The organism is Xanthomonas sp. BRIP62415 (genome assembly GCF_003993515.1).
Classification (GTDB): Bacteria; Pseudomonadota; Gammaproteobacteria; order Xanthomonadales; family Xanthomonadaceae; genus Xanthomonas; species Xanthomonas euroxanthea.
In genome coordinates this window covers 1-88,094 of record NZ_QEZH01000026.1, presented here as the reverse complement: position 1 = coordinate 88,094, position 88,094 = coordinate 1, and the positions used below count along the sequence as shown (strand labels likewise).

60 protein-coding genes and 3 pseudogenes are annotated in these 88,094 nt (G+C 65.8%); 30 read left to right on the top strand and 33 right to left on the bottom strand.

Annotated features, from left to right (window positions below; all coding sequences use genetic code 11):
• Positions 1-101: 101 nt before the first annotated feature.
• The 3 genes from EO141_RS12700 to EO141_RS12690 form a co-directional block, all read right to left on the bottom strand.
• Entirely contained in the window at positions 102-872 is a 771-nt protein-coding gene (locus EO141_RS12700) for an SDR family NAD(P)-dependent oxidoreductase (RefSeq protein ID WP_104648639.1), read from the bottom strand.
• A 145-nt stretch (positions 873-1,017) separates the two neighbouring features.
• Positions 1,018-1,914, bottom strand: coding sequence for a hydroxymethylglutaryl-CoA lyase (locus tag EO141_RS12695; protein ID WP_127169368.1), 897 nt, complete (start codon positions 1,912-1,914; stop codon positions 1,018-1,020).
• On the bottom strand, positions 1,911-2,708 hold the full coding sequence (locus tag EO141_RS12690; RefSeq protein WP_127169374.1) for an enoyl-CoA hydratase-related protein: 798 nt from the start codon (positions 2,706-2,708) through the stop codon (positions 1,911-1,913). The genes EO141_RS12695 and EO141_RS12690 overlap by 4 nt, the downstream gene beginning before the upstream one ends.
• 116 nt (positions 2,709-2,824) lie before the next feature.
• Here EO141_RS12690 and EO141_RS12685 point away from each other — a divergent pair, with 116 nt between their 5' ends.
• From EO141_RS12685 to recJ, 13 genes are all read left to right on the top strand, one after another.
• Positions 2,825-3,073 carry a FeoA family protein gene (locus EO141_RS12685; RefSeq protein WP_104585288.1) on the top strand — a complete coding sequence of 83 codons (249 nt, stop codon included), beginning with the start codon at positions 2,825-2,827 and terminating at the stop codon, positions 3,071-3,073.
• Entirely contained in the window at positions 3,070-4,929 is a 1,860-nt protein-coding gene (locus tag EO141_RS12680) for a ferrous iron transporter B (protein ID WP_104648642.1), read from the top strand. Before EO141_RS12685 ends, EO141_RS12680 begins: the two co-directional genes overlap by 4 nt.
• Before the next feature lies 1 nt (position 4,930).
• Positions 4,931-5,185: a DUF6587 family protein gene (locus EO141_RS12675; RefSeq protein WP_016904924.1), complete on the top strand. Its 255-nt coding sequence runs from the start codon at positions 4,931-4,933 to the stop codon at positions 5,183-5,185.
• Positions 5,186-5,242: 57 nt separating this feature from the next.
• Positions 5,243-5,743, top strand: coding sequence for a nuclear transport factor 2 family protein (locus tag EO141_RS12670; protein WP_127169367.1), 501 nt, complete (start codon positions 5,243-5,245; stop codon positions 5,741-5,743).
• Positions 5,744-6,112: 369 nt separating this feature from the next.
• Positions 6,113-7,315, top strand: a complete 1,203-nt coding sequence (locus EO141_RS12665; RefSeq protein WP_127169366.1) for a PLP-dependent aminotransferase family protein — start codon at positions 6,113-6,115, stop codon at positions 7,313-7,315.
• Positions 7,312-8,034: an MOSC domain-containing protein gene (locus EO141_RS12660; protein WP_127169365.1), complete on the top strand. Its 723-nt coding sequence runs from the start codon at positions 7,312-7,314 to the stop codon at positions 8,032-8,034. Before EO141_RS12665 ends, EO141_RS12660 begins: the two co-directional genes overlap by 4 nt.
• A gap of 451 nt (positions 8,035-8,485) precedes the next feature.
• Positions 8,486-9,202: a 4-hydroxy-tetrahydrodipicolinate reductase gene (gene dapB / locus EO141_RS12650; protein ID WP_104585275.1), complete on the top strand. Its 717-nt coding sequence runs from the start codon at positions 8,486-8,488 to the stop codon at positions 9,200-9,202.
• Positions 9,203-9,441: 239 nt separating this feature from the next.
• Positions 9,442-10,575 carry a glutamine-hydrolyzing carbamoyl-phosphate synthase small subunit gene (carA, locus tag EO141_RS12645; protein ID WP_104585273.1) on the top strand — a complete coding sequence of 378 codons (1,134 nt, stop codon included), beginning with the start codon at positions 9,442-9,444 and terminating at the stop codon, positions 10,573-10,575.
• Between the two features lie 11 nt (positions 10,576-10,586).
• Complete coding sequence (locus tag EO141_RS12640) at positions 10,587-10,928, top strand: hypothetical protein (protein ID WP_232087973.1); 342 nt, start codon at positions 10,587-10,589, stop codon at positions 10,926-10,928.
• 114 nt (positions 10,929-11,042) lie between these two features.
• Positions 11,043-14,285, top strand: a complete 3,243-nt coding sequence (carB, locus tag EO141_RS12635; RefSeq protein ID WP_126943067.1) for a carbamoyl-phosphate synthase large subunit — start codon at positions 11,043-11,045, stop codon at positions 14,283-14,285.
• 8 nt (positions 14,286-14,293) lie between these two features.
• Positions 14,294-14,758 carry a transcription elongation factor GreA gene (greA, locus tag EO141_RS12630; RefSeq protein ID WP_016903166.1) on the top strand — a complete coding sequence of 155 codons (465 nt, stop codon included), beginning with the start codon at positions 14,294-14,296 and terminating at the stop codon, positions 14,756-14,758.
• Between the two features lie 30 nt (positions 14,759-14,788).
• Positions 14,789-15,709 (top strand): phosphoglycerate mutase, encoded by a 921-nt coding sequence (locus EO141_RS12625; protein ID WP_127169364.1) that lies wholly within the window; start codon positions 14,789-14,791, stop codon positions 15,707-15,709.
• Entirely contained in the window at positions 15,706-17,445 is a 1,740-nt protein-coding gene (recJ, locus tag EO141_RS12620) for a single-stranded-DNA-specific exonuclease RecJ (protein ID WP_127169363.1), read from the top strand. Before EO141_RS12625 ends, recJ begins: the two co-directional genes overlap by 4 nt.
• An 812-nt stretch (positions 17,446-18,257) precedes the next feature.
• Here recJ and EO141_RS12615 read toward each other — a convergent pair.
• Entirely contained in the window at positions 18,258-19,295 is a 1,038-nt protein-coding gene (locus EO141_RS12615) for a DUF1176 domain-containing protein (RefSeq protein ID WP_126943058.1), read from the bottom strand.
• A 100-nt stretch (positions 19,296-19,395) separates the two neighbouring features.
• A complete protein-coding gene (locus tag EO141_RS12610; protein WP_127169362.1) occupies positions 19,396-20,610 on the bottom strand; it encodes an acyltransferase family protein in 1,215 nt (404 codons plus the stop codon).
• 152 nt (positions 20,611-20,762) lie between these two features.
• Here EO141_RS12610 and EO141_RS12605 point away from each other — a divergent pair, with 152 nt between their 5' ends.
• The 5 genes from EO141_RS12605 (at position 20,763) to EO141_RS12585 (ending at position 28,205) form a co-directional block, all read left to right on the top strand.
• Entirely contained in the window at positions 20,763-21,683 is a 921-nt protein-coding gene (locus tag EO141_RS12605; RefSeq protein ID WP_104585245.1) for a LytTR family DNA-binding domain-containing protein, read from the top strand.
• Between the two features lie 234 nt (positions 21,684-21,917).
• Positions 21,918-23,043, top strand: a protein-coding gene (gene prfB / locus EO141_RS12600) for a peptide chain release factor 2 (protein ID WP_127169361.1) whose coding sequence is annotated in 2 segments (ribosomal slippage) — positions 21,918-21,992 and positions 21,994-23,043 — 1,125 coding nt in all. Because the reading frame shifts where the segments join, the coding sequence is not laid out codon by codon here.
• A 185-nt stretch (positions 23,044-23,228) separates the two neighbouring features.
• A complete protein-coding gene (lysS, locus tag EO141_RS12595) occupies positions 23,229-24,746 on the top strand; it encodes a lysine--tRNA ligase (RefSeq protein ID WP_104585249.1) in 1,518 nt (505 codons plus the stop codon).
• A gap of 140 nt (positions 24,747-24,886) precedes the next feature.
• The gene (locus EO141_RS12590; protein WP_026064477.1) at positions 24,887-26,023 is read left to right on the top strand and encodes a two-component system response regulator; all 1,137 of its coding nucleotides are present in this window, start codon (positions 24,887-24,889) and stop codon (positions 26,021-26,023) included.
• A gap of 4 nt (positions 26,024-26,027) precedes the next feature.
• A complete protein-coding gene (locus EO141_RS12585) occupies positions 26,028-28,205 on the top strand; it encodes an ATP-binding protein (RefSeq protein WP_126942711.1) in 2,178 nt (725 codons plus the stop codon).
• Between the two features lie 53 nt (positions 28,206-28,258).
• Here the strand turns inward: EO141_RS12585 and EO141_RS12580 are convergent, their stop codons facing one another.
• Both EO141_RS12580 and EO141_RS12575 read right to left on the bottom strand, forming a co-directional pair.
• Entirely contained in the window at positions 28,259-29,128 is an 870-nt protein-coding gene (locus tag EO141_RS12580) for a crotonase/enoyl-CoA hydratase family protein (protein ID WP_016903176.1), read from the bottom strand.
• 474 nt (positions 29,129-29,602) lie between these two features.
• On the bottom strand, positions 29,603-31,285 hold the full coding sequence (locus EO141_RS12575) for a long-chain fatty acid--CoA ligase (protein ID WP_026064479.1): 1,683 nt from the start codon (positions 31,283-31,285) through the stop codon (positions 29,603-29,605).
• A gap of 97 nt (positions 31,286-31,382) precedes the next feature.
• Between EO141_RS12575 and EO141_RS12570 the strand changes: the two are divergent.
• A pseudogene (locus tag EO141_RS12570) lies at positions 31,383-31,831 on the top strand (nuclear transport factor 2 family protein).
• A 208-nt stretch (positions 31,832-32,039) separates the two neighbouring features.
• Here the strand turns inward: EO141_RS12570 and acnA are convergent.
• Complete coding sequence (acnA, locus tag EO141_RS12565) at positions 32,040-34,808, bottom strand: aconitate hydratase AcnA (RefSeq protein WP_127169360.1); 2,769 nt, start codon at positions 34,806-34,808, stop codon at positions 32,040-32,042.
• Between the two features lie 151 nt (positions 34,809-34,959).
• Here acnA and EO141_RS12560 point away from each other — a divergent pair, with 151 nt between their 5' ends.
• The 4 genes from EO141_RS12560 to EO141_RS12545 all read left to right on the top strand — a co-directional run bounded on the left by EO141_RS12560 (position 34,960) and on the right by EO141_RS12545 (position 39,331).
• A complete protein-coding gene (locus tag EO141_RS12560) occupies positions 34,960-35,208 on the top strand; it encodes an AbrB/MazE/SpoVT family DNA-binding domain-containing protein (RefSeq protein WP_016903180.1) in 249 nt (82 codons plus the stop codon).
• Entirely contained in the window at positions 35,205-35,615 is a 411-nt protein-coding gene (locus EO141_RS12555) for a type II toxin-antitoxin system VapC family toxin (RefSeq protein WP_016903181.1), read from the top strand. The genes EO141_RS12560 and EO141_RS12555 overlap by 4 nt, the downstream gene beginning before the upstream one ends.
• A 48-nt stretch (positions 35,616-35,663) precedes the next feature.
• Positions 35,664-38,255: a bifunctional aconitate hydratase 2/2-methylisocitrate dehydratase gene (acnB, locus tag EO141_RS12550; RefSeq protein ID WP_127169359.1), complete on the top strand. Its 2,592-nt coding sequence runs from the start codon at positions 35,664-35,666 to the stop codon at positions 38,253-38,255.
• Positions 38,256-38,452: 197 nt separating this feature from the next.
• Entirely contained in the window at positions 38,453-39,331 is an 879-nt protein-coding gene (locus EO141_RS12545) for an alpha/beta fold hydrolase (RefSeq protein WP_241236663.1), read from the top strand.
• Positions 39,332-39,622: 291 nt separating this feature from the next.
• Here the strand turns inward: EO141_RS12545 and EO141_RS12535 are convergent, their stop codons facing one another.
• The 13 genes from EO141_RS12535 to EO141_RS12455 form a co-directional block, all read right to left on the bottom strand.
• Positions 39,623-41,848 (bottom strand): EAL domain-containing protein, encoded by a 2,226-nt coding sequence (locus EO141_RS12535; RefSeq protein ID WP_232087974.1) that lies wholly within the window; start codon positions 41,846-41,848, stop codon positions 39,623-39,625.
• Positions 41,849-41,956: 108 nt separating this feature from the next.
• Complete coding sequence (locus EO141_RS12530) at positions 41,957-43,033, bottom strand: chemotaxis response regulator protein-glutamate methylesterase (protein WP_047125438.1); 1,077 nt, start codon at positions 43,031-43,033, stop codon at positions 41,957-41,959.
• A complete protein-coding gene (gene cheD, locus EO141_RS12525; protein WP_024937701.1) occupies positions 43,030-43,626 on the bottom strand; it encodes a chemoreceptor glutamine deamidase CheD in 597 nt (198 codons plus the stop codon). The genes EO141_RS12530 and cheD overlap by 4 nt, the downstream gene beginning before the upstream one ends.
• On the bottom strand, positions 43,623-44,492 hold the full coding sequence (locus tag EO141_RS12520; RefSeq protein WP_104537492.1) for a CheR family methyltransferase: 870 nt from the start codon (positions 44,490-44,492) through the stop codon (positions 43,623-43,625). Before EO141_RS12520 ends, cheD begins: the two co-directional genes overlap by 4 nt.
• A gap of 205 nt (positions 44,493-44,697) precedes the next feature.
• Positions 44,698-47,070 carry a methyl-accepting chemotaxis protein gene (locus EO141_RS12515; RefSeq protein WP_164739191.1) on the bottom strand — a complete coding sequence of 791 codons (2,373 nt, stop codon included), beginning with the start codon at positions 47,068-47,070 and terminating at the stop codon, positions 44,698-44,700.
• Between the two features lie 85 nt (positions 47,071-47,155).
• Positions 47,156-47,539: a hypothetical protein gene (locus tag EO141_RS12510; protein WP_005993867.1), complete on the bottom strand. Its 384-nt coding sequence runs from the start codon at positions 47,537-47,539 to the stop codon at positions 47,156-47,158.
• Between the two features lie 171 nt (positions 47,540-47,710).
• Positions 47,711-48,196, bottom strand: coding sequence for a chemotaxis protein CheW (locus EO141_RS12505; protein ID WP_016904902.1), 486 nt, complete (start codon positions 48,194-48,196; stop codon positions 47,711-47,713).
• A gap of 130 nt (positions 48,197-48,326) precedes the next feature.
• Positions 48,327-49,109 (bottom strand): flagellar brake protein, encoded by a 783-nt coding sequence (locus EO141_RS12500; RefSeq protein WP_164739190.1) that lies wholly within the window; start codon positions 49,107-49,109, stop codon positions 48,327-48,329.
• Positions 49,110-50,398: 1,289 nt separating this feature from the next.
• Complete coding sequence (locus EO141_RS12475) at positions 50,399-53,071, bottom strand: Cache 3/Cache 2 fusion domain-containing protein (RefSeq protein ID WP_127169354.1); 2,673 nt, start codon at positions 53,069-53,071, stop codon at positions 50,399-50,401.
• 333 nt (positions 53,072-53,404) lie between these two features.
• Complete coding sequence (locus tag EO141_RS12470; RefSeq protein ID WP_127169353.1) at positions 53,405-55,669, bottom strand: methyl-accepting chemotaxis protein; 2,265 nt, start codon at positions 55,667-55,669, stop codon at positions 53,405-53,407.
• A gap of 478 nt (positions 55,670-56,147) precedes the next feature.
• The gene (locus EO141_RS12465) at positions 56,148-58,406 is read right to left on the bottom strand and encodes a methyl-accepting chemotaxis protein (protein WP_127169352.1); all 2,259 of its coding nucleotides are present in this window, start codon (positions 58,404-58,406) and stop codon (positions 56,148-56,150) included.
• 697 nt (positions 58,407-59,103) lie between these two features.
• Positions 59,104-61,578 carry a methyl-accepting chemotaxis protein gene (locus tag EO141_RS12460; RefSeq protein ID WP_127169351.1) on the bottom strand — a complete coding sequence of 825 codons (2,475 nt, stop codon included), beginning with the start codon at positions 61,576-61,578 and terminating at the stop codon, positions 59,104-59,106.
• A 107-nt stretch (positions 61,579-61,685) separates the two neighbouring features.
• On the bottom strand, positions 61,686-63,938 hold the full coding sequence (locus EO141_RS12455; RefSeq protein ID WP_126942732.1) for a methyl-accepting chemotaxis protein: 2,253 nt from the start codon (positions 63,936-63,938) through the stop codon (positions 61,686-61,688).
• On the opposite strand from EO141_RS12455, the gene EO141_RS12450 reads away from it, so the two are divergent.
• Positions 63,937-64,122, top strand: coding sequence for a hypothetical protein (locus EO141_RS12450; protein ID WP_126942735.1), 186 nt, complete (start codon positions 63,937-63,939; stop codon positions 64,120-64,122). The two genes, EO141_RS12455 and EO141_RS12450, sit on opposite strands and share 2 nt — an antisense overlap.
• Positions 64,123-64,333: 211 nt before the next feature.
• Here the strand turns inward: EO141_RS12450 and EO141_RS12445 are convergent, their stop codons facing one another.
• From EO141_RS12445 to EO141_RS12395, 11 genes are all read right to left on the bottom strand, one after another.
• The gene (locus EO141_RS12445; RefSeq protein ID WP_127169350.1) at positions 64,334-66,589 is read right to left on the bottom strand and encodes a methyl-accepting chemotaxis protein; all 2,256 of its coding nucleotides are present in this window, start codon (positions 66,587-66,589) and stop codon (positions 64,334-64,336) included.
• A gap of 211 nt (positions 66,590-66,800) precedes the next feature.
• A complete protein-coding gene (locus tag EO141_RS12440; protein WP_164739189.1) occupies positions 66,801-69,593 on the bottom strand; it encodes a methyl-accepting chemotaxis protein in 2,793 nt (930 codons plus the stop codon).
• 51 nt (positions 69,594-69,644) lie between these two features.
• Entirely contained in the window at positions 69,645-71,822 is a 2,178-nt protein-coding gene (locus EO141_RS12435; RefSeq protein WP_127169349.1) for a methyl-accepting chemotaxis protein, read from the bottom strand.
• Positions 71,823-72,181: 359 nt separating this feature from the next.
• On the bottom strand, positions 72,182-72,739 hold the full coding sequence (locus EO141_RS12430; RefSeq protein ID WP_241236664.1) for a hypothetical protein: 558 nt from the start codon (positions 72,737-72,739) through the stop codon (positions 72,182-72,184).
• 424 nt (positions 72,740-73,163) lie between these two features.
• On the bottom strand, positions 73,164-75,167 hold the full coding sequence (locus EO141_RS12425; protein ID WP_127169348.1) for a chemotaxis protein CheA: 2,004 nt from the start codon (positions 75,165-75,167) through the stop codon (positions 73,164-73,166).
• A 32-nt stretch (positions 75,168-75,199) separates the two neighbouring features.
• Positions 75,200-75,565 carry a response regulator gene (locus EO141_RS12420; RefSeq protein ID WP_002806565.1) on the bottom strand — a complete coding sequence of 122 codons (366 nt, stop codon included), beginning with the start codon at positions 75,563-75,565 and terminating at the stop codon, positions 75,200-75,202.
• Positions 75,562-75,870 (bottom strand): STAS domain-containing protein, encoded by a 309-nt coding sequence (locus tag EO141_RS12415; protein WP_026064926.1) that lies wholly within the window; start codon positions 75,868-75,870, stop codon positions 75,562-75,564. Before EO141_RS12415 ends, EO141_RS12420 begins: the two co-directional genes overlap by 4 nt.
• A 103-nt stretch (positions 75,871-75,973) precedes the next feature.
• Positions 75,974-77,308 (bottom strand): chemotaxis protein CheW, encoded by a 1,335-nt coding sequence (locus EO141_RS12410; protein WP_127169347.1) that lies wholly within the window; start codon positions 77,306-77,308, stop codon positions 75,974-75,976.
• Positions 77,305-78,087, bottom strand: a complete 783-nt coding sequence (locus EO141_RS12405; RefSeq protein WP_127169346.1) for a ParA family protein — start codon at positions 78,085-78,087, stop codon at positions 77,305-77,307. The genes EO141_RS12410 and EO141_RS12405 overlap by 4 nt, the downstream gene beginning before the upstream one ends.
• 1 nt (position 78,088) lies before the next feature.
• Positions 78,089-79,063 carry a flagellar motor protein MotD gene (gene motD, locus EO141_RS12400; protein ID WP_127169345.1) on the bottom strand — a complete coding sequence of 325 codons (975 nt, stop codon included), beginning with the start codon at positions 79,061-79,063 and terminating at the stop codon, positions 78,089-78,091.
• A 7-nt stretch (positions 79,064-79,070) separates the two neighbouring features.
• Complete coding sequence (locus EO141_RS12395; RefSeq protein ID WP_026064871.1) at positions 79,071-79,811, bottom strand: flagellar motor protein; 741 nt, start codon at positions 79,809-79,811, stop codon at positions 79,071-79,073.
• 654 nt (positions 79,812-80,465) lie between these two features.
• Between EO141_RS12395 and EO141_RS12385 the strand changes: the two genes are divergently transcribed.
• A complete protein-coding gene (locus tag EO141_RS12385) occupies positions 80,466-83,618 on the top strand; it encodes a TonB-dependent receptor (RefSeq protein ID WP_206514801.1) in 3,153 nt (1,050 codons plus the stop codon).
• Positions 83,619-83,762: 144 nt separating this feature from the next.
• On the opposite strand, the gene EO141_RS12380 is transcribed toward EO141_RS12385, so the two are convergent.
• Entirely contained in the window at positions 83,763-84,644 is an 882-nt protein-coding gene (locus tag EO141_RS12380; RefSeq protein WP_119132027.1) for a substrate binding domain-containing protein, read from the bottom strand.
• Between the two features lie 98 nt (positions 84,645-84,742).
• On the opposite strand from EO141_RS12380, the gene EO141_RS12375 reads away from it, so the two are divergent.
• From EO141_RS12375 to EO141_RS12350, 5 genes and pseudogenes are all read left to right on the top strand, one after another.
• Complete coding sequence (locus tag EO141_RS12375; RefSeq protein WP_127169344.1) at positions 84,743-85,972, top strand: MFS transporter; 1,230 nt, start codon at positions 84,743-84,745, stop codon at positions 85,970-85,972.
• A gap of 17 nt (positions 85,973-85,989) precedes the next feature.
• On the top strand, positions 85,990-86,742 hold the full coding sequence (locus tag EO141_RS12370; RefSeq protein ID WP_127169343.1) for an SDR family oxidoreductase: 753 nt from the start codon (positions 85,990-85,992) through the stop codon (positions 86,740-86,742).
• Between the two features lie 202 nt (positions 86,743-86,944).
• A pseudogene (locus EO141_RS21865) lies at positions 86,945-87,283 on the top strand (LysR family transcriptional regulator); the annotation flags it as partial.
• A gap of 368 nt (positions 87,284-87,651) precedes the next feature.
• Entirely contained in the window at positions 87,652-87,918 is a 267-nt protein-coding gene (locus EO141_RS21715; RefSeq protein ID WP_241236662.1) for a hypothetical protein, read from the top strand.
• Positions 87,915-88,094, top strand: a pseudogene (locus EO141_RS12350) (hypothetical protein); the annotation flags it as partial. The gene EO141_RS21715 and the pseudogene EO141_RS12350, both read left to right, overlap by 4 nt.

The window sequence follows — 88,094 nt, the reverse complement described above, 5'->3', positions numbered from 1 at the left end:
GATTGGGGATTGGGGATTGGGGATTTGGGATTGGCAAGTGCGGCTGGGTTGCAGGCGGCGGTTGCCGTTGCGAATCCCCAATCCCGACTCACCAATCCCGGCTACTTGGGTGCCAGGCGCACGCCGCCGTCCAGGCGAATTACCTCGCCATTGAGATAGCGATTGCGCAGGATGAAGGCGACGGTGTCGGCGTATTCGTCGGGTTGGCCCAGGCGCGAGGGGAACGGGATCGCTGCGGCCAGCGATTGCTGCACCGCCTCGGGCATGCCGTCCACCATCGGGGTCCAGAACACGCCCGGAGCGATCGTCATCACGCGGATGCCGAAGCGCGCCAGTTCGCGTGCCATCGGCAAGGTCATGCCGACCACGCCGCCCTTGCTGGCGGCATAGGCGGCCTGGCCGATCTGGCCTTCGTAGGCGGCCACCGAGGCGGTGTTGATGATCACGCCGCGCTCGCCGTCGTCGCCGGCATGGTTGTGTTGCATCACGTCGGCCGCGGCCTTGGCCACGTTGAAGCTGCCGACCAGGTTGACCAGCACGGTGGTGCGGAAGGTCGCCAGCGGCATCGGCGCTTCCTTGCCGAGCACCCGGCCCGAGCCCAGGATTCCGGCGCAATTCACCACCAGGTTGAGCCCGCCCAGCGCCTGCGCGGCCTGCGCCACGTTGGCGGCGACCTGCGCCTCGTCGGTGACATCGGTGGCGACGTACAGTGCGTTGCCCGCACCGAGCAGCGCCAGCGCCGCATCGGCCTTGTCGGCGTTGACGTCGAACAGCGCGACCTTGCCGCCATCGGCCACGATGCGCTGCGCCACGGCCAGGCCCAGGCCGGAAACGCCGCCGGTGACGATGGCAAGAACAGAAGAAGGCTGCATGCGGTGGTTCCTCGGAGATCCTGGAGGCCGATGATGCCGGCCGGCGAACGGGTGACGACGCAGCCGGCGATTCTAGCCGAAGCGTTAGTGCGACCGATCCTGGAATGGAGCGGGCGCGGCGACGGTGGCATGCCGGACTGGCGCCTCAGTCGGCGGCCGCTAGGGCCTTGCCGACCTTGCTGCCGGTCTGGCGGCCGAGCAACTGCGCCAGCCAGCGGCCGGTGTCGGCGAGGGCAGGCAGGTCGATGCCGGTAGGCATGCCCAGCCCGTGCAGCAGGTACACCACGTCTTCGCTGGCGACATTGCCGCTGGCGCCCTTGGCGTAGGGGCAGCCGCCGGCCCCGGACACCGCCGCATCGACCACGCGCACGCCTTGCTCCAGGCAGGCGGCGATATTGGCCAGCGCCTGGCCATAGGTGTCGTGGAAGTGCACCGCCAATGCCGGCATCGGCACCGCCTGCGCCACGGCGGCCAGCATCTGGCGTGCCTTGCCCGGAGTGCCCACGCCGATGGTGTCGCCCAGCGAGATCTCGTAGCAGCCCAGCGCGTACAGCCGTTGCGCGACATCGACCACGTCGGCCACCGGCACCTCGCCCTGGTACGGGCAGCCCAGTACGGTGGAGACGTAACCGCGCACGCGCACGCCGTCGAGGGCCGCCTGTTCCAGGATCGGGCGAAAGCGTTCGATCGATTCGTCGATGCCGGCGTTGGTATTGGTGCGATTGAAGGCTTCCGACGCCGCAGTGAACACCGCCACTTCCCGAGCACCGGCGGCGCGTGCGCGCGCATAGCCCTGCAGGTTGGGCACCAGCACCGGATAGGCGATGCCCGGCGCCTGGGTGATGCCGGCGAACACCTCGGCCGCGTCGGCCAGTTGCGGCACCCAGCGCGGGCTGACGAAGCTGGTCGCCTCGATGCTGCGCAGCCCTGTCGCGGAGAGTCGGTCGATCAGCGCGATCTTGTCGGCGGTGGCGATCGGTGTGGCTTCGTTCTGCAGGCCATCGCGCGGGCCGACTTCGACAATGCGCACGAAGTCGTTCATGCCGCACCCTCCGGCAACCAGGCCGGGCTGCGCTTGTCGAGGAAGGCACCCAGGCCTTCCTGGCCTTCCGGGGAAACGCGCAGGCGTGCGATCCACGCGGCGTTGGCGGCGTCGATGGCGTCGCGGTCGGTCGGCGGCAGTGCCGCGCGCACCAAGGCCTTGGCGCTGGCGGCCGCCAGTGGCGCGGCCGCCAGCAACAGGCGGACCTGGCGCTCCACCGCGATATCCAGTTGGTCGGCGGCGACCAGTTGATGCAACAGGCCCAGCAACTGCGCGGTGGCCGCGTCGAAGATCTCGGCAGTGGCGAACCAGCGCCGCGCCTGGCGCGCGCCGATCGCCGCGATCACGTACGGCGAAATGACCGCCGGCAGCAGGCCGAGCTTGCTCTCGGTCAGCCCGAAGCGCGCCTCGGTGCAGCCGATGGCGATATCGCAGCACGCCACCAGGCCGACACCCCCGCCGAACGCCGCGCCGTTGACGCGCGCGATGGTCGGCTTGGGCAGTTCGTCCAGCGTGCGCATCAGGCGCGCCAGGGCGAGCGCATCGGCCGCGTTGTCGGCCTCGCTGGCGCCGGCCATGCCGCGCATCCAGTTCAGGTCGGCGCCCGCAGAGAACGCGGCGCCGGCACCGGTGATCACGACGACGCGGATCTGCGCTGCCCGGCCGGCCTGCTGCAAGGCGTCGGTGAGCGCGCCAATCAAGGTCGCATCGAAGGCGTTGTGCACCGCCGGGCGGTGCAGACGTAACGTGCGGACCGCTCCCTGGTCCTCCACGATCAAGCCGGTGTCCTGCATTGGGTCAACGTCCATGAATGGGATGCGAACCATGATAGTGGCACGGGTCGGCCGAGCCATGACGCGGTGCGTCGATGCTAGAATTGAGAACCATTCCTAACAATCAGGCCGTCTTTGTGACGTTGTCCGACATGCCTTTGCATCGCGCCGCCATTGTTGAATCCGTGGAGGAGCGTCTGCCCAACGACACGATCGCCAGGCGGCTGCGCGAACTGGGTTTTGTCGCTGGCGAGGAAGTCACGGTACTGGCGACCGGTCCGGTCGGGCGCGAACCCTTGCTGGTGCAGGTCGGTTACACGCGGTTCGCCCTGCGGCGCAGCGAGGCCGCCCGCGTGCAGGTGCGCGTCGATGGAGCGCAGGCATGAGCACCGCAACCGTCCCCATGCGTCTGGCGCTGGTCGGCAACCCCAACAGTGGCAAGACCGCCCTGTTCAACCAGCTGACCGGCAGCCGGCAGAAGGTCGCCAATTACACCGGCGTCACCGTCGAACGCAAGGAAGGGCATTTCCGCGCGCCGTCCGGGCGCGACTTCGCGGTGCTGGATCTGCCGGGCGCCTACAGCCTGCAGCCGGCCAGCCTGGATGAAGCGATCACCCGCGACCTGTGCCGCGGCTTCTATCCCGGTGAGCCTGCGCCGGACGTGCTGGTGTGCGTGATGGATGCGACCAACCTGCGCCTGCATCTGCGCTTTGCGCTGGAGCTGCGCGAGCTGGGCCGGCCGATGATCGTGGCGCTGAACATGGTCGACGCCGCGCAGCGGCGCGGCATCGTCATCGACCTGCCGGCGCTGGAACAGGCGCTCGGGGTGCCGGTGGTGGAAACGGTGGCGGTGCGCCGCGGCGGTGCCAAGGCCCTGGTCGAGCGGCTCGATACGCAGGCGGCCAGCCTGGCCGCGCCGTCGGCCACGCCACCGGCCGACGGCAACTACCACGCCCAGGTGCGGCAGATCCTGGGTGCGGCAGTGACCATGCCTACGCGCACCTCGCGGGTGGACGATGCGCTGGACCGCTGGCTGCTGCATCCGGTCTGGGGCCTGGTCACGCTGGCGGTGGTGATGTTCCTGATCTTCCAGGCGGTGTACGCCTGGGCCAACCCAGTGATGGACCTGATCGATGCCGGCACCGCGATGCTGGGCGAGTGGGTGGGCACCACGCTGCCGGAGGGCCCGCTCAACAGCCTGCTCAAGGACGGCATCATCACCGGCCTGGGCGGGGTGATTAAGTTCCTGCCGCAGATCCTGATCCTGTTCGCCTTCATCCTGGCGCTGGAGGAGTCCGGCTACCTGCCGCGCGCGGCCTTCCTGCTCGATCGCATGATGTCGGCGGCCGGTTTGTCCGGGCGCTCGTTCATCCCGCTGCTGTCGAGCTTTGCCTGCGCGGTGCCCGGCATCATGTCCACCCGCAGCATCCAGGACCCACGCGACCGGCTCGCCACCATCATGGTCGCGCCCTTGATGACGTGTTCGGCGCGATTGCCGGTGTATGCGCTGCTGATCGGCGCCTTCATTCCGCAAAAAACCGTGTGGGGCATCTTCAACCAGCAAGGCCTGATCCTGTTCGCGCTATATGCCGCGGCCATCGTCAGCGCGCTGCTGGTGTCGTGGACGATGAAGAAGTGGCGCCGCGACAAGAGCGAGCATCCGCTGATGCTGGAGCTGCCGTCCTACCGCCTGCCGCATCTGCCGGACCTGGCGCTGGGGCTGTGGGAGCGTGCGATGATCTTCCTCAAGCGCGTCGGCGGCATCATTCTGGCCCTGACCATCCTGCTGTGGTTCCTGCTGTCGTTTCCGGCCGCGCCGGCCGACGCCACCTTGCCGGCGATCGATTACAGCTTCGCCGGGCGTATCGGCCATGCGATGGCGATCTTCTTCGCGCCGCTGGGCTTCAACTGGCAGATCTGCATCGCACTGATTCCCGGCCTGGCCGCGCGCGAAGTGGCGGTTGCCTCGCTGGCAACGGTGTACGCGCTGTCGGCTGCCGACGACGATGCCGCCGCGCAGGCCCTGTCGCCGCTGATCAGCGATGGCTGGTCGCTGGCCACCGCGCTGTCGCTGCTGGTCTGGTACATCTATGCACCCATGTGCATCTCCACGCTGGCCACGATCAAGCGCGAAACCAACTCGTGGAAGCAGATGACCATCAGCGCGGTGTACCTGTTCGCGCTGGCCTACCTGGCCTCGCTGGTGACCTACCAGCTGGCCGTGCTGCTGGGAGCCGGCTGAGGTGGATCTGTCGCTCACCTTGCAATACGTGGTCATCGCCCTGGCGGTGTTGCTCAGCCTGTGGGTGGTGATGAAGAAGCAATTTCCCGGCACGCTGCGGCGCCTGCGTGGCGCAGTGGCGATCGGCCTGTTGCGCGATGGGCGGCCTGCATGGATGCGGGCGCTGGGCCGCCGCGTCGCACCGCCGGCCGCGCAGAACGCCGCGGCCTGTGGTGGCTGCGACAGCTGCGGGCCGACGCCGCCCCGTCGTCACTGACGCACTGCATCCCTTACACTTGCGCGGCCGCAGGACGCGGTGGTGCAGGGGACGCAGATGCGGTTGTTGGTGTTGTTGGCGGTCCTGGCGGCAGTCGCCGGTGTTTACAACTATGGCGGCAACGCGCTGGACGAAGCGCAGGTGCGCGATTTCTACGCCGCGCACGACAAGGCGATGCGTGGTCAGGACGGCGAAGCGCTGTGTACGCTGACCGCGCCGGCGTTCGAAATGGTGGTGCTGTACCGTATGGATTCGCATCAGCAGCGGCAGACCACCACACGCGAGCAGTACTGCAAATCCAATGGCGAGTGGGCGCAGGTGCTGCGTCATATGCGTCATGTGGCCAACCCGGAAGAGGTGATCGACTACAAGCAGTCGATCACCAGGATCGAGATTGCCGCCGATGAAGCCTCGGCCATGGTCGAGACACGTGCCACGCTCGGCTTGCCGGGGGTGCGCATGACCTTCCGCTCGCGCGACAAGCTGATCCGCAAGCGCTGGAAGACCTTGATCGAACGCAGCGAAGGCACGGCCTGGGTCGGCCCGGCGTACGGGTAGGCGCCGCCGGCACTGTCGCTGCCGCATTGCCAAGGCGTTGCCATCGATGCGCGGGCGCGATGCCGGTCATCGGCACGCGTCGATCTGGCTCGCTACCCAGCCGACCTGCGCACGCAGCCTGCGTCGGCAGAAACAGGTGACATTCCGTGCAAGGCGATGCACGCGCGGCGATCGCCTTGCTGGCAGACGCCAACGCGAGTATGTCGACCGTACTGCACGGCAATGTCGGTAGCGCCAGCGCAATGCAGGAAAGCAGGTCGCTACGCGTGGTGATGGTCGGTGCGGCACCACCCCCGTCATTGGCCGAGGTGCGCATCCGACGCTGCAGTGCACAGCGCGCCGGCCATACGCCTTCGCTATGCTTGGGCCATGACGACCTCCTTCCAGATCTCCCGGCGTGCGCAGGCGCTGACCAGTTCGGCGATTCGCGAAATCCTCAAGGTGACCGAGCGGCCGGAGGTGATTTCCTTCGCCGGCGGGCTGCCGTCGCCGGCCACCTTTCCGGCGGAGCGCATGCGCGCGGCCAGCGATCAGGTGCTGCGCGATGCGCCGCAGGCCGCACTGCAATACGGCCCCACCGAAGGCTATGCGCCGCTGCGCGACTGGGTGGCCGCACGCCTGAGCCGCGACGGCGCCAGCATCCGGCCCAGCCAGGTGTTGATCACCACCGGCTCGCAGCAGGGGCTGGACCTGCTCGGCAAGGTCTTCATCGATGAGGGCAGCAAGGTGCTGGTGGAAACGCCGAGCTACCTGGGTGCGTTGCAGGCGTTTTCGCTGTTCCAGCCGAGCTTCGTCGGCATGCCCTCGGACGAGGACGGGGTGGTGGTGGACGCGTTGGACCCTGCATTGCTGGCCGATGCGCGCTTTCTGTACTGCCTGCCGAATTTCCAGAACCCCACCGGCCGCCGGCTGCCGCTGGCGCGGCGCCAGGCCCTGGTGGAGCGCGCAGCAGCAGCGGGCGTGCCGATCGTCGAAGACGATCCGTATGGCGAGCTGTACTACAGCGGCCGGCCGCTGCCAAGCCTGTTGTCGCTCAATCCGGAGGGCGTGGTCTACATGGGCTCGTTCTCCAAGGTGCTCGCGCCCGGCTTGCGGCTGGGCTATGTGGTTGCGCCCGAGGCGGTGCTGGGCAAGCTGATCCAGGCCAAACAGGCGGCCGATCTGCATACGCCGTCGTTCACCCAGCGCGTGGTCCACCAGACGCTGCAGGACGATTTCCTGGACACGCATATCCCGCAGATCCGCGCGCTGTATGCGCGCCAATGCAGCCTGATGCTGGAGGCCCTGGATCGGCATTTCCCGCCCCAGGTGCAATGGAATCGCCCCGAAGGCGGCATGTTCCTGTGGGTGAGCCTGCCGCCCGGGCTGGACGGCACCGCGCTGCTGGCGCGTGCGATCGCGCGCAATGTCGCGTTCGTGCCGGGCGCGCCGTTCTACGCCACCTTGCCGCAGGTCAATACCTTGCGGCTGTCGTTCGTCACCGTGCCCGGCGACAGGATCGATGCCGGCATCCAGGTCCTGGGTGAGGTGTTGCGCGAGGCGCTGGCCGAGTTGCCCGGGCAGGGCGCGTGACCACGCAGACCAGTGGCGTGCAGGCGCCGGCGCTCGCGGTCAGCATCGACCGCGTGGCGATCGGGGTCGCACGCGATTTCACCCGGCCCGGTAGCCGCAGCGCCATCGACAAGCGTGCGGTGAGCGGGCCTGTGCGCGTCGGTCCGGACGGGCTGCACGGTGACGAGCAGGGCGACCTGCGTGTGCATGGCGGGCCGGACAAGGCGATCCATCATTATCCGCGCGATCACTACGCTGCCTGGCAGGCCGACCTCGGTGCGCATGCGTTGCTGGAGACGGCCGGCGCGTTCGGCGAGAACCTGAGCAGTCTCGGCCTTACCGAGGCCGAGGTCTGTCTGGGTGATCGCTTTGCATTGGGTACGGCGGTGGTGGAAGTGTCGCAGCTGCGTCAGCCGTGCTGGAAGCTGTCCGACCGCTTCGGCCTGCGCGACATGGCGCGCCGCGTGCAGGACACCGGCCGCACCGGCTGGTATTACCGCGTGCTGCACCCCGGCGACGTGGCAGCCGGCGACATGCTGACGCTGCAGCAGCGGCCGCATCCGCAATGGACGCTGTCGCGCCTGCAACAGGTGTTGTACGCGCGCGATGTCGATGCCGCCGCCATCACTGAGGTGCTGCAGCTGCCGTTGGTACCGTCATGGCAGGCGCTATTCGAACGCCGCCTGCAACGCCGCGAAATAGAGAGCTGGAGCAAGCGCCTGCATGGCGCAAGCGACTGAGAGCCGCCAACACCATCGCACGCAATCAAAGCCCGCAGCCGCGCTAGCTGCAGGGCTGAGATTTGGGATTCGGGAGTCGGGATTGGGGAATCGCGGTCACGAAGTCGGCAAACGCCACCTTCCAGGCGCCGCCATGATGGCCGTGTGCCATGCGTCTTCATCGTCCTTACCAACGTACAGCGGCGCAGCCCTCACCGACCCATGGCCGCTCGCGCCGTTGTGTGCCAACCACCACGCGCACCCCACGGGCGCCACCAAGCCAAAGCGCCACAGCACATAAAACGCGCACACCCGCATCCGCTCTTACGATTCCCTAATCCCCAATCCCGATTCCCGGCTCCAACGACTCCCCAATCCCGACCCCCCAATCCCAGCTTTTACGATTCCCGATTCCCGATTCCCGATTCCCAGCTATCTTGTACAACCCCATCGCCCAGCTAGGCCTGCCGCCATGACAACGTCTCCTGTAAAAGTTCTGATCCACGGCGCCTCCGGGCGGATGGGCAAGGCCTTGCTGCGTCTGGCGGCCGAAGACGAGGCCTTGCATGTCGTCGGTGCGGTGGTGGGGCGTGCGCCCTCGCAGCGCGTGGTGGACGGCGTGCCGTATTTCGCCGCCAGCGAGCTCGGCGGTGCGCCGAGCTTCGACGTGGCGATCGACTTCAGCCTGCCGCAGGGCTTCGCGCCGATCCTGGCGTTGTGCGCGCAGCGCGGCAAACCGCTGGTGTCCGGCACCACCGGTCTGGATGAGGCGCAGCGCGCCGCCTTGCTGGAGGCCGCGCAGCAGATTCCATTGGTTTGGGCGTCCAACTTCAGCCTGGGCGTTGCGGTGCTGACCGAACTGGTGGAGCGTGCCGCCGGCAGCCTGCCGGGCTGGGATTGCGACATCGTCGAAGCCCACCACGTGCACAAGCAGGACGCGCCCTCCGGGACCGCGCTGACGCTGGGGGAGGCGGCCACCGGCAGTGGCGCGCAGCCGCGCTTTGCCAGCCTGCGCGCCGGCGACATCGTCGGCGAGCACACGGTGCAGTTCACCGGGCTGGGCGAGCGGGTGGAACTGGTGCACCGCGCGACCAACCGCGACATCTTCGCGCGTGGTGCCCTGCATGCGGCCAAGCGGCTGCTCGGCAAGCCGCCCGGCAGCTATCGCGTGCGCGATCTGGTGCTGTAACCGGCGCGTCGCCGCGCATGAATGGCGAATGATCGCAGTGGCGCATTCATCCCGCCATTGCGATGCCGGCACGGCAGCCGGCGTTCTTCAGGCTGGCATGCCGGGGCACTTGCCTTTACAATTCTCGCTTGCCCGAACCAGCGTCGGACCGGTCCCCAGCACCGCGTCCGCGCTTTGCTGCAACCGGAATTTGGCCGGAAGCGCATCGGAGTCCCAGGCAGCCAGAGCGAGACCCCCACGTGACCCAACCCGCAATCCTTGTCCTCGAAGACGGCACCGTGTTCGAGGGCGAATCCGTAGGCGCCAACGGGCTTTCCGTCGGCGAAGTGGTGTTCAACACCGCCATGACCGGTTACCAGGAAGTCCTGACCGATCCCTCCTACGCCCGCCAGATGGTCACGCTGACCTATCCGCATATCGGCAATACCGGCTTTACCGATCAGGATGACGAGGCCAGCAAGATCTGGGCCGCCGGCCTGATCGTGCGCGACGTGCCGCGTCGCCCCAGCAGCTGGCGCAGCGAAGTCGCACTGCCGGAGTGGCTGCAGGCCCGCGGTGTGGTGGCCATTTCCGGCATCGATACCCGCAAGCTGACCCGCCTGCTGCGGCAGAAGGGCGCCCAGAACGGCGCGCTGATGGCCGGCGAGATCGATGTCGACAAGGCGCTGGAAGCCGCGCGCAGCTTCCCCGGCCTGAAGGGCATGGACCTGGCCAAGGTGGTTTCCACCGAGACCAGCTACGGCTGGCAGGAAGGCTCGCTGGATCTGAACTCCGACACGTTCGTGCGCACCGAGCTGAAGCACAAGGTCGTGGCCTATGACTACGGCGTCAAGCTCAACATCCTGCGCATGCTGGCCGACCGTGGCTGCGACGTCACCGTGGTGCCGGCACGCACGCCGGTGGCCGAGGTGCTGGCGATGCAGCCCGATGGCGTGTTCCTGTCCAATGGCCCGGGCGACCCGGAGCCCTGCGATTACGCGATCGCCGCGATCAAGGAACTGGTCGCGCAGAAGGTGCCGACCTTCGGCATCTGCCTGGGCCATCAGCTGCTGGCGCTGGCCGCCGGCGCCAGCACGGTCAAGATGACCACCGGCCATCACGGCGCCAACCATCCGGTGCAGGATCTGGACGGCGGGCGGGTGATGATCACCTCGCAGAACCATGGCTTTGCGGTGGATGAAAGCACGCTGCCGGCCAATGTGCGGGTGACCCATCGTTCGCTGTTCGATGGCACCAACCAGGGCATCGCGCTGACCGACGCGCCGGCGTTCTCGTTCCAGGGCCACCCGGAAGCCTCGCCGGGGCCGCGCGATGTGGGGCCGCTGTTCGACCGGTTTGTGGAGCTGATGGCCAAGGATGCCAAGCGCGCATGAGCGCTCGGTTGATGGGTGTGCTGATCCTGCTGGTGGGCGCCGCCGTGGCCTATTGGGGCGTCTGGATGCCGCTGCAGCAGGCGCAGGCGGGCGTGGCGTCGATCACGCTGCCCGGAGGCATCAAACTGGCCTTGCTGGTGCCGATGTGTGTCGTCTTCGGCATCGGCTATGTGGTTGGAGGAGGATCCTTTCACCAGCGCATGCAGAACACCGACCCGGACAAGGTGCGTCGCTGGGGCAAGACCTCCGGGACCGGCTGGCTGTTGCTCCTGGTCAGCTTCGCCGCCGCGTTCGCGCTGCATCAGTGGATGCAGAACACCCTGCGCGCCCTGGGCTATGGATACGCCGGATGACCCCGGCTTTCGGCTCCGTGGAGTCGATGCAACATCATGCCGCGTCGCGATGCGATCGCCGCGGCCACTCTTCCGCACCTGCGGCTCGCCGCATGTTCCTAATCGAGTAAAGAAATGCCAAAGCGCACCGACCTAAAAACCATCCTGATCATCGGCGCCGGCCCGATCGTCATCGGCCAGGCCTGCGAGTTCGATTACTCCGGCGCGCAGGCGTGCAAGGCGCTGCGCGACGAGGGGTATCGCGTGGTGCTGGTCAACAGCAATCCGGCCACGATCATGACCGACCCGGACATGGCCGATGCGGTGTACATCGAGCCGATCAACTGGCAGACGGTCGAGAAGATCATCGCCAAGGAAAAGCCTGATGCCCTGCTGCCGACCATGGGCGGGCAAACCGCGCTGAACTGCGCGCTGGATCTGGCCGACCACGGCGTGCTGGAGAAGTACAACGTCGAGCTGATCGGCGCCAAGCGCGAAGCCATCCGCATGGCCGAAGACCGCGAGCTGTTCCGCGTGGCGATGGGCGAGATCGGCCTGGATTGCCCCCGGGCCGAAGTGGCGCACACGCTGGAAGAGGCGCTGGATATCCAGACCCGCGTCGGCTACCCGACCATCATCCGCCCCAGCTTCACCCTGGGTGGCAGCGGCGGCGGCATCGCCTACAACCGCGAAGAGCTGATCGAGATCGTCGGCCGTGGCCTGGAACTGTCGCCGACCACCGAAGTGCTGGTGGAAGAGTCGGTGCTGGGCTGGAAGGAGTTCGAGATGGAAGTGGTCCGCGACACCGCGGACAACTGCATCATCGTCTGCGCGATCGAGAACCTCGACCCGATGGGCGTGCATACCGGCGACTCGATCACCGTGGCACCGGCGCAGACGCTCACCGACAAGGAATACCAGCGCCTGCGCGATGCCTCGATCGCGGTGCTGCGCAAGATCGGTGTGGATACCGGCGGTTCCAACGTGCAGTTCGGCATCAGCCCGACCACCGGCCGCGTGGTGGTGATCGAGATGAATCCGCGCGTGTCGCGTTCCTCGGCGCTGGCGTCCAAGGCCACCGGCTTTCCGATCGCCAAGGTCGCCGCCAAGCTGGCGGTAGGCTATACGCTGGACGAATTGAAGAACGAGATCACCGGTGGCCTGACCCCGGCCTCGTTCGAGCCGTCGATCGACTACGTCGTCACCAAGATCCCGCGCTTTGCGTTCGAGAAATTCCCGCAGGCCGATGCGCGCCTGACCACCCAGATGAAGTCGGTGGGCGAGGTGATGGCGATGGGCCGCACCTTCCAGGAATCGCTGCAGAAGGCGCTGCGTGGGCTGGAAACCGGCAAGATCGGGCTGGATCCGACCGGGCTGGACCTGAGCAGCGAAGACGATATCGCCGCGCTCAAGCGCGAGCTCAAGGCGCCGGGTCCGGAGCGCCTGTTCTATGTCGCCGATGCCTTCCGCGCCGGCATGAGCGTGGCCGATGTCTACGCGCTGTCGTTCATCGACCCCTGGTTCCTGGATCAGATCGAAGAACTGATCAGCCACGAGCAGCAACTGGCCGACGACGGCATGCAGGCACTGGATGCGGCGCGTCTGCGCACGCTCAAGCGCGCCGGTTTCTCCGATGCGCGCCTGGCCGAGCTGACCGGCACCAACGAAGAATCGGTGCGCACGCTGCGTCGCGCGCTCAAGGTCCGCCCGGTCTACAAGCGCGTGGATTCGTGCGCTGCCGAATTCGCCACCAGCACCGCGTACCTGTATTCGACCTACGAGGACGAGTGCGAGGCGCTGCCGACCGATCGCGACAAGATCATGATCCTTGGCGGTGGCCCCAACCGCATCGGCCAGGGCATCGAGTTCGACTACTGCTGCGTGCATGCGGCGCTGGCGCTGCGCGATGACGGCTTTGAAACCATCATGGTCAACTGCAACCCAGAGACCGTGTCCACCGACTATGACACCTCCGACCGTCTGTACTTCGAGCCGCTGACGCTGGAAGACGTGCTGGAAATCGTCGAGCTGGAAAAACCCAAGGGCGTGATCGTGCAGTACGGCGGCCAGACTCCGCTGAAGCTGGCGCGCGCGCTGGAAGCCAACGGCGTGCCGGTGATCGGCACCTCGCCCGATTCGATCGACCTGGCCGAAGACCGCGAGCGTTTCCAGCAACTGGTCGACAAGCTGGGCCTGAAGCAGCCGCCCAACCGCATTGCCCGCAATGCCGAGGAAGCCCTGGTGCTGGCGCGCGAGATCGGCTACCCGCTGGTGGTGCGTCCGAGCTACGTGCTCGGCGGCCGCGCGATGGAAATCGTCTACGGCGAATCCGACCTGGCGCGCTATGTACGCGACGCGGTCAAGGTCTCCAACGATTCGCCGGTGCTGCTGGACCGCTTCCTCGACAACGCGGTGGAAGTGGACGTGGACATCATCGCCGACAAGGACGGCAACGTGCTGATCGGCGGCTTGATGGAACACATCGAGGAAGCCGGGGTGCATTCGGGCGATTCGTCCTGCTCGCTGCCGCCGTATTCGCTCTCGCCCAAGACCCAGGCCGAACTGCGTCGCCAGGTGGTGATGCTGGCCGAAGGCCTGAACGTGGTGGGCCTGATGAACACCCAGTTCGCGGTGCAGGTCGATGAGGCCGGCGACGACGTGGTGTTCCTGCTGGAGGTGAACCCGCGTGCCTCGCGCACCGTGCCGTTCGTGTCCAAGGCGATCGGCATGCCGCTGGCCAAGATCGCCGCGCGCTGCATGGCCGGCAAGACGCTGGCCGAGCAGGGCGCCACCAAGGAAATCGTGCCGGGCTATTACTCGGTGAAGGAGGCGATCTTCCCGTTCGCCAAGTTCCAGGGCGTGGACCCGATCCTCGGGCCGGAGATGCGCTCCACCGGCGAGGTGATGGGCGTGGGCCGCAGCTTCAGCGCCGCGTTTGCGCGCGCGCAGGAGGCCGGCGGCATCAAGGCACCGCCGGTGGGCAAGGCGTTCGTGTCGGTGCGCGATCCGGACAAGCAGCGCGTGCTGCCGGTGGCGCAGGCCCTGGTGGAGCGCGGCTATACGCTGGTCGCCACGCGCGGTACCGGCGCCTGGCTGCAGCAGAACGGGCTGAACTGCGAGATCGTCAACAAGGTCGCCGAAGGGCGCCCGCATATCGTCGATTCGATCAAGAATGGCGAGATCGTGTATATCGTCAACACCACCGAAGGCCGCGCCGCCATCTCCGATTCGTTCTCGATCCGGCGTGAAGCGTTGCAGCATCGCGTGACCTATTCGACCACTGTTGCCGGCGCCAAGGCGCTGGTGCATTCGCTGGAATTCCGCGGCACCGGCCCTGTCTGGTCGCTGCAGGAACTGCACAAGGAACTGGAAGCATGAGAGCACCCATGACGGCAAAGGGCGCGCAGCGCCTGCGCGAAGAGCTGGACCAGCTGAAGTCTGTCAAGCGTCCGGCGGTGATCAATGCGATCGCCGAAGCGCGCGCGCACGGCGATCTGAAGGAAAACGCCGAATACCACGCCGCACGCGAGCAGCAGAGCTTCATCGAAGGCCGCATCAAGCAGCTGGAAGGCGAGCTCTCGCATGCCGAGATCATCGACATCACCAAGCTGTCGGCCGGCAACAAGATCGTGTTCGGCGCCACGGTGACGCTGGCCGACACCGAGACCGACGAAGAGAAGCGCTACCAGATCGTTGGTGATCTGGAAGCGGACATCAAGCTGGGCATGATCGCGATCTCCTCGCCGCTGGCACGCGCGTTGATCGGCAAGCTGGAAGGCGATTCGGTCACCATCGATGCGCCGGCCGGCCAGCGCGAGTACGAAGTGGTCAGCGTTGCCTATCTGGACTGACGGGCCGGGATCGAGCGACGCCACCGACCGATGACCACCGCAACGCTGCTGCTGCCGGAAAGACGCCGCCTGCCCGGTGCGTTGGGCGACACGCCGGTGGCGCGTGCGCTGGCGCGCGCCGACCAGCAAAGCGTCGAGCCCGGCGAGGTGGCGCAGCTGCAGCGCCACTTCACGCTGACGCCTGCGCAGTGGCCGGTGGCCGCATTGACCCGCCAGCTCGATGCCGGCGATGCGGCCGGTGCGACCTGGGTGCGTGCCGATCCGGCCTATGTGGTGCCGGACATGCAGGGCGCCCGCTTGATGGGCTACGGCGAGGCGCTCGGCCCCACCGCCGAGGATCTGGCGGTGTTGTTGCCGATCCTCAAACCGATGTTCGGCGATGCCGGCTTCCTGCTGGATGCGCCCACGCCTGCGCGCTGGTATCTGCGGCTGTCGCCGGATGCCAGGCTGCCCGACTTCGCGCCGCCGGATCTGGCGATCGGCGATGACCTGTTCGAGCATCTGCCGGCTGGCGAGGTCGGCCGGCGCTGGCGTGCCTTGCTGACCGAGGCGCAGGTGCTGCTGCATCAGCATCCCTGGAACGAGGGCCGCGTGGCCAGCGGCAAGCCGGCGATCAATTCGCTGTGGTTCTGGGGCGGCGGCGTGCTGCCGCAGGCGGTGAGCTCGCCGCACCGTCAGGTGCGCAGCCGCGAATCGCTGCTGCGTGCGCTGGCGCTGGCGGCGGGCGCCGATGCGCAGGGCGAACAACGCGTGGACGCATTGGTGGACCTGCGGCACCTGCGCTCGCTGCAGCAGTTCAGCGACGACGCGGTGGCGCCGTTGCTGGCGGCAATGGCGCGTGGCGAACTGGATCGGCTGGTGCTGGATTTCCAGGATGGCGACACCGTGTCGCTGACGCATGCGCAACGCTGGCGTTTCTGGCGCAAGCCGCGGGTACAGCTGGCGCAATGACCTCCACCCCGCGGATCGTCCGGCGCCCACCCGGGCAGGCCGGCAGTTGGCCCGATGCCATGTTGCCGCTGTTGCGCCGCATCTATGCCGCGCGCGGCGTGACCGATACGCAGGGCGCGCAGCCGCGTCTGGGGCAGTTGCTGTCACCGCAGTTGCTGCACAACAGTGGCGTTGCAGCTGAGCTGCTGGCCGATGCGATCGCCCGGCAGCGTCGCATCCTGGTGGTGGGCGATTTCGACTGCGATGGCGCCACCGCCTGTGCGGTCGGCGTGCGTGGCTTGCGCATGCTCGGCGCGCTGGATGTCCACCACGCGGTGCCCAATCGCATGGTGCATGGCTATGGTCTGTCGCCTGCGCTGGTGGACGAGCTGGCTGCATTGCAGCCGGATCTGCTGGTCACCGTCGATCACGGCATCGCCTGCCACGCCGGCGTGGCCGCGGCCAAGGCGCGTGGCTGGACGGTGCTGGTCACCGATCATCACCTGCCTGGCGAGGTGTTGCCGCCGGCCGATGCGATCGTCGATCCGAACCTGGCCAACGACCGCTTCCCGAGCAAATCCCTGGCCGGGGTCGGGGTGATCTTCTACGTGCTGATGGCCTTGCGCGGCGTGCTGCGCGCGCGCGGCGCCTTTGCCGAACGCGCCGAGCCGGATCTGTCGGTATTGCTGGACCTGGTGGCGGTCGGCACGGTCGCCGATCTGGTGCCACTGGACACCAACAACCGTGCGCTGGTGTCGGCCGGCCTGCGCCGCCTGCGCGAGGGCAAGGGGTGCATCGGCCTGCGCGCCCTGATCGAGGCCAGCGGCCGCGACGTGGCGCGCCTGAGCGCCAGCGATATCGGTTTTGCATTGGGGCCACGTCTCAACGCCGCCGGCCGGCTGGAAGACATGGCCCTGGGCATCGAACTGCTGCTCAGCGAAGACTGGAGCCGGGCGCGCGAGATCGCCGGCACCCTGGAAGAGATCAACGCCGAGCGTCGCGCGGTGCAGCAGTTGATGACCGACGATGCCGAGCAGGCGGTCACCAAGGTGGTGCTGGATGCCGATGGCGAATTGCCGATCGCCGCGTGCCTGTTCGACGCCGACTGGCACCCCGGTGTCATCGGCCTGGTCGCCTCCAAGCTCAAGGACCGGCTGCATCGCCCGGTGATTGCATTGGCGCCGGCCGAGCCGGGCAGCAGCCAGCTGCGTGGCTCGGCGCGTTCGATTCCCGGCCTGCATATCCGCGATGTGCTGGCTGCGGTGGACGCGCGCCACCCGGGCCTGATCCAGAAGTTCGGCGGGCATGCGATGGCGGCCGGATTGAGCCTGGAGCAGGCCGCACTGGCGACCTTCGAGCAGGCATTCCAGCGCCAGGTGCAGACGATGGTGGACGCCTCGTTGCTGCATGCCGAATTGCAGAGCGACGGCGAACTGGCCGCGCACGAGCTCGATCACCTGCATGCCGAGGCACTGCGCGTGGCCGGGCCGTGGGGGCAGGGCTTTCCCGAGCCGCTGTTCGATGGCCGGTTCGAAGTGCTGCAATGGCGCCTGCTCAAGGAGCGCCATCTCAAGCTCACGCTGCGCTGTGCCGGCCGCGCCGAACCGCTCAACGCCATCCACTTCAATGGCTGGCGCGGCAGCGAGCCGGCACGCATGGTGCGGCTGGCGTACCGCCTGGTCAGCGACGACTATCGCGGCGGCACCGCGGTGCAGTTGATCGTCGAACATTGCGAGCCGGCGACAGTCACTGGCTGAGCTGCGGGCTCAGCGTTCTCTCTACCTTTTGTAGGCTGCAGCTGGCGTCATCTGGATGATCCAGGCCGCGTTGGTCGAGGGCGCGTGGTGTCCTCGCCGCTCGCGGGATGCGCCGTGAATCCGTCCGTGGAGGGAGCTGAGCGTCGGGTTCTCAAGCGCGCGGCTGCCAGTCGCTGGCTTCGGTAAGGGGCGGCAGCGCGGCCGGGGATCGGCTCCTCGGCTCGGTCAGACATCCTGTCTGACTCGCCGCCGCGGCACATCCTGAGTGCCGCTCTCCGCCAATCCCCGGCCACGCTGCCGCCTCGGCATGTCGTTTCCGCGACCTGGTCAAGGCAGGCCGCTTCTCCATCTTGTTTTCAAGCTTTGCGATGACGACGCTGCGGGTGTTTTCTTGAAGGCCCTGTGTTGTTCGGCGTGTGCCGGGGAGCCGATCGGACGCGCCGTGATCCAAGCCACACGCGTCGTGCTCCGCCTGCAACCACGCACACCGACCATCTGCCAGGTCCTTGCCTGCCCACCGTCGCGGGACCTCGAGCGGCATGGATGCCGAGCCAGAGCCTGCAGGGACGTACTTGCGGCGTGTCCTGCGATGGTGGGCGGGCAAGGGCCCTGCAGCCAGGCTGCAGCTCAGCCGCTCTGCATGTGCTCTGCACTGAGCTTCGCACCACAGGCGGCATTTATGCGGGAGTACATGCTCTAAGAGCCGCATGCCTGACGGCCGCAAAGCAACCTGGTCGGCAGTTCGAAGCGTCCTGCAAGACCGTGCAAGCGCACATTGGCGCTCGCACTCGCTCGCACTGTCCTCGCCCCGATCAGGGCGCCTTCTTGACTTCGGTCACCAAGGTCGGCAATTCCCACGCGCCGCCAGCGGCGACCAATCTGCACAGGCCGGAGGTGGATTCGGAGGTCGGCACGAAACGGCGGCCGTCCCAGGTCCAGCTGGCCTCGCTGTAGCAATCGCCCAGGCCACGGCCCTTCTGCGATTCAAGGATGGTGGAGCCGTCGATATCGCTGGCGTGCGTGGTCACCAACGTCGGCGCGAACGGCGCGCGTGCATTGATCACCCAGAAACCGGTGCCGACGTTGTAGGCGCCCATCCAGCAGTCGGTCGACACCAGCAGTTTGTCGCTGCTGAGCCGGGTGATCGACAGCGGCTCGGCCGTATCGTCGGCCTGCAGTCCCTTGCATTCCTCATCGGCCGGCAAGCTGGCACGCAGTGCTTGATAGAGCGCCGGCAGTGTGCCCAGGCGCGCATCGGCCGCTTGTGGGGCTGCGAGTTTGACCGCGCGCACCTGCGGTGCCGGCACGGCCGGCAGCACCGTGGCTTCGTCGCGATCGCCCTTGCGCACCAGTGCGCCGCGTGTGCCCAGCCGGCCCTGGAACTCGTCCATCTTCAGCAACACCGCCGCCGCCCCGCGATCGGACAGCTGCCAGCGGCGGCCATCGTTGCCCACCGCCACGATCTTGCTGCTGCGCGTCAGTGCGGCCAGCAGTGCGGTCACCTGCGCGCTGGTCAGCGGCGCGGTGCCGCTGTCGCGATTCAATGCCAGCTTGCCCAGGTCGCGCTGGTCGATGCGCAAGCTGAGCGAGGCCGGCATCTTGACCTCGTCGTACTGGCCCAGCATCAACTCGGCGGTGACCGCTTGTCCGGCACCGGCCTTGCGCGTCAGCAGCACCGACACCGGCGTGCTGCCGTCGTCATCCGGCTGATAGCCGGCAGCGCGGCAGGTGCGGGTGTTGTCGCAGGCGATGGTCCAGTCCTGGTGGTCGAAGGCGATGCCGACCGGCGCATCGGCAAGGGCGGCGACAGGCGCGAGCAACAAGGTGGCGGCAAGCAGGGTAGGGCGCATGGTGTCTTCGAAAGAGCGTGTCCGGCGCGCATCTTGCGTTGCTGCCGACGGGCCGTCCAGTGCGTGGCAGGCGAAACAGCGCCACCCCTGCGCCTGGTGTTCATGAGGTCATCGGCATGACGTCGGCCTTCCTCGCCGAACGCGGCGTGCGTGCGCGCAATCCGAACAAGGGACGCAACCAGCGCACCCGGCGGATCGCAAACTCATGCAACGCCAGGCAGCCGATCACGGTGGCGGCGATCACCAGCGTCGGCTCCAGCCAGGCATTCAGATGCAGGGGCATCAGACAGTACAGCGTCACGATGATCAGGCTCTGGTGCAGGATGTACCACGGGAACACCGCCTCCGTGCAGTACGGCAGCCAGCGGAACGGGCGGTTCAATCGGTGCCTGGCCCAGCCAAGAATCGTCAGCAGCGCCAGCCAGGTGTAGGCGGCACGTGCGCTGTGCTCGATCGCCTCCCACGGCAGCGTGGCCAGCGCTGCACCCGGTTGCGCAGTCTGCCAATGGATGCTGGCATAGCGAATGGCCAGTTCGGTGCCGATTGCCGTAAGCGCGGTGCCTAGCGTGAGCCAGCGCAGCTGCACGGCCCACTGCCAGAAGCGCTCGCTGCGCGCCAGCAGGTATCCCAGGACGAACAACGGGAACGACTCGGCGTGCACGAACCAGTCGCCAAACAGCGCGTGGGTGGGCGGATGGCGCGGCATCACCCACAGCACGCAGAACGCTTCCCACAGGATCGGCAACAGCAGCAGTGCCGGCACCGCCAGCGCAGCGGGCAGGCCCGGTAACGCGGTCAGCCGCAGCGGGCGTGTCAGCGACACCAGCGCCATCAATGCGACGGTATAGGGCAGCAGATAGGCCAGATACCACAGATGGTTCCAGGTGATGCCATGCTGCCAGCCATCGAAACTGCCGGCCGGCCACGGCCGCACCTGCCAGTAGCGCAACAGGAAGTTGCCCAAGCCCGGGCTGACCTTGCCGTTGCCCACGCCCTGGCAATAGGCCTGCACCGCGACCACCACGAACATGCCGAACAACAACGGTGGCAGCAATCGCCCGCAGCGCCGCAAGGCAAAGCGCCAGGGCGTGGCCTGCGGCCGCGACAGCCCGATGGCGATGCCGGAGATCATGAACAGCAAGGGCATCCGCCAGCGGTTGAGCACGATCATCGGCCATTGCAGCCACTGCGCGGTGTGCACGCTCTTGAGGTGGAACTCCCAGTCGGCCACGTAGGCCATGCCCGCGTGGTACAGGACCAGCAGTGCGAAGGCGAAGACGCGCAAGGCGTCGATATCGTGGCGGCGCTCGGTCATGGTCGTGTCGGTAGGAGACGTGCCCGCATCCTCGGCAACGCCGGCCCCAGGCAGCTGCGCCAAGGGTGGCAATGCCGTCCTGGAGTGACCAGTTGCGGTCCTGCAGGGACGAACCGGGGGCGGCAAGCTGGCGGTTTGCATAGAATGCGCGGATGAATTCACCTGTGTCCGGGGCGATCGAACGCGAGACCGACAGCGCTGCCAATGCGGGCAGGCGGTGGGTAGCGTTGATCTGGCTGCTGGTTTTCTATGGCAGCGCGCTGGGCAACACCGCCAGCACATGGTTGGCGGCACGGCGCGACGGCCAGCCGCTGCTGCTGTGGCAGGTGCTGACCTGGGAGTTGAGCAGCGCGACCGTCTCACTGCTGCTCTTGCCGCCGCTGATCTGGCTCTGCACGCGTTGGCCATTGCATGCCGATGTCTGGCGGCGGCGCGTTCCTGTCTATATTGCGGCCGCACTTGCCTGGTGGCTGCTGCACGTGAGCGGCATGGTGCTGCTGCGCAAGCTGGTCTATCTGGCGGTCGGTGCGCACTACGATTTCGGCGCCTTGCGGTTGCAGTGGATGTACGAACTGTCCAAGGATCTGCGCACCTTTGCCCTGCTGGTGGCGCTACGCCACACGCTGGCCTGGTATGGCCGGCGTCGGCAGGGCGAGGCGCATCTGCTGGCCGCGCCGGACGAAGGCCCGCCGGTCGAGCCACTGGACCGTCCGGAACGCTTTCTGGTGCGTAAGCTGGGGCGCGACTTCCTGGTCGCCACCGCCGACATCGAGTGGATCCAGGCGTCGGGCAACTACGTCAACCTGCATGTACGCGGCCACGATTACCCGCTGCGCAGCACGATGGCCGCGATCGAGGCCAGGCTCGACCCGGCCGTGTTCGTGCGCATCCATCGCAGCTATCTGGTGAAGCTGGCACGCGTGCAGGCGATCGAGCCGCTGGAATCCGGCGACGCCCGCGTACACCTGGCCGACGCCGCCGTGCTGCCGTGCAGTCGCCGTTACCTGGCTGCATTACGGGCGTTGGCAGGGCAGGCGCCCACACCGCAGCGTGTCGAGGCCGCACCGGGCTGACCGTTCCAGGCGGTCAGCCCGGCGACCGGAGCGAGCGCCAGCCTCGCAGTGGCAGATGAGCCCAGACGCTCGTCATCTGGACCGCCTGCTGGCTGCCTTGCTCCGGTCTGAGCTTGCAGTGGTCGCCATGACGTCCATGGCCGGCACGAACCTGCGGCCCGTCACGATCGCCACCGCGTTCCGCCGCCGCCGCCCGCTTGCTAAACTACCGGGCTTGTTTGCCGGAAATCCGTCATGATCGAAACCAATCCGATCCGCCAGCGCATCACCGATCTCAACGATCGCGTGCTCTCGCTCAGGGGGTATCTTTGACTACGACGTCAAGAAAGAGCGTCTAGAAGAAGTCAGCCGGGAGCTCGAGAGCCCCGACGTGTGGAACGACGCCGAGCGCGCGCAGGCCCTGGGGCGCGAGCGCTCGATGCTGGAAAAGACCGTGATCGGCATCGCCGATGTGCTGGCCGGCCTGGGCGATGCCGCCGATCTGCTGGAACTGGCCGAGAGCGAGCAGGACGAAGACACCGCGGTGGCGGTGATCGCCGATCTGGACAAGTACCAGGCCCATGTCGAAAAGCTGGAATTCCAGCGCATGTTCTCCGGGCAGATGGACGGGGCCAATGCCTTCGTCGACATCCAGGCCGGCGCCGGCGGCACCGAGGCGCAGGACTGGGCCGAAATCCTGCTGCGCATGTACCTGCGCTGGGCCGAGTCGCGCGGCTGGAAGACCGAGCTGATGGAAGTGTCCGGCGGCGAAGTGGCGGGCATCAAGTCGGCCACGATCCGCATCGAGGGCGAGTATGCCTATGGCTGGCTGAAGACCGAGATCGGCGTGCACCGGCTGGTGCGCAAGTCGCCGTTCGATTCGGACAACCGCCGGCATACCAGCTTCACCTCGGTGTTCGTGTCGCCGGAAGTGGACGACAACATCGAGATCGACATCAATCCGGCCGATCTGCGTACCGACGTGTACCGCTCCTCCGGTGCCGGTGGCCAGCACGTCAACAAGACCGAATCGGCAGTGCGTATCACGCACATCCCGACCAACACCGTGGTCGCCTGCCAGACCGGCCGCAGCCAGCACCAGAACCGCGACAACGCGATGAAGATGCTGGCCGCCAAGCTGTACGAGCTGGAAGTGCAGAAGCGCAACGTCGAACGCGACGCGCTGGAAGCCACCAAGTCCGACATCGGCTGGGGCAGCCAGATCCGCAACTACGTGCTCGACCAGAGCCGCATCAAGGATCTGCGCACCGGCATCGAACGCAGCGATACGCAGAAAGTGCTGGACGGCGATCTGGACGAATTCGTCGAGGCCAGCCTCAAGGCCGGCCTGGCGGCAGGCTCCAAACGCCTGGATGCCTGATCGCGCGGCGAGGCCGCCGCGTCCGCTGCGACATCGGCGGCGCGGTTGCAGTGCGGCACATCGCCACGCAATCCCGTTGCGCCGCGCAGTTGTCACCGAGACACCGTAAAACGCAGGAACCGGCCCGCCCGGTTCCGCATTCTCCACCGGGCATGCGCCCGACCTATCGCAGACCGATTCCCGCCATGACCGAGCAGACCCCCGCGCCGCAGATCCCCGCCGACGAGAACAGCCTCATCGCCGAGCGTCGCGCGAAACTGGGCGCGTTGCGCGGCCAGGGCATCGCCTATCCCAACGATTTCGTGCGCGAACACTTCGCCGGCGACCTGCAGGGCGAATTCGCCGATGCCGACACCTGGACTTCCGAAGCGCTGGAAGCAACCGGGCGCACGGTCCGGATGGCCGGCCGCCTGATGGCCAAGCGGGTGATGGGCAAGGCCAGCTTTGCGCAGATCCAGGACGAGTCCGGGCGCGTGCAGCTGTTCCTGCAGGGCAATGTGCTCGGCGATGCCTATACCGCGTTCAAGGGCTGGGATGTCGGCGACATCGTGGCGGTGGAGGGCGGGCTGACCCGCACCAAGACCGGCGAGCTGTCGGTCAAGGCCAGCGCGCTGCGCCTGCTGACCAAGTCGCTGCGTCCGTTGCCGGACAAGTGGCATGGCCTGTCGGACGTGGAGCAGCGCTATCGCCAGCGCTACGTCGACCTGATCGTCACCCCGGAAGCGCGCGAGGTCTTCATCAAGCGCTCCAGGATCATCCGCGCGATCCGCGCCTGGCTGGACGCGCGCCGCTTCCTGGAAGTGGAAACGCCGATGATGCATTACATCCCCGGTGGCGCCACCGCCAAGCCGTTCACCACCCACCACAACGCGCTGGACCTGGACCTGTACCTGCGCGTGGCGCCGGAGCTGTACCTCAAGCGGCTGGTGGTCGGTGGCCTGGAGCGCGTCTACGAGATCAACCGCAACTTCCGCAACGAGGGCGTGTCGACCCGGCACAACCCCGAGTTCACCATGCTCGAGCTCTACGAGGCCTATGCCACGTACCACCAGATCATGGACCTGACCGAACAGGTGATCCGCGACACCGCGCAGTCGGTGCTGGGTACCACCCAGGTGAACTGGGACGGCGCCGCCATCGATCTGGCGCCGGCTTTCCGGCGCTGGCGCATGGATGAGGCCGTTCGTCACCACAATCCTCAGATCAGCGCGGCCGATTGCACTGATCGCGACGCGCTGCTGGCGCACTGCGAGCGGCTGAAGATCAAGGTCAAGCCATCCTACGGCTGGGGCAAGCTGTTGCTGGAAATCTTCGAGGCCACCGTGGAACACACGCTGGTGCAGCCGACCTTCATCACCGACCACCCGGTCGAGGTGTCGCCGCTGGCGCGCTCCAGCGACACCGAGCCGGGGTATACCGACCGCTTCGAGCTGTTCATCAACGGCAAGGAGCTGGCCAACGGCTTCTCCGAGCTCAATGACCCGGAAGACCAGGCCGCGCGGTTCCAGGCGCAGGTGCAGGCCAAGGACGGTGGCGACGACGAAGCGATGCATTACGACGCCGACTACATCCGTGCGTTGGAGTACGGCATGGCGCCGACCGGCGGCCTGGGTATCGGCATCGACCGCCTGGTGATGCTGCTGACCGGCAGCACCTCGATCCGCGATGTGCTGCTGTTCCCATATATGCGTCCGGAAGCCTGATCTTTTTTGTGCCGTCGGCGTGCCGACGGCACAGATACTGCATATGCTAGAGCGGAGCCCCGAATGGCGTATCGTCGGGGGAGTCGGCCCGGCGGCCGGCGTCATCGCTTTTCCGTTCTCAGGAAAGAGGAGCAACGGCTATGCAGGATGTTTTGGGTAATCTTGCCGGCGTGTCGTCGGCGGATACATCGGGAAGCTGGTCGGAAAAGGCGGATCTGGGATTGAACATCGTCATTGTCGATGACCAGATGTCTGCGCGGACGATGCTGCGCCACGTCATCGAGGACATCGCACCGGAATTGAAGGTCTACGATTTCGGTGATCCGCTCGACGCGTTGGCGTGGTGCGAGGCCGGACGGGTGGATCTGTTGCTGCTCGACTATCGCATGCCGGGCATGGATGGCCTGGAGTTCGCCCGGCGTCTGCGCCGGCTGCCCAGCCATCGCGATATCCCGATCATCCTGATCACCATCGTCGGCGACGAGCCGATCCGCCAGGCCGCGCTGGAGGCGGGCGTGATCGACTTCCTGGTCAAGCCGATCCGTCCGCGCGAACTGCGCGCACGCTGCGCCAATTTGCTGCAGCTGCGTCAGCAGAGCGAAAGCGTCAAGCAACGCGCGCTGTCGCTGGAGCAGCGTCTGCTGGCCAGCATGAACGAGGTCGAAGAGCGCGAACGCGAGACGTTGTCGCGGCTGGCGCGCGCCATCGAGTACCGCGACTCGGGCACCAGCGCCTTCCTGGAGCGCATGTCGCACGTGGCCGGCCTGATCGCCGAGCAGCTCGGGTTGTCCGAGGAAGAAGTGCGCATCATCGAGATGGCCGCACCGCTGCACGACATGGGCAAGATCGCCATTCCCGACGCGGTGTTGCTCAAGCCGGGCAAGCTCACCGACGACGAGATGAGCATCATGAAGCGGCATCCGCGCATCGGCTACGAGCTGCTCAGCGGCAGCCAGAACCGTTTCATCCAGGTCGGCGCCTTGATCGCGTTGCGTCACCACGAGCGTTACGACGGCACCGGTTACCCGGATGGGCTGGTTGGCGAAGCGATCCCGCTGGAAGCGCGCATCGTGGCGGTGGCCGACGTCTTCGACGCGCTGCTGTCGCCGCGCCCGTACAAGGAGGCATGGACCATGGACGCCGCGCTGGCCTATCTGTATGCACAACGCGGTCGCCTGTTCGACCCGCGCTGCGTGGATGCGCTGCTGCGCGGTCGCGCGCAGCTGGACCAGATCTGCGGCGAATTCTCGACCGCATCGGCACGACCCGGGGTGTGAGGCAATGAATCCGTTCGGAAGGATCCGGCAGCGGTTGATGCATCGACCCGACAGCGAACATGGTCAGGCGATCGTCCGCATCGTGCTGATCAGCCTGATTCTGGCGTATGTCCTGCTGCCGGGTGTCCGGCACAGCCTGCCGCCGCACCAGCACACCGGCGTTCTGGTCATTGTGCTGACGGGCCTGAGTCTCGGACTTGCGTTGTTCGGGTGGCTGCTGTGGCGGCCCGGGCGCTCGGATGCGCGTCGCATCCTGGGCATGTTGGCCGATTACGGCTTGATGGCGGCCGGCATGATCCAGATGGGCGAGCCGCTAGCCTGGGTCTATGTCGTGGTGATGTGGGTCACCGTCGGCAACGGCCTGCGCTACGGCAACCGCTATCTGTACCTTGCGGTGGGAATGGCGGTGGTGAGCTTTTCCACGACGCTGTGGATGACCGACTACTGGCAACGCAACCAGCGGCTCGGTATCGGGCTTGCCGTTGGTCTGGCCGCCGTTCCGTTGTATTTCTCCAGTCTTCTGCGGCAGTTGACCCGCGCCACCGCCGAGGCGCGCCGTGCCAGTGAGGCCAAGAGCCGCTTCCTGGCCAACATGAGTCACGAGTTTCGGACACCGCTCAATGGCCTGTCCGGCATGACCGAGGTATTGGCAACGACGCGTCTGGATAGCGAGCAGCGCGAATGCCTGAAGACCATTCAGGCATCGACACGCAGCCTGCTGGCGCTGGTAGAGGAGGTGCTGGACATCTCGGCCATCGAAGCCGGCAAGCTGCGGATCAACACGTCCGACTTTGCATTGCAGGACATCCTGCAGGCAATCGGTCTGATCCTGGAGCCACAGGCCAGGGCCAAGGGGCTGCATTACCAGACAGCCGTGGCTGCAGACGTGCCTTCGCGTGTGCACGGGGACGCGGGACATCTGCGGCAAATCCTGCTCAACCTGGTCGGCAACGCGGTCAAGTTCACCGACCACGGCAGTGTCCAGTTGAAGGTGGCGGCCACCGAGGCCAGCGGCCGTGGCGGTTTGCTGCTCCGTTTTGAGGTGCTCGATACCGGCATCGGTGTGCCGGTCGATATGCGTCCGCGTTTGTTCGAGGCGTTCGAACAGGCAGATACCGGACTGGCGCGCCGGTTCGAAGGCAGCGGCCTGGGAACCACGATCGCCAGGGGGCTGGTCCAGTCGATGGGGGGCGCGATCGGGTTCGAGGAAAATCCCGCGGGCGGCAGCTTGTTCTGGTTTGAACTGCCGTTTGGCCTGGCGGCCGCCAAGCCCGTAGCGACGCCATCGCCTGTGCTGCATGAGGCGGAGTCCACGATACCGGGCAACGTGATTGCGTTTGCCGATCCGTTTCTACGTCACCGTGCCCGCGTGCGCAGCATGCATATCCTGGTGGCGGACGATCATCTGGCAAATCGCCTGGTTCTGCAGCGGTTGCTGCAGAAAGCAGGCCATCGTGTGACCTGCGTTGACGGCGGCGAGGCCGTACTGGACGCATTGGCCGAGGCAGACTTCGACGCGGCCATCGTCGACTTGCACATGCCCGGTGTCAGCGGTCTGGACATGTTGAAGCAGCTCAGGGTGATGCAGGCGGGCGGTATGCCGGGCACCCCGGTCGTGGTGTTGAGCGCCGATGTCACGCCCGAGTCGATTCGCAGCTGCGAGCAGGCGGGCGCCTATGCCTTCCTGGCCAAGCCGGTGGCGGCGATCAAGTTGCTGGATACGCTGGCCGACATCGCCGTCAACCAGAAACTGCGTCAGGCCGATCCTGCCACCGCTACCCGCAGCCCGGCGCCGAGTGGCGCCGTCCTCGACCCTGCCGTGCTCGACGAGCTGGCGGAACTGGGGATGGGGAATGAGTTCGAACGCGAGTTCATTCAACAATGTCTCAGCGATGCTGCGGCTTGCGTTGTCCAGCTCGGCAAGGCGGCGGCGGACCAGGACTGGGCACGTCTGCGCGAGCATGCTCATGCGGTCAAGGGCGTTTCCAGCAATCTCGGGCTGGTGGCGCTGGCCGAACAGGGAGGTGAGTTGATGCGCCTGCCCGAAGCGCAGCTGCGCGCAGAATGGAGCCAGAGGCTGGAGCAGCTGAAGACGGGGTTGACACTCGGGCGCGAGGCGCTTGCTCAACGCGCACAGAACAAGTCCGACGGCGGAGTCAGCGGGAATGGCGACCGCGGCTAAGTGAAGCCCGGCGATAGGCCGGGCCTGATTCCCCCAGTACTGGATCCACCAAATCAGGCGGCACTTGCGCCAGCGCGGCGATTCTGTGCCTTGACCAAACGGTCCATCGTGCGCAGTGATTTCTCGCTCAGTGCCAGGGCAGTGTCGACCCAGACCTCGGTAATGCGCAGCAATTCGTCGTAAGGCACCGCCTGCGCGAGGTTGCGTGCGGCGTTCATTGCCAGATAGGCATGGGAGATGCGCTTTTGCTGGCGAATCAGCGTTTCGGTGGCAACGACTCCCTGGCCCTTCGGTACGAGTACGTCCACGATTCCCATCGCATGCATTTCCTCGCTGCTGTAGATGCGTCCGTCGAGAATGATTTTTTCTGCCAGTTGGGGCGACACGCGACGGCACAGGAACGAATACGCGCCCATGCCCGGAAACAGACCGAACAAGACCTCGGGCAGTCCCATCCCGATGCCTTCTTCGGCCACGATGGTGTGGCAGGCCAGGGCCATCTCCAATCCACCTCCCAATGCATCGCCTTGCAGCAGCGCAATGCTGCGCACGTCCCCGCCAAAGCCGACATGCAGGTGATGGACGCCTTCCACGCAGCGGGTGGCATAGCGCATCAACTGCTCGCGGTTTTGGTCGCGGATCAGGCGTGCAAACAGGTCCAGATCGCCGCCGAGATTGAAGGCGGTGGAGTCGGATGCAAGCACGAAGTGGCGTAGTTCACCACTGCGACGCTCGTGCGGGGCGCGGGTGATGGATCCCATGACATCCCATATGTCGTCCAGCAATTCGGGACTGCAGCAGGGACGGATGCCAAAACGCGCATTGGCATGCATGAACAACCAGTGGGTGCCATCAGCGGCCGACGCATCGACCCGAATGGTGGAGTGGGGGCGGCCGATCGAAATCTTTTCAACGGTATTCATGGGCGTGATCCTGGAAAAGCCCGCGATGGGAGAGTGGACGCCGGCGGGCGCGCGCGATCCACTCCGAATCGATGCTACACCGGCACTATCTCCATGAACGCTGAGGGCTTCCTTTCTACCCGGTGAGCCCTGTGTGCTGAATCTTTCAGCGAATGTCTGCAAACAAATGCAGTTTATTGTGGATTACCCAGTGCTGAAATTATCTGTCTGGTCATTGGCCTGTGGTTTCCTGCAGGACTCCCCTGGCCGGTGTTATCAACCGCAAAGTGCGTGCCTGCATTTGCGGGTGTCAAAAATGTGGATATAACCAGGTGCAAACCGGCCATCGTTCCGGCATGCCCGCGGTCGCATACCACTCGTCTGAGACGCGTGAGCCGTCCGAAGCGTGCAAAAGCAGACGCCCGCAAGGCCTGGAGGCAGTGCGGGCGTGGGATGGCAGCCGGGTGGCCGTCGATCTGCGGTGGCGCCGGAGAATTATCCCTTTGGCGCATCCCGCAGTTCGCGGCGCAGGATCTTGCCGACATTGGTCTTCGGCAGTTCCTTGCGGAACTCGATCACGCGCGGCTGCTTGTAGCCGGTCAGGTTGGCGCGGCAGTGCGCCTTGACCGCATCGGCGGTCAGCGCAGGGTCCTTCTTCACGATGACGGCCTTGACGATCTCGCCGGACTTCTCGTCCGGTACGCCGACGGCGGCCACTTCCAGCACCCCGGGCATTTCGGCGATCACGTCCTCGATCTCGTTCGGGTAGACGTTGAAGCCGGACACCAGGATCATGTCCTTCTTGCGGTCGACGATGTAGACGAAACCCTGCTCGTCCATCCGTGCGATATCGCCGGTGTGCAGCCAGCCGTCGGCATCCATGACCTTGGCGGTTTCTTCCGGCTTCTTCCAGTAGCCCTTCATCACCTGCGGCCCCTTGATGCACAGCTCGCCGATCTCGCCCAGCGGCAGCATCGCGCCGGCGTCGTCCTTGATGCAGGCATCGGTGGACGGAATCGGCAGGCCGATCGAGCCATTGTAGTCCTTCAGGTCCATCGGGTTGATGCAGGCGGCGGGCGAGGTTTCGGTCAGGCCGTAGGCCTCGACCAGGGTCAGGCCGGTGACCTTTTTCCAGCGTTCGGCGACCGACCGTTGCACCGCCATGCCGCCGCCAAGGGTCATCTTCAACGTGGAGAAATCCACCTGGTCGAAGCCGGGCGTATTGAGCAGGCCGTTGAACAGCGTATTGACGCCGGTGAAGGCGGTGAAGCGGGTCTTCTTCAATTCCTTGACGAAGCCGGGCATGTCGCGCGGATTGCTGATCAGGTGATTGCAGCCGCCGATCTTCATGAAGACCAGGCCGTTGGCCGTCAATGCAAAGATGTGGTACAGCGGCAGCGCGGTGATCACCACCTCGGCGCCTTCCTCCAGCTTGCCGGTGCCGGCAAGCCACTGGTGGGCCTGCTGCATGTTGGCCACCAGATTGCGGTGGGTGAGCATCGCGCCCTTGGCCACGCCGGTGGTGCCGCCGGTGTACTGCAGGAAGGCGATGTCATCGGGCTCGATCTGCAGCGTCGGCACGCTGTGCTTGCGGCCCAGCGCCAGTGCGTCGCGAAACCGGATCGCGCCCTTGATGCGGTAATCGGGCACCAGCTTCTTGACGTACTTGACGACGAAGTTGACCAGCGCCGCTTTCGGGAAGCCGAGCATGTCGCCCAGGCCGGTGGTGATCACCTGCTTGACCGGGGTGTCGGCGATGACTTGCTGCACGGTGGTGCCGAAGTTGTCGATCACCACCAGCACGCTGGCGCCGGCGTCAATCAGCTGATGCTTCAGCTCGCGCGGGGTGTAGAGCGGATTGACGTTGACCACGGTCAGGCCGGCACGCAGGATGCCGAAGGTGGCCACCGGATACTGCAGGCAGTTGGGCATCATCAGGGCGACGCGGTCGCCTTTCTTCAACTGCAATTCGCCAAGCAGATAGGCGGCGAACTGCTCGACCAGCTGATCGGCTTGCCGATAGGTGAGGGTCTTGCCGAAGCTGTGATATGCGGGGCGGTCGGCGAACCGCTTGACCGAGGTGGCGAACACCTCTGCCACGGTCCGGAACTGCTCCAGATCGATCTCGGCGGCAACGCCGGCCGGATAACTTTGCAACCAAGGACGTGCCTGATTCATCTGCCCCCCTCCAGGGTGTTCGCTACGTGACGCGGTGTGTTCCACGGCGCTACAACAGCTGGCAGCATACCGTCATGGATGGAAAAGGCGAAGCGTGATGCAGGGCAGCATTCAAGCGCGGTGGCGGGTCGGGTTGGTTGCGATTTGTATCGTGGGCCTGGTCGGTTGCACGCGTGCCGCACCGGAACAACGGCTGCGCGCAACGCTGGAGACGATGCACCAGGCGATCGAAGCGCGACATCGGCGAGGCGATGGCGCCGGTGGCCGAGGATTTTGTCGGCGACCAAGGACTGGACGCAGCCGGCCTGCGGCGATTGATGCAGCTGCAAAATGCTGGGCAATCGCCGCATCGGCGTGACCCTGGGGCCGGTGGATGTGCAACTGCACGATGACACCGCACGCGTGCGTTTCACCGCGCTGCTGACCGGCGGCAGCGGGCGCTGGCTGCCCGAGCAGGCACAGACCTACCAGGTGACCACCGGCTGGCGCTTGCAGGACGGCGACTGGCAGCTGTACCACGCGCAGTGGGAGCCGACCGGGCACTGATGCCGCGATTCTGGAGCGCGCATCGCCAGGTGGGCGCGGCGGGTATCGGATGGCAAGATATTTCCCCGCTGCGCTGCGTTTGCGTGCAGCGCCCGTCCGCTTCCGATGATTGCTCACCTGTCCGGCAATACGAGGTTCCAGTTGCCCAAAACCCCACTCCCGCCGGGCGGCGGGAGTGGGGTCATGCTCACAGGGCAGTGCGCTGCGCTCAGGCCGCCTTGCGGGCAGCCAGTTGACGCAGCACGTACTGCAGCAGGCCACCGTGCTTGAAGTACTCCACTTCCTTGGGCGTCAGCAGCAGCACCTTGACCTGGAACTGCTTGACGCTACCGTCGGACTTCTTCGCATCCACCGTGGCACGACGGCTGGCGCCGTCCTGCAGGCCGGTGATGTCCAGCACCTCCGAACCATCCAGGCCCAGGGTCTGGGCGTTTTCGTTCTCCAGGAACTGCAGCGGCAGCACGCCCATGCCGACCAAGTTGGAGCGATGGATGCGCTCGAAGCTCTCTGCGATCACTGCCTTGACGCCGAGCAGGTTGGTGCCCTTGGCCGCCCAGTCGCGCGAGGAACCGGTGCCGTATTCCTTGCCGGCCAGTACCACCAGCGGCACGCCATCGGCCTTGTACTTCACTGCCGCATCGTAGATGGCCAGTTTTTCCGGCGCCGCGCCGTCCTTGCCGTAGTACAGCGTGTTGCCGCCTTCTTCGCCGCCGAACATCAGGTTCTTGATGCGGATGTTGGCGAAGGTACCGCGCACCATCACGTCGTCGTTGCCGCGGCGGCTGCCGTAGCTGTTGAAGTCGGCCGGTTGCACGCCGCGCTCCTGCAGGAAGCGACCCGCCGGCGAATCCTTCTTGATGTTGCCGGCCGGCGAGATGTGGTCGGTGGTGATCGAGTCGCCGAACAGGCCCATGATGCGCGCGCCATGCACATCCTCGACATGGCCGACCTGCATGGTCATGCCGTCGAAGTAGGGCGGGTTCTTGATGTAGGTCGAGGCCGCGTCCCATTCGTACAGCGCACCATCCGGAGAGGCGATGGTGTTCCAGCGGCTGTCGCCCTTGAACACGTCGGCATAGTTCTGCTTGAACATCTCCGGGCCGACGGTGGCGGCGATGGTGTCGCCGATTTCCTTGTTGCTCGGCCAGATGTCGCGCAGATACACCGGCTGCCCGTCGCTGCCGGTGCCCAGCGGGTCGGTGGTGAGGTTGATGTCGGTGGTGCCGGCGATCGCATACGCCACCACCAGCGGCGGCGAGGCGAGGTAGTTCATCTTCACTTCGGGATGCACGCGGCCTTCGAAGTTGCGGTTGCCCGACAACACCGAAGACACCACCAGGTCGTCCTTGGCGATCGCCGCAGATACATCATCCGGCAACGGGCCGGAGTTGCCGATACAGGTGGTGCAGCCGTAGCCGACCACGTAGAACCCGAGCTTTTCCAGATCGGCGAGCACGCCGGCCTTGCTCAGGTAATCGGTGACCACGCGCGAGCCCGGCCCGAGCGAGGTCTTCACCCACGGCTGCGCCTTCAGCCCCTTGGCCGCCGCGTTACGCGCGAGCAGGCCGGCGCCCAGCATCACTGCCGGGTTGGAGGTGTTGGTGCAGGAGGTGATCGCGGCGATCACCACCGAGCCGTCGCGCAGCTGCCAGCCGGCGCCGCTGTTGGTGGAACTCTCGGCTTGCGCGGCCTTGGCGCCGACCGCAGTGCCGCCACCACCCTCGTTCTTCAGGCGGTCTTCCTGCTTGACGTCGGTCAGGCGCTTGCTGCGCGCGTCCACGAACGGCTTGAGGCTCTCGCGGAAGTTGGACTGCATGTCTTCCAGCAGCACGCGGTCCTGCGGGCGCTTGGGGCCGGCCAGCGACGGCTTGACCTCGCCCATGTCCAGCTCCAGCGTGGCGCTGTACTGGGCCGGCGGGGTGTTGGCGTCGTGCCACAGGCCCTGCGCCTTGGCATAGGCTTCGACCAGGGCGATCTGCTCCTCGCTGCGCCCGGACAGGCGCAGGTAGGTCAGGGATTCTTCGTCGACCGGGAAGATGCCGCAGGTGGCGCCGTATTCCGGTGCCATGTTGCCGATCGTGGCGCGATCGGCCAGCGGCAGGTGCTGCAGGCCGTCGCCGTAGAACTCGACGAACTTGCCGACCACGCCGGCCTTGCGCAGCATCTGGGTGACGGTGAGCACCAGATCGGTGGCGGTGGCGCCTTCGGGCAGCTTGCCGCTGAGCTTGAAGCCGACCACCTGCGGAATCAGCATGGACGAGGGCTGGCCCAGCATCGCGGCCTCGGCCTCGATACCGCCCACGCCCCAGCCCAGCACGCCGATGCCGTTGATCATGGTGGTGTGGCTGTCGGTGCCGAACACGGTGTCCGGGTAGGCGATCCGCGTTCCGTCCTTGTCCGCGCTCATCACCACGCGTGCCAGGTTTTCCAGGTTCACCTGGTGGACGATGCCGGTATTGGGCGGCACCACCTTGAAGTTCTCGAATGCCTTCTGGCCCCAGCGCAGAAAGCCGTAGCGCTCCTGGTTGCGCTGGAATTCGATCTTGCCGTTGAGGTCGAGCGCGTCAGCCGAGCCGAACACATCCACCTGCACCGAATGGTCGATGACCAGCTCGGAGGGAATCTGCGGGTTGATCTGATCGGCCTTGCCGCCGAGCTTGACCACGGCATCGCGCATCGCGGCCAGGTCGACCACGCACGGCACGCCGGTGAAGTCCTGCAGCACCACGCGGGCCGGCATGAAGGCGATTTCGATATCGGGCTCTGCCTTGGGGTCCCACTTGGCGACCGCTTCGATGTGGTCCTTGCCGACGGTGACGCCGCCGTCCTCGTGCCGGAGCAAGTTCTCCAGCAGGATCTTCATCGAATAGGGCAGGTGGCCGATCTCGAAGCGCTCGCCCAGCTTGGGCAGGCTGTAGTACTCGTAGCGCTGGCCGTGGACCTCGAACGAGGTGCGGGTGGAAAAGGAATCGCTCATGCATCACTCCTATGGCAGCAGGCTTTAGGTCTGTTTGGGACAGTGTGACCAATTCAGTGTGTACGTTCGGTTGCAGCACAGGGTATGTGGCCTTGAGTACGACAAGTCAAGTATGTAAAATCACTGCATACTTTCTGCCGGGGCCACCTCCATGGAAGCCACAGTTGCCGAACGCGGGCAGATCACGCTGCCCAAGGCCGTGCGCGATGCCCTGGGCCTGACCAAGGGCACCACGCTCAAGATCGAGCTCGACGGCGGGCGCATCATCCTGCGCAAGGACGTCAGCGAGGCGCTGCGCAAGGTGCGCGGCAAGTTCAAGCTGGTCGACGGGCTGACCAGTACCGATGAGGCGATGCGCGCCATCCGTGGCCGCGCCCCCGGGGATCCGTTCGACCCATGATCGCCCTGGATTCCTCGGTGCTGCTCGACATCCTGGTCGGTGATGCGGTCTACGGCGAGGTGTCGGAGATCTGCATCGGCGATGCGCTCGCGCGCGACGAGGTGGTGGTCTGCGATGCGGTGGTGGCCGAGGTGCTGGCCATGCTCGACACCCAGGTCGACCTGATGGAAACCCTGGCCTCGATCGGTGTGCGTTACGAAGCCACCCAGGAAGCGGCGGCGGTGCGCGCCGGCCATATGAACAAGCGCTTCCGCGCGCGCGGCGGCAAGCGCGAGCGGGTGGTGGCCGATTTCCTGATCGGCGCCCACGCGATGCTCCAGTGCGACGGGTTGATCACCCGCGACGAGGGCTTTTTCCGCGACTACTTCAAGGGTTTGAAGATCGTTGTCCCCAAACCCGCACGCTGATCCACGTTTCGCGTTTACACATTCACTGTTGTCTTTCGGAGAATCCGCATGTTGGAAGCCTATCGCCACCACGTTGCAGAGCGCGCCGCGCTCGGTATCCCGCCGCTGCCGCTGACCGCGCAGCAGACCGCCGAGGTCATCGAGCTGCTGAAGGCTCCGCCGGCGGGCGAAGAACAATTCCTGGTCGAGCTGCTCAGCCAGCGCGTGCCGGCCGGTGTCGACGACGCCGCCAAGGTCAAGGCCTCGTACCTGGCCGCAGTGGCGTTCGGCACCGAAAAGACCGCGCTGATCAGCCCCACGCGTGCGACCGAGCTGCTCGGCACCATGCTGGGCGGCTACAACATCCAGCCGCTGATCGATCTGCTCGACAACGCCGAGCTGGGCGCCCCCGCCGCCGAGGCGCTCAAGCACACCTTGCTGGTGTTCGATGCCTTCCACGACGTGCAGGAAAAGGCCGAAGCCGGTAACGCGCATGCCAAGGCCGTGCTGCAGAGCTGGGCCGAGGCCGAGTGGTTCACCAGCAAGCCGGAAGTGCCGCAGAGCATGACCGTCACCGTGTTCAAGGTGCCCGGCGAGACCAACACCGACGACCTGTCGCCGGCCCCGGATGCGACCACGCGCCCGGACATCCCGCTGCACGCGCTGGCGATGCTGAAGAACGCCCGCGACGGCGCGGCCTTCGTGCCGGAAGAAGACGGCAAGCGTGGCCCGATCCAGGCCATCGCCGACCTCAAGGCCAAGGGCCATCTGGTCGCCTATGTGGGCGATGTGGTCGGTACCGGTTCCTCGCGCAAGTCGGCGACCAACTCGGTGCTGTGGTGGACCGGCGAGGACATTCCGTTCATTCCGAACAAGCGCTTTGGTGGCGTGTGCCTGGGCAGCAAGATCGCCCCGATCTTCTACAACACGATGGAAGACGCCGGTGCATTGCCGATCGAGCTGGACGTGTCGCAGATGGAGCACGGCGATGTGGTCGAGCTGCGTCCGTACGACGGCAAGGCACTGAAGAACGGACAGGTGATCGCCGAGTTCGCGATGAAGTCGGACGTGCTGTTCGACGAAGTGCGCGCCGGCGGCCGCATTCCGCTGATCGTCGGCCGCGGCCTCACCGCCAAGGCACGCGAATTCCTGGGCCTGCCGGCCTCGGACCTGTTCCGCCTGCCGATGGACCCGCCGGACACCGGCAAGGGCTTCTCGCTGGCGCAGAAGATGGTCGGCCGCGCCTGCGGTCTGCCGGAAGGCCAGGGCATGCGCCCGGGCACCTATTGCGAGCCGAAGATGACCTCGGTGGGCTCGCAGGACACCACCGGCCCGATGACCCGCGACGAGCTCAAGGACCTGGCCTGCCTGGGCTTCTCGGCCGACCTGGTGATGCAGTCGTTCTGCCACACCGCCGCTTACCCGAAGCCGGTGGACGTCAAGACCCATCACACCTTGCCGGAGTTCATCTCCACCCGTGGCGGCGTCTCGCTGCGTCCGGGCGATGGCGTGATCCATAGCTGGCTCAATCGCATGCTGCTGCCCGACACGGTCGGCACCGGCGGCGACTCGCATACGCGTTTCCCGATCGGCATCTCGTTCCCGGCCGGCTCCGGCCTGGTGGCGTTCGCCGCTGCCACCGGCGTGATGCCGCTGGACATGCCCGAGAGCGTGCTGGTGCGCTTCAAGGGTGAGATGCAGCCGGGCGTGACCCTGCGCGATCTGGTCAACGCGATCCCGCTGTACGCAATCAAGGACGGCCTGCTGACCGTGGCCAAGCAGGGCAAGAAGAACATCTTCTCCGGCCGCATCCTAGAAATCGAAGGGCTGCCGAACCTGAAGGTGGAGCAGGCGTTCGAGCTGTCCGACGCCTCGGCCGAGCGCTCGGCGGCCGGTTGCACCGTGCACCTGGACAAGGCGCCGATCATCGAATACCTGACCAGCAACATCACGCTGCTGCGCTGGATGATTGCCGAAGGGTATGCCGATGCGCGCACGCTGGGCCGCCGCATCAAGAAGATGGAAGAGTGGCTGGCCGACCCGCAGCTGCTGCAGCCCGATGCCGACGCCGAATACGCGGCCGTCATCGAGATCGACCTGGCCGACATCGTTGAACCGATCGTGGCATGCCCGAACGACCCGGACGACGTCAAGACACTGTCCGACGTGGCCGGCGCGGCGATCGACGAGGTGTTCATCGGTTCGTGCATGACCAATATCGGTCACTTCCGTGCCGCCGCCAAGTTGCTGGAAGGCAAGCGCGACATCCCGACCCGCCTGTGGGTTGCGCCGCCGACCAAGATGGATGCCTCCGAGCTGACCAAGGAAGGCCATTACGGCACCTTCGGCGCGGCCGGTGCGCGTATGGAAATGCCGGGCTGCTCGCTGTGCATGGGCAACCAGGCCCAGGCACGCGAGGGCGCCACGGTGTTCTCCACCTCCACGCGTAACTTCCCCAACCGTCTCGGCCGCAACACCAACGTGTACCTGGGTTCGGCGGAACTGGCCGCGATCTGCTCGCGTCTGGGTCGCATCCCGACCAAGGACGAGTACATGGCCGATGTGGGCGTGATCAAGACCAGTGGCGACCAGATCTACCGCTACATGAACTTCGATCAGATCCAGGAATATCAGGACGTGGCCGACACCGTCGCTGCCTGATCCAACGGTTGGATCACCCGTTCGAGAACGCCCGGCAATGCCGGGCGTTTTTCGTTATTCGGGCGATGGCTTCGTCTTGGCCGCGTAATGCCGGAAGTTAAAGGCAATCGCAGTTAACTCACCTGCCGCATTGCAACAAAAATCTGAAGTCGGGAGGCCTAGAGTGGCGCCGCTCCCACTCGCTGTGATGATCTCCAATGCCTACTTGCACGATCGCTGGTCAAACGCTGCACTACGCACACTACGGTCACGGGTTTCCGGTTCTGCTCGGCCACAGTTATCTCTGGGATGCGGCCATGTGGGAGCCGCAGATCCAGGCGCTGTCGCAGCACTATCGGGTCATCGTCCCCGAGTTGTGGGGACACGGACAGTCGGCAGCATTGCCGGCAGGCACGCAGACGGTTGGCGATCTTGCCAGGCAGATGCTGCAATTGCTGGACGCGTTGGAGCTGCCGCAGTGCGCGGTGGTCGGCTTGTCGGTCGGTGGCATGTGGGCCGCCGAGCTGGCGCTGCTGGCACCGGAGCGCGTGCGCAGCCTGGTGTTGATGGATACCTTCCTGGGGGCCGAGCCGCAGGCCACGCAAACGCGTTATTTCGGGTTGCTCGATGCAATGGAAGCCGCGGGGCAGGTGACGCCTGCGTTGATCGAGGCGATCGTGCCGATCTTTTTCCGTCCCGGCATCGATCTGAATTCCGCGCTGCCGGCTGCGTTTGCACAGCGCCTGGCGGCGCTGTCGGCCGAGCAGGTGCGCGCCTCCATCGTGCCGTTGGGCCGGCTGATCTTCGGGCGCGCCGATCGCCTGGAGGCGATGTCTGCGCTGAATCCGGCCAGCACGTTCCTGCTCGGCGGCGCGGACGATATTCCGCGGCCGCCCGAAGAATTGTGGCTGATGGCCGAGGTGATCGGTTGCGACTACGAGCTGATTCCCGATGCCGGGCATATCGCATCGCTGGAGAATCCGGCGTTCGTCACTGCGCAATTGCTGGGTTGGTTGAAGCGCACCGTGGCATCGGATTCGACGCGGATGGAAAGGCGCGCGCTTGAAGGCAGCGCTCAGGCACAGGCATCGCCCTGAATGGTGTAGTGCTGATCTGGTGAATCAGAACGACACCATGCGTTGCTTGCAACCATGAGCACCGACCATCCGGACTGGTCCTTGCCCGCTTACCGTCGCGGGACCTTGAGCGGCATGGATGCCGCGCCAGAGCCTACAGGGACGTCCTTGCGGCGTGTCCTGCGATGGTGGGCGGGCAGGGGCCCTGCGCAGAAGCACCAGATCAGACGCTTTGCGTTCGCTGTTCGACATTCTCCAGCCTGAGCTGAAGAACACCTGCTTTTGAGCTCTGCCACGGATACCGAAGCCGTGCTACGGCTGCGCGCCCAACCAGGCTTCCAGTGCCGCCGCCGGCAATGGCCGCGAAAACAGATAGCCCTGCAGCACTTCGCAGCCGAGATCGGCGAGGAACAGGCGCTGTGCTTCGTTTTCCACGCCTTCGGCAACCACGTGCTTGCGCAGATGCTCGCCGATGCGCAGCACCGAGGTGGTGAGGGCGCGGGCGTCTTCGCTGTGTTCGATGTCGCGCACGAAGCTCATGTCCAGCTTGAGTTCGTCGATCGGCAGGCGGTGCAGGTGGCTCAGGCTGGAGTAGCCGGTGCCGAAGTCGTCCAGCGACAACGAGATACCGGCTTCGCGGATGGCATGCAGGTTCTCCAGCACGCCAGGCTGCCCGGACAGCATCACGCTCTCGGTCATTTCCAGCGTGAGGTCGGAGGGCTGCGCGCCCGTCTCGGCGATCAGGCGCAACAGGTCGCTGAGCATGCGCGGGCTTTCGAAGCTGCTCGCCGACAGATTCACCGACACCCGCGTCACCGGCACGCCACGCGTGCGCCAATCGGCGATCTGCCGGCAGGCGCTGCGCAAAACCCAATCGTTGAGCTGCGGCATCATGCCTTGCTCTTCGGCCACGGGCAGGAAACGCGCCGGCGAAATGGCGCCCAGTTGCGGATGATTCCAGCGCAACAACGCTTCCACGCCGTACAGTGCGTGCGGCGCGGCGCTGTGCAACTGCGGTTGATAGTGCAGCTGCAGCTGATCGCGGCCGATGGCCTGGCGCAGCTCCGCTTCCAGCGCAACGCGCTCCTGCGCCATGCGGTTCATGTCGGAACTGAAGAAGCGGAACCGTCCGCCGCCTTCCTGTTTGGCGCGGTTCATGGCCAGATCGGCATGCCGCAGCAGGATGTTGATGTCGCGCCCGTCCTCGGGAAACATCGCCACGCCAATGCTGGCGGACGGATGCACGGTCATGTGCCCGACCGGCAGTGGCCTGGCAATGGTGCCCAGCACCCGTTCTGCGGCGGCACTGGCCTGCTCGGCACTGCATTGCGGCAGCGCAAGTGCGAATTCGTCGCCTGCCAGGCGCGCCAGCATGGCGGTGGCGGGCAGCTGTTCGCCGATGCGCAGGGCGATGTCGCGCAACAGGCCGTCGCCGGCGGCATGGCCCTGGCTGTCGTTGATCAATTTGAAGCGGTCGATGTTGATGAACATCAACGTGGCAGGTTCGCCGGCATATTCGGCCTGCGTCAGGGCCTGCTCGGCGCGTGCGCTGAACATGATGCGGTTGGGCAGGCCGGTCAGTGCATCGTAGAACGCGAGTTGGTGCACGCGTTGGCGGGTCTGCTCGCGCTCCAGTGCCAGCGTGCAAAGCTGCTGGCACAGATCGGTGAGGCGTACGTGCCAGGCATCGGCCCGCTGGGCCTTGCGGTAGTACAGCGCGAAGGTCCCGAGCACGCGTGCGCTGTTGGAGCGGATCGGCGTGCTCCAGCAGGCGCGCAGGCCCATCGGCAACAATAGTTCGCGAAATTGCGCGAACAGCGGGTCGGTGGCGATGTCTTCCACCATCACCGCACGGCCGCGCCAGGCGGCCGTGCCGCAGGCGCCTGCGCCCGGCGCGATCTTCAAGCCGTTGACCGCATCGGCATACTCCGGCGGCAGGCTGGGGGCCGCCAGCGAATGCAGGCAGCCTTGATTGTCCGCGCTCATGACCGTGGCCAGCACGTCCGGCGCGATGCGTTCGACCTCGGTGCAGATCAGCGTCATCACCTCGATCAGCGGCCGCTCCTGCACCAGCGCCTCGAGCACGCGGTGCTGCAGCACCTCATGCATCTTGGTGTCGGTGATGTCGGTCAGCACCGCCACGTAATGCGAGGGAAGATGCCTGGCGTCGTAGATCGGATTGAAGTTGAGCGAGATCCACAGCGGCGTGCCGTCCTTGCGGTACACCAGCAGGTCGGCCTGGGTCTGCTGCAGGGCGTCGGCGCGGTCGCGGATGCGTGCCACCTCGTCCTGGTCGCTTTGCGCGCGGGTGAGCACGTCCGAGGGACGCTTGCCGACCAGTTCGGCCTCGGTATAGCCGAACATGCGCTGGAAGCCGTCATTGGCATAGAGCAGGCGTGATTGCAGATCGCAGATCAGGATCGCACTGCTGCTGCCGTCCAGCGCTTCGGCCAGCAGGCGCGAGCGCGTGGCGTCGGGATGTTCGTCGGGCCTGGTCATGCCGGCGGTGATCGGGCCGGCCTTGATCGTCCCGGGCATGAGCGGGTGATCTGCCCGCGCATCCGTCGTCGTCGGCGACGCGGCGTCCGCGACGCCGGGAGCCGCCGCCTGTTCGGTCGGGTGCGGGGGGCGGGACTTCATGCCGGATCAGCGCGCCTGCGCCGACAGCGCGATCAGGCGCTCGGCCACGCGGTCCAGCGGTACCACTTCCTGCGCGGCGCCGAGTTTATAGGCGGCACCGGGCATGCCCCAGACCACGCTGCTGGCTTCGTCCTGCACCAGCGTGGGCGCGCCGGCCTGCAGCATTTCCAGCAGGCCGCGTGCGCCGTCGTCGCCCATGCCGGTGAGGATGGCGCCGACCGCATTCGGGCCGGCGTTGGCAGCGACGGAGCGGAACAGCACGTCCACCGCCGGCTTGTGGCGATTGACCGGCGGGCCGTCGTCGATGCGGCAGCGCCAGCGCGCACCGTCGCGGATGATGCGCAGATGCTGGCCGCCGGGCGGCAGGTAGGCATGGCCGGGCAGGATCGCCTCGCCATCGCTGGCCTCGCGCACCGACATCGCCGAATGGCGATTGAGGCGCTCGGCGAAGGCGGTGCTGAAGCTGGCCGGCAGATGCTGGGTCATCACCACCGCCGGTGCATCGGCGGGCATGTGCTCGAGCACCACGCGCAGGGCTTCGGTGCCGCCTGCCGAAGCGCCAATGGCGATCAGGCGGTCGGTGGTGCGAAAGCGCAGCGCGCTGCCCGGCACCGGTGCCGACTGCATGTCCAGGGTGACCTTGGGCGCGCTGGGACGATTGAGCGCGCTGACCTTGGCCTTGGAGGCCATCTTGACCTTGCTGACGATCTCCTCGGCATAGCCTTCCAGCCCGCGTGCGACGTCGATCTTGGGCTTGGAGACGAAATCCACCGCGCCCAGCGACAAGGCCTGCAAGGTGGTGTCGGCGCCACGCTCGGTCAGCGATGAGATCATCACCACCGGGGTGGGGCGCAGGCGCATGAGGTTTTCCAGGAACACCAGGCCGTCCATGCGCGGCATTTCCACATCCAGCGTGATCACGTCCGGATTGAGGCGTTTGATCTTTTCGCGCGCCAGGATCGGGTCGGCGGCCGAGCCGATCACCTCGATGCCGGCATCGCGCGAGAGAATTTCGGTCAGCATCTGGCGTACGACCGCCGAATCGTCGACGATCAATACACGCACAGGGGTTTCCAGCGTCATTCGAACAACTCCACTCCACCGGTGACCGGTGCTTTGGACAGACGGGCGCGCACGGCCGATTCGGCGGCGGCGACTTCGGCTTCGTGTGCATGCGGCAAACGCTGCACGACCACGCGTCCGGTCGTCGGGAAGAACCACACCTTGCGCGGATGGATGCCGCACAGATCCTCGGCAATGATGGGAATGTGCTCGGCCTGCAGGTACTGGCGCACGAACTCGGCATTGCGGGTGCCAACCGGATTGCTGGTGAAGCCCTTGAGCACGTTGGCGCCACCGAACACCTTGGCTTCGATGCGTTTGCGATGCGCGCCGCGCTTGAGCATGTCGTTGATCAGCAACTCCATCGCATAACTGCCGTAGCGCGCGGGTGCGCCGTCACCGACCTGGCCTTCCGGCAACAGGAAGTGATTCATGCCGCCGATCTTCAGGACCGGGTCGCGCAGGCAGGCGGCAACGCACGATCCCAAGGTGGTCGTCAACGCGGTGTCGTCGTCCACCACCAGGTATTGGGTGGGCAGCAGCTTGGCGGTGATGGTCTGGAACCGCGAGTCGCGGTAGCGCATGACATCGTCGACCTGCACGGCGGTGCTCATGTGGCGGCTCCGGCGCGCGGCGCACGACGATACAGCGTGCGCCCGCACGGCTGGATCAGGTCGGCTGCGTGCAGGTAATTCTCCGAGTGCCCGGTGTAGAGCAGGCCGTCATCGCCCATGTGGCTGACCAGACGCGACAGGATGCCGCGCTGGGTCGGCTTGTCGAAATAGATCATCACGTTGCGACAGAACAGCGCCGCGTACGGGCCGCCGACGTCGTAGCGCGGTGCCAGCAGATTCAACTGGCGGTATTCGATGAGTTGGCGCAACGCCGGGATGACCCGGCACTTGCCCTCGTTGGGGCCGCTGCCGCGCTGGAAATACTTGCGCTTGATCGATGCGTCCAGCGAGGCGACGCGGTCGATGGCGTAGACGCCGCGCGAGGCGGTTTCCAGCACCTGGGTGTCGACGTCGGTGGCCACGATGCTGACCGGCGGGGTCAAGGTGCCGAAGGCTTCGCAGGCGGTGATGGCGATGGAGTAGGGCTCCTCACCGGTGGAGGCCGCGCACGACCAGATCTTCAAGGGCGCCTGCGAGGCACGCTTTTGCAGTTCTTCGCGCAATTTGTCGAAGTGGTGCGGCTCACGGAAGAACGAGGTCAGATTGGTGGTCAGCGCGTTGGTGAACGCCTGCCATTCCTCTTCGTCGGTGCCTGCTTCCAGCTGGTCCAGATAGTCGCGGAAGGAGCGCAGGCCGAGCACGCGAAGACGACGCGACAGCCGGCCATACACCATGTCGCGCTTGGCCGGAGCCAGGGCGATGCCGACACGCTGATAGATCAGGTCGCAGACGCGCTTGAAATCGCGGTCGCCAAAATCAAATTCGCGTGTGTCTGAAGCGGGAGTCGAGGTGGTCGTCATATCCATAAGCGTCGTGAGCTATGACTGGATATCGGCCACGTGGTCATGCAACTGAAGCACTAATCGGTGTCTTGCGGGGGCAGGTCGCATCTAGCGCCTGCAACCGCCTTTGCGGGGTAGCGGGCGAGGCCAATGCGCGGCGCTGCGCACTGCGCTGGCTGCAGATGCGCAAAGCCCCGGCAGTGCCGGGGCTTTGCGGGACAGCCTTGGATCAGAACTCTTGCCAGTTCCCGTCGGCCAGGGCGGCCTGCGGCTTGGCCGTCCGCGACGGCGTGGCCGCCGCACGCGCGGCCGGCTTGGTTGCGGGCGTCACCGCAACCGGGCGCGAGGCGACCGGGCGGGCGCGTGCGGCCGGCGCAGCCGGCTCGTCCAGCTTGAACACCGACACCGCTTCGGCCAGGTGGCCGGCCTGCTCTTCCATCGAGCGTGCGGCCGCAGTGGCTTCTTCCACCAGGGCGGCGTTCTGCTGGGTGGTTTCGTCCATCTGGGTGATGGTCTGGTTGACCTGCTCGATGCCGGCCGACTGTTCCTGCGAGGCGGCGGAGATCTCGCCCATGATGTCGGTGACCCGCTGCACGCTGGCCACGATCTCGGCCATGGTCGCACCGGCCTTGCGCACCAGTGCCGAGCCCTCGGCCACCTTGTGCACGGAGTCGTCGATCAGGCCCTTGATCTCCTTGGCCGCGCCGGCCGAACGCTGTGCCAGCGTACGCACTTCCGAGGCGACCACGGCAAAGCCGCGGCCCTGTTCGCCGGCACGGGCGGCTTCCACCGCCGCGTTCAAGGCCAGGATGTTGGTCTGGAAGGCGATGCCGTCGATGACCGAGATGATGTCGGCGATCTTCTTGGACGAGGCCTCGATGCCGGACATGGTGGTGACCACCTGCGAGACCACGTCGCCGCCCTGCGAGGCCACGCCGGTGGCGCCGATGGCGAGCTGGTTGGCCTGGCGGGCGCTTTCGGCGTTCTGCCTGACCGTGGAGGTGAGCTCCTCCATCGAGGCGGCGGTTTCTTCCAGGTTGGCCGCCTGCTGCTCGGTACGATGCGACAGGTCGCTGTTGCCGGAGGCAATCTCGCCGGCAGCCGAGTTGATCGCGGTGGACGAGACCTTGATGCGCCCGACGATGTCGGAAAGCTGCTCGGCGGTGGCATTGGCATCGTCACGCATCTGCGCGAACACGCCACTGAATTCGCCGCGCATGCGCACGGTCAGGTCGCCGCGCGACAACGCCGACAGCAATGCGGAGATCTGCTCCAGGCTGGCGGCGTTGGCATCCAGCAGGCCGTTGAGCTGCTGAGCCAGCTGCAGGAAGAAGCCCTGCTTGCCATCGGTTTCCACCCGGCCGCTCATGTCGCCGCTGGCGGCGGCACGCACGATGCGGGCGACTTCTTCTTCGACCTGGACCTCGATGGTGCGATCGCGCCATTCACAGACATCGCCGGTGCTCTCGCCCTGCTCGTTCTTGATGACGGTGACGGTCTGCATCATCACAAACTCGCCGTAACGCTCTTCGAAGCTGGTGATGCCGTCGCGTTCCAGCGCTGCGATGGCCTTGTGCACGGTCGCTTCGGGCAGGCCGAGATAGCTGATGTGCTGACCGATGATCTTGCTGGCCTCAAACTCGGGCGAGGACAGACGGATGCTGCCTTCGTAATGGGTGACCAGCTTCTGGAACGCCTCGTTGGCGTAGATCATGATCCGATCGGTGTCGGTGATGAAGGTGCTGGTGGAGGATTTGTCCAGTGCGGTACGGATACGCAGGTTTTCGTCGGCGATCTTCTTGTCGCGTTCGATGCGTTCCTTCAGGTCGCGCTGCATCCGGTGCATGGAGCGCATCAGTTCGCCCACTTCGTCCTGGCCCTGCACATTGATCTGGCCATCGAGCTTGCCGCTGGCGATTTCGGTGGCAGTGGACACCGCGCCGCGCATGCTCTTGACGATGGACCGTGCGAACAGGAATGCCAGGCCCAGGCCACCGGCGATGCCGATCAGCAGCACCAGCACGGTCAGCGAGACCGAGGTGGCATGGACCTTTTCGGCCTTGCTCTTGGCAGCCTGCGCCAACTTGTTGTCTTCGGCGATCAATGCGGCCAACGATGCCTGTGCCTTGGCATGCAGTGCGCTGGTTTCGCCAACGAAGGTATCGACGGCGTCGTCAGGCAGGTTCAGTTCCAGCATTTCGTCGACGCTTTCGTAGGAGGCCGAGGCCTTCTTCCAATCCGCAACGAAGGTGGCAAACAGCTGCTTTTGCTGCGGGCTCTCGATCAGGCGGGGATAGCCCTTGATCGTGGCCTCGATTTCGCCATTGAGCCGCTTGGCGCGGACCTTGGCTTCCTGCTTGACCGAGTCGCTGGCGCGCACCAGATTTTGATAGGACGCATTTCGATATTCGCCGAGCATGCCGCGCAGATCGCCTGCTTCGCGCACGCTGGACATGGTATTGCCGGCCAGGTCGCGGGTGACATTATTGAGCGAGGCCAGGCCCGCGTAGGCGATGATTCCCTGCACCAGCATGATCAGCAGCACGATGCCGAACGCCAGCATCAGCTTGGGCATCAATTTGAGATTGTTGATCCATTGCATTGACACGATTCCCCGGTAGAAGTCAGTGCGCATAACCGCAAACAGCAGATCGCCACGCGCGAGGGCGTGGCGATCTGCTAGGCGATTACTTGATGGTGGCCAACTTCAGGCTGGCCGGCGAGCTGACTTCGATTTCGGCACGCGAGCTGTCGCGCTGGATCTTGCCGAGCACACAGACGTCCTTGCCTTCCAGGGATTCCGGGGCAAAACTGAACTTGCCGCGGTTGGCGCCGTCGATGCGGGCCGAGAAGGTGTGACGCGGGAACATGCCGCCCATGTACAGGAAGGTGGGTTCACCTTCCGAGCTCTGGGCGTACTTGGCCTTTTCGACCTTGCCGCACACCATGCCGTCCTTGCCGACGAAACGGGTCGCCATTTCCGGCGGAATCATTTCCTGCGACTGAGCCGACAGCGTGGGAGCAACGATCACGAGAGCAGCGACGGGGAGGAGCGAGAGCAGGAACTTCATTGGGATTCTCCAGAATCAAAAGTCGAACGGTGACCCGTTTATGTGCGCGGGCTTCTATTCAGCTATCGGCTAGCCGCCGTTCAACTTGAATCCGAAAAACGTGATTTATATCTCACTTCAACTTCGTTGTGCGTCTCGTGTCGGGAAGCTCCCGACACCAGATGGTCTGAATCAGGCCGCTTCTTCGGCCAGCTGCTGCTGACCGAGCTCGGTGCTGTCCAGCAGGGTCTCGATATCCAGCAGGATCAGCATGCGATCGTCCTGGGTGCCGATGCCCGAGATGAAGCGGGTATCGACCGAGGCGCCGAATTCGGGGGTGGGGCGGATCTGATCGTCGTTGAGCGGGATCACGTCCGAGACGCTGTCCACCACGATGCCGACGACGCGGTCTTCGACATTGAGCACGATCATCACGGTGAAGGCGTCGTAGCGCGCTTCTTTCAGGCGCAGCTTCAGGCGCAGGTCGATCACCGGCACGATGGTGCCGCGCAGGTTGATCACACCCTTGATGTAGTCCGGTGCGTCGGGAAGACGGGTGACCGAGTCGTAGCCGCGGATTTCCTGCACTTTCAGGATGTCCACGCCGTAGTGTTCTTCGCCAAGGGCGAAGCTGAGGAATTCACCACCGGTGCCGGTGGTCGTGCTTTTGTCGTTCATGGAAACTCCGGGCGTTGCGGCTGAGTGTCGGATTGCAGCTATAAAAAAGCATGCGGATGAGGATTGCCCTAGCAACATCGGCGCAGTGCAGGGCAACTTTAGCCGTGCGCCGAGGCTGGTGCGGGTGGGTTCAGAACACGCCGCTCTTGCGCGCATTGCGCTGGCGGTCGACCCGGAAGATGTAGCGCTGGATGGTCTCGTCGGCGCCGCGTGGCAGGTCGCTGAACTGCATGCCGACCCGGAAGCCTTCGCTGCCGTTGGGCAGGGTCTGCTTGTACTGGCTGCATACCGTCAGCGGCAGGGTGATCGGCGCGGTGTCGGGCAGTTGCAGCGTGCAGTTGCGGTAGGTGCGTTGTGGTTCGAGCAGGGGCATGCCGTCGGTGAGCGAGACCGCCAGGCCGCCGCTGCTGATGTCGATCACGCGCAATTGCAGGTTGAGATTGCCGCCCTGTGCCTCGTCCTGGCGAATGATGCAGATGGGCGAGTCGGTGATCGGCGTCTCCAGCCGGTACGACTCGCGGCGCTGCATGTGGTACATCGCCTCGGGCAGGTCGGCGCGGAAGGCGACATGGATGTCGCGTTCCAGCCGGTCGGGCGTTTCCAGCCGGAAGCGGATGTTGACCCGTTCCAGTTGTGCGTAGCACAGCAGGTACTTGGCCTCCTGGATGGCGCGGTTGGAGGCCTCGTTGTGGCTGCCGTCCAGAATCACGCAGTCCTCGTCTTCGTCCACTTCGAGCACGGCGGTGGGCACGGCCATGTCGCGCCCGGCCACATGCATGGTCACGATGGCACGCTGGTCGAGCAACTGGCGCAGCAGGCCACGGATCTGCCGTTTGTTGCGTAGCAGATAGCGCTCGTCACCTTCGGCAAGGTGATCGTCGTGGTCCAGCTCTGAGGTATCGCCTTGGGACATGGGCACAAGCACAGTAGATGCGGGAAGACGCCGGAACGGTTGTCCTGGCGTCGCCTTGATATCGGCGGAAAAGCGAAATCTTTAAGAGCGGCTGACAAAAAACCGTTGCGTGACGTCTTGGTTGCTTTCGGCGCTATGTTCCTGGCGCTGGATGGTGCGGATGGATCAGTTGCGGAGCGGGCGGGATCTGCGGGTTTGCTGCAGGGCCCTTGCCCGCCCACCATCGCAGGACACGCCGCAAGTACGTCCATGTAGGCTCCGGCGCGGCATCCATGCCGCTCAGGGTCCCGCGACGGTGAGCGGACAAGGACCTATCGAGATGGTCGGTGTGCACGGTAAGAGCGGTGCTGGATGCGTCGTTCGCTCATGACGTATCGGCTCCATGTTTGATGGGCACCGCGCGCTCGACGCTGCGGGTTTGCTGCAGTGTCCTTGCCCGCCCACCATCGCAGGACACGCCGCAAGTACGTCCATGTAGGCTCTGGCGCGGCATCCATGCCGCTCAGGGTCCGCGACGGTGGGCGGGCGGACCTATCGAGATGGTCGGTGTGCACGGTAAGAGCGGTGCTGGATGCGTCGTTCGCTCATAACGTATCTGCTTCATGTCTGATGCGCACCGCGCGCTCGACGCTGCGGGTTTGCTGCAGGGTCCTTGCCCGCCCACCATCACAGGACACGCCGCAAGTACGTCCATGTAGGCTCCGGCGCGGCATCCATGCCGCTCAGGGTCCCGCGACGGTGGGCGGGCAAGGACCAGTCGAGAGGGTCGGTGTGCATGGTAAGAGCAGTCCTGGATGCCTCGTCCGAGCGTGAAGCATCGACTTCACGTCAATGCAAGTCGCCCGACAAACTGCTTTTCAGATGAGCGCCAACCAACTCCCTGGTGCGGTGTCCTTGCCGGTTGCGGGACCGTGTGGCGGCATGGATGCCGCCACAGAGCCCCAGGGATGGGTTCACGGCGTGTCCCGCGAGCGGTGAGGGCGCCGCACCCTCGACGCTGCGGGTTTGCTGCAGGGCCCTTGCCCGCCCACCATCGCAGGACACGCCGCAAGTACGTCCTTGTAGGCTCCGGCGCGGCATCCATGCCGCTCAGGGTCCCGCGACGGTGAGCGGCCAAGGACCAGTTGAGATGGTCGGTGTGCATGGGAAGAGCAGCGCTGGATGCGCCTCCTTGGATCATGGAGCAACGGCTCCACGTCTTAATGCACACCGCACGAGAGACTGCTTTTCAGTGAGCGCCGGCCAACTGTCTTGTGCAGTGTCCTTGCCGGTTGCGGGACCGTGTGGCATCAGGTATAGGCGTGCCGTGCGTTGGCCAGCAAGGTGTTCAGTTGGTCCTGCTGTTCCAGGCGGAACACCGCCACTGCATCCACCAGCTGCGCGGCCTGGTCTTCCATCGCGCGTGCAGCTGCAGTGGCTTCTTCCACCAGCGCGGCGTTCTGCTGGGTGGTTTCGTCCATCTGGGTGATGGTCTGGTTGACCTGGGTGATGCCGGCGGCCTGCTCGCGCGAGGCGCTGGTGATCTCGCCCATGATGTCGGTGACGCGCTGCACCGAGCTGACCACCTGCTGCATGGTGCTGCCGGCTTCGGAGGCCAGCGCAGCGCCGTTGCCGATGCGGGTCACCGAGTCGTCGATCAGGTGCTTGATCTGCTTGGCTGCACCGGCCGAACGCTGCGCCAGCATCCGCACTTCCGAGGCGACCACGGCGAAGCCGCGCCCCTGTTCGCCGGCGCGCGCCGCTTCCACCGCCGCGTTCAAGGCCAGGATATTGGTCTGGAAGGCGATGCCGTCGATGACCGAGATGATCTCGGCGATCTTCTTGGACGAGGTGTCGATGTCGGCCATGGTGGTGACCACGCGGCCCACCACGTCGCCGCCGTTGGCTGCCACGCCGGCGGCATCCAGCACCAGCCGATTGGCCTGGTCGGCGTTGTCGGCGTTCTGCCTGACGGTGGCGGTGAGCTCTTCCATCGAGGCGGCGGTTTCTTCCAGTGCCGCGGCCTGCTGTTCGGTGCGACGCGACAGGTCGCCATTGCCGGTGGCGATCTCGGTGGCGGCCGCGTTGATCGCCAGCGACGAGTCCTTGATCCGGCGCACGATGCCGGCCAGCTGGTCGGCAGTGGCATTGGCATCGTCGCGGATGGTGGCGAACACGCCTTGCAGGTCGCCATCCATGCGCGCGGTCAGATCGCCCTGCGACAGCGCAGAGAGCAGCGCGGACACCCGCGACAATCCGTCTGCATTGTTGTCCAGCAGCACGTTGAGTTGCTGGGCGAGCAGCAGCAGGAAGCCCTGCTTGCCTTCCAGGCCGACACGCCCGCTCAGGTCGCCGGCAGCGGCGGCCTGCACGATGCGTGCGACTTCCTGTTCCACCTGGACTTCCTGGGTGCGGTCGGCCCACTCGACCACAAAGCCCATGCGCTCGCCGGCCGCGCCCAGCACCGGGTTGACCACCAGTCGCATGGTGCGGCCACCGACGTGGATCTGTGCGGTGTGGGTGCCGGTGAGCTGATCGAGCATGCGTGCCTGATGCTCGGGCCTGCGATGGAACTGGTCGATGCTGGCGTCGATCAGCGCATCGGCATCGAAGTTGGGCAGGTCGCGGCGCAGCTCGTCCTGCACGCTCTTGAGCATGCGCTGCAGCGGGCGGTTGACATAGATGATGCGGCGATCCGCATCGGCGATCATCACGTTGGTGCTGACATCGTCCAGCGCGGTGCGCACGCGCAACGCTTCGCTGGCGATCAGGTGGTCGCGTTGCAGGCGCGCGCGCAGGTCGTCGCGCATGGTGCGCGCGTTGCGCAGCAGGCGGCCGAGTTCGTCGTGGCGGTCGATCTCGATCGGGTTGTCCAGGCGGCCGGCAGCGACATCGCCGAGCACGCGTTCCACCGCCAGCAGCGGGCGGGTGACCATCTTGCGCGCGGCGATGAACACCACTGCGATGCACAGGCCCAGCACCACCAGCGAGAGCAGCAGCATGCTGCCCATCAGCTCGTCCAGCGGGCCGTCGATGGCGCTGCGCGGCTGGGTGCCGATCACCGCCCACTGCCACGGCGCATAGCGCTGGGCGGTGACCTCGAAGGCCTGGCTGTTGCCCTTGGCATCGCGCAACTGCAGGTTGGCGCTGGGCTGCCTGCCGTCCAGTACCGACTGCAACAGTGCCTGCTGCCCGGCCGGCACCAGGGCCGCCAGGGTGGCCGGCGTGCCCGGCGGGGCGGCGATGACCTGGCCCTGATGCTCGCCCGGCGCCATGTCGACGATGACGAAATAGCCGTCCTTGCCCAGCCTGGTGGTACCGACCTGCGCCTTGAGCGCGGCCAGGCCCTGGGTGTAGTTGCGACCGACGAACAGCGCGCCGATCACGTCGCCGGCGGCATTGCGCAGCGGCTGGTAGTGGGTCATGTATTGCTCGCCGAACAGCTGCGCCTGGCCGGTGAAGGGCTTGCCTTCGGACAATGCGGCGTAGGCCTTGCCCTTGCGGTCGAGCAGGGTGCCGATCACGCGTTCGTTCTGCTTGTTGCGTAGCGAGGTGGTGATGCGCACGAAGTCCTCGCCGGTGCGCGCGAAGATGGTCGCAACGCCGCCGGTGGCCTGGGCAAAGCGATCCACCGCATCGAAATTGAGATTCTGTACCTGTGTGCCGGAGCGCAGCGTAGGCGTGTTCTGCTCGCCGATGGTCACGGTGCTGGCGGTATCCAGCTCGCGTGCGCCGCGCGGCAGCATGTCGTCGAACACGCTGCCCAGGCGCTGGGTGCCCTCGGTCAGGGTGACGTCGTACATCGCGACCGACTGCTGCATCAGCCGGGTACTGGAGTGCAGCTCGGCCTTGACCTGGGATGCGATGTCCGCGGCGGACTGGCGGTAGATGGTCAGGGCCAGCAGGCCGAGGGAAAGCGCGATCACCAATGTCAGCAGCGCGGACAGCCGGGTACCGACGGACAGCCGGTGGAAGGAGTGCATGAGGAATCGACCTTGCCCGGGGGAGGGCGTTACGGATGCGTGAAATCGATAGCGGCCGTTTATGCGATTAATTGATGATTGGCGTCGAAATCCGCACAATTGTCCCGTTCGCTTGCCCTCTGGAGCGAACGTGGCGGAGTGGCACTTGTTATTTTTGGGTGAAGAATAGCGTTCCGCGCAGTGCCGGCCCGCTGCCGTCCGACGGGTCCCCAGGGACAAAAAAAGGGCCGCTTCCCTCGCTAGGAAGCGGCCCTCAAGATTCGTGGATCACGAATCAAACTGCGCTCGAATGCTGTTTCTGGAGACTGCGGGTGTGACGCGTTGCGGTGGGGCTCAGAACTCCTGCCAGTCGCTGGAACCGGCGGTGGCTGCCGCCGTCGCCGTGCCGGTGGTGCTGCGGCGCGGGGCTGCGTTGCCGACCGCACTTGCGGCCGGGCGGGTGGCAAAGCGTGCGTTGACCGGCGCGGCGACCATCGACGAGGGCCGGGGGGCTGCCGGGCCCTGCTCGACGATCTTGAACACGGCAACCGCCTCGGTGAGCTGCTGGGCCTGCTCTTCCATGGCGCGGGCGGCGGCGGTGGCTTCTTCCACCAGCGCGGCGTTCTGCTGGGTGGCTTCGTCCATGTGGGTGACGGTCTGGTTGACCTGCTCGATGCCGGCCGATTGTTCCTGCGAGGCGGCGGAGATCTCGCCCATGATGTTGGTGACGCGCTGCACGCTGGCGACGATCTCGGCCATGGTCTTGCCAGCCTGGTCCACCAGCTGCGAGCCGTCGGCCACACGCTGCACCGAGTCGTCGATCAGGCTCTTGATCTCCTTGGCTGCTGCGGACGAGCGCTGTGCCAGGGTGCGCACTTCGGAGGCGACTACGGCAAAACCACGGCCCTGGTCGCCGGCACGCGCCGCTTCCACCGCCGCGTTCAATGCCAGGATGTTGGTCTGGAACGAGATGCCGTCGATGACGCTGATGATGTCGGCAATGCGCTTGGACGAGGCTTCGATGCCGCTCATGGTGTCGACCACCTTGCTGACCACCTCGCCGCCCTGCGAGGCCACGCTGGCGGCGCCGATGGCAAGCTGGTTGGCCTGGCGAGCGCTTTCGGCGTTCTGGCGTACGGTGGAGGTGAGCTCTTCCATCGAGGCGGCGGTTTCCTCCAGGTTGGCGGCCTGCTGCTCGGTGCGCTGGGACAGGTCCTGGTTGCCGGCGGCGATCTCGCTGGCGGCGGCGTTGATCGAGGTGGCCGAGTGCTGGATGTGCCCGACGATGCCGGACAACTGGGTCGCGGTGGCGTTGGCGTCGTCGCGCATCTGTGCGAACACGCCCTTGAAATCGCCGTCCATGCGCGCGGTCAGGTCACCCGCCGCAATCGCCCGCAGGATGCCCGACAGCGACTGCAGGCTGCCATCGGCGGTGGCCATCAACTGGTTGAGGCTCTCGACCATGACGCGGAAATCGAACTGGAACTGCGCCGCATCGCCGCGTGCGCCGAAGTCGCCGTCGGCGGCGGACTGGGCCAGCTGCTTGATCTGCTGATTCATCGAGGACAGGTTGGTCTTCACCTGCGCCATGGTGTCGGTCAGCCTGGCCTTTTCGCCCGGCAGCGCGTCCATGTCTTCGCTGAGGTCGCCGATCGCGTAGCGGCCCATGATCTGTGCCAGACGCAGCGTGACCTGGACGTGGCTGTCGACCAGCGCGTTGGTATCGCCGGCCATGCGGCCGTAGTCGCCCGGGAAGGCGTCGGCATCCATGCGGAAGCTGATCTGGCCGCTGTCGTGGCGCTTGGCCATGTCCAGCTGCGCGGTGATCAGGTTGCGCACCTGCGACTGCATCTTGTCCATCGCCTGCAGCAGGCGGCCGGTCTCGTCGCTGGCCTCGCTGTGCACGGCGTTATCGAGCTTGCCGTCGGCGATCGCCTCGGCAGCACGGGTGGCGCGGTTCAACGGGCCGGTGAGGCTGCGGGTGATCGTCCAGGCCAGCAGGGCGCTCAGCAGCACCACCGCAAGGCCGCCGCCGATCAGCATGCTGCGGCCGCGCGCCATCGAGGCATTGGCCTGGTCGTAGGCCAGCTGGCTGCTCTTGCGCTGCGCGTCCGAGTAGGTACGGATCGCATCCTGCCAGCGCTGGGTGGCCGGCGCGGCGCGTTCAAGCAGGATCGGCATGGCCTGGTCGACCTTGCCGGCGGTGCCCAGTTCGCGCACCTGCTGGTTATGCGCCAGTGCCTGCTCGCGGGTCGAATCCAGCGCGTTGCGCAGTTCCTGGTCGTGCGCGTCGGCGGGAAATGCGTAGAGCTTGTCGCGCAGCTCCTTGTAGCGGATGCGCTGGGCGTCGATCACTTCGCCGAACTGGCGATTCTGCTCGGCAGTGGTCGGCAGCACGATGTTGCGCAGATTCAACGAGATGGTGGCATTGGCGTCCAGCATGTCGGTGGCGTACTGGATCATCGCCATGTTGCGGTTGACGATGGTGTCCAGGCGTTCGCGCGCCTGGCTGAGCGTGTACAGACCGGCGGCCACCAGCGCGCAGGAGAGAAGGATCAAGACGCCGAAGGCCAGGGAAAGGCGCTTGCCGACGTTGAAGCGGTGCAGGAAGGAGTTCATGGAGTGACCTGAGCGAATGTGCCGTTGGATGGAGTGGCATGCAGCGCAGTGCTGGAGCAGTGCGGTGCACGTCATCCCTTGTGTGATGCGTCGGTCAGATAACGGCGTTAGCGCTGCTGCATTGAGGCAGGCTGGACCGGTCGGTAAAGCCGGGTCTCAGGCACGTGACTGCCATGTGTATGCGGGGTAGGGAATCGGTGGGGGAGTGTGGGGAATACCCCTGGAAAACCCCGCTTGAATGCGGTTTTGGGGGTGTGCCGGCGCAGGCCGGCCCGGACGATGTGAAGTGCGATTTCACGCTGACCACGGTGCATAGCGGGCGTGCGGACAGCTGCATGGTCGTGCACAACGCAAAACGGCACCGCGTGTGCGGTGCCGTGATAAAGATGCTGCTGATGCGGATTACATGGCCGCGTGCCTGGGCGTGGTGTGTCCCTCGCGCACAGACACGCGCGTTGCCGACAGCGGTCAGTGCCGCTTAGAACTCCTGCCAGTCGCCCACCTCGGTTGCCGTCGCGGATGCGCCTGCGGCGCTGCGCCGCAACGGCGCGGCACTGCTGGTGCGGGCGATCGGACGCGGTGTGCCGCGGGCATTGGCGGGCGCATTGGCAATGGCCGACAACTGGCGCGCCACCGGTGCGTGCTCTGCGACCTTGAACACGGCGACCGCTTCGGTGAGCTGCTGGGCCTGTTCTTCCATCGCACGTGCGGCGGCGGTGGCTTCTTCCACCAGCGCGGCGTTCTGCTGGGTGGTTTCGTCCATCTGGGTGACGGTCTGGTTGACCTGCTCGATGCCGGAGTACTGCTCCTGCGACGCGGAGGAAATCTCGCCCATGATGTTGGTGACGCGCTGCACGCTGGCCACGATCTCGGCCATGGTGGTGCCGGCCTGATCGACCAGGGTGGCGCCCTGTGTGACCTTGTCGACCGAGTCGTCGATCAGCTGCTTGATTTCCTTCGCCGCACTGGCCGAACGCTGCGCCAGGGTGCGTACCTCCGAGGCAACTACCGCGAAGCCACGGCCTTGCTCGCCGGCGCGCGCCGCTTCCACCGCTGCGTTCAGTGCCAGGATATTGGTCTGGAAGGCGATGCCGTCGATGACGCTGATGATCTCGGCGATCTTCTTCGACGAGCCCTGGATGTCGGACATCGTGGTGACCACCTTAGCCACCACGTCGCCGCCTTGCGACGCCACTGCTGCCGCGCCGATGGCGAGTTGGTTGGCCTGGCTGGCGTGCTCGGCATTCTGCTTGACGGTGGAGGTGAGCTCTTCCATCGAGGCGGCGGTTTCCTCCAGATTGGCGGCCTGCTGCTCGGTGCGCTGCGACAGGTCCTGGTTGCCGGAGGCGATTTCGCCCGAGGCCAGGCCGATCGCGTCGGCAGCGCTCTGGATGCGGCCCACGATGCCGGCCAGCTGTGCGGCGGTGGCGTTGGCGTCGTCGCGCATCTGCGCAAACACACCCTGGTACTGGCCGCTCATGCGTGCGGTGAGGTCGCCGGCGGCGATCGACTGCAACAGGCCGGACAGCGACTGCAGATTGCCGTCGGCGGTCGCCATCAGGTTGTTGAGGCTTTCCACCATCACGCGGAAGTCGTACTGGAAGCGCTCGGCATCGCCGCGGGCGCTGAAGTCGCCGTTGGCCGCCGACACCGCCAGGTGCTTGATCTCGGTATTCATTGCGCTCAGATTGACCTTGACCTGCGCCATGGTGTCGCTGAGCAAGGCCTTTTCGCCGGGCAGCTTTTCCATGTCCTCGGACAGGTCGCCGACCGCATAGCGGCCCATGATATGCGCCAGGCGCATCTTCACCGCCAGGTGCGAGCCGACCAGGGCATTGGTGTCCTTGGCCATGCGGCCGAAGTCGCCGGGGAAGGCACCGGCATCCATGCGGAAGCTGATCTGGCCCTCGTCGTGGCGCTTGGCCATGTCCAGCTGGGCGGTGATGAGGTTGCGTACCTGGCCCTGCATGCGATCCATGGCCTGCAACAGACGGCCGGTTTCGTCGTTGGACTGCGTGCGCACGTCGTTGTCGAGATTGCCGTTGGCGATCGCTTCGGCGGCGCGGGTGGCCTGGGTCAGCGGGCGCACCAGGCTGCGGGTGATCAGGAAGCCGAGCAGGGCGCTGAACAGCACCACCGCCAGCCCGCCGCCGATCAACATCGCACGGCCACGTGCCATTTCCTCCGTGGTGGCGACATAGGCTTCGCGGGTGCGCTGGCGCTGCAGGTCCGAATACTCCGTCAACGCGTTCTGCCAATGCTGCGTACCCGGTGCGGCCTTCTCCAGCAGCAGTTTGAGTGCTTCGTCAGGCTTGCCGGTCAGGCCCAGCTGCGCGACCGCGTCGTTGGTCTTGCGGGCCTGGTCGCTGGCCAGGTCGATGCGGTCGCGGATCTGGGTGGCCTGGGGCGAGGCAGAAAACGCGTACAGCTTGCGGCGGGTCTCCTCGTAGTCCTTCAGCTGGTCCTTGATGACGGCGTAGAAACGCAGATTGTCTTCTTGCGAGGTGGGCAACACGATATTGCGCAGCTGCACGGCGATGACCGAGGTGGCGTTGGTCATGTCCTGTGCGTATTGCATGATCGTGATGTTGCGGTTGACCACCGTGTCCATGCGGTCGCGGGCCTGCGCCAGCGTGTAGAGGCCGGCAGCGACCAGTGCGCACGACAACAGGATCAGCGTGCCGAAGGCGAAGCTCAGGCGCTTGCCGACGTTGTACCGTTGAAGAAGAGCGATCATTTGGGGGTCTCGAGGCAGTGGGGCAAGAAAGGACAAAACGCGTCGGCGCGGACGCGTGGGTCTGATGCAGGTACGGCAAGGCAGGCATCCAGCCGATCCATCGCGCGGGCAACAGCGGGAGACCCCGGCGATGACAAGGCAGGTAAGCGTGCCGTGGAAGGTAACGGCCCGTGGTTGAGCGACTGAACTGGTCAGCCGCGCTGCGTATGGGCGGCCGTCACCGAAGTGACGCGCATGTGCAGAAATGGACCGGAAACGTCGATGTGCGTGCCATCGACGCAGTTGCATCGACCGGCGGATTCACATCTGGCTCACTCGTTCGAGCGATGCGACGTTGCGGTTGCAAGGACAGACGGGCGGACGGCACCGGCTGCTGGAGCGATGCAGCAGCCTGGTGACCCTGGCGCCGTATGCGCAGGCGGGCTATTGGCTGTGGCAGGCATCGAACCTGCGCTGGGCCGTTGAAGCGAGTCCGCAACGGCGGGGTGGCGCCACTGCCTCGGTTGCGACCCGGATGCAATGCGCGATCGCAGGCGCAGGCGGGGTGGCTCAGCCAGTCTCGGTCAAGACACCGCGGCCGGCGACCACGTAGCAGACACCGCGGCCAGTGACCTCGCAGCACGAGTGCACGGTGTGACTGCCCCCATGCGCGCGGCGTCGCCCACCGCGCGCGTACCCAACTCCGCACACAGGGGCGTCAGGCGGCACGCACGCGTCGGGCCGGCACCACGGCGGCGTGCAGCTGGAACACCGACACCGCATCGCGCAACTGCTGCGCCTGCTGTTCCATCGCCCGTGCGGCGGCGCTGGCTTCTTCCACCAGCGCGGCGTTCTGCTGGGTGGCCTGGTCCATCTGTGCGACGGTCTGGCCGACCTGTTCGATGCCCTGCGACTGCTGCTGCGAGGCGTCGCTGATCTCGTGCATGATCTCGGTGACGCTGCGCACCGAGTCGACGATGTCCTGCATGGTGCGACCGGCCTGGCTGACCAGCACATTGCCTTGCTCGACCCGGCTCACCGAATCGTCGATCAGCTGCTTGATCTGCTTGGCCGCGCCGGCCGAGCGCTGCGCCAGCGTGCGCACTTCCGAGGCGACCACCGCAAAGCCGCGCCCCTGTTCGCCGGCGCGGGCCGCTTCCACTGCCGCGTTCAAGGCCAGGATGTTGGTCTGGAACGCGATGCCGTCGATGACCGAGATGATGTCGGCGATCTTCTTGGACGCGGCCTGGATGCCGGCCATGGTGCCGACCACGTCGCCCACCACCGTGCCACCTTGCGAAGCCACCGCGGCGGCGCCGACCACCAGCTCGCTGGCGCGCCGCGCGTGCGCGGCGTTGCTGCGCACGGTGGAGGTGAGCTCTTCCATCGCTGCGGCGGTTTCCTCCAGGTTGGCGGCCTGCTGCTCGGTACGCTGCGACAGCTCCTGGTTGCCGGCGGCGATCTCGCTGGCGGCAGCGTTGATGGCATCGGTGGAGCACTGGATGCGCCCGACGATATCGGCCAGCTGCGCCACGGTGGCATTGGCATCGTCACGCATCTGCGCGAACACGCCGTGGAAGTCGCCCTGCATGCGGGTGGTGAGGTCGCCTGCCGCGATGGCCTGCAGCACGCTGGACAGTGCGCCCAGATTGCCGTCTGCGGTGGCCATCAGCTGGTTGAGGCTGTCGACCATGGCCAGGAAGTCGTGCTGGAAGCGCTGCGTATCGCCACGCACGCTGAAATCGCCGTTGGCGGCGGCCTGCGCCAGCAGCTTGATCTCGCTGTTCATTGCCGACAGGTTGGCCTTGACCGCATCCATGGTGTCGCTGAACACGGCTTTCTCGCCGGGCAGTCGGTCCATGTCCTGGCTCAGGTCGCCGATCGCATAGCGCGACATGATCTGGGCGAGTTTCATCTTCACTGCGATATGCGAGCCGACCAGGGCGTTGGTGTCGTGCACCATGCTGGCGTAGGCGCCCGGAAAGGCATCGGCGTCCATGCGGTAACTGATCTGGCCGGCATCGTGGCGTTGCGCCATCTCGCTCTGCGCGGCCAGCACGCGCTGCAGCTGCTCTTGCATCCGGCGCATGTTGTCGAGCAGCTGGCCGGTTTCATCGCGGCTGGGCGCGGCGATAGGCTCGCCGAGCTGGCCTTGGGCGATATTGGCCGCCACCGCAGCGGCGCGGCGCACATTGCGGGTCAGCCTGGACAGGGTGGACCAGCCCAGCGCCGCGATCAGCGCGGCCAGCAGCGACAATCCGGCAATGGCCTGCCACATCGCGTTGCGGGCATCGGCCAGGTGACGTTCGGACTGGCGCTGCAAGGCCTGCAGCGAGACGCTGCCGAGCGCTTGCATGGCCTGGCCGAGCGCGTCCAGCGCAGCGTTCCACTGGAGATCGGCGCTGGCGTCGTTGCCGTCCAGCGCGGTGCCGAGTGCGGCCAGCGCCGCGTTCGCACGCGCGGTTTCGGCCTTGGCGGCATCGGCCAGCGCGGGGTCGGGCTGTTCCAGCAGGCCGATCGCCTTGTCCAGCTCGTGGCGGAAACGCCGGTGGCTGCGGGCCAGCTGGTTGAGCTGTTCGCGCAGCATGGCGCGGCTGCCGGTCGCCTGCGACGGGTCGCTGGCCGCATCCAGGCGGGTCAGCGACTCGGTGGCATCGGGGCTGTAGATCAGCGTGGCCACCACCAGGTGGTAGCTCTCGATATACGGGGTGTAGACCAGCTGGCTGTCGTCGCGCAGGGCATCGAGTGCGGCAAACGCCTGTTCGCTGACGGCGGCGTAGCCGTTTGCAGCGGCAGCGGCGACGTGGCGTTGCTGCAGGCCCAGCAGGGCCTTCTGGCTGCGTTCGAAGCCCGGCATGGTTGCCGTGGTGGCCAGCAGGCGCTGCAGATCGCGCTCGGCGCGCTCGGCCGCGGCGCGGGCGGTGCTGCCGCTGTCCACGTGGGCCGCGTGCAGATCGGTGATCAGCCCCAGCATCTGTTCGAGCGGCGCATAGCTGCGCAACTCGTTGCTGCTGATGGCCACACTTTCATTGAGCTTGCCGCTGTACAGCAGCACCGGAATGACCAGGCCGGCCAGCGCCAGCATCCCGATCACACCAAGCTTCCTGGCGATCGCCAGATCATCCCAGCGGCTGCTCCAGCGATGCGCAGAACGTGGGGCGGTCGGTGGCGACGGCAGGGGCGAGGTGATCATGGATGCGTCTCATAGGCGTACGCAGCCTATCGGCCGATCACCGTTGTGCCTTGAGCCGGCCGGTGTCGCGCCGGCCGGCTCCATTCAGACTGTTGTGCCCGCTTGGCTCAGAACTCCTGCCAGCTGGTGTCGTTGCTGGGCGCGGTGACGACCATGCGCGGCCTGGCCGCGGCGGTGCGTCCGGCCGCTGCCACCTTGGCCTTCAGCGCGGGAGTCACCACCGGGCGCGGCGGCACGGTGCGCACCGGAGCCTTGGCATAGGCATGGGCATCGGTCTTGAACACCGCAACGGCGTCGGTGAGCTGGGTGGCCTGGTCTTCCAGCGCCCGTGCGGCGGCAGTGGCTTCCTCCACCAGCGCGGCGTTCTGCTGGGTGGTCTCGTCCATCTGGGTGACGGTCTGATTGACCTGCTCGATGCCCGAGGATTGCTCCTGCGAGGCGGCGGAGATCTCGCCCATGATGTCGGTGACCCGCTGCACGCTGGACACGATCTCGCCCATGGTCTTGCCGGCGCTGTGCACCAGCACCGACCCCTCGGAGACACGCTGCACCGAGTCGTCGATCAGCCCCTTGATCTCCCTGGCGGCCGCCGACGAGCGTTGCGCCAGCGTCCGCACTTCCGAAGCGACCACGGCAAACCCGCGCCCCTGTTCGCCGGCACGCGCCGCTTCCACCGCCGCGTTCAAGGCCAGGATGTTGGTCTGGAACGAGATGCCGTCGATGACCGAGATGATGTCGGCGATCTTCTTGGAGGAGGCTTCGATCCCGCTCATGGTCTCGACCACCCTGCTGACGATCTCGCCGCCCTGCGAGGCCACACCGGCCGCGCCGATGGCGAGCTGGTTGGCCTGACGTGCGCTCTCGGCGTTCTGCTTGACGGTGGAGGTGAGCTCTTCCATCGAGGCAGCGGTTTCCTCCAGGTTGGCGGCCTGCTGTTCGGTGCGCTGCGACAGATCCTGGTTGCCGGCCGCGATCTCGCTGGCGGCGCCCTTGATCGACACCGCCGAGGCCTTGATGCCGCTGACGATCTCGGCCAGCTGCGTGGCCGTGGCGTTGGCATCGTCGCGCATCTGCGCGAACACGCCGCGGAAGTCGCCGCTCATGCGCGCGGTGAGGTCGCCGGCGGCGATGGACTGCAGCAGGCTGGACAGCGACTGCAGATTGCCGTCGGCGGTGGACATCAGGTTGTTGAGGCTTTCCACCATCAGGCGGAAGTCGTACTGGAAGCGCTCGGCATCGCCGCGGGCACTGAAGTCGCCGTTGGCCGCCGACACGGCCAGATGCTTGATCTCGGTATTCATCGCGCCGAGATTGACCTTGACCTGCGCCATGGTCTCGCTGAGCACGGCCTTTTCGCCGGGCAGTTTCTCCATGTCCTCGGACAGGTCGCCGATCGCGTAGCGGCCCATGATCTGCGCCAGACGCAGCTTCACCGCGATGTGCGAGCCCACCAACGTATTGGTGTCATGCGCCATGCGGCCGTACTCGCCGGGGAAGGCGTCGGCATCGATACGGAAGCTGATCTGGCCATCGTCGTGGCGCCGGGCCATGTCGGTCTGGGCAGCGAGCAGGTTGCGCAACTGCAGCTGCATCTTGCTCATCGCCTTGAGCAGGCGGCCGCTTTCGTCGTTGAACTGGGTGTCGACGTCGTTGTCCAGCTTGCCGCCGGCAATCGATTCGGCCGCGCGGGTGGCCCGGCTCAGCGGCTGGGTCAGGCTGCGGGTGATCAGCAGGCCCAGCACGCCGCTCAGCAGCACCACCAGCAGGGAGCCGGCGATCAGCAGCTTGCGCGAGTCATCCATGGATTGCAGCGCAACGGCGGAGGCCTCGGCCGACAGCGTGTTCTGCAGCGCGATGTTCTCGGCGATCTTGTCCTGCCACTGCTGCATCGCCGGTGCGGCCTTGGTCAGCAGCAAGGGCAGGGCCTCATCGCTATGGCCGGTCTGGACCAGGTCCATGACCTGGTCGTTGAGTACCTTGACCACGGCGCGGCGGCGATCGATTTCTGCGCGGATCTCCCGGCCCTGGTCAGACGGTGGAATCGCATACAGTGCTTCGCGTGCCTTGGAATAGTCGGCGCGCGCAGCCTGGATGGTCTCGATAAACTTGAGATTATCTTCGCTGCTGGTTGGCAAAACCACATTGCGGATCTGCATCGCAATAATGTAGTTGGCATTCATCATGTCGTTGGACAGGCGAATCTTCACCATGTTCTGGTGCACCAGATCGTCGACCAGGGTGCGTGCCGAGCTCAGCCCGCGATAGCCGATAATGGCGATGAGGGCCGAGAGAACGATCAGCACGGCAAATGCCGCCGCCAGTCGGGGGCCGACGTTATAGCGTTGAAGAAATGCAGTCATGATCAATTCCCGGCAGGCGGTGCGCAATGGATGGGAGCGATCAGGTGACGCCGAACAGTGTCTGCGTCACATGTCGCTATGCGCAGTAACGGCGCACGACAGCATCGCTGAATACCTCGATATCAAAAAAATATATAACGCGGTCAGGCTTGTGAAAAATAATAAATCGCGAGAATGGAATTGATCGGTTTGTGTAATCGTTATCGGTGGGGGGTGACGGCGGACTCGACAATAATCGTATTGCTACATAAATAAAAAGTTATTCGAATGCTGCTTTATTTTTTATCGGGTCGATGAGCCTTTTAAAAAGCGTGGCGCGGCATAAAAAAAAGCCGCGCTCTGGAGAGCGCGGCTTGCGTTTGACGGCGGCCAGTGCGCGGCCGCTGCGGCGTGGCCTAGAACTCGGCCCAGTCCGACTCGTTGGACGGAGCCAATGCCACGGCAGCACGTGCCGCCGGCCTGGCGACCTGCGGCCTAGGCGCCGGTGCACTGGCGGCGGCTGGCCGCTTGGCAGCGAGTTGGCGCACCACCGGCGTGGCGCGGGTCACCGCTTCGAGCTCGGCTGACAGGCGGAACAGGGCGACCGCCTCGGTGAGCTGTTGCGCCTGTTCTTCCATCGACCGTGCGGCGGCGGTGGCTTCTTCCACCAGTGCGGCGTTCTGCTGGGTCGCCTCGTCCATCTGGGTGACGGTCTGGTTGACCTGCTCGATGCCGGCCGATTGTTCCTGCGAGGCGGCGGAGATCTCGCTCATGATGTCGGTGACGCGCTGCACGGAGGAGACGATCTCGCTCATGGTGCTGCCGGCCTGGTTCACCAGCGCCGAGCCTTCGGCCACCTTGCTGACCGAATCGTCGATCAGGCTCTTGATTTCCTTGGCGGCGCCGGCCGAACGCTGTGCCAACGTGCGCACCTCGGAGGCGACCACGGCAAAGCCGCGGCCCTGTTCGCCGGCACGCGCCGCTTCCACCGCCGCGTTCAAGGCCAGGATATTGGTCTGGAAGGCGATGCCGTCGATGACCGAGATGATCTCGGCGATCTTCCTGGACGAGGTCTGGATGCCGGACATGGTGTCCACCACCTGGCTGACCACGGCGCCGCCGTGCGAGGCCACGTCGGCCGCACCAATGGCGAGCTGGTTGGCCTGGCGCGCATGCTCGGCGTTCTGCTTCACCGTGGAGGTGAGCTCTTCCATCGAGGCGGCGGTTTCTTCCAGGTTGGCGGCCTGCTGCTCGGTGCGCTGCGACAAGTCGTTGTTGCCGGCTGCGATTTCGCCGGCAGCGGTGTTGATGGCCAGCGTGGAGTGCTTGATGCGGCCGACGATATCGGTCAGGCGCTGGGTGGTGGCATTGGCATCGTCACGCAGTCGCGCGAACACGCCGTGGAACTGCCCGTCCATGCGTGCGGTCAGGTCGCCTTCGGCCACCGCGCCGAGCAGCTGCGACAGCTTGCCCAGATTGCGGTCGCTGACCTCCATCATCGAGTTCAGATCCGCCACCATCACCGCGAAGTCGTACTTGAAGCGCGCCGCATCGCCACGTGCGCTGAAGTCGCCGGCGGCTGCGGCCTGCGCCAGCTGCTTGATTTCGGTATTGATCGACAACAGGCTGGCCTTGGCCGCATCCATCGCTTCATGCAGGATCGCGCGGCTGGCCGGCAGGCGGCGTGCGTCCTGGGTCAGGTCGCCCTGTGCGTACTGGTTGAGGATGCACACCGCGTCGGTGATGGCATCCAGATGCTCGAAGATCATCGTGTTGATGCCGCCGGCCAGCGTGCCGTACACGCCGGGGAAATCCTCCGGCATGCGGTGGGTGATGTCTTCGGCCGCATGCAGGTGTGACATGCGCGCGGTCTCGTCGCTGAAGCGGCGCAGCATCTGCGTCATGCCGCTGGTGGCCTCGAGCATCTGGCCGATCTCGTCGTTGCTGGTCTTGTGGACCTGCACGCTCAGGTCGCCGCGCGAGACCGCCTTGATGGCGCCCAGCGCCTTGGCCAGCGGATTGGTGATGCTGCGTGCGATCAGCCAGCCAAAGGTTACCGACAGTGCCGCCATCAGCAGCGTGCCGAGCAGCAACACCGCGCTGGTCAGCTTGAACGAGGCGCTGCTGGCGGCAACCATGTTGGCCAGCGCGGTCGACTGCTCGGCATACATTTTGTCGATCGTCTCGAACAATTCCTTGCGAATGTCACCGGATTGCTTGTTTGCAAGCACTGCCGCCGCATAGTCGGGCTGCTTGTAGAGCGTACGCAGCGTCTTGTTGGCTTGAAAGTAGCTCGCGCTTTGTTCGGCAAGCTTGGTGTACGCGGCCTTGAGCGGCGACGCAGCGTCGATCTTCGCTGCCAGCGCCTTTTGTGTCTGCGCGTACTTGCCCTGGATATCATCCATGCGGGTGAGAAAGTAGGCATAGCGTTCCGGATCCTCGAGATTGACGAACTGACCGGATTCGTAAATACGGAATTCGCCACCGAAGGCACGCAGCTCCGAGAGTTTGCTCAGGATCGGGACGACATCCTCATTGATCAGCACTGCCTGCTGCTGCATTTGCCGCATGCGTGAATAGCCCAGCCCGCCCAGCAAGGCGGTGAGCACGGCGCTCAGGCAGAAGGCAACCATCAGTTTGCGGCGGATCGGCCAATCGTTGAACTTGTTCATCAGTGACTCCGGGACATTGCGCAGGGACGCTCTCCAGCACGCTAACGGCCGCCCGGGATGATTCTTTATTTTTGAAGGACGAACGGTAGGGCCGCCGGCCGGTGTGTGCGGCGATCAGCCGCCGGCAACGCGGCCGTGGCGGGCAGGGTGCGCACGCCGGTGGCGCTGAAGGTGCACGGAAGCCGCCCCGGTCAGGGCAGCGCCGCTGCACTCAGAAATCCTGCCACTGGCTGTCGTTGCCGGCGACACTGCCGGGCGACTTGCGGGTAGGGGGACGCGGCGGCATGGCAGCGCGCTTGTTGCCGGTCGGTGCCCGTGTGGAGGGCGCAACCGGGCTGACGCCGGGTGTGGCGGCAGCGGCAATCGCCGCCGGCCTGCCGACGTGGCTGAGCTTGAACACCGCCACCGCATCGGTCAGTTGGCCGGCCTGTTCTTCCATCGCGCGTGCAGCGGCGGTGGCTTCTTCCACCAGGGCCGCGTTCTGCTGGGTGGCTTCGTCCATCTGGGTGACGGTGAGGTTGACCTGCTCGATGCCGCTGGACTGCTCCTGCGAGGCGGCGGAGATCTCGCCCATGATGTCGGTGACACGCTGCACGCTGGCCACGATCTCGGCCATGGTGGTGCCGGCCTGCTGCACCAGCGACGCGCCCTGCGCGACCTTGCCGACTGAATCGTCGATCAACTGCTTGATCTCTTTCGCCGCGCCGGCCGAGCGCTGCGCCAACGTGCGCACTTCGGTGGCGACCACGGCGAAACCACGGCCCTGTTCGCCGGCACGCGCCGCTTCCACCGCCGCGTTCAAGGCCAGGATATTGGTCTGGAAGGCGATACCGTCGATGACCGAGATGATCTCGGCAATCTTCTTCGAGGAAACTTCGATGCCGGACATGGTGGTGACCACCTGCGCCACCACCGCGCCGCCATGCGAGGCGACATCGGCCGCGCCGATCGCCAGCTGGTTGGCCTGGCGCGCGTGCTCGGCGTTCTGCTTGACGGTGGAGGTGAGCTCCTCCATCGAGGCGGCGGTTTCCTCCAGGTTGGCGGCCTGTTGTTCGGTGCGTTGCGACAGGTCGCTGTTGCCGGCGGCAATCTCGCTGGCGGCCGCGTTGATCTGCGTGGCCGAGGTCTGGATGCCCGCCACGATGCCGGTCAGTTGCGCCACGGTGGCGTTGGCATCGTCGCGCATGCGGGCGAACACGCCCTGGAACTGTCCGTCCATGCGCTCGGTGAGGTCGCCCTCGGCCAGCGCGCTGAGCAGGCGGGAAATACGTTCCAGGCCTTGCGAGGTGGTTTCCAGCAGGCCGTTGAGCTGACGGCCGAATTCCAGATAGAAGCCGTGCTTGTCGTCCAATGCCAGGCGTTGGCCGAAGTCGCCCATCAGCGCCGACTGCACCAGCGCGGCGACCTCTGCCTGCGTGCTGACCTCGGCGCTGACATTGCGCCACAGCAGCATGCTGCCGCTGCGATGACCATCGGCGGCGTACAGCGGGGTCATGCTCAGATCCAGCGTCACCGGCCCGAAGGCGTAGCGCTCCAATGTGGTGGACTGCAGTTGCTGCAGGCGCTGCATGCGTGCCTTGCCGTCGGCATCGGTGCCGAACACATAGTCCAGCGGGTTGCCGACCACCGCATCGGCGCTGAAGCCCTGCTGGCCCTTGGCATGAAACGCCGCTTCGCTGCGTTTCAACGAGTTGTGCAGCGCCTGGGTGATGAACACCGCCGTGTGCTGCTCGTCGGCCAGCAGCACTTCCATCTCCGAATGTTCCAGCGCGGTGCGGATGCGCAGGTTTTCGTTGGCGATCTGCGCATCGCGTTCGATGCGCTGGCGCAGGTCGGTCTGCATGCGCTGCATGGCGCCCATCAGGCGGCCCACCTCGTCCTGGCGCTGCGCGGCGATCTGGTTGTCCAGCTTGCCGGAGGCAATGGCACCTGCCACCTTTGCAGCGGCGTCCAGCGGGCCCACCACCTGACGGCGCAACAGTGCGAACAGCGCAACGCTGAGCACCAGCGCCGAGCCCAGGCCGACCGCCAGGATGGTCCACAACAGGCGATGTGCCTGCTGCATGATCGCCGCATACGGCACCACCACGCCCAGCGCAAAACGCTCCTGCGCGTGGCCGATCTGCAACGGCACATAGGCGCTGACCGTGCCGGCGGCGTCCGGCGTGAAGTCCAGATAGTCCTTGCCGGCCCTGGTGGCCTCCAGCATCGCGCGGTAGTCGGCACCGTCGGCCGGCTTGCCGATCCGCGCAGCGTCGCGCGAGGCCAGAATCACCCCGGCCGGCGAGATCAGCTCGACATAGCCATCGTCCATCGGGCGCAACGCGCTCAGGCGCTTCTGCAGCGCGGCCAGGGCGAAATCCACCGACACCACGCCCACATACCTGCCCTGGTCCAGGATGGGCGTGGACAAGGTGGTCATCAGCACCGGCTTGCCGCCGATCTGGTAATCGTAGGGGCCGGCCACGATCTGCCGGCCCAGCTCGCGGGGCTTGAGGTACCAGTCGCCGTCGCCGGGCTTTTCGTAGCCGACCAACGGCTCGCGGATCAGCGACTGCCCGTTGTAGGCCCAGTAGGTCATGAAGCGACCGCTGCTGTCGTGGCCCTCGGCATCGACATACTCGCCGTCCCTGCCGTCGAAGGCCTGCGGTTCCCACAACGTGCCCATGCCCACCCATTCGGGATGGTTCTGCAACGCGTCGTGCACGATCGCCGCCGCCGCCTCGCGGCTCACCCCGCCATGCGCACGCTGCGCCAGCAGGGCGCTGGCGAGCGACTGGCCGGTGGTGAATGCCTGCCCCAGCTCGCTGCCGATCTGCTCGGCCTGATAGCGCGCCGCGTTCTGCATCGTGGTCTGTGCCGAAGCGATCAGCGCGCGACTGCTTTGCCAGTAGCTGATCGCCGCGGTCAGGCCGAAGCACAGCAATGCAGCGACCGCGGTGCCGAGCATCAGGCGGTACGCCAGACTGCCGCCGGAGCGGGATTGCGTGGGGGGCGAGGGCATGGGCGTGGCTTCGAAGTGAGGAGGTGGTACGGGAGAGCGATCTGGTGGCGATCAGCTGGCGACGCGCAGGGCCTCCGCGCGCGCGGCACCACGGCCGGGGCCGCGCTGCACGGGCGAGGCCGCGGTCACCCGGAATCTGGACACCGCCTCGTCGAGCTGCTGCGCCTGCTGCTGCATGGCGTTGGCGGCGGCGGTGGCTTCTTCCACCAGCGCGGCGTTCTGCTGGGTGCTCTCGTCCATCTGGGTGACGGTGAGATTGACCTGCTCGATGCCGGCCGATTGCTCCTGCGAGGCGGCAGAGATCTCGCTCATGATGTCGGTCACGCGCTGCACCGAGGACACGATCTCGGCCATGGTCTTGCCGGCCTGATCCACCAGCGCCGAGCCCTGCGCCACCTTGCCGACCGAGTCGTCGATCAGGTGCTTGATCTCCTTTGCCGCGCCGGCCGAGCGCTGCGCCAGCGTGCGTACCTCGGAGGCAACCACGGCAAAGCCGCGGCCCTGTTCGCCGGCACGGGCCGCTTCCACCGCCGCGTTCAAGGCCAGGATGTTGGTCTGGAAGGCGATGCCATCGATGACCGAGATGATCTCGGCGATTTTCTTCGACGAGGTCTGGATGCCGGACATGGTGTCCACCACCTGGCTGACCACCTGGCCGCCTTGCGAGGCCACCGATGCCGCGCCGATTGCCAGCTGGTTGGCCTGGCGCGCGCTTTCGGCGTTCTGCCTGACCGTGGAGGTGAGCTCTTCCATCGAGGCGGCGGTTTCCTCCAGGTTGGCTGCCTGTTGTTCGGTGCGCTGCGACAGGTCGTTGTTGCCGGCGGCGATCTCGCTGGCCGACCCGGTGATGGCGCCGGCAGCCTGCTGGATGCGCCCGACGATGCCGGCCAGCTGCGTGGCGGTGGTGTTGGCGTCATCGCGCATGCGGGCGAACACGCCGTGGAACTCACCGTCCAGGCGCGCGGTGAGGTCGCCCTCGGCCAGCGCGGCCAATAGCTCGGACAGCTTGCCCAGGTTGCGGTCGCTGACGTCCATCATCGCGTTGAGGTCGTTGATCATGCGCGCCGAGTCGTGCCTGAAACGCGTGGCATCGCCGCGCTGGCTGAAGTCGCCGTTGGCCGCAGCCTGGGCGAGCCGCTTGATCTCGGTGTTGATCGCCAGCAGGCTGGCCTTGGCCGCATCCATCGCTTCGTGCAGCACCGCCCGGGTACCGGGCAGGCGCGCGGCGTCGCGCGACAGGTCGCCTTGCGCGTACTCGTTGAGGATGCCGATCGCATCGATGATGGCGTCCAGGTGTTCGAAGATCATCGTGTTGATGCCGCCGGCCAGCTCGCCGTAGACGCCGGGGAAATCGGTGGGCATGCGGTGGCTGACGTCTTCGCCGGCGTGCATGTGCATCATCACCTTGGTCTGCGCGGAGAAGCGCTCCAGCGTATGCACCATGTCGTCGGTGGCCTTGAGCATCTGGCCGATTTCATCGCTGCCATGCTGGGCGGTGCGCACGCTCAGATCGCCACGCGCCACGCCCTTGATGGCGGCAAGCGCGCGCGACACCGGCTCCAGCACCGAATTGCCGATCAGCCAGCCCACCAGCAGGTTGAGCAGCACCAGCACGCCGCCGGCCAGGGTGACGATGCCGGTGAAGACCAGTGCCTGCGCCTGGGTGTCGTCCAGATACACGCCGGTGCCGATCACCCAGCCCCACGGCTTGTACAGCGAGGCGTAGGAGGTCTTCTGCACCGGCTCCTTTTCGCCGGGCTTGGCCCAGGCGTAATCGACGTAGCCGCCGCCGGCCTGCGCCGCGCTGACGAAAGCCGGGAAGATGCGCTTGCCGTCGGGGCTCAGCACATCGTTGAGCGGCTTGCCGATGAGGTCCGGGCGGGTGGGGTGCATCAGCATCACCGGCGTCTGGTCGGTGACGTAGATGTAATCCACGCCGCCACGTGCGCGCATGGTGGACAAGGTGTGCAGCGCGGCCTTCTTGGCGCTGTCCACATCCATCTCGCCCTTGTCGGCGCGCTCGGCATAGCCATTGACCACCGCGATGGCCATTTCGATCTGGCTCTTGAGCCCGTCGCGGCGCGTATCGGTGAGATCCACGTATTGCAAGCGTGCGGCGATCACCGCCAGCACGATGATGCCCAGCGCCACCAGCGCGGTCTGCGCCAGAAACTTGCGCTTCAGCGGTACGTTGGCCAGCGTGTTTGCAATCGTGGTCTTGAAGGTCATGGCAGGTATCCAGCAAAGGAATGTGACCGAGGTAAGTCGAATAGCGACCTGATCCCCAAAATGTTGAGCATTGCGCGACAGCCGGCGTGAGGGCGTTTTTCAGTGCGTTTTTGCAGGTGCGCCAGCCGCACCCGGGGGGCGCCAGACGGTTGGCGTCATGATGCGGCGGCGGCGCGTATCGGGCGGGCAGGGCACGCGGCCCGGGGACCCGCTGGCAAAGGCCGTGCGCACGAGGGCGATAGGACCTGCAGCGCAGGCCGGCGCTTCGGCGCACGTCGCGCAGCGCGGGGCTGGCTGGCTGGCTGGCTGGAGAGCCTACGACGCCGCTGCGACCATCGCGGTCGCGAGGCGGGCAATGCTCAGTGGCGTTGCGTAGTGCCCACGCTGGCCATCGATTGCTGCAGGGTGTGCAGTTGCGTCCACAGCCGTGCGTCGCCTGCATGGTCCAGCGACAAGGCCTGCGCAGCCTGAAGGTCGCCGGCATGCAGTGCGCGGTTGGCCTGGCGTTGCTGCGCCAGATACTGGCCCAGTTGCTGCTGCACCAGCGCAAACTGGCGCGCCTGCTCGCCCTGTGGCGCGCTGGCCTGGACGTAGCCCGCATGCCGTGCAATGCGTTGACGCAGGTTGCCCAGACGCTCGTCGTAGGCCTCGATGCGGGCGGGGTCATGCGCTGCGGCAAGCTGCGCCCGCTGCTCGTCGCGCAACTGCACCAGGTCGATGGCGAGCGACTGCAGCGCGTTCACCGGCACGTTGTCCAGCAGGACCGACACCGGCGCGGCCGGTGCTGCAAAGGACGGCGGCAGCGAGATGCTGGCAGCCAGCAGCGCGGCGGCGCACACCGAGCCCAGCAGGTGGCGGACAGCGCGTGGTGAGTTGACGGTGGGCGTGCGGACTTCCTTCGACGTGGCGCGGGCCAGGCAGCCCTCATTGCTCCCTGTATCGGCCGCCGCGGCGCGCGCTTGATCACCTTTCGACGGACGGCACGTTTGCGGGGGAAACGCAGGGGTATTGCGAAGGGTGTGCGTCTGTCGGTCGCTGCCAGATGGCAGAACGCCCCGGCAGGATCGGGGCGTGTTGAGCGTCGCCGTGGTTGGCCCTGCGCGCGTGGATAGGCACTGCGCCGGGCATGTTCCGACACGCCGGGGCAGCGGCTGCAGGCCGTGCGGCACGCGTCGCGGGGCAGGTGCGCAATTGACGGGACTGTGCCGGGCACTGCGGTGCCTGGCAGAAATGAAAAGCCCCGGCATCGCTGCCAGGGCTTTGTCGTGACCGCACACAGTCGGCGGCCTTTTCTCCCGCGGGAGAAGGAGCCACACCGCGCTTGGTGCGTGGCCTGGCGTGTTACGCGGCCTGCGGCACACGCAGCGAGCGCACCAGCCCGCCGATGTCCACGATCAGCGAGACCCGGCCATCGCCCAGGATGGTGGCGCCTGAGACACCCGGGATACGGCGGTAGTTGTTCTCGATGTTCTTGACCACGACCTGTTGCTGGCCGAGCAGCTCATCCACTTCCAGCGCGATCTTCTGGCCGTCGCCTTCGACCACCACCACCAGCGGTTCCTGCGAAGACTGCTGCCCGCCGAAGCCGTAGTAGTCGGTAAGCGACAGGATCGGCAGGTACTCGCCGCGCACCCGCAGCACCCGACCATCGCCCGCCATCGAGCGGATGTCTTCCGGCGCCGGCTGCAGTGCCTCGAGCACGTAGGCCAGCGGCAGGATCAGGGTTTCGCCGGCGACCGAGACGGTCATGCCGTCCAGGATGGCCAGGGTCAGCGGCAGGCGGATCAGCACGCGGGTACCGCTGCCGGCGTTGCTTTCCAGCTGCACTTCGCCACCCAGGCCCTGGATGTTGCGGCGGACCACGTCCATGCCCACGCCACGACCGGACAGGTCGGTCACCGCATCGGCGGTGGAGAAACCCGGCGCAAAGATCAGGTCCCACACCTGCGCGTCGGTCGGGTTGTCCGGCACGGCGATGCCGCGTTCGGCGGCTTTTTCCAGGATCTTGGCGCGATTGAGGCCGCGGCCGTCGTCGCTGACTTCGATCACGATATGACCGCCCTGGTGCGAGGCCGCCAAGGTGATCGTGCCGGTCTCGTCCTTGCCGGAGGCGCGACGCGCATCGGGCATTTCCAGACCGTGGTCGATCGAGTTGCGCACCAGGTGCACCAACGGATCGGCAATCTTTTCGATCAGGCCCTTGTCCAGTTCCGTGCCTTCGCCGATGGTACGCAGGCGGACCTGCTTGCCGAGGCGGCTGGAGAGGTCGCGGACCAGGCGCGGGAAGCGACGGAACACCGCGTCCACCGGCAGCATGCGCACGCCGATGACCGCTTCCTGCAAGTCGCGGGTATTGCGTTCGAGCAGATCCAGGCCGGCGAACAGCTGTTCGGCATGCGCCGGATCCAGGCCGGTGGAAACCTGCTTGAGCATGGCCTGGGTGATGACCAGCTCGCCGACCAGATTGATCAGGGCATCGACCTTGTCGACGCTGACGCGGATCGAGGTTTCCGCTTCGGCTGCGGCGGCCTTGGCCGGCGTGGCAGCGGCGGCGGCAGGTTCGGCAGCGGCGGCAGGTGCCGCAGCGACGGCGACAGACGCAGCGGCGGCTTCGACGGCCAGGCTCGGCGGCGGGCCGGGCACCGCCATCGGGCGGATGTCCAGCTCGCAATCGTCCACCACCCAGGCGAAGGTGTCTTCGATCTTGCTGCGCGGAATCTTGCCGATCAGGCCCAGATCCCAGGCCAGGTAGGCTTCCAGCGGGTCGATGTTCTCGAAGCCCGGCATGCGCTCCAGGCGCGCGGCAATCTGCAGCGGGCCCAGGTGCTCGAGCTCGCGGATGATGCGCAGCGGGTCGTTGCCGCTCATGAACAGCGACGGCGCCGGGGTGAAGCCGATATGCCAGGCTTCGGGTTCTTCTTCCTTCGGCTTGGCCACCGCCGCGGCGGTCGGCGCTTCGCCGGCCAGCACCGCGTTCAAACGGGTATGCACGGCCTTGACCGCGGCCGGGTCGGCCGGGGTGCCGTGTTCGGCTTCGCGCAGCAGCGCGCGCAGCACGTCGACCGAGCCGAGCATGGCATCGACCGCATTGGGCTCGAGCTGGCGCTTGTTGGAGCGCAACTCGTCCAGCAGCGTCTCCAGCACGTGGGTCAGGCCGGCGACCGCTTCGAAACCGAAGGTGGCAGCGCCGCCCTTGATCGAGTGCGCGGCGCGGAACACCGAGTTGATGATTTCCGGGTCGCGGTTGCCCTCTTCAAGGGACAACAGCCCGGCCTCCATCGCGTCCAGCCCTTCGCGGCTTTCCTCGAAAAAGGTGGCGTGGAAACGTTGCAGGTCCATGCTCATGGGCGTGACATCCGATGGTGAGGCAAGTGGAATTAACCCAGAACTTTCTGGACGGTGGCGATCAGCTGTTCCGGGTTGAACGGCTTGACCAGCCAGCCGGTGGCACCGGCGGCCTTGCCTTCGGACTTCTTGTCGGCCGCCGACTCGGTGGTGAGCATCAGCATCGGGGTGAACTTGTAGTCCGGCAGCTGGCGCAGCTCACGGATCAGCGAGATGCCGTCCATGTTGGGCATGTTCACGTCGGTCACCACCGCGTTGAAGCGTTGGCCCTTCGCGCGGCCCAGCGCCACGGCGCCGTCCTCGGCTTCTTCGACGGCAAAGCCGGCAGAGGTGAGGGCGAAAGAGACCATCTGGCGCATTGACGCCGAATCGTCCACCACCAAGATACGTGCGCTCATGCGGCGTTCTCCACAGATTTCAGGTTGTCATTGGATGCGGAAAGTCCGAGCGCGTCGGTGACGCCGAGCAGACGGGCCGCATCTCTAAAAGTGTCGTTGCAGCCATCGAATTCGGTATGCAACCCCGCCTGGCGGCGGGTCTGCACAAAGGCACAGAGCAACTGCACGCTGGCGGTATGGATACGCCGGACGTCGCCGGCATTGAGCACCACCTCGCCGTCCTGGGCCAGGAACGCGGCAAGCTTCTGCTTGAGGTCGGCGCTGGTCTCGATGCCGAGATCCTCACCCAATGTCACTGTGCTCATTGTTGCTCCGAACGGATGGTTCTATGCGTACTAACGGCGGGCGGCGGGAAAGCTTTAACGGTGAATCGTTGCGCGTGCAGGTGCGCGTCAGCTGCATGCCGGATCAATGCAGCAAATGGCTGGCATCGAGCAGGATCATCGGCTGATGGCCCAGCCGCGCGACGCCGCGGAACAGGTTGTTGGAAATGCGGCACAGGCGTGCGTTGTCCGGTGGTTCGATCTGCTGATCGGTCAGGCTGGTGACGTCTTCCACCGCCGACACGCGCAGGCCCATGGTCTCGCCGTTTTCCTCCAGCACCACCACGCGCGTCTGCAGATCCATGTTGATCGGCGCCGAGCCCAGATGCATGCCCAGGTCGATCACCGGCACCACCTGGCCACGCAGGTTCATGATGCCGAGCATCGCGCTGGCGGTGCCGCGCAGTGGCAGCAGCGGCACCGGCAGTACCACCTCCTGCACCTTGAGCAATTCCAGCGCATAGGTCTGTTCGCCGCAGCGCAGGCGCAGCCAGCGCGTGCTGCGTTCGGCCGCGCGCCGCTCGGCCTGGATGTGCTCGGCCTGGCCGGGGGCCAGCAGTGCCTGCAGGCCTTGCGGATAGATCGGCGACGGCGGCGCGCGGTGCGGTGCCTGCATCGGTGCCGGCGCAGGCCGCGCAGGTGCCGGCGCGGCGGGTGCGGCATCGGCAAAGGCCGGGTCGGCATCCATCTCCGACAGCAGATCGGCGGCCAGCAGGTCCGCGCCGGAGGCAGCGCTGGCGAAGGCCGGGTCTGCGTCCATCTCGGCCATCAGGTCGGCGGTGCTCATGAACGGGCTGGGCGCCGCCGTGGCGAACGCCGGGTCGGCGTCCATTTCGGCGAGGAAATCGGCAGCGATGTCTGCAGCGCTGGGCGCGGCGACCACCGGCGGGCCGAACGCCGGGTCGGCATCCATTTCGGCGAGGAAATCGGCAGCGATATCTGCAGCGCTGGGCGCGGCAACCACCGGCGGGCCGAAGGCCGGGTCGGCATCCATTTCGGCGAGGAAATCGGCAGCGATGTCTGCGGCGCTGGGCGCGGCGACCACCGGCGGGCCGAACGCCGGGTCGGCGTCCATTTCGGCGAGGAAATCGGCGGCGATGTCTGCGGCGCTGGGCGCGGCGACCACCGGCGGGCCGAAGGCCGGGTCGGCATCCATTTCGGCAAGGAAATCGGCGGCGATCGCATCGGCGCTGAGCACCGCGGAGATCGCGTTGGAAGTGGCCGCTTCGGAGACAGCGGCGGCTTCGGGGGCCGCGTCGGCCTGCACCGGCGCTTCGGCCAGCGTGAGGTCTGCCTCGGCAGTTGCCGGTGCCGCCGCGACGGTGGCAGTGGCAGCCGGGGCAGTGGGCTCGACGCCGGCATCGTGCAGCAGGCCTTCCAGATAATCGTCCAGCTCACCGTTGGCGGTGTGGTTGCTCATGCGGCTTGCTCCATACGCACCGCGTCATCGGCCAGCACCCATTCCAGCGCACGGCGATAGGCGGACAGGCCGCGGCCCTGGTAGTCGCCGCCGGTGGCGGGGACGGTCAACGCGGCGGCATTGCAGATTCGGGTATCCACCGGCACTGCGTCTTCCCAGACGACGGCGCCGTAGGTGTCCTGCATCTCCTTGAGCGTCTCGGTGCCGGCGCGGGTGCGGCGGTCGAACAGGGTCGGCAGGATCGACACCGGCAGCGCGCGGCGACGCGAACGCTGCACCATGTCGGCGGTACGCACCATGCTGGCCAGGCCATGCAGCGCCAGCGGCTCGGCCTGGGTCGGCACCACCACGCGGTCGCAGGCGGCCAGCGCGTTGATCATCAGCAGGCCGAGCGTGGGTGGGCAGTCGAGCAGGATGTAGTCGTGCTGGCCGGCATGCCGGGTCATCGCGTTCTGCAGGGCCAGGCCCAGGCCGGGCTGGTTGGCGCTGCGGCGTTCCAGCGTGGCCAATGCGGCTTGCGCGCAGACATAGGACAGGCCGGGGATGGCGCTTTCGTGGGCCAGGCTGGCCAGGTCGCTCGGCGGGGTGCCGAACAGGTCCAGCACCCCGCGCGGCGGCGGGTCGATCGCCACATCGAACGCGCGGGTGAGTGAGGAGTGCGGATCGAGGTCGATCAACAATACCCGGTGGCCGAGCGCGGCCAGGCCACGACCCAATGCCAGCGTCGTGGTGGTCTTGCCGACGCCGCCCTTCTGGTTGGCGATTGCCCAGATACGCATCTCACTGCACTCCTTGAACTACGGCGGGAACGGAACTTGTGCCGCTTTCGGTGGTGACGGCCGTTTGGCCGCCGTCAGACTTGGGAAGCTTGGGCGCCCCGGCGGCGGTCGCATGCAGCTGCGATGGCGGATCGGGTGCGAGTGAGCCAGCCGAGTCAGCGAGGATGATCAACACCACACGCCGGTTCGCATTCCGTCCCGCCTCAGTGCTGTTATCGGCACGTGCGCGGAATTCTCCATAGCCCACCATCGCCAATCGCTGCGGGGCGATGCCGTCGTCGGCAAACAGGTGCACCACGCTGGCGGCGCGCGCGGCCGACAGCTCCCAGTTGGAGGGAAACTGCGCGGTGGCGATCGGCTGGTTGTCGGTATAGCCCTCCACGCGCACGCCGTTGGGCGCATCGCACAGCACCGCGGCCAGCGCCGACAGGGTGCCGCGGGCGCTGCCGGCCAATGCCGCCGAGCCGGTACCGAACAGGATGTCGCTGTTGATCTCCACCTCGATCCACAGATCGTTGCGGCGGATGGTGATGAGTTTCTGGTCGATCAGCGGTGCCAGCGTCTTGCCCAACTGCTGGGCCACCGCGTCCATCTGCCGCTGCGCACGCGCCAGCTGCGCCTGGTTGCGCAGCGACACCGGCATGCGCATCTGCGCGGCCATCGACGGCAGCAGGGTGGGGTCGGTCGGTCCTCTGGACGCGGCCATCGGCGCGCCGGCCTTGATCACCGACGGGCGGTCGTAATCGGCACCCAGGGTCTGGGTCCTGCCGACCTGCACCGGGCTGGCGGCGGTGGACGCGCCACCGAAGGCGGTGGTCAGCGCCTGCGCCATGACCTTGTACTTGCCCTCGTTGAGCGAGGAGATTGCGTACATCACCACGAAGAACGCCAGCAGCAGCGTCATCAGATCGGCATACGGAATCGCCCACGCTTCGTGGTTGCCATGGTCTTCGTGGTGTTTGCGACGGCGGGCCATGACGGGACTAATGCAAGTAGCCTGCCAGTTTCGACTCGATGTTGCGCGGGTTCTCGCCCTGGGCGATCGCGATCAAGCCTTCGATCGCCATTTCGCGCTCGTTGGTGCTGCAATGGATGACGCTCTTGAGCTTGGCGGCGACCGGCAGGAACAGCAGGTTGGCCGAGGCGATGCCGTAGATGGTGGCGGTGAAGGCCGCGGCGATGCCATGGCCGAGCATGGCCGGGTCGGCCAGGTTCTTCATCACCGCCATCAGCCCGAGCACCGCACCGATGATGCCCAGCGTGGGCGCGTAGATGCCCATGCCTTCGAACACCTTGGCCGCGGCAAGGTCCTGCCGCTCCTGGTTGTCCATTTCGATCTCGAGCATATGCCGCATGGATTCGGGCTCCACGCCATCGACCAGCATCTGCAGGCCCTTGCGCAGGAACGCGTCGTCCTGGCGCGGCAGCTGGTCTTCCAGGCCCAGCAGGCCCTGGCGGCGGGCGATGTTGCTCCACTCGACGATGCGCGCCAGCAACTGCGGGCGGTCGCTGGCCGGCGGCTGGATCACCCAGCGCAGGATCTTGAAGGCGCGCCGGAAAACCGCCGGCGAGGTGTGCAGCAGGATCGCCGCCACGGTGCCGACGATCACGATCACGAAGGCAGCCGGCGACCACAGCGACGAAATGCCGGCGCCTTTCAACACGCTGCCGCCCACGATCGCCACGATCGCGAGCACCAGTCCGATAATGCTGAGTCTGTCCATGGGAGCGATATCGGCGCGAGCGCGGCGGACTTGATAGAGCAGATGGTCGAGAGCGCCAGAAAGTTGTCGTTTTGCGGCATGGGCCGCTTCCACGCTGGCGTCGATGCAGGGTTGCCAGGTCATCGGCGCATGCGCTTCCGACCAGGGCGTGTCATCAATGCCGCAGCAGGCCCGTGGCCCTTGCGCGTGCACGCAGGCAACAGGCGCGCGCATGTTCGGTGTGGCGACCGCGTTGGCGATGGCGATGGCCGCCACGCGGCGTGTGGTGGGCGATGCCCTCAGCTCCATCCAGTCTCTTGCTGAGCTCGGTTTTGAACAAGGTGTGTGCTGGCGCTTCGGTAAACCGCTTGCGTCCGGTTGCGGGCGAGGCTGTGTCGTTTGCAGCGATCACGCTGCTGCAGCCGCGACGCGGTCGGCTGTGCCATGCCGCGTGCACGCGTGGCAGGCCGGCCGCCCATCGTGGATGCCTCGCAACGCCGCGGGTCTGTTGCGCGGCAGAATGCGCTGCCGCTTGGGCTGTGCTACTTAGCTTTCCACGGCATTAGAACGATCTAATCGCATCTGCGTGGAAGCGGACGCAAGAGGAGGGGGCAGGTTGCCGCAATGGCGACAGATCGTTTTTGTGTCACTTCGCGCAGCGTTCTTGGCCGATCGCTGGATCGACAGAAATCCGCCGAAGCCAATCACCTTTGGGAGAGCATGACCGAAATGAACTGCATGCCATTCGCACGCCACCGCAGCACGCTGTCCGCCGGTATCGCCATCGCCTTGTTCGCGAGTGTCGCCTCCACCGCCGCCGCCCAGCAGGCCAACGGCACGCCGGCGCCCACGGGCCAGGCCGAGGTGCAGGCCACGGACCTGGACGCAGTGACGGTGACCGGCTACCGCTACGCGATCGAAAAAAGCCTGGAGCAGAAGCGCAACGCCAACGCCGTGGTCGATGTGATCACCGCCGAGGACGTGGGCAAGTTCCCCGACAAGAACGTGGCCGATGCGCTGCAGCGCGTGCCCGGCGTGGTCATCAGCCGCGACGGCGGCGAGGGCAAGAACGTCAGTGTGCGCGGCCTGTCCTCGGAGCTGGTGCTGACCGAATTGAACGGCAACTACATCGCCACCGCCGAGTCCAACGGCGACCCCACGCGCTCGTTCAACTACACGCTGCTGCCGTCGAACCTGCTGGGCAGCGCGGAGCTGTACAAGACCCCGGAAGCGCGCATCGACGAAGGCGGCATCGGCGGCACGGTGATCCTGCAGACGCGGCGCCCGCTGGAACTGGAGCCAAACTCCGGCTTCGTCTCTGCCGAGGGCACCTGGTCCGATACCAGCAAGAAGACCGACGGCCAGTTCTCCGGTTCGTATTCGTGGCACGACAAGGACAACCGCTTCGGCGTCTTCGTCGGCTACACGCAGCAGAAGCGCACCGCACGTACACTCGATGCCAGTACCGAGAGCTGGCAATGGTACGGGCGCGACGAAGGCGGCCCGGCGGTCGACGTGAACGGAAATCCCTCGGACTTCAACGCCAACTGGTGGGGCGGGACCGGTTTCTGGAACCAGGACGGCGATTACGCCACCGGTTTCATGATGCCGACGGCGGTGAGCCTGGGCGCCAAACGCGAGGAGCGCGAGCGCAAGGGCGGGCAACTGACCTTGCAGTTCAAGCCGACCGACGACCTGACGCTGACCGCGAACTACTTCCGCTTCGACCTGTCGCAGGACTCGCAGACCAATACCATCAAGATTCCCGAGTGGAACATCGCCCGTTACAACGGCGACGGCAACTGGCGCGGCGGCCGTCTGCTCGACCGGCTGCAGTTCGATCCCAGCGGCACCATCGTCACTGGCGCCGCCTACAGCCTGCGCCCGGGCAAGACCTACTACTGCAACGAGGCGCAGGCCGCTGCGGCCGGCCTGCCGCCGGGCGGCTGGGGCTCGGACGACTGCACGGTGCCCACGCCGCAGATCACCGGCAGCTACAACATCGAAAAATCGCTGTCGCAGACCGTGGACCTGGGCGGCGAATGGCGTGGCGAGCAGGTGGACGTGGCGTTCAAGGCCGGCCGCACCTGGGCCAAGGGCGGGCCGGAGCTGCAGTTTTCCCTGCCGATCAAGCCGCGCCTGCAGAACGCCGACGGCAGCTGGACCAACGCCAACTTCGCCAGCGCCTGGGACCTGACCGGCACGCCGTCCATGACGTTCTCGCCGGAGCTGATGCAGAACCTGCGCGACGGCATCCTGCAGGTCGACCTGGGCTCGACCGGCTCGTCCTGGACCCGCAACACCAACCAGCAGCAGTACGCGCAGATCGATACCACCTGGCATTTCGACGGCGAGGTCTTCGACTCGCTGCAGTTCGGCATCAAACGTCGCGACGGCGGCATCCACCGCAGCACCGGCAACAACTACTGGGTGTGCCCGGGCACCGACCCGAGCGACTACGACAACCGCTACTGGAACGGGCGCTGCAATGCCATCGCCACGCAGTTCTCCCCGGGGCTGCTGTTCGCGCAGGACAACCTGGCCGGCGGCGTCAACGCCAGCGCGTTCCCGGCGATCAACTTCCCGGGCTACATCGGCTATTTGAACCAAACCTACGGCGCGATGCAGACCCGCAACGAAAACAACTTTGTCTACAACGTGGACGAAGAGATCTATTCCAGCTACCTGCAGCTCAACTTCCACACCGAGCGGCTGCGTGGCAACGTCGGCGTGCGGGTGGCGCGTACCGGCCAGCGTGCCGAGTCCACCGACAAGGTGAGCGCCTACAACGACTACTTCTTCGACGGTGCCGACGGCAATCCGCTGGCCTGCCAGCAGGGCGCCGCCATGCCCGGCGGTGCCCCGGCCGACACCTATTGCGGCACCGAAGGCTACTGGCGCTTGGCCGACAGCGTGCAACGCACCGAGTCGTTCGTGGTCAGCGGGCTGGACCGCAACTACACCGACGTGCTGCCGAGTTTCAACCTGGCCTATGACCTGACCGAGAACCTGTTGCTGCGCGCGGCAGCCGCCAAGGTGATCGCACGCCCAAGCTACAACGACATCGCCGCGCCTGGCAGCCTGGAGTTTTACAGTCCCGAGTACGTGGCCGACCGGCGCCTGACCGGCGGTGCCAGCGAGCAGGGCTGGTACGGCTCGGGCAGCAACAAGAACCTGGAGCCGTACAAGGCCAACCAGTTCGACCTGGGGCTGGAATGGTATTTTCTCCCGGGTTCGGTGGCGGGTGTGGGGCTGTTCCGCAAGAACGTGGAGAACTTCGCGGTCGACGTGATCAGCGACGTCAACATGATGGTCGACGGGCAACCGGTCACCGTGCAGAACTACAGCACCCAGGCCGGCGGCCAGGACGCGGTGTCGCAGGGTGTGGAGCTGTACGCGCAGCACACGCTGCCGTTTGGCCTTGGTGTGCAGTTCAACTACACCTACAACGATGCCAGCAAGGCGGCAGTGCGGCTGGAAGACGGCACCGAGGCCGGCGAGACCGCCATGCCGGGCAGCGCCAGGAACCAGACCAACCTCACCGTGTTCTACGAGACCGACAGCCTGCTGCTGCGCGCCTCGTACAACCGTCGCGGTGAGCTGGTGCAGGGCCTGGTCAACGGGTTGAACGTCTTTGAAGAGCCGTACTACCAGATCGATGTCAACGCGGCCTACAACATCACCCCGGCTCTCAGCCTCACCGCCTCGGTACTGAACCTGACCAAGCAGGAGTCCCGCTCGCACCTGGGCGAGGACACCCGCGCGCGCTTCTACACCGGCGGCTACGCAGGCCGGCTGGCGTACCTCGGGCTGACCTACAAGTTCTAGGTGCAACGTGTTGCGCCCATGCCTGCCGCGTGGCGGTATGGGCGCGATGGTTCGGCGGCGGCCGGGCTGCAGTGGAAGTGAACCTGGAACCGTTGTTTCATAGCCTCATACCCCTATCAAATCGAGAAAAAGTTCCGGCCTCTTCTATGCACCGCTTTCCAAACGCTTCTGCAATGCTTCGATCAGCATGCGAACACGTGTGGGTACGTTCTTTGAGGTGGGAATGAGTGCCCAGATTGGCAGGTTCTGGGCAATGGCATTAGCGATTGGCACCGCACGTAGGCGACCCGACTCAATTTCTGGCTCCACATCCCAATAACTCAACATCGCCAAGCCCATCCCTTGCAGGCAGGCCTCTTTCACGCCTTCCGCACTACTACAAGCAAAGCGTCCACGGATTGGGAGCATGCGCAGTTCATCGCCGGCCATGAATGGCCAGGCCGTCATGGCTGTTGAATGAAGCCCGTTGTGATGGGAAAGGTCGCTGAGAGACTTAGGTATCCCATGCTTGTCCAAGTACGCAGGTGTGGCATAGAGGGCGCGAGGGTTGTCTGAGAGCTTCCGGCCCACCAAGCGCGAGTCCTTTGGGTGCGCCAGGCGGATGGCGACGTCAATGCCTTGCTCAACAATGTCGATGATGTCATCGCTCAGGCCTAGCTCCACGCGCAAGCGTGGTTGTTCCTCCTGTAGCACGCCAAGCAGCGGCACCATCACAGCGCGGCCAAATACATGAGGGCAGGTCACCTTTAATGTCCCAGATGCAACGTCTGGGTCGGTCGTGACGCTGGTACGGGCAGTTTCACCCAGGTCAAGGATGGCTCGGGCGTGGGGAAGGAAGGCTTCGCCTTCTGGCGTCAGTGAAATTGATCGCGTCGTCCGATGCACCAAGCGGGTGCCTAGCTCGGTTTCTAGAGCCGCTAGTGCCCGTGAGGCGGCCATCGCGCTCATTCCCAAGCGCCGCCCCGCGGCGGCCAAGCCGCCAGCAGCGACGACGGCAACAAACACTTCGAGATCTTTGAAGTTCATTCAAACGAAATTCGTTATACAGCCAGTCATTTTAGGTGGATTGTGCCTGTTTTTTGCAGATTTACTATGTAAATTGATATTTTTTGGGGTGAGCCGCAATGTCGAACGAGTCTGCTGAAGTTCCAACCAACAGGCCTAACAACCTTGCCATTTCCAGCACGGCCAGTGGTTGGGCGATCGGCGTTTTGTCCTTGGCTGCCTTCGTGATAGTCACCACCGAATTCATCATCGTCGGCTTGATACCTGCGCTGTCGAAGGATCTTGGTATCTCCATTTCGATGGCCGGACAGTTGGTGACGATCTTCGCATTCACGATTGCCCTCGCAGGCCCATTCATGACGGCTTGCTTATCCCGCTATGAGCGCCGCCAGTTGTTCGTCTGGATATTGGTGGCATTTGCGGTATGCAACGCCGCTGCCGCGCTGTCGCCTAACTACTGGACGCTTATGGTGGCTCGTCTGATTCCGGCAGCGCTTGTGCCGGTATTTTGGGGAATAGGTAGCGACGCCGCAGGACAGATCGTGCGCAAGGAGAAGGCTGGTAAGGCCGTGGCACAAGTTTACTTCGGTGTGACCGCAGCACTTCTCTTCGGTATTCCTCTTGGGACGGTGCTGGGTGACGCCGTAGGTTGGCGTGGCACCTTTTGGGTGCTGGCAGCGATATCCCTAGGGATGGTTCCGATCCTGCTTGCTGTGATGCCGAAGGTACCGGCAGGTCCCGATCAAAGCCTGTTGACTCAGGTTTCGATTCTCAAGAGCAGTTTCTTCCTGGCCAATCTGATCTTGTCCTTGGCCATCTTCACTGCCATGTTCGCCGCCTATACCTATCTAGCAGACATGCTTGAAAGCGTTGCCGGCATTCCTTCTGCCAATGTCGGTTGGTGGTTGATGGGCTTCGGAGCCGTTGGCCTGGTTGGCAACTATGTCGCCGGGCGCTTGGTAGACAAGTATGCGGTGCAAGCCAGTGTGCTGTTCTGTGTGCTTCTGGCTGTCGGCGCGGTATCGGCTGCCGTTATTGCTGAACACCTGATTCCGTTCATCGCAGCCTTGGCAGTCTGGGGTGTTGCCCACACCGCGCTATTCCCGTTGTCTCAGATCCGCGTCATGAACGCGGCCACGGCAGGGAAGGCGTTGGCCGGCACGCTCAACATTTCGGCTGCCAATGCGGGGATCGGCCTGGGAGCGCTCTTGGGCGGCTGGGCTATTAGCCACGGCGGTATCGCCATTGCGTGCTTTGGCGCCGGCATTCTCATCGGGGCATGCGCGATCGCGACGCCGATTGTAGAGAGGATGCGCCCGACTAGTCCCTCCACTGACCATCATTCTTAAACCACCTGGAGAGCATTATGGATCTGCAACTGAAAGGTAAGACTGCCGTCGTCACGGGTGCGAGCCAAGGTCTTGGCCGCGCAATCGCCTTGGAACTGGCCCGCGAAGGCGTCAAGGTATTCGGCACTGCGCGCAATGAGGAGCTGTTGGCCAGCCTAGTCTGCGACGCCGCAGCGCAAGGTTTGGCGCCAATCGACACATTCATTCAGGACTTCATGGCGGCGGATGCTCCCAAGAAGATCGCTGATCAAGCCCTTGGTGTTCTGGGTTACGTCGACATCCTCATCAACAACGCAGGCGGAAGCCGGCCGATCGACATGGTCGGTGAGGACTCGGTCTGGGAGGAGACGATGACGCTCAATTTCGACCGTCACCGCCAACTAACGCAGCACCTGATTCCGCAGTTCGTCGAGCGCGAGCGGGGTTCCATTCTGAACATTACAGGTACCTACGAGGCCCCTGTGGTCAATGCCGGCTCCGTGGCGAAGGCAGCCATGGCAGTCTGGTCCAAGGGCCTGTCCAGCCAACTGGGCAAGCACGGAGTCACCGTGAACTCGTTGCAGCCTGGCCTGCTCGACACCGCCCAGATCCGTCGGCTGTTCCCCGGTGATGCTCGACGGGAGTACGCGCAGGCCCACATCTCGCTGGGCGACTTCGGCGAGCCGCAGGATGTGGCCAACGTGGCAACATTCCTGGTTTCCACGCGTGCGCGCTATATGACTGGCTCGGTAACCACTGTGGATGGCGGTATGCGCTACTACTCGTTCTGAGAATCGCCGTGGTACGTCACCCTGCATCCGCGGGGGTTCCGCTGCCGCACCATTCACATGGAAGGACGAGAGCCATTGCGTGCCGTTGCGCCACAGCGCTGCGGACATGCCTCGCATGTCCACTACAACGACCAGATTCCTTTTGCTAATGCTGATGCTGGCAACAATGCAGCGGTCGGCAAACTGACAGGGAAGGTGTGCGATGGAACTCCGGCATCTTCGTTGCTTCCTGGCCGTAGCCGAAGAACTTCACTTTGCCCGTGCGGCCGAACGGCTGCACATGGAGCAGTCGCCGCTGTCTCGGAATATCAAAGAGTTGGAAGAAGAACTGGGCGAACGGTTGTTCATTCGCACCAGTCGCAGCACGCGCCTGACGCGGGCGGGCATCTTGTTTATGGAGCATGTGCCCCGCGTCTTCACCGCTTTGCAGCAGGCCCGCGACAGTGTAAAGGCAGCCGCCAATGGCTTTCACGGTCAATTGCGCATTGCGCTTTCCGACCGCATCACGCCGTCGCGGTTGCCGACCTTGTTGGCAATGTGTGCGTAATGGGGTCAGGTGCACTTAATCAGGCGACGGTGCTCGGCTTGCGTGGCCCGTATGGAACTGCGCCAGGCGCACACAGCCGCGCGAGACGCGCCACCGTGTATTGACACGCCGGACCGTGTACTTGCAATCTAGTCCCAAGGAGCGTCGAAACTCCTCTAGTAGCGGTACCCACCTCCGTCAAACCGGTGGGTTTTTTGTGCCTGCATCCTGCAGGGACAAGCCGGCGCAATGCCTGCGTCGGGAGGGCGGCTAATACAACACCCGCAAGGGGAATACGCCCGCCGGCTACTAGCGGTTTCGAACCTCCCGACATCCCGTCGCCGTTGGCGGCGGTTCTTGGTTTGTTCCAGGAGGGCGTTGCCATGTCTACCGCACTATCCATACCGGCATCTGTGCCGGTTGATCTGTTGCCAGCTTCCGCTCACCGCCTGCGGTGGGATATGGGCGATGTGCTGCGCAGGCTCGACGCACGCACAGCTATTGAGCAGGCGAAAGACCATACCGCGCGTCCGCTGAGTCGCCAGCTCGGTGTGTTACCGCACACCTCGCGCCTCCGGTTCGCACGCAGGGCCGTGGCGTTGCAGCAGCGCGTTGCCGCATCCACCATCCACCACCGGGAGGCGCCATGACACGCCGCCGCCCACCCACGGCATCTGCCAGCGCACGGCCCACCCGCACACGGACTCGCCCCACGCCGCCCAAGCGGGTGCAGTGGGTCGTTGTGGAGCCCGACCGCACCAAGCTGCCACCGATGCTCCTGCCCGACCCGGACGCCTCCCCGCAAGGCCCCGGCACGCTACGCGCC

What these genes read in the sequence shown, in the direction of transcription:
- EO141_RS12700 (WP_104648639.1), bottom strand. Translation starts at nt 872, where the DNA reads ATGCAGCCTTCTTCTGTTCTTGCCATCGTCACCGGCGGCGTTTCCGGC.
- EO141_RS12695 (WP_127169368.1), bottom strand. Translation starts at nt 1,914, where the DNA reads ATGAACGACTTCGTGCGCATTGTCGAAGTCGGCCCGCGCGATGGCCTG.
- EO141_RS12690 (WP_127169374.1), bottom strand. Translation starts at nt 2,708, where the DNA reads ATGCAGGACACCGGCTTGATCGTGGAGGACCAGGGAGCGGTCCGCACG.
- EO141_RS12680 (WP_104648642.1), top strand. Translation starts at nt 3,070, where the DNA reads ATGAGCACCGCAACCGTCCCCATGCGTCTGGCGCTGGTCGGCAACCCC.
- EO141_RS12670 (WP_127169367.1), top strand. Translation starts at nt 5,243, where the DNA reads ATGCGGTTGTTGGTGTTGTTGGCGGTCCTGGCGGCAGTCGCCGGTGTT.
- EO141_RS12665 (WP_127169366.1), top strand. Translation starts at nt 6,113, where the DNA reads ATGACGACCTCCTTCCAGATCTCCCGGCGTGCGCAGGCGCTGACCAGT.
- dapB (WP_104585275.1), top strand. Translation starts at nt 8,486, where the DNA reads ATGACAACGTCTCCTGTAAAAGTTCTGATCCACGGCGCCTCCGGGCGG.
- EO141_RS12640 (WP_232087973.1), top strand. Translation starts at nt 10,587, where the DNA reads ATGGGTGTGCTGATCCTGCTGGTGGGCGCCGCCGTGGCCTATTGGGGC.
- carB (WP_126943067.1), top strand. Translation starts at nt 11,043, where the DNA reads ATGCCAAAGCGCACCGACCTAAAAACCATCCTGATCATCGGCGCCGGC.
- greA (WP_016903166.1), top strand. Translation starts at nt 14,294, where the DNA reads ATGACGGCAAAGGGCGCGCAGCGCCTGCGCGAAGAGCTGGACCAGCTG.
- EO141_RS12625 (WP_127169364.1), top strand. Translation starts at nt 14,789, where the DNA reads ATGACCACCGCAACGCTGCTGCTGCCGGAAAGACGCCGCCTGCCCGGT.
- recJ (WP_127169363.1), top strand. Translation starts at nt 15,706, where the DNA reads ATGACCTCCACCCCGCGGATCGTCCGGCGCCCACCCGGGCAGGCCGGC.
- EO141_RS12615 (WP_126943058.1), bottom strand. Translation starts at nt 19,295, where the DNA reads ATGCGCCCTACCCTGCTTGCCGCCACCTTGTTGCTCGCGCCTGTCGCC.
- EO141_RS12610 (WP_127169362.1), bottom strand. Translation starts at nt 20,610, where the DNA reads ATGACCGAGCGCCGCCACGATATCGACGCCTTGCGCGTCTTCGCCTTC.
- EO141_RS12605 (WP_104585245.1), top strand. Translation starts at nt 20,763, where the DNA reads ATGAATTCACCTGTGTCCGGGGCGATCGAACGCGAGACCGACAGCGCT.
- lysS (WP_104585249.1), top strand. Translation starts at nt 23,229, where the DNA reads ATGACCGAGCAGACCCCCGCGCCGCAGATCCCCGCCGACGAGAACAGC.
- EO141_RS12590 (WP_026064477.1), top strand. Translation starts at nt 24,887, where the DNA reads ATGCAGGATGTTTTGGGTAATCTTGCCGGCGTGTCGTCGGCGGATACA.
- EO141_RS12585 (WP_126942711.1), top strand. Translation starts at nt 26,028, where the DNA reads ATGAATCCGTTCGGAAGGATCCGGCAGCGGTTGATGCATCGACCCGAC.
- EO141_RS12580 (WP_016903176.1), bottom strand. Translation starts at nt 29,128, where the DNA reads ATGAATACCGTTGAAAAGATTTCGATCGGCCGCCCCCACTCCACCATT.
- EO141_RS12575 (WP_026064479.1), bottom strand. Translation starts at nt 31,285, where the DNA reads ATGAATCAGGCACGTCCTTGGTTGCAAAGTTATCCGGCCGGCGTTGCC.
- acnA (WP_127169360.1), bottom strand. Translation starts at nt 34,808, where the DNA reads ATGAGCGATTCCTTTTCCACCCGCACCTCGTTCGAGGTCCACGGCCAG.
- EO141_RS12560 (WP_016903180.1), top strand. Translation starts at nt 34,960, where the DNA reads ATGGAAGCCACAGTTGCCGAACGCGGGCAGATCACGCTGCCCAAGGCC.
- EO141_RS12555 (WP_016903181.1), top strand. Translation starts at nt 35,205, where the DNA reads ATGATCGCCCTGGATTCCTCGGTGCTGCTCGACATCCTGGTCGGTGAT.
- acnB (WP_127169359.1), top strand. Translation starts at nt 35,664, where the DNA reads ATGTTGGAAGCCTATCGCCACCACGTTGCAGAGCGCGCCGCGCTCGGT.
- EO141_RS12545 (WP_241236663.1), top strand. Translation starts at nt 38,453, where the DNA reads ATGCCTACTTGCACGATCGCTGGTCAAACGCTGCACTACGCACACTAC.
- EO141_RS12535 (WP_232087974.1), bottom strand. Translation starts at nt 41,848, where the DNA reads ATGCCCGGGACGATCAAGGCCGGCCCGATCACCGCCGGCATGACCAGG.
- EO141_RS12530 (WP_047125438.1), bottom strand. Translation starts at nt 43,033, where the DNA reads ATGACGCTGGAAACCCCTGTGCGTGTATTGATCGTCGACGATTCGGCG.
- cheD (WP_024937701.1), bottom strand. Translation starts at nt 43,626, where the DNA reads ATGAGCACCGCCGTGCAGGTCGACGATGTCATGCGCTACCGCGACTCG.
- EO141_RS12520 (WP_104537492.1), bottom strand. Translation starts at nt 44,492, where the DNA reads ATGGATATGACGACCACCTCGACTCCCGCTTCAGACACACGCGAATTT.
- EO141_RS12515 (WP_164739191.1), bottom strand. Translation starts at nt 47,070, where the DNA reads ATGCAATGGATCAACAATCTCAAATTGATGCCCAAGCTGATGCTGGCG.
- EO141_RS12510 (WP_005993867.1), bottom strand. Translation starts at nt 47,539, where the DNA reads ATGAAGTTCCTGCTCTCGCTCCTCCCCGTCGCTGCTCTCGTGATCGTT.
- EO141_RS12505 (WP_016904902.1), bottom strand. Translation starts at nt 48,196, where the DNA reads ATGAACGACAAAAGCACGACCACCGGCACCGGTGGTGAATTCCTCAGC.
- EO141_RS12500 (WP_164739190.1), bottom strand. Translation starts at nt 49,109, where the DNA reads ATGTCCCAAGGCGATACCTCAGAGCTGGACCACGACGATCACCTTGCC.
- EO141_RS12475 (WP_127169354.1), bottom strand. Translation starts at nt 53,071, where the DNA reads ATGCACTCCTTCCACCGGCTGTCCGTCGGTACCCGGCTGTCCGCGCTG.
- EO141_RS12470 (WP_127169353.1), bottom strand. Translation starts at nt 55,669, where the DNA reads ATGAACTCCTTCCTGCACCGCTTCAACGTCGGCAAGCGCCTTTCCCTG.
- EO141_RS12465 (WP_127169352.1), bottom strand. Translation starts at nt 58,406, where the DNA reads ATGATCGCTCTTCTTCAACGGTACAACGTCGGCAAGCGCCTGAGCTTC.
- EO141_RS12460 (WP_127169351.1), bottom strand. Translation starts at nt 61,578, where the DNA reads ATGATCACCTCGCCCCTGCCGTCGCCACCGACCGCCCCACGTTCTGCG.
- EO141_RS12450 (WP_126942735.1), top strand. Translation starts at nt 63,937, where the DNA reads ATGATCAATTCCCGGCAGGCGGTGCGCAATGGATGGGAGCGATCAGGT.
- EO141_RS12455 (WP_126942732.1), bottom strand. Translation starts at nt 63,938, where the DNA reads ATGACTGCATTTCTTCAACGCTATAACGTCGGCCCCCGACTGGCGGCG.
- EO141_RS12445 (WP_127169350.1), bottom strand. Translation starts at nt 66,589, where the DNA reads ATGAACAAGTTCAACGATTGGCCGATCCGCCGCAAACTGATGGTTGCC.
- EO141_RS12440 (WP_164739189.1), bottom strand. Translation starts at nt 69,593, where the DNA reads ATGCCCTCGCCCCCCACGCAATCCCGCTCCGGCGGCAGTCTGGCGTAC.
- EO141_RS12435 (WP_127169349.1), bottom strand. Translation starts at nt 71,822, where the DNA reads ATGACCTTCAAGACCACGATTGCAAACACGCTGGCCAACGTACCGCTG.
- EO141_RS12425 (WP_127169348.1), bottom strand. Translation starts at nt 75,167, where the DNA reads ATGAGCATGGACCTGCAACGTTTCCACGCCACCTTTTTCGAGGAAAGC.
- EO141_RS12420 (WP_002806565.1), bottom strand. Translation starts at nt 75,565, where the DNA reads ATGAGCGCACGTATCTTGGTGGTGGACGATTCGGCGTCAATGCGCCAG.
- EO141_RS12415 (WP_026064926.1), bottom strand. Translation starts at nt 75,870, where the DNA reads ATGAGCACAGTGACATTGGGTGAGGATCTCGGCATCGAGACCAGCGCC.
- EO141_RS12410 (WP_127169347.1), bottom strand. Translation starts at nt 77,308, where the DNA reads ATGAGCAACCACACCGCCAACGGTGAGCTGGACGATTATCTGGAAGGC.
- EO141_RS12405 (WP_127169346.1), bottom strand. Translation starts at nt 78,087, where the DNA reads ATGCGTATCTGGGCAATCGCCAACCAGAAGGGCGGCGTCGGCAAGACC.
- motD (WP_127169345.1), bottom strand. Translation starts at nt 79,063, where the DNA reads ATGGCCCGCCGTCGCAAACACCACGAAGACCATGGCAACCACGAAGCG.
- EO141_RS12395 (WP_026064871.1), bottom strand. Translation starts at nt 79,811, where the DNA reads ATGGACAGACTCAGCATTATCGGACTGGTGCTCGCGATCGTGGCGATC.
- EO141_RS12380 (WP_119132027.1), bottom strand. Translation starts at nt 84,644, where the DNA reads ATGAACTTCAAAGATCTCGAAGTGTTTGTTGCCGTCGTCGCTGCTGGC.
- EO141_RS12375 (WP_127169344.1), top strand. Translation starts at nt 84,743, where the DNA reads ATGTCGAACGAGTCTGCTGAAGTTCCAACCAACAGGCCTAACAACCTT.
- EO141_RS12370 (WP_127169343.1), top strand. Translation starts at nt 85,990, where the DNA reads ATGGATCTGCAACTGAAAGGTAAGACTGCCGTCGTCACGGGTGCGAGC.
- EO141_RS21715 (WP_241236662.1), top strand. Translation starts at nt 87,652, where the DNA reads ATGTCTACCGCACTATCCATACCGGCATCTGTGCCGGTTGATCTGTTG.